Raw genomic sequence first — 115,343 nt, 5'->3', positions numbered from 1 at the left:
CTCTTCTAATTCTTCTTGGGTATAACCTGTTAACCAACGGATAATTTCATCAACTTCTGATTTTGTACGTTCTTTTTTCTCCGCTTTGGTAACATAATGTGGATAGACACTTGCGACACTCGTTGTAAAGATCCTGTGTTTCGTCATGCTACATCCTCCTTAGCTTATATATAATCCTAACTCGCGGTCAGAGTTATCGGCGTTTACTTATGTAATATTTTAACACAATACCTCCACTACCTTACTCAAATAAGCTAAAATGAATATATAGCAACATATATCCGGACGGGCAAAAATTGAGGGAATTTAAAGTGAGGGAAGGTCATGACGAAGAAAAAGTTGAAATTGCGAAAGGGAAAAAAGGCACTGCTAGGTCTGTTTCTTCATCTCATTGTTTTTCTATCCATCCAGCTAACTTTTTCTGTTATTGGGGATTACCATAATGGCTGGCATATTTTCAGACTTAGTCCTAGTGGAGACAGGGCTGTATCATTCTTAAAACCTTTATCGGATATTGTTCAAATTCACGAAAGCTACCAATTCAATGTGATGACGGGGATACTGAATGTAGCGTTGCTCATTCACGTTATAACCATCCTTCTTGACTTCACTTTATTTAAGAAATATAAGGGGCACGTTACCGATTAAATATATGAAGAAAAGGAGCTTATTATGGACTCTTTAGAAATCAAAGAACTGCAATCTCAACATGAAATTATGGACGCATTTCCGGTCATGAATCAATTACGAACTCACCTCGACGCAGAAACATACCTTGAATTAGTTTTAGAAGCAAAAGAGAAAGATAGCTACAAATTAGTTGCATTAATGGATCAAGAAGAAATAGTAGCAGTAATCGGCTTCAAACCGATGATCACCCTCTATTACGGGCGTTTTGTTTGGGTTTGCGATCTTGTTACGCATACAAATAAGCGTTCAAAGGGATATGGAGAAAAGCTGCTAACATACGTTCATAAATGGGCTAAGGACAACAACTATGAGAGTGTAGCCTTATCTTCTGGACTACAGCGAACCGACGCACACCGTTTTTATGAAGATAAAATGGATTATGACAAAGTTAGTTTTGTATTTAAATCATCGTTAAAATAAGTGAAGGCCACACTTTCATTGTGCGGCCTTTTTTTGATTACAGCTATTTATAGTTCTCTCCCTGAAGCACCTGGGTGTTGGTTTGAGGTTTTAGTATTATTGGTTTTCGAATCCGTATTCTTTGCACGTTCCCCGTGACCAGGATAGATGGATCTGTCTTTCCCTTGCGCTTTAATAAACTTTCCAAAGTCTGTATTAACCATTATGAAACGCCTCCTTTCCCCATTAAAATGCCCCACTGTTTTTAGTTTAATCAACTGTTTTGGCTAGCTTAACATCCTTCAATGGTGGGTTAAATCTTATAACTTTTACACATAATAAGCTGAAAACGAGATGGGTGGTGAATTATATATGGATATTAATGAGCTAATCTTAAGAGTCGTGATCGGCTTTTTTGTGCTATTTGCCATGACGAGATGGCTTGGAAGGAAAGAAATTAGCCAAATGACCTTTTTAAATTTCACTTCAGCTATCTCCATTGGATCTATTACAGCAAACCTTGTCGTCAACCAGAATTTAAGCATTCTAAATGGCGTGTTGGCAATTGTTGGTTGGGCAATTATTACGTACATTTTAGGGATCGTGGAGTTAAAATCAAAAAAGGCACGAAAAGTTATTTCCGGAACCCCTGTGGTAGTCATCAAGGAAGGGAAGCTCGTCAACAGAACGCTTCAATCAACCAGGTTAGACTTGGATTCATTAAATGCTTTGCTTAGACAAAAGAATATCTTTTCCATAGCTGACGTCGACTATGCTATTTTAGAAACCAATGGGAAATTAACCGTTCTCCCTTTAGATCCTAAAAAACCTGTAACTAAGTTAGATATGAATGTACCGATCACACCAAAAACATTCCCTATTCCTACAGAGGTGATATCGGATGGCAGAATTCTAACAAAGAACTTGAAAAAGTTAAAGCTAGATACGAATTGGGTTCAACAACAATTACAACAGCACAATATAACCTCCGCATCAGACGTATTATTCGGGCAAGTCCAGACAGATGGGACATTGTTCGTGCATGTAAGAGGAGAAAACTCCGAATAAATCTTTTCATATTATGGTCTTTAACCTAATTGCTTGGTTCCATTAAAGCAAGAGGGCTTAAAGGCCTTTTTTTGTACTTCTTTTTCACTTCTCCTTCCCACAATATTTCCTCCATGTATAGCGGTAAACTTTGTCCTTTCGTTACATTTTCCTGAAGTATTCCATTTTTAGGAAAAAATAGGTCTAAAGGGAACGCAATCTATTTGTCCCTCTCTTCGATTTTTCCCAACATGGCAACAGCTTGGATATACACATGAAGGTAGCCTACTAGCCATATAGTTTTTTGTAGTCAAAAAAAGGGAGGAAAGTAGATGAAAATGAAGGGCTTTAGTTTTTTAGTGTTTTTGCTTTTGGTGGTGGCTTTTCCTTTAGTAGGTTTTGCTGAGGAGAACCAGCCATTAGATGGGGAGAAGGTTTCTGTTAATGTAGGTATTGAAAAGAATGCTTATATTAAAGGAGAAGTTATTGTTAAATTTAAGGATAGCGTTTCATTAAACAGTCAAGAACAGATTTTAAACGAATTGAATGCAAAGGTTCAACCAAGTCCCAATGTCGTGAAATCGCCGTTTGTCGTGTTAGAAGTGGGGGATGTGGAGAGTGTTGTAAAAACATTAAGTAAGAATTCGAATGTGGAATACGCCGAACCGAATTACGTATTAAAAGCAACCTGGAATCCCAATGATACGTACTTCAGCACATCGTATCAATATGGGTTATATAATACATCTGCAAATCAAGGCTGGGATTATGCAAGGGGAAATTCCTCCCAAGAAGTTGCTGTTCTTGATACTGGGGTAGACTATAACCATCCAGATTTAGACGAAAAAACAAACCGCGGCTATGACTTTGTGGACCGTGACTATACTCCTTTTGACGCGAATGGTCACGGTACCCATGTTGCAGGAATTGCAGCAGCAGAAACAAATAATGGTACCGGAATTGCTGGCATGGCACCGAATACCAAAATATTAGCCGTTCGTGTCTTAGATGCAAGCGGGAATGGCTCACTTGCCAACATAGCCAATGGTATACGTTATGCAGCGGACAATGGTGCCGAGGTAATAAACCTCTCTTTAGGTTGTGCATGTAACACGCAAACGTTAGAATCTGCCGTTAATTATGCATGGAATAATGGCTCTGTTGTGGTAGCTGCCGCAGGAAATGACGGTACATCTCAACAATTCCAACCAGCATCCTATGCAAATGCAATTGCTGTTGGTGCTGTTGATCGAAATAATAATAAAGCAAGCTTCTCTAACTATGGAACTTGGGTAGATGTGTCTGCTCCAGGAGTCGATATTGCTTCCACCTATCCAGGGAATAGCTATACCTATATGTCCGGAACTTCCATGGCCTCTCCTTATGTTGCTGGTCAAGCGGCTTTATTGACTGGTCAAGGTAAGAGTAATGCGCAAGTGCGCGCAGCAATACAAAATACAGCCGACAGTGTTAGTGGCACCGGCTATTATGTCCGTTATGGAATGATTAATGTGTTAGATTCCGTACGATACTAAGAAGTCTTTGTAAGTAGCATCCATCTGGGTGCTACTTTTTTCAGGTAGAAGATTTTACGAATTCTGGCATATATCTTATGAAATAGGCACCTATCATCAACAAAATAATCGTCATTGACCAACTCAATATCCCAGCAAAATGAAACCAATAAGCTGAGAGGTGGGTTATCGCGATAAGGAAAAAACAAATTGATGGAATAATACTTTTTATCCCTGTTATACCAGACTTTTTTCTCTTTTGGATGACAACATAAACAGAAAAGATAAGAGCGATTATTAGTATTATAGTTAAAATTATGTGAACCATTTAAATCTCCTTTTTCTAATTAACTCATTAACTTCTTTAGAGTATTACACTTTAGACCCTTTTTCAAAGTATACAAACAAATTTGTAATCCATTTTGATAAACACATAACAACTAAATAACCTATTAGAATATGTAAATAGTTAGCCCCATTATCTAATATAAACAAATCAAACATACTCAATAAAGGCTTTAAAATAAATGAAATAAACAAGCACAAGCCTGCAAAATACACATAATAATTCTTGTCATGGTTTATTACCCACTGATAAAGGAGCATAAAAATCACAGGTATAAAGGATACATCTAACCCCAGGCTAACTGTGATTGTTGGCATAAGTTGAAAAGGGTAGCTCCAAAATCCTAACTTTGCACCGAAGGTATCTATGTAAGTAAACCATACATGAACATTGAAACCGAAAAAGCCAATCAGTAGGGCTTTTTTTCTATCTATTTTAAAGTAAAGTATTACGAGTGGTACCAATAAAAACATAACATGTAACCAAAATTGCCACGTATCAAAGGAAGAATGATTACGCCAATAATCTGTAAACCCTTTTGTAATATCAGTATGGTCTTTTTCCAAGTCTGTTAATAACTGTTGTTGTTCGTCATTCATTATCCTTCACCTCCACTAAATAGGAATAATATTTTATTTATTACCTCTAGTATTGGTGAGTATATAGCTTTTATCCATTAATTTACAAATTAGTGGTAGATCCTCCTTTTACGAGCCGTTTACCCTTTCTTGGTAAAAGCCTTCTCACTTATCCTATAGTTTTACAATACATTTACCTTACTTAATGGGCAGTTTTATAATGCTATCCAGATTTATGATAAGTACATAGTCTTCATGAAGGTTAATAGAACCATCCTCTACGTGCACGTAGACAAGGAAGATAAAAAACTAAGAAGAAGGAGTTAATGGAATGACAACAACTATTGCAAGTACTACGGTTTACATTGTCCAACCAGGAGACGTATTGGGAAGGATTGCAGAACAATTTGGAATGACGTTATCTGAGATCATGTCGCTTAACAACATTAGCAATCCTGATCTCATTCAAGTGGGACAAGAGCTGCTCGTTTATAGTAATGGAAATGGTGGATCAAATCCTGGCACGACCGTTTATGTAGTACAACCAGGGGACGTATTGGGAAGGATTGCAGAACAATTCGGAATGACTCTCTCTGAGATCATGTCGCTTAACAACATTAGTAATCCGGACCTCATTCAAGTTGGACAAGAGTTACTCGTTTATAGTGATGGGAATGACGATGGTGGCTCTTCTCCTGACACGATCATTTATATTGTCCAGCCAGGCGATGTGTTAGGAAGGATTGCAGAGCGCTTTGGGATGACATTGGATGAAATCATGGCATTAAACAACATTAGTAACCCGGACCTCATTCAGGTTGGGCAAGAGCTGCTCGTTTATGATAACGGCGATAGTGGTTTGCCACCAGGTGATGGGGATCTCTATGTAACGGAAAGCCAACTAAATCAAATTGGGTGGTCTAGCACCTATCTTTCAAGCGCCATTTTAGAGGATTTAAATAGGTGCTTAGAAAGATATAATATTACAACAAGATCTCGACTATGCCATTTTATTAGCCAATGTAGCCACGAGTCGGGAGCTGGTCGATGGACAAAAGAACTAGCATCCGGTTGGGATTACGAAGGACGAACAGATTTAGGGAACACCCAACCTGGTGATGGCCCTAAATTCAAAGGTGGAGGTTATATTCAATTGACAGGTCGCTATAATTACACACGATTTTCCAATGACATTGGTGATCCAGAAATTGTAAACCAAGGTGTTGATTACGTTGCTGCTAATTATCCATGGACAAGCGCCGGATTCTGGTGGGACTTAAATAATATGAATGCACTTTGTGATACGAATCCATCAGTCGAGGCTGTCACGTTAAGAGTTAATGGTGGTTACAATGGATTAGAGGATCGAAGAATGTATTATAACCGATGCCTTCAAGTATTCTAAGTGAATAGAAACAGATCCGAAATAACAGCAAGGGGCGGCTCACAGATTTGTGAACCGCCCCTTATTTCTTTCTAGTGGTTGTTCAAAAAGTCCAGTAAAAATGACACATCGAATTTCTTCGTTGGCTTGCTTTTCCGTTCCTCACGTATTAAAAGATTTCACTGAACTTCTGTTAAAACCGTCCACGTCCTGTGGACAACACAGAAGTCAACACATCCTGTGTAAGCCCGGTACTCAAAGCTACGCCGCCTCGAACTTCGACGCACAGGACGTGTTAGTGTCGGCGTTGCAACAAATCGTTTCGGTGGGGCGAGTTAGCGCAGCCCCAGGACGTTGCGATCTTAGCCGACCTCGGTCCTTTTTATCCTCCTTTTTGAACACGAACTTCTAGTGAATTTTCATGATGTCGATGAGCTTTATAATTTCTTCGTCATTGCCTGGATCAATTTTCACTAGCTCTGTTTCTTTGATTAAACGCTCTGTGTACTCTTTCATGAAGTCTTCATCTACCTCCGCGTCACTACTATCCCAACGCAAAGGGACATTGTAAACATTAATTGTGCCATCTCCATTACCACTATATGTAACGGAACCATCAACCAAGCGTGAACCTGCTAGCTGGATGACATCTTCTGGATAATTCGCACTGGTTTCATCGTTAGGATTAATTGGCTCTCCCGCAGCAATATGCCGAACATTTAATTCATCGATCTCTTGGTTAGGACCAAGCTCTAGCCAAACTCGCGCATATTCAATTTCCTCTGAAGAATAATCCTCAAGCGACTTATCCTTATCCTCTTTGTCTTCAGAATTACTTTCTTCATCCTGGTTTCCTGTTTCCTCTGAAGAAGTATCATTAGAATCTTCGTCCGCTTCTGTAGTAGCCGTTTCTGACTCTTCCTCCACGTCAGATTCATTTTCATCTGTCTCGTTCGTTTGCTCTTCAGATTGTGAAGCATTGTCACTTTCTGTTGTATCCGCTTCTTCATCTGAACCTCCGCCACATCCAGCAAGCAATAGAACAAGCAAAAGTAATAGGAAACTACCATAATGTTTCTTTGTATGCCTTTTCATCAAATCATCCCTTTCTTCAATCAAAAGATACCACACTACACGTTAGAGTCAAGTTAACTTTGGCAAGTAGATGTGGCAATGAGAAAAACGCAAATCGCATTGAATCTACCTGCATGATTAGTCGCCCCATAACAGATAAAGTTACATTTTTTGTTAAAATTTGCATTAATCAATATAGGTAGTTCACGGCAAAACGGTAAAAAGCCTTCATCATAAATTGAGATCTAATATGACCAAGGCATGTATTGTGGCTTCTTTTCTCTATAAATAAATAAGACATCTAAGGGAGATCAGTAATTTTTTTAGCGTTATTTTTCTAATGTTAAAAACATATTTTTCACTATACCCCAAGTCAAAAGAGGTCTGCACGATTGTCTTCCCTTTTAGATAGCGAGATGTTATAAATTGAGATTCTGTTTCGTCCAATTCCGCGATCGCTTCATCAATAGATGTAACGATTATATGGTAATGTAACCATTCTTCGTATAGCTTAAGAACTTTTACACTTGATAATCTATCCAATTCTTCACCTAAAGATTCTATCGTAACCTTACCATCCACTTCATAGCGTGAAACAAAGCCCGGGACCAGGTGATTTAATTGCTTTTTTATAATGCTTATTGCCACTTTATACGTCGTATAATTTTTCAAATGGGTTTCTAGCTTCTTTATCTCATCCTTTTCTGCCTTTCTTAAACTCCCATTCATTAGCAAACCTCCCTGTAGTGTTCTTCTTATTACTTTTAATGCTAAGGGATTATTTGTAGTAAGAAGTCTTAATCTAATTAAAAGTTGCTACAAGAAAGCTCAACCTATTCTACGGATAAAGTATAGTATTTTTCTAAATCATCCAATTTGGAAATATTATCCTTTTAATTAGCGAAAGGCAGTGGTACAATAAAAACAGAATGTATGTTCTATTTTTTAGGAGGGGTACAGTTTGCAGATGGAACTCACCAAGAAAGAAAAAAAGGATAAAATAAAATTAATAGAGTACTATTTAAAGCATTACACAACATTTAAAGTTGCGAATGATAATCTCCAAAGACAGCTTCAGTACCTTACACCAGATGAAAACCAAAGCCACCTCTCTATGAACTCAGATGAAAAAGAAAAGATCATCATCATTCGCAAAAAATTAAACGAAACGCTCCTAATAGAAAATTCCATTGAAAATGCCATTTCAAACTTAGATATGATCGAACAGAAATTTATTAATTTGAGATATTTTCGGAACTATTCCATTGAAAAGACAGCTCAGACTATCGGCTATAGCAAAGCCTCCCTATATGTACTCAGAAGTCGTATCATGGATAAACTACTCATCAGTTTCGGGATTATGATAAAGTGAAACTTCAATCAGTGGGTGTTTTCATTCTTCCCCCACTGATTGTTAGTTTAACGAATTGGGGTGTTAGCGTCCGTTTACTCCCACTAAAAACTAACTGCCATAAATATTACTCAACAAGGAACCTTAATAAATCACCAAAAATGATGTTATCTGATAGCTCCAACTCTTGTCTCACTATTTCTGAGTCTGGTTCACAATACTGATTGTCTACTTCCTGTCCATTTTCTTTCCCATAACAAACATTATCCTTATAAATGTAATCCTCTGATATAAAACTACCATCTCGGAAAATGACAGGATGATCATTATCTCTTGTGAAGAGATTACGCCCGAAAGAATAGAGGTCATCTGTTTCTATGCCTAGAAGGTGAAGAAGCGTTGGCCGAATATCAATTTGTCCACCTTGTGTCTCAATTGTTTGCCCCTCTTGCCCTGGGACATGGATAATTAATGGAACTTGTTGATAGTTCATATGGTTAACAATATCAGCCTCTTCATCTAATAATTCACTCAAACCTTGTTCATATTTTTTAGAAATACCATAATGATCCCCAACTAGGATGAAGACGGTATCCTCGTACATACCTTTCTCCTTTAGCTTTTCAAAAAATGTTTCAATAGATTTATCTAAATAACGCACTGTCGTAACATAACGATTTACGACACCCACTTCGGTATCCGCTTCATCAATCAATGTATCCTCTTCCTCTAACAAGAAAGGGAAGTGATTCGTTAACGTAAGGAATTTAGCATAATAAGGCTCTGGCACCTCCTCTAAATGATCAACGGATTGATTAAAAAACGGAATATCTTTAATCCCATAATTAATGGAGTTTTCCTCTGTTACGTTATAATCTTTTTTCGAAAAATACATATCATAACCGAGTGCTTCATACATTTGATCCCGATTCCAAAATGTCCGATCATTCCCGTGAAATGTGGCTGCATAATAGTCATTGTTCTGTTTTAATATATGCTGGAGACTCAAATACGTATTTTCTGGTCTTCTTACAAATGCAGAGCCACTTGCTAAGGGATAGAGGCCCGTATCCACGATAAATTCAGCATCCGATGTTTTTCCCTGTGCCGTTTGATCATAGATTTGATTAAAATAGAAACTATCTTTAATTAGATCATTTAGAAATGGGGTCACTTCTTCTCCGTTTACTTTTTGATTTATAACAAAGTCTTGAGTCGATTCCATTGTGATGAAGACAACATTTTTTCCTTCTGCTATGCCGAATAGATCCGTTGGTTTGGAATCAATTTGCTGTAAATACTTTTGGGATGTAACGGCATCTGTCTCATTAGCAACTACCCGCTGTAGAGGAGCTTTTACCCCTAAAGCTATATCGTATACATGGTAGTTCAGTGGTCCCAATGTCTTCACCATCTGCTCCCTGTCATACGATTCGGAGAAAAGGTGGACAGATTTAACCAATCCTAAACAAATTGTCATCACGACAAGCGTTGAGCCAACTAGAATATAGCGCCTCTTCCTTTGTTTTGACACAGTAAGGTTCGATTTGGTTTTGAAAAGGAGCCATCCTACTATAAATAAATCGATAAACATAAAAATATCCCATGGACTCATTAATTCAACTGTACTGGCACTCAAGCCACCAACATTATCAAACTGAAAAAGAATTGGTATCGTAACAAAATCTGTATAAAAACGATAGTATAGCAGATCCCCATAGAGGATACCTGTCCCGATTACGAGGAGGCCAAACAGTATAAATCTATTTACCTTTTTGCCAAAATAGAAACTAAAACCCATAATGAGTAAGAGGGAACCTATCGAACTGGTTAAGGTTAAGATAATATCAAAAAAAGAATGCATACTAAGATTAAAGCCGACAAAGCATGTGACAACTGTCTTTAACCAAAGAATGCTAGTTACCAATAAGGTAAATTGTGTTCCTGACGTAGTTGCTACCCTTTTATATTGTGACATCATTAAACGAACGCAACCTTACTGTTTATAATTTGCTTTAAAATAGCAAGTGCTTCCGCAAACTCCGCCAACGAATGATCTCCCATTAAGGCAAATTGGATCCAATTCCGTTTCAACAAGTAATCACTTTCATAGCTGACGATGACCCCTTTATCCTTCAACCGATCTCCTATGGTTCTAGAGGAAACACTACTTGGAAGCGGAAGGGTTATAATGCCAGGTGAATAATCCTCCATACCTAAATAGTCAAAGCCTGCTTCTGTTAGCATGCTCCTTACACCATTTGCTAACGTTTGCTTTCCCTCTAAACTCACCCTTTTTACGGCTTCACTTAAAGCCAAAATGAGGTTTGATGAATGCGTATATGGAACGCTATCCGTTTTTGTGTACTGCCCTAAATCCAAATATCTTGGTATAGCATTACTAGGTTCAATTGGCTCTTGGTGAAAAACAATGCCTAATCCTGGATAAGCACCCAGCCCTTTGCCACTTACCGTACTAGCTAAAAAAACATTTTGTAAATCCACTGGGACAACTCCAACTGAACTGCATGCATCCACACATAATTTCACATCGTAATCTATTGCTAATTGGGAGATTTTATTCAGATCATAAAGATAGCCTGTTGATGTCTCGCAATGTACTGTCCAGATCCAACTTATTTCACGATCTGTTTTTAGGTAGCGCTCTATCTCCTGTATTGTCACTTTTTCGTTCCACTGTTTTTCCAATTTAACGTAATATAAACCGAGCCTTTCTGCATGGTCGATTAACCGATACCCAAACTCTCCATTGGCAATGATTAGGCCTTTTCCAGGTAGTTTCTTCATTTGCGCAGCCACTAAATCATTAGCAAGTGTACCTGTCCCAACAACGATTTGAGTATTTTGGGCATTAACCAGTTCGCAAAGCTTTGATTGAACGGTCTTCATCTCATCAATAAACGCTTTTGAACGATGAGAAATAGCTGTATTCTTGAATGCTCGTTCCACCTCTTTATTTATTGCTACGGGACCAGGCAGAAAGTTAATTTGCTTGGGTTTCTTTTTTTGTAGCATCATTTTAGTAAAGGCTCTTGAAGTGGTGGCAAATTTCTCTTTGGTTAAGTACATAGGTTGGTACATTGCACCTTCCGTTCCTACCATTGGACCGAACGATTCAAAGCCGATTCTTTTATACAATTTGATTTGTCGATCAGTACCTGAGATAAGCGCCATATTATAATTCTTTTCCAAACAATAACTAACAAGCAAATCTACCAATTGATAAAACACCATGCTTTTTCGATATGCTTTTTTCACAGAAAGCAATCGCACTTCACACGGTGTTGCGTGTTTCGGGAGATAATCATCTAGATTTTCTAACTTATGATCTAAGGAAAATGGACGATTAGCACTAACAGCAATCATCCCAACTACTTCCTCTTCATCCTTTGCAATAATATATGTATTTTCCCTATCAAATTTGTCGATTAAGCGACGCCTTTGATTCTGTTGATGTTGCGGAATTTCTTCTACAAAGGTTTCATAATTTAGTTGATAGATTTGCTCCATTTCTTCTGGTTCTGATGCTATTTTATATATTAAGGTATGGTGTTCCATGTGCAACCCCCTCAATTCATGTAGGTATTATTTCTTTATAATATGTGGGATGATAACCACGATTAATAATAGTAATAGACCAATAGCTAAATCAGTTTCTTCCAATATCCAAGCTGTAATAGGAATGGAAGTCATCGAGACCAACCCAATGATTTGAAAGTTGCGGATAAGGAGATAACCTATGCCTACACATATTCCTAACACGGCAATCGCAAGTGGCAGGCAATACAATGTGGCGGCCAAAAATACAACGACTCCTTTTCCACCTTTAAAGCCAAGCTGTACCGGCCAAATGTGCCCAATCAACAAGAAGAAAGTGCTAACCAATAACATGATGTCATCTTCCGGGAATAAGACAGTTGTTATAGAAAGGGCGATCATCGCCTTTACAACATCAATAAGAAGGGTATACATAAACCCTTTCTTTCCGAGCTGTCTTCCTGCATTTCTTGCGCCAACATTCCCGCTCCCAAGCTTACGAATATCTTTTCCGATCATCCATTTCGCTATATAAAAAGCACCCGTTATGCTTCCAAGGCTATAAGACAGCAGAACGATTAACATAACCTTCCAACCCATATGCTCCCCCCAAACGAGTCACTCTTTGTTTAGAAATAGTATTCTTGTACTTTAGCCAGAAAATGGTACACGTTTAACTCCATTATATCGCTATACATTGTAAGAAATAAGGGTATTCTTTATTGTTATTCAAACAAATGATGCAGCAACCTATCCTTATTCTCAAAAAACTGCTTCATAGTGCGGTAGTGGCCCGTTTCCTCTAATGCTGTTTCTTGCATGCCATCCTCTGTCAGTTCGATTAGTTTTGCACCAGGATAAGCCATCAGAATGGGGGAATGGGTCGAAATAATAAATTGGGCTCCTTCATTAACAAGCTCATGAATTCGTGCAAGCATGGACATTTGTCTTAATGGCGAGAGTGCAGCTTCAGGCTCGTCCAATATGTAAATCCCTTCGCCAGAGAATCGGTGCAGAAAAGCCGCAAAGAAGGACTCACCGTGTGATTGCTCATGGAGCGACTGGCCACCAAAGGAATCAATTATACGTCTGCCCCCACCTATCTCCTTGTCCATTTCCTCAATATTTGTGGCAACATTGTAAAACGACTCCGCTCGAAAAAAGAAGCCATCCCTTGGACGTAACGGGCCCTTTGCCACTCGCAAATAATTGTCGAGCTCAGAATGGGAATCATAGCTGGAAAAATTGAAATTACGTGTGCCACCCTCTGGATTAAAGCCCAATGCAACAGCAATCCCCTCTAACAGAGTCGACTTGCCCATCCCATTCTCTCCTACAATATAGGTCACATTTGGATGGAAAGTTAGCTTATCCAAATGTCGAATAACTGGGAGATCAAAGGGAAAGCGATTATAGCTTGGAATATGATCTCTTTTTAATTCCATGCTTTTAATATAAGCCGTTGATTCATCAAGTCGCATCGTTCCACCTCTTTTTTCTTTATTTTAACAGAATTGTTTGCCTTTTGGGAGAGTTTGCGTGGGTAGGCTTAAGTATTCGCTCGATTCACTTGCGGGGGCTGATGATTCACTTTTGGCTGCTCTCGATTCACTTCTCGGTGCCGACGATTCACTTCCATTTGATGACGATTCTCCTTGGCTAATTTCGATTCATTTTCCTACTTTGGTGCAGCACGCTCTTATTTGCAAGCCTAAATACTAAAAAGCTACCCTCCATACGGAAGGGCAGCTTTCGTTACCTTTACTTATTCGGAAAATTGATGCTCTGCTAGGGTAGTTGCAATGTCATCCTCTATGGCGCGCATACTGGAGCTTGACCCGAGATAGTTGTTAATTAGAATGGAGAAAATGAGTTCCTCTCCGTCTGCTGACGTTACATAGCCAGATAGCGTGGACACGCCGGTTAGCGAACCTGTTTTTGCCGTGACATTCCCTTTTGCTGGCTCTTCTGTCATTCGGTTACGCAATGTTCCACCGACAAACCGATCTGATTCACCAGCAATAGGGAGCGCATATTGAAATTCTGAGAACCAATCTGTTGCTTGAATTTCATATAAAAACTGGGCAAGATCACTTGCTGGTATCATCGTCTTATGCGACATGCCAGATCCATCGCGTAATTGAATCGTATCTTTATCCATTCCAAACTGGGCTGCCACGTCTTCGATTACGTCCAGACCTTCATCCCAGCTTCCTTCACCGGCGACGACTTTCCCCATTTCTTTGGTAAGCACCTCACCATGGCCGTTATTGCTTAGTTTCATAAATGGAATCAACAGCTCATGAAGTGGCATTGACTGCTTGGATGTAAGCAGCTGAGCATCTTCAGGTGTGGCACCAGTCTTTTCCTCAGATTTACCTATAAATTGAATGTTCTCTTCTTCCAATGCTTTCTTAAACACATCTAGAGCATAACCTGTGGGTTCCCAGACAGATGACCACGAGCGAGAATTGGATCCATCCACCGGCATCGTTCCCTCTACGACAATCGTATTGGTACCATGCTCGCGTTCAATGGAGATATCCTTACTCTCATCTGCAGGGACCATCTTGGTTTTGTTTTCTATTGTGACATAATCTGTTTCAGGGCTTAGGCTTATCTCCGCCTTTCCACCGGGTTCATCGGCAGGGCTTACTTGGACAATAACTGTACCTGCGTCATAATCTTCATTTGGAGAGAGAGTTAGTGCAGAGACTTGGGCTCCTGTATAAAAAGGCTCGTCCGACCAATTTAAGTCCTGGGAAAGCCGCACATCGTCATACCATGTGTCATCACCAATTAGATCTCCTTTTACCTTTTGAATGCCTTGAGTTTTCAGTTCTTTAGCAAATTGATCAAGATCTTCTTTTAATAGCGTAGGATCTCCCTTCCCTTTCAGATAGAGGTCTCCATGTAGGACTTTTCCACGTTTTTTTCCGTTTGTCAGTACTTCCGTCGAAAACTGATAATCTTTTCCCAATGTTTCCAGAGCAGCTGCAGCTGTAAGGATTTTCATATTGGAGGCTGGATGTAAACGAATATCTCCATCCTGTGAAAAGAGTTGTTCTCCTGTCTCAGCTTGCATGATATTTACACCTGTTATTGCTCCGTCCAACTGTTCATTATCTAGGATGTGGCGCAACTTTTCTTCCAAGTTCGCTTCGTCAAATTCTATGTCGGTTATCTCATCGGTTGCTTTAACAGATTGTCCACCTTGATCAAGAAATGGAAAAACGGCGAGGACAGCAATGATCAATAAAAATAGCACTTGTTTCAAACGCATCTTTGACATCATACCCTTGTACACCCCTTTAAAATTTTGAATATTTAAATTATACAGTAAAATATCTTTGCTTAGTAGAGTTCTAATAGAAAAGGGTTACATGGGCCTAGGTGTCATGCAAAGATCCAACCATAGAAGGGTTTCCTCTATCCTAGTTATTTCTTCTATGAAATGCTGCTAGATGAGCTGTCTATTCTATTTGATTTGTCTTCAAGATCCCGTGTTTGATTCCGTTCCACCTCGGGAACCGCCTAATATGAACGATAAATCCTTCATAGAGAGGAGTTTTATAATGAATCAAGTTCTTTTTATTCAAACAGGAACTGGTATCGACGTTCATGGACAGAATATAACGAAGGCAGCTGTCCGTGCAGTAGAAAATGCGATCTGGTTTAACTCCATGCCAGGCATTGAGAAAAGCCTTCCTGAACAACAATTAGAAAATATGAAAGTACAGGTGAAGTTGGCTGTACCGCTTGAACGAGAGCAGCTGGATACGGAAAGCGTTAAAAAGGCTATCCCGTACGGCTCCGTTTCGGTAGATGTTACAGATGGTGGAATGGCCACATCCAGTGGGATCACCCTGAAAGACAAAGGCGATGAAAATGACTTAATGTATATTGTGAATGCTGCGGTTGAAGTAGGCTATTAAGAATTTTGATCTTAAGGTTTTTCTGGTTTTCTCCCACCCAAAGCAGGACAAGGCTGGCATACGCCCCTTGTCCTGTTTTTTGGTGTATTTAAATTGGTTTCGCTTTTAAGTGGTCACACGGGACTTCTGCTCTTCTCGCGCGACTTTCTATAACTTAAAAATCATACTCCGCTTCTTTAGCTTCACGAATTTTCGTATAGGTCTCGGTTAATACGACGGTGTCTTCGACGAGTCTTTCAATTCGAAAATGGACATCATCATTGGTGATTTCTTTGCGATAAAAGTCACTTTCTTCAATGAACACATAGGTTTGCACGATTTGGGCTTTCATGTACCCAAGAATCGGCTTTAATTGCTGCTCTACAATTAAGAAATGCTTTGCAGATCCAGCCGTCACAAGCATACTGACTACCTTATCTTGAAAAGCGTTTATTGGCAGTAAATCAAAGATATTTTTTAAAGTAGCCGGGATGGAAGCCTGGAATATTGGGGTTCCTATAATCACAGCATCTGCTTCCATGATCGTTTTCGTCACATAGCCGGTATCTCCCTCATAATCAAGGTAGTTGCGCCCATCACTAAATTGGATATCATAATCGGCTAGGTCGAGTAGTTCTGTCTCTATTTCTGGATACTTTTCTTGTAATTTCGTTATCGTATAATTCATAGCGGTTCTTGTTTTGGAGCCAACTTTTGAGCCAGATAGTCCCACAATCTTCATCTGAATTCACCTCTATTTTTTTGCTGTATGTTTTTTGATTGCCGGAAGAATTTCTGTTCCGATGATTTCAATGTTTTTACGTAGCTTATCGAACGGCATACCACCAAAATCTATTTGGGCAATATAGCGCTGATGGCCAAACATTTCATGCTGGTAAAGCATCTTTTCGATGATTTGCTCTGGGCTCCCTATATTCATAATACTATGCGGGTCTGCACCTTGTGCAAAGGCTTGTTTTGGAAAGCCTTGTCCATTTGTACGCTTCATACCTTCGTTAATATGTGGATACATATCCCTAAGCGCCGTTTGCATGTCTTCAGCCGCGTAAAAGAATCCAGCAGTTGCAACAGGTAGCTGGTCTGTATCAAACCCTCGGCTTTGAGCTGCTTGGCGATACGCATCAATTGATCGTTTAAAGCTGCTTGCTGGTCCGCCTAGATGAGCTAAGAACATTGGCACACCTGCATAGCCTGCTTTAATTGCACTGCCAGGTGAACCACCGACAGCACGCCAGATTGGCAATGAGCCGTTGAGTGGGCGTGGAAGTACTTTGGCATTGTTTAACGGAGAGCGAAACTCACCTTCCCAGTTTACAACCTCTTCTTCATTAATTTGTCTTAGTAAATCAAATTTCTCTTCAAATAACTCCTCATAATTGCGAACATTATAGCCGAGTAAATCAAACAAGCCAATTCTTGATGCTCGCCCGGCAACAATCTCCGCACGCCCACCAGAAATTAGATCAATTGTAGCAAAATTCTCATAAACACGCACGGGATCTGATGTGCTAATAATAGTCGAGGAACTGGCAATTTTTATATTCTCTGTAGCCTGGGCGATCGCTGACAAAACAACGGCATGTGCCTGGGTAGCGAAGAAGTCCTGATGACTCTCGCCGACACTAAAGAAATCAATTCCCGCCTGATCGGCCAGTTTTGCTAATTCAATAATTTCCTGTATGCGTTGCTGTGCAGGAATTCGTTTTCCTGTATGTGGGTCTGGCAGATGATCGCCGAGTGTGTAAAGCCCGAATTCCATTCCTTTGCTAGGATCTATACGATATTTTTCCATTCATTCTCAACCTTTCTATCTTACATAATCTATATCTGCATTCTTTCTATTTTTCCATTATAATGCTATTGTAAGGTATAATGAATTTTTTATGAAGTACGCACTATAAAGTGGTATAGTATACAAAAGGATACTAAAGGAGCGAAAAGCATGGATAAGGTACCAGAGTTATGTCGCGTTGAGGATGCACTTAGTATTTTGGTCGGAAAATGGAAGCCTATCATTCTTCTTCATTTACTGCAAAAGGGGACACAACGATTCAGTGAGCTTAAACGCAGTATGCCCGGAATAACACAGAAAATGTTAACAAAACAATTACGTGAGCTGGAGGAAGAGGACATTATTGAGCGGGTTGTGTATCCACAGGTCCCTCCAAAAGTAGAATATTCTATGACGGAATATGGGAGAAGTCTAGAGCCGATCCTAGAAGCAATGCATGAATGGGGAACAAAGCATACCATCCATAAACAAGCTAAGCTCGACCAGCAAACCTCCTAACTTTATATATAAACGAAAAAGCTCTCCCTTTATGGAAGAGCTTTTTTCGTTTACTCTGACATGCTTTCTTCATTAATCTTACGTGTCATTTCTTTTTCTTCCTTTGGTGAGCTTAGGAAAAATGCGAGTAGTAGACCAACGAATGCTAGTACGGTGCTTCCCATAAACGCCCATTCAAACCCTTGGATTTGGGCAAGCTGACCAATCGCATTTGCTGATTCATTTTCTTCTGGTGTAAACTGCTTCGCCCCAACTGTCGTCAAGGTGACAAGAATAGCTGTACCGATCGAAGCTGAGATTTGCTGCAATGTATTAGCCATTGCCGATCCATGTGCATACCATTTTGGTGGTAACTGATTTAATGCCGATGTCATAACTGGCATTAAAGCGAAAGATAAACCAAACATCCGAATGGCATATACCGTGGACAGGTAAGCAAATGATGTTTCCATCGATAAGTTTGTGAAGAAGAAGGTCGTTACCGTAACAATGGTAAGACCCGTGATTGCTAGATACTTACCACCAAATCGATCAAACAGAATGCCTGTGATCGGAGACATAATTCCAATAACAATGGCTCCTGGTAATAGCATTAGCCCTGATTCAAGTGGGCTAAATCCAAGTGTGTTTTGCATAAATAGTGGAAGGAGTGTCTCTGCACCAATTAGAGAAATCATCACTGCCATTGTTATTACAATCGCCAGGCTAAAGATACGAAATTTAAAAATACGGAACTCGAGAATCGGTTGTCGAAGCTTCAATTGTCTCAGTATGAACAACGTAATTAAAATTGCTCCGCCGATAATCGCAATCAGGACAGCAGCGCTTCCCCAGCCGTGCTCTGAGCCAATACTAAATCCGTAAAGAAACCCTCCAAACCCAAGTGAAGAAAGAATAACCGATAGGACATCTAACTTTGGTTTGCCAAGATCCGTCACATTTTTGAGGAAAAGTGCTGCCAAGATTATGGTAACCACCACTATTGGTAGTACAGTGAGGAACAGTGCCCGCCACTCGAAGTGTTCCAGTAGCCAGCCGGATAAGGTAGGTCCGATTGCAGGTCCGAACGCAATGACAATACCAATCAATCCCATTGTTGTTCCACGTTTCTCTACTGGAATAATCGCCAGCAATACTGTCATTAAGAGTGGTAGCATTATCCCAGAGCCAGATGCTTGAATAACCCTTCCTAACAGTAGTACAGGGAAAACAGGAGCAAGCGCTGCAGTCAATGTTCCTATTCCGAATAGACTGATTGCTGTTAAGAACAGCCCGCGGGTCGTAAATCGTTCAATAAAGTAAGCTGAAATCGGGATCATAATCCCATTCACCATAAGAAATGCTGTTGTCAGCCATTGAACCTGAGCTTGTGATATTTGAAACGCATGCTGGATCGTTGGAAGTGCTGTCGCTAAAAGCGTTTCATTAATAATCCCCATAAATGCGCCAACTAGCAATGCTATAATCATTGCAATTTTTTGGCCTTTAGGCAGATTAAATGAATTCGCAGATGTAGCCATATATATCCTCTCCTTCTTTCTATCTTTGTTAATCGTGGGTTTTTTATGTAAAAACCTAAGACATCTCTTTACTATATCGGATACTTTCGCTTTCAAACAATTAATGTGCCTGTAATTTTTATTAATTTTTGTTTATAATTGAATATTTTGACATAGTGGTATAATAAAGGTGCTTACCATAAAAAGAAGAAGGAGATACAGGATGAAATATTATATTGCATCAAGCTTTCAAAACAAAGAAAATGTCCAAGCTGTCAGTCAGTATCTTTTCTCTAAAGGACATGTGAATACATACGATTGGACTTTAAATGAACGCGCAAACACTGTTGACCAACTCGAAAGGATTGGCACATTAGAAAAACAAGCAGTAGCAGACTGTGACCTATTTATTCTGTATTTACCAGGTGGTAAGGGTAGCCATGTTGAACTTGGTTTGGCATTAGCCTATGGTAAAAAAGTTATTATCTACAGGGAAAAGGCGTTTTCACCAGAAGAAGCATCAAGTTTTTATTACGTTGAAGGTGTGAACCATGTGTTTGGGGACTTGGAGAAGCTATTTAAGTTATTTTGACTTTCTAAGAAACTATATTAAGCAGGCAGATATAAAAAGAAAGGGGTGATCCTATTGCATCGAATTTTGACACCATCTCTCGTTCAGAAGATAGAGAAAATGGAGGTAGCAGTACTTGATTCCCGACTGAAAGCAATTCAGGGTATTCAGGGAAACCCCATGCAGGTGGAGATGGAGCAGTTTGGGAAGGCGGTAGCGTTTACTGCTAAGCAAATCCCTGGCACTGCTTTTAACACTGTGAGGGGGCTTCACGGAGAGGATATAGATAAGATAGACGAAATTCTTACCTTTTTTCAGGAGAGAGAAATCCCTGCCCAATTCGAGCTAACGCCAGCTTCTGTATCTGAGGAGCTATTAAACTTGTTAACGGAAAGGGGATATAGCCAGAACCGATTTCATGCTACACTCTACGGATCCTGCGAGGAATCTTTTCCCATGTATCATCCTGAAGTGGCCATACATAAACTCGATATAAATGACTTCCATACGTTTGCAGACATTTACACGAAAACTTTTCAAATGCCTGTTTTTTTAAAAGAGGCAGTCGCACAAAATAATACTGTTTTATACGGGAAAACAGGCTGGAGCTTCTACCTTGCTACTATCGGACAAGTGCCTGCAGGTATTGGGGTACTGTTTATCCAGGACGGAATTGCCGAGATGGCGGCAGCAGCTACGTTACCGGAATTCCGCAATAAAGGGGTACACCAGGCATTACTTCAAGAACGGATTAAGCACGCGTTGGAAGCAGACTGCCACCTACTAGTCGGACAGGCAACCTACCTGAGAACAAGCCAGCGGAATATGGAAAGGGCCGGGATGAGACTTGCCTACACAAAGGCGATTTGGCGGAAAAGGTAAGATATGAAAGCATTTTTAAACTGAAGTATCTCAACATTCTTTTCTATATGCTTTAATTATCCCTCACCTTTTTTCGAGGAACTTCCTTCCACAAACAGTAACCCGCAAATTCATCAACATTGTCTAAACAGCAATGAGACATTTTAGCAGGAGTTCTCTCCTGCTTTTTGTTATTATGTCATATTCATAAAGATGAAGCCAAACAACTAAAACGTGCGTCTAATAAGTAAAATACATTAAGGAAATGTAGGTGAGTGACAATTATTGACTTAGTTTATAAAGCACAAAAAGGCAATGAAGAGTCTTTTTTATCACTATTTCAAAAGTACGAAAAAGACATTTATCGGATGGCATATTTATATGTGAAAAATAAGGAAGATGCCCTTGATGTTGTTCAAGAAACTGCTTATCGAGCGTTTAAAAAAATTAACACCTTGAAGAATCCGGAGTTTTTTAAGACTTGGTTAATAAAGATAGCAAAAAGTTGTGCAACTGATGTTCTAAGGAAAAAAAAGAAGGTAATTCATTTAAATCTTGAACAAAAAGATTTTATTGAGTCAGATGATCATGATCTACCTCTTTCGTTAACCCTACAAGATTTACTAGATACTTTAGATGAACGCGAAAAAAGTATAATACTTTTGAAGTTTTATTACGGTTATACCCTTAAAGAGATTTCAAAGATCGAGGAATTGCCACTGGGAACAGTAAAATCGGTTTTATATCGTACATTAGCTAAGCTTGAAAAAAAGGTTAGAAAGGTTGATATGTATGAGTAATAAAGTAAAACGTGAGTTAGAAAAAATTGAAATCCCAGAGGAATTGCATAATAGGGCAAAATTAGGGGTCATGCAAGCTAAAAAAGAGAGCGAAAAGAAAAATCAAATAGCTGATAACCAGATTCCCACTAGTCCTCTAAATAAAAAGGTCGCTTATTATAAACGAATTTTGATTGTCGCAGCAATTTGTTTGACTATTGTTTCGACATTAACTTTCACACCCGCATTAGCAGCTATACAAGAGGTATATAATAAAATATTTACCAGCGAGCATATTGATGATACAGGTGTTAGAATGGCAGTTATATCAGGAAAAGGGCAAGCACTTGATCAAACATTCTACGATAAAAAATATGACATAACTGTCCACTTTGACAGAGTCTTGACGGATGATAAGGAGACAAAACTCTTACTTACCTATCAGAGCGAAGAAACAAATCTAGAAAATCATTATATTGACCTTTTTGAGGGAGTAAGTTCAATTAATTTAATAGTTGAAAGTGGACAAAAAGTACCTTTAGATAATGTTGGTTGGGGAAGCAGCTATTACGATAGCAAGGAAAATAAAATAACGGAAGCTTTATCCTTTGCTTCAATTAAAGAATATGCAGATCAAGAAATTCGTTTAGAAATCGAAAATTTAACAATCTGGAATGACAGTGGAATGGAGAGTTTACAAACGACATGGCCTCTAGAATTCAAACTCAAACCATCTGCTGTCTCGGATAGAGAAACAGTGGAAGTAAATAAAGAATTTACTTTTAAAGGAGAAACATACAACATTAAGCAAGTTGAGTTTTCAGATCTTGAAACACGAGTTGTGGTGACTGGATCTGATACAAAGCTCCTTACAGATGAAAGTGGCATGCAATACAGGGTAATGAGCAAGTTGGAACATCAATTCCTTAATGCAAGGAAAAATAGTAAAGAGTATGGTTACAGTGTTGATGACGAAAAATCTGGTGTGTTTTTGCAATCAGCAAATGAAAAGATAGATCCAATTTTTAGTAAAGGTGAAGTAGAGGGTGCCGAGGACGAATATGTGATGACCTTCGCTCCGGTTGAAGATCGCCAAGGCTCAATTCTTGAAGTTGGTGAAGAAATTAAAATCCCATTAACTAAGTAAATACACACGGATACTGTAAAAATGCACACTTTCATTCCTAGTTAAAATTAAGGATCTCTTTTGGACCTTAATTGTGCCGATCCTCATTAAAAAAATCGCTCGTCCTTTAGCGAATGTGAAAGTTTTTCTGATACTTGGCACCTCGAAATTTTAACTGCGTGGATGTTGCTTCCTTACTAAAATCTTATACTTCCTAACGTGTAAAAAATAACCATCCCAGCCTAGCAAGCTAATTAAGTGGTGGTTATTTTATCACGCTTATTAGTGAGCTGCCACCTTGAAGGGCTACTGCACTTAACCGTTTGGTGTTACAGCACCAAGCGGTATTTTTTTATATTAAGTATATCCTACTTTACCACTTTTACAAGCCTATCATCATAACTTGAAATAATCTCATTCTTTTCGGGGATTACGCAATTTCAATTTGGCAGTAAATAAAGGTGTTTTTAAGGGAATTTTTTTAATATTAATCGTAAGCGCTATCTCATGTTTTCTTCTTGTCATAGGGTGGAATAGACTATTGTGACGCAAAAAGTAACGTATTTAATCAAGGAGGTAATGTCACTTATGGATCCGAAAGAGATGCAAAAGGGTAGTACCCCTAGACAAAAACAAGAGAAACAACCAGGTATTGAGTCAAAAATGAACCCATTACCGGCACAGCCAACAGAATATAAAGGTTCAGAAAAACTGAAAGGAAAAAGTGCCTTAATTACAGGCGGCGACAGTGGGATCGGACGCGCTGTAGCAATGCTTTACGCGAAGGAAGGGGCAAATGTTGCCATTTCTTATCTTGATGAGCATGACGATGCAGAAGTAACGAAAAAAGCAGTTGAAGCAGAAGGTGTAAAATGCCTGCTACTTCCTGGGGACATTAAAGATGCCGCTCATTGTAGAGATCTCGTACAAAAAACAGTTGATGAATTTGGCAAATTGAACATTCTCGTAAACAATGCCGCAATCCAATTTGTTCGGGAAGATCTAGAGGATATCTCAGATGAACAATTTGAAGAGACATTCCAAGTCAATTTCTTCTCCCAATTCTATTTAACAAAAGCGGCAGTGCCTCATATGCAGGAAGGCGATTCTATTATTAGTACTTCTTCCATTAACGCATATCGAGGGAACCCAATCTTTATGGACTATTCTGCGACTAAAGGCGCTATCACGGCATTTACTCGAAGCATTGCCCAAAGCCTTGCGAAGAGAGGAATCCGTGCCAATTCAGTAGCACCAGGCCCTGTATGGACACCACTTATTCCATCTTCCTTTGATGAAGATGGCGTAGAAGGTTTCGGACAAGATACGTTAATGGGCCGACCTGGCCAACCATCTGAACACGCAATGCCATATGTACTACTGGCTTCAGATGAAGGTTCTTATATCACAGGACAAGCTATCCATGTTAATGGTGGCGCTTGGACCTCATCTTAAGACGTAGCTATTTAAATAGAATGAAGAAAAGTGCAGGGATCCTTTACGGCGCCCTGCACTTTTTATTATCCTTCTAGTTTTGCAAAAGCCACCAATGAACCCTTGTCACAGGACTCGAAGCCATTTTTCTCATAAAAATGCCTCACATCTGGTGCCTCTTCTGTTAACAAGACCTTCTGCCGCACATGCTCATACTTCTGCATCACTTGCTCCATCAACTTTGTAGCGATTCCTTGGTTTTGATAAGCGTTTAATACCAAAATATCTTGGATATAGAGGATCGTTAACCCATCGCCTACGACACGGATTAGGCCGACTAACTCCTCACCATCCCAAGCAGAGATTACGTTAAGAGACTGCTGTAGCGCATTGTACAGAGTGTTTGGATCCTTCGTATACGCATACCATCCCACATCATTATATAATTTTATGACCTGTTCTTTGTCTATGTCTTTACTACCTTGAAATGTTATGTTCATTTCTTCTCCTCCTCAAAATTTATTTATTTTGAAGAGTAAATCCGCAATTTATCCACTGTCTAATCTCTCCTTCCTTTATAATTATTCGACAAATATACTTGAAAACCTTCACTAAAGACGTTCCTTTTTATCAGAACCAATTATCTATTTTAAAATCTAAATTATCTGAAAAATAGTGCTTCTCCCTCTTCTAGCTTACCTCCTTACATGCTATTTTTATACTAGATTAATAGAGGAGGGAATGTATTGTTTAGAAAAACGAATAAAAAAGTAGTACATGCTGTCCTGTCACTTGCTGTTTTGTCTGCACTAGCCACTCCTGAAATCGTACATGGTGCGGCTGATACCGCGCAGGAAAAGGAAGGATACGAGCTGGAAAATGGGGTGACGGAACCCATTTATTCTTATCAAGATGCGATTACGGAAACGATCTATGTAGAATCCACCATGGATAGTGATCGAGATGGGGAACTTGATAGAATCGCTGTAGACATTATTCGTCCGTTGGAAACAGAAGATGACTTAAGCGTCCCTATCATTATGGATGCGAGTCCATATTATGAAGGACTTGGGCGTGGAAATGAATCGGAAATCAAGGACCCAGATCACGATGGAGTAAATGAAATGTTTCCACTATTCTACGACAACTACTTTGTGCCGAGAGGTTATGCGGTTGTACAAGTAGATATGGTAGGAACCAATAACTCTGATGGTTGTCCGCCAACTGGAGGGGAAGAAGAGACCGAAAGTGTGAATGTCGTGATAAACTGGCTAAACGGTAAAGGAAAAGCGTGGAATGAAGCTGGTGAAGAAATTGAAGCTGATTGGTCAACCGGGCAAGTAGGTATGATTGGGAAGTCCTATGACGGAACCTTAGCAAACGCTGCTGCTGCATCTGGTGTGGAAGGTTTAGAGACAATTGTGCCAATCGGTGCTATCAGCAGCTGGTATGACTATTACCGCTATGGAGGGACACCTTTTTATACAAATGGTCCGGGTAATCTATCACGCCTTGTAACAAGCAGCGAGCGTGTAGAAGATTGTGCTGTTGTCCGGGAAGAGATGCGCTTGGCGGCCGATGACGAAACCGGTGATTATAATGCGTTTTGGGACGAGCGTAACTTTGTGAAAAACGCCGATCAGGTGGAGGCAAGTGTGTATGCCATTCATGGCATAAATGATTATAACGTTAAAGCGAATCATTTTTCTAATTGGTGGGAAGCTCTAGCAGAGAACGATGTACCGAGAAAGCTTTGGCTAACACAGACTGGCCATGTTGATCCGTTTGATTTTCGTAGAGCGGAATGGGTAGACACCCTCCATCAATGGTTTGATTATTGGTTACTTGATATTGATAATGGCATCATGGATGATCCAGTAGTGGACATCGAGCGGGCAGCTGACGAGTGGGAAACTCAATCCGCTTGGCCTAACGAAAAGGCTTCTGCCGTCAATGTGCGCTTTGCACCAGCTTCGGAAACCCTCCCTGGCACATGGCTAACAAGCCCATTATTAGATGCTAGCACCCAGTCCTTTACAGATGATCCTTATCAAACCGAACAACAAATGGTGGAGAATGCCTTTAATTCAAAGGAAAACAGGCTCCTATTTCTCTCTCCGGAATTAGGGGATGAGGTGCACTTAAGTGGGGCTCCAGAGCTAAAACTCGATGCTATTGTAGATAAAGAAAATACGCATTTAACCGCATTAGTCGTCGATTATGGTGTTGATGAGAGGGTGGACCATCGTGACCGTGGAGAGGGGATTCGTACACTAGATTCTGAATCCTGCTGGGGAGAGAGCTCTGCATCCGATGATGCCTGCTACAAAGAAACAGAAAAGACGACCGTGGAAGCCCCATACGAGATCGTAACACACGGCTGGATGGATGCCCAAAATTGGGAGTCGTTATCCACGTCTAACCCGCTAATTCCCGGGAATTCATATTCATTCGAATGGGAGGCATTGCCGGAAGATTATATTTTTAAAGAAGGGCATCGAATTGGTATTGTGATTGCAGCGAGTGATGACAGATGGTTAATCCCTGACAACAACCGTGCAACATTTGACGTGTCCCTTGGCGAAAGTACTATTTCCTTTCCTGTTGTTGGTGGAAAAAACGCGCTAGATAACGCACTAGGTTACGAAGGGGGGACATCCCCTGAAAATGCTGGGGACATGAAAAAGATTGTGGACTATTACTTGGATAATGGGGCATTTTCAAATCCAGGCGTATCCCGAGCAGTACAAGCTCACATTCGATCAGTCGAACAGTTTGAGAGAAAAGAGCGCGGCGATAAAGTAATCAAGCATCTGGAAAACCTTAAAGAACTACTCGATAATCAAAAGAACAACAACTTCCTTACAGACGAGGCGTACCTTGTTCTGACTGCTGATGCCAATACAATTATAGACAAATGGAAATAAAGTAGGTAGATAGTCTTTTAAATAAGTTGAGAAAAATAACCATACTTATTTGCCATCTAATATAGGTGGTTATTTTTTTGAGGAAGAGAGAAAGACGGGTTCTATCTCTACACGATTTTCAGAAGTATAAAAAAAGATCTGGGGCAGGCTACCTCTACCCCAGATCAACCACTATTTTTACTGCCACTCCTCGATCACGTAATCACTATAATCCAGTAGTGCGCCTGCAGATATCTCGGTGATATTCCCCTGATCACGTTGATGGGTGACAAGCTGTATAAAGCCTTCCATATGTTTGATGACTTTTTCAGGTTCCTCCTTTTTCTCGAATCGCTCTACAACAGTTAAATGGGTTTGTAATGCTCGCAAAGTCTCCTCATTGGAGATATCCTCTAATACTTCATAGCGGTTAAGAAGTTCTTTTAATCCTGTAGCGGTGAGATTACTCAATAGAAGCGTCACATCCTGTTCGACCTGACTCGTGTCCGTTTCCGATGTTGCTGTAAAGCTCAGTGCTACAGCCTCCTTCTTATTTTCCGGTACTTCAACATATACTGGCACCTTTACCGTTTCTCCTGATTCTACTTCAATTACTTCTTGTTCCAGCATTGTTTCCCAGCCGCCATCTATATCTGCTCGCAAACGGAAAAGGTCCGTTGCTTCGCCTGTATTGGTAACCTGGAAATAATGTTTGGCTACTTTTCCCGGGATCGCTTGTTCTTGCTCGCCACTTTCCGTTCTGACTCCGCGAGCAAAGTCGCCCCCACCATCCAGATGTCTTACCGCGACCCTGTACGATAATGGGTCTTCAGTCTCCCGATTATGATTTAAAATATAGAAGTGTAGTCTGTTATATTCATCTACATATTCACTGATGACATCATTTCCTGTTCCTGCTTTAAACAAGGCATCCGATAGCTGACGATAATCACCCTTCGAATACATTGCATCCGTCCCATCAGGTCTGGTAAAATCCTTTTGATTAATGTCTTCCTCATGGGAATCAATCACCCAAATATTTGGTGCAGATTCACTATCCTTCGTCTTCGCCAGCAGTACACCAGTATCCGGTGTAAATGAATCCATCCCAACACGGTCGACTACTTCCACAGTGTAATTGTCATACCATTTCTCCCCGCGTTGCATATCAGCCCGCCAATCATCTTCCAGGGAATTGGCCGGAGTAAGGTCCTCCATCATAATATTAATGCCATGTACTACGGCCTCGTCCCTTGTACTTTCTTCTGGTACAGCACGTGCGAGAATATCAGCGAATACCGGCCCGGTCTCTGCCAGGGCATCTCGATCGACATTTAGATAATCCTCTTCAGATAGAAATCCTTGTTTGATCTTATTTCGAAGCATATGATGAGATGGTGTTGAACCGCCTAGTGTTGGCATGACCATCCAACGTGTATGCGGCCCTCCTGGCCCGTTGAAACTCCCCCTGCTCATTAATTCCCATGGACCAGAATACGTACGAGAAACCGGATTGGCATACGGATTATTATAATTATCCAGCAAATTCATAATATGACCGAATTCATGGGCGAACGTACCCATACCGTCATTTTCCCCTTGAACAGATATGCCATTCCGAATGTCGGCACTAGACCAAATACTTTTTCCTGCGACCCACGAAGTCCAGTCCACATACCTTGTCAGTGCCCAATTTGGCATATCGTAATCTAAAGGTGGGCCGAATTCGTCTGTCACTGCCTCTTCATTTAAAAACATCATTTCACCAAATTCTTGCCATATGCCTGATTCATCGTACCCTGCGTGCAAAATAAAAGTGAAATCAAATTCCTCCCCAAATGCTTCCATATCTGCCTCTGCTTTGCTCATCGCCTCTGGACGTAGACTTTTTGCTTCATAACCCGGTGGCATATTTTCCTGCTGTCCGAATTCGTTCAACCCATACTGGAACTCATTTCCATCCATTCGGTAAGGGCCAAAAGCCTCCAGCTCTACTGCCCACTTTCCATAAGAATTTTCCCTCCAGTATTCATTGATCGTTCGATAGTTATTCAGTGTCTGCGGTTTATTGAGAAAGTCCACCCAATATTCCCCAACATCCTCTCTAGGAATATTTCCATTTCCAACCGGATTCCCAGCTTCCATAGAGCCCTCCTCTTGACTTATGATAAAATCGCGGTCTTGAAAGTCAACAACGATGAGGGCTCCCTTCAGCACTCTTTCCGGCTCCACCTCCGAATTCCGCCAATCTACCCCAGGAACCGGTTCATAGTCTTCCCACGTCATATCTTCTGGCAGCGTCCAATTCTGAGAATCTATCGGACTAGGAAAGGCTGGTAACCCTTCCGATGCAGCTTGTGCCGTGGTTGATAAAAGCATCATGATAAGAACGGCCAGTACGAGCGACTTTGCCACCTTCATGCATAACCCCTCCTTATTTAATGGACCAACCAACAACAATTCCAGCTATATTCTCTATATAGCTGGAATTGCCATTTTATTAGTAAACGCCTACTGCACTATACGCCTGCTCAACTGCTGCCACTGCATCCGAGTCGCTACCATAAAGGTCCCCAGCTGCCTGTATTGCCGCTTCTCGCATCATGCTAAAGTCAGAGCTACGTGTTAAATAAAGGGATAAAGCCCGGTAGTAGATTTGCTCGGTTTTATCTCTACCAATACCATTTACCGCTACATCAAAGTGGTCTCCACCCTCAGAAATAAGGTAGGCTGCCTTGTTATTGATACTCGAATTAATATGAACCCCACCATTATCAAGTGTACCCGTATATCTTTTGCTCCAGTGATCTGGATACGGTGCTTCCGTTCTCCGTTCAATTAGGTCAGTGGGATCCTCCATCGATCTTAGGGCAAGCGTGCCGTCTGCCATAATATTTTCTCCAATAAGCCAGTCATCTCGGTCCACCATTGCTCCAAAAATATCAGCAAAGGACTCATTTAGTGCACCTGATTCACCTCGATAAATTAAATTGGCCGTATGCTGAATAACGCCGTGGCTCATCTCGTGTGCTGCTACATCAAGCCCTGCGGCAAGTGGGTGGAACCTAAGGCCATCCCCGTCGCCATATGACATTTGTCTACCATTCCAGGAGGCATTATTCCAATTATTCCCCACATGGACAGCTGAAATGAGAATTTGCCCGTTATCATCAACGGAATCTCTCCCAAATGTGTCCTGGTAGTAATCATACGTAATTTGTGCATTGGCATGCGCGTCTACTGCGGACCCATCTTTAAACATTTTATTTATGCTGAACACATCCAAGTTTGTTCCTGTTGTATTGTCATATGTGACCACACCATCTCCTCTTGTCACATCAAACAGACGAAACTTTCCTTCAAAGGCTTGTGCCTCAAACATTTTCCTATCTCCAAAAACCCCTGTGCCAAAGGCTGTTACATCATGTGCAGTATTATAGTAGTCAACAACTTTTCCATTCGTTGCATCGATAAAATAATGCCAAAATCCTACTGCAGGCTCGGTGGTCGATGCTGTTACGAGATACGTATAATAATAGGCATCCTCATGTTCATAAATATAAGGTTCTACCTCAAGTGGCCCGTCATAGTCTTTCACTTTGCCAATCTTTTTCTCAATTTCCTTTTTTGCAAGCTTAATCGCATCAGATTTTGATAGGTTTGCTTGCATGTTTATCTTTTTCTTATCAAGCTCCGGAATCACCTCTCCAAAGTATGCGGTTACATTATTATTTTCATCTAACTTTACAGTTTGATCTGCTCCATAAATAGGAATCCCTTTGTACGTTTGCTGGACTTTAAAATGGGAGTTATCTGTTTGGTCATCCTTTAATTCCTCTACAATTTCAAAGTCTACATCTTTATTACCTTGAAGTTGGAAGTCTCCTTTATTCTGGGAAAAGTAAGCTCGGACAATTTCCTGCTTGGTCATTCCCCCTGGTGCATCCCACTTTTCCACAATATAAGATGGTGTATTGTAGGTGTCGTTTAATTTTATGTTGGCCTCCTCTGCAGAAACAGTTGTTCCATGTGTAACAATCCCTATTGATAGCGACAGTACTATGGTAGAAAAGCCAATTTTTTGGCGTAATTTCATTCCCCTCATTCCTTCCTTTGGATTTATTTGTTATTTTTCCTCTCCATCTCCCTGTGTCGCGTTAAAGGTCCATTCCAATGAGAGTGCGTCACCCTGGTACATGTTCTGGTCAGCGTCATTATCAACAAATTCAAATTCAACCCAGAAATCATGCGATTCCTCTGAATCCAACCCACCTTTTTGCTCCCACAATGGGTCCCATATATCCCGCTTCACGACATCTGGATCCATTTGCTGTAAATCATACAAGGTTGTTTCAAACACAGGCTCACTCTCCTGATCCCAATTCCAAAGGAAATTAACTTTGATATGCTTGCCATAATCCTCTGCATTGTTGTTCTCTATGTCATTTACAGAGTAGGCGGTTTCTAAAAAGACATTTTCAATCTTTAAGCTTCCATCATTTGCTAAGTTGAATTCTCGCATCATCGTATCACCAGGCTTAAGATTCTCCAATTTTATTAACGCCGTTTCATTCATGGATAAATCCAAGGTGCCTGCAGCAAAAGAATTACTCGACACCTCCTGATCACTAAAATAGGCATAGGTGCCTCCACTAATCAGTGCCACCCCTAATACACTTGATGCTAGTGCCAAACTCAACTGCTTTTTCAGCTTCATACCCGTTCCTCCCCTTCATTTTTTGTCTACCGTATCCCTGCATGACCGCTTACAGTGATCCTTCACCTCCATTATCTCTTGGAATCACCTTGATGCCTGCCTGCTATTCTTGTAACTCTATTATAGGTACGCCCATCTACTAGATGTGTCGAAGCCTGTTGGCGATTTTATGCTTTTACAAAAATGAACAGGAAGTACTAGTGACCATTCTAAAGCTTATAGGTATTCAGCATGGATATATTTTACAATAAGCATAGGCAAAACACTTTTACTCATACATAGGATTCATTTAGATGAAATTGCTAGTTTAATAGAATTGAAAAATAAATAGAAATGCCCAATAACAAATTTCGCAAAGCAGCTGATTCAATGAAAAGGGGGAGATAAGCATACAATGCAAGCGAAATTCCCTAGAAATGGGAGCAAGGTGAAGGGCGGATTGTGGCTTTTGGCTTATGTATATTTGGAGCTAACTTATTCTTCATCTACCAGCGGGGCAATTATTGTCGATTAAGAAAAAGGAAGAGGGCGAATGGGCTCTTCCTTTGTGTGGCGCTCTGGGCTGGAGTTAGCACGCGACTTTGTGAAGAGCACAAGCGACTTTGCCTTGCTCATACGCGACTTTGTGGTGGCCTCATGCGTCTATACATTGTTCACACGCGTCTCTGCGGCGCTCTCACGCGACACCTGCTGCTATCGATCTGTTTCTTTAAATGTAACGGAGATAACTTCTTCCGTTTCTGGATGAAATTCAATATTTACATAGACACCGAATTCTTTTTGATCTTGCTTTAACCATAATTTAAAAATCTCTACCTCAGAGTTGGCATTTTCTTTGCTGCCTTCATGTAGATAATCGATAATGTCTGCTTGAGGGTATTTGGCCTTCGTTTCTTTCATGGCAAGCTTTCCCCACTTAGCATAGGAAGGGACTTGCTCTTGTTCTTGTTGAGTTTCCATATCCGCTGTTGGTAAAGCTTGTCCGATAAAAGCTGATAAACCTAGGCTGATTGCTATAAGTAAATTTTGCATGTCGCACACTCCTTTTAGATCTAGGTTGTGACATTGGGACAGATTTATTCAGCTGACCGCCCGCAGATAGAGCGAAATCTGTTATTATTTTATTAATATACATAATGCAAACAAACAGGGGGTTATGGGAATGACGACAATTTGCCTTATACGACACGGTGAAACAGACTGGAATTTAAAAGGAAAGCTACAAGGGAGTACAGATATCCCACTAAACGAAACAGGGATTCGCCAGGCTAAAAAAAGCGCGGTCTACCTTAACGCAGAGGATTATGATGTTATGGTTGCAAGCCCTATGAAACGGGCCAAACGCACAGCTGAAATTATTAATGCTTCTCTACAGCTTCCATATGAAGAAATGAGCAGTTTTGCAGAATGCTCTTTTGGTGACGCGGAAGGACTGACAATGGAGGAAAGAACGACTCAATATCCTGATAAAGCCTATCCAAATCGTGAAGAACCAGAAGACTTCATCAAACGTGTGATGAGCGGAGTGGATGATGTTCTGAAGAAGTATCCCGATAAGCGCGTTCTTATTGTTGCCCACGGTGCGGTAATAAATGCTATTTTAGCAACTGTCTCTGGTGGAGAAATCGGTGCCGGGAAAACAAGGCTAATGAACGCTTGTATTAATAATATTCACTATAAACAGGAGCAGTGGGAAGTGCTGAACTACAATCAGGTCGAGCATTTAAGTGAGGACCTTTAAGGTAACGTAGCAGATCTTGTGACGTCATCTTTAAATCAAATCTTAAAGGGGGATGACATGCTAACATTCGAGGCCATTGATATAATGAAGCACCAAGCCAAAGTCATTACATTCCGTAAAGACTCCTTTAGAGTAGGCTTTGGTGACGAAGAGGATTACTTGCGTTGGTTAGAAGAAAAGAAGCATGCATTCCCCGCTGGGTTTATGTTGGTCTGTGAAAATGATGATTATATTGGACAACTTGAATTATCCATTAAAGAATATAATGGGGAGTCCCTTGGATATATCCATTTATTTTACCTTGTGCCTGAAAAACGCGGTCAAGGAAAGGGCTTGGAATTGTACCAATATGCAAAACAGTTTTTTCTTCAATACAAAGTGGCTAGCTATGAACTAAGAGTTTCTCCCTCGAATACTGCTGCCGTAAACTTTTACCGCAAAATTGGTATGGAGCCTATAAAAACAGAATTGGACGGAAAAGTAATTCGGATGAGAGGCATGCTTTCCAGTACGAAAGATAATGAAATCTTGTAGAGGCATAGACTTAAGCTTATTTATCGCAGTGCAACCGTCCGTAAGACTCCCACTTCAAAACATAAAGTAAAACGGAGATGTTTAAGTGGGAGTAAACGGACGCTAACAACCCGATTCGTTCAACTAACAATCAGTGGGGGAAGAATGGAAAACCCCCACTGATTGAAGTTTCACTTTATCAAAAGATAACCCGTTATATAAAGCGGTTACCTTTTCTCTTTATCCTGCAACGATTTTAGAATGCTTGTACAGCTTATAATGATAAACCTTAACTACCTCATTAAACAGAAGATTTAAAACTAGGAGAACACTAATGACAATAGAAAATTTAGAGGAATATCAGGATCCCATTCAATATGATAAGGAACACGTTGCCTATGATGAGGATATTTCCTATTTAACAAAATGGGCAGACAAGGCTACAGGTCCAATTGTGGATTTAGCTTGTGGTACAGGAAGGGCGACCATCCCTTTGGCTAAATTCGGCCATAACATCTTAGGAGTGGATTTACATCGCGGTATGCTAAGGCGAGCAAGAGAGAAGGCAGTGGCTGAAAAGCTTGATATAGACTTTATCGAACAAGATTGCACAAAACTGGAGCTTGGTTTAAAAAGTGACTTTATTTTCATGGTTGGAAATTCCTTTCAACATTTCCTTACCAATGAAGCGCAGAACAAGATGTTGAATTCCATTCAGTGACATCTTGTTAAGGGAGGTCGCTTTCTTTTTAACACTCGTTTCCCAAGTGAAGAGGAACTAGTCTCCACGAATGGTGAAGAGCCAGGGTTTTCTTATAAAGATGGAACGCTTTCTGTCCACGTCTCCTACATCAGTGAATACGATGCACTCAATCAAGTCCAACATAATATCACCATAAGAAGATTTTTTGATGCGAATGGGATACTACAAGATGAGAAACGCTCTGTAATTGATCTACGCTTCGTCTTTCCGTTAGAGATGGAACGACTACTTGAAAAGCACGGCTTTACCATTGAAGGGGTATACCAAGACTGGAATGAAACGCCTTTGACCTCTAATGCTTCGAACATGATTTATCTCTGTAAAAAAATAAATTAGTGAGTAAAAGGAGTGGGGGATATTAATGTGGAAAAAAGAGAGAATTCAAAAACTCCGCTACAGTTCTTAGCGGAGTTTCCACGTCGATAGTGCTTAATGGTGTAAGTCCTTCTAAGGACCTTAAAACGCTGCAGTCCAACCAGCGTCTGCAGTTATCACGGTGCCATTTACAAAGCTTGCTTCATCAGATGCTAGGAATAATGCAACGTTTGCTATCTCTTCTGATTTTCCAGCACGTGGCATAACAGCTTGGGATTTTCCTGCTCTCGATGCACCGAATTCATTTAAGTTTTTCATGCTTGCTGCTATATTTGTTGCTACACCGCCTGGAGCAATGGCATTACAACGAATTCCTTTTTCCGCGTACATATAGCCAGTGTTTTTTGTAAAACCGATCACAGCATGTTTGGAAGCTGTGTATGTCGCACCAGCATGTGCACCATTTAATCCACCAGTTGATGCTGTATTAATAATTACCCCTTTCCCTTTTTCAAGGAAAATAGGCAATGCTTTACGTGTTGCGCGCATAACAGCGGTAGTATTAATAGCAAATACACGCTCCCATTTTTCATCCTCAATATCGCCTGCTGGCTCCATGCTATCCATGATTCCAGCGTTATTAACGAGAATATCCAATGAGCCAAATTCCTTAACTGTTGAATCAATTAAGTGGTCAATATCTTCTCTATCTGCCACGTTTGTCTTGATAGCCTTAACTGTTCCGCCTTTTGCCTTGATCTCTTCGGCTACAGTCTCTGCGCCCTCTAGGTTAATATCAGATACAACCACTTTTGCTCCTTCTTCTGCATAACGGGTGGCAATAGCCTGTCCCATCCCGGAAGCTGCACCAGTTACAATTGCTACTTTTCCTTCTAGTCTCATTTCTATCTCTCCCTTAATTTAAAATTTAAATCTAGGAAATGCCTTATAATATACATTTGAATACGCTAAGTATAATGTACTATACTTAAGGTAGCAATAAGCAAAAGACCACTGAAATGTTGATAAATCAACAATTATAAAGGATTTGTTCAATGGAAAGAGGATAATGAACAGAAGGGTGGTAAAGTGTAAATGACCCAACATGATCGGCGCATCGATAAAACTCAAAAAGCCTTAAAATCAGCATTAATTAAGTTGATGGAAGAAAAAGATCTTCCGCATATTACCGTAACAGAAATTGTGAAAAAAGCAGATGTTAATCGTGGTACATTTTATAAGCATTACGAGGTTAAAGAAGATTTACTGGAAGCGACTATACAAGATGTGATAGAGAGTCTTATACAAGCTTACCGCCATCCTTATTTAAATAAGGAGAGATTTACCATAAAAGATCTTTCAGCTTCTAAAATAAAGCTTTTTGAACATGTGGCTGCAAATGCTGATTTTTACCGTGTTATTATGTTGCATCCAAGTGTCTTACCTGGTTTTCAGAATAGACTCTGTGAGGTGTTAAAAAAGCTTTCTATACAAGATTTAAAGTTTATCCCTAACACGGGCACCATTGATGTGGATTTACAAGCAAGTTACCAATCGCATGCTTTATTTGGTATGATCTTTGAATGGGTAAAAGGTGGGTTTAAGTATACACCAGAGCATATGGCACAACAGTTATTGGAAATTTTGTCTAACCAACCCTTTTCCTCTGGTTACCATACAATGCCAAACAAGTAAGACAGATGAAGATGTTTCATGTGAAACGTTGCGCGTATGCTTGTTCACTTATCGCCATTTTTTACAATCTACATACCAAAAAAGGCGTCTAAGCTCTTTAGCTTAAACGCCTTTCTTTTTACCTCATCTGCACTTTATGCAAATGAGCAAAGATCCCATCTCGTTTTAATAATTCTTCATGACTTCCTTCTTCTTCAATACCTTCTTTTGTTACCACCATAATGCGGTCAGCATTTTTGATCGTTGCCAGTCTATGCGCAATGACCAACGTGGTGCGATCTTTAGCAAGCTCTGTTAATGCCTTTTGAATAATGGTTTCGGTTTCTGTATCCAATGCAGAGGTTGCTTCATCAAGAATTAGGATTGGCGGGTTTTTCAGAAACATGCGGGCAATCGCAATCCGTTGCTTTTGACCGCCTGATAATTTCAATCCACGCTCGCCTACCTGCGTTTCATAACCATCAGGTAATTCCTTAATAAATTCCTCCATATGTGCCTGGCGGGTAGCTTTTTCTATTTCTTCGTTTGTAGCATCAAGCTTGCCGTAAGCGATGTTTTCTCTTAACGTACCTGTGAAGAGGAAGACATCCTGCTGCACAATACCAATCTGTGCACGTAGCGACTCCTTCGTCATGTCACGAAGGTCTAACCCATCAATGGTAATACCACCCTGGTCCACATCATAGAAACGCGGAATAAGCGAGCAAATTGTTGTCTTACCAGCACCAGAGGGCCCAACAAAGGCAATGGTTTCCCCTGCGTTAATGGAAAAACTCAATTCATTTAGAACAGGACGCTGTGTCTTTTCATAAGCGAACGTAACGTCATTAAAGGCGATATTTCCTTTTAGGTCTTCTACTTTTTTCGCATCTGGCTTGTTATCCACATCCGGCTCAACATCCATCAGGTCCATAAACCGTTTAAAGCCGGCCATTCCTTTTGGATATAGTTCCAGTAATGCCGTGATTTTTTGGATTGGATTAAACAGCACATTTACAAACAATACAAAGCTGACAAGCTCACCGTATTTTAGTTCCTCCTGATAGGTTAGCCAAGCACCGACCACAAGAACAAGCAATGTAATCAGACGCATCATCATATAAATATTGGAATGCACAAATGCCATTACTTTATAGGCACCAATTTTGGCAATACGGAAGTTGTTATTATCCTTAGAGAAACGCTCCATTTCAAACTTTTCGTTTGTAAATGATTGTACGACACGCACACCTGATACGGCATCTTCTACGCGTGCATTTACTCCAGCGATTTCCTCGTACATTCGCTTCCATGCCTTATTCATTTTAATATTGCTGAACGTAATCAAGAAAATAAGAATTGGCACAGCAATTAGAATGATGAGGGCTAGCTTCACATTGATCGTGAACATGATAAGAAACGCACCAATAAAGGTCATGATGGAAATAAAGAAATCCTCTGGTCCATGATGGGCAAGTTCACCGATATCAAAGAGGTCATTGGTTATTCTACTCATAATATGCCCTGTTTTCGTATTATCAAAAAAGCGGAATGATTGCCTTTGCACGTGGTGGAACAGGTCACGGCGCATATCTGTTTCAATATTAATACCGAGCTTATGTCCCAAATAAACCACTACAAATTGCATGAGGGTACTAATGATGTATACCAATAAGAGCAAGATGCTCACGGTTACAATTAAATTCCAATCTCCCTCTGGTAATAATTCATCTATAAATCGTTGCACCGCAACCGGAAACGCTAACTCCAGAATGGCAACGAAAAAAGCAGAGGCGAAATCAATTATAAACAACCGTCGATGCGGTTTATAGTAAGAGAAAAATCGCTTTAGCATGGCTTCACTTCCTTTTTTACAGTCTAAAAGAAATTATAAGGTTAATTTCAAGGCTTGGCAAGGAAAGGAGACAAGGCATGACCGTTTTTAAAGGGATTTTCCCAACTTTTCTTATTTATTAATTGCTTGGCAAGGTTGTCCAGTTACTTGCATATAGTTACATATAGGATGTAGAAATATTGGGGGTGAATTAAATGAAGTTGAAATTATCTATGCCAACGTATACGTGGATCTGCTATGCAATTGGCTTTGTCTTTATTATTTCAGGAATGATGAAGCTTGTGGATGGTGATTTTAGAGGGATGTTTGCCAGCATGGGATTACCTTTTCCTGAGGCAACACTATTTCTAGTAGCAGTCGTTGAGCTTGGTTGTGGCATTCTTATTGCGGGGAGGCTCTATATTCATCTTGCTGTTCCACCATTACTGCTCATCATGCTTGGTGCACTTTATTTCTCAAAGCTTCCCACCCTTTTTAATGAAGGGGTACTCTCCTTTGCCTTTGCGGCGAGACTCGATATTGTCATGCTTATTCTTTTACTCCTGGTTTGGCAGCATGTAAGAGGAAAAATAGTACTGTAATATAGTTATAAACAAGCTTATGAACCATTACTGTTGAAAAGTAGTGGATAACCTGTCTTATCTATGTGGAAAACCTACCTTTATCCACAAAGTTATACACATATGCACAAATGTTCGTAGTTATTTTGTTGCCGAACATTCTTTCTATACCATATATTGATTTTGGCAAAATAATTATCCACTAACTGTGTATAACTCTATTAATTTTGTGGATAAACCGGAAAAGCTATCCTCTATTTGCTGCAGGATAGCTTTTCTCTCGTTACTGTTGGGTCCCCAATACTAAGGTTGTTTCCTTTTTTTCGCCTTCACGGTAATAGGTGACGGTGATTTCATCTCCTATTTCTTTTTCCTGATAAAGGATTTTACGAAGGTCGATCATATTCATCACTGGATTGCCGTCCAATTCTGTAATGACATCTAACCGTTTTAAGCCTGCTTGGTCTGCGGGAGATAATGGCTCTACACTCCAAACATAGACACCACCCTCGACTTCTTTAGGCAGATTGAGAGTACCTTTCCATTCAGTCTGTGGAACCTCATCCAAAGAGTAAATTTCTACACCTAAAAATGGTCTGGTAACTTCGCCCGTTGTTTCCAGCTCATCTACAATTGGTAGGGCGGAATCAATTGGAATGGCAAAGCCTATTCCTTCTACGGCAGTCTGGTTAATTTTCATGGAGTTAATTCCAATCAATTGCCCATTAATATTGATCAACGCTCCACCACTATTACCAGGATTGATGGCAGCATCTGTTTGAATTACCTCTGCTTGCCAGTCTGCACGTCCATCTTGATTGAAATCTTGAGGAATCGTACGCTCTGTCCCGCTAATAACACCTTGGGTTACAGAGCTTGAAAACATGAGGCCGAGCGGGTTTCCGATAGCAATGGCAGGCTCGCCTACTTTTACATTTGCCGAAGAGCCTAGCTCAATTGTCTGCTCAACCTGTTCCCCATCCATTCTTAAAACAGCTAAATCAGAGAACACATCACTGCCTATAATCTCAGCTTCTAAATGTGTCTCATCATATAGCACCACTTCAACGCTATCCGCACCTTCGATGACGTGATGGTTTGTCACGACATAGGCGGTACCGTCTTCGTTTTTGTAAATAACTCCTGATCCTTCTCCAGCTTCATTTGACTCTTGTTGTTGCCAGAAGTCACCTTGCTGTTGAATATTAATTACGCCCACTACTGCAGGGGTTACTTGTTCTACTATATCTGTAACCTGGGTAGAGACATCCACGTTTACTGCGTTACTTGACCCTTGGGAGCCCTCATTTATACTGGAGCTTTCTAGTTGGCTCTGTTCTGATCTATTACCTGGGAGTACATTATTCTCTTGCAATGCCGGCAATGCGACAACTACTAATAAAATACCGATTATGACACCAAGTAATGCCGGAACAAGCCAACCTCTATTTTTCCGGCGGCGATGAGGGTTTGGTGGGTAGTTCTGATCATAATAGCCCATAACTTTATCCCCTTCTATCCGAAATAAGTCTAAACACTCTAGTATAGTATTCCTTAATCGCTAATATAATAAACAAAAAATGTTACACAACTTCGTATAAAGGTGTCGGTGCTTTAGGGTCTGTATCATGCAGATCAAGCGTAATGCCTCTTTCCTGTAAAACGCTATCTACTGACATACGAGCAAGGTCTTTCATATTATTATCAAGACTTAGATGGGCCAGATATATCCGCTTCGTTCGGTTACTTATAATATCGGTAAGGGCCAATCCACAATCCTCATTGGATACGTGGCCTGAGTCCCCGAGTATTCTCCTTTTTACATTCCAAGGGTAGCGCCCCATTCGTAGCATCCCTACATCATGATTTGCTTCAAAAATATAGGCATCTGCATCCTCTACGGTCTTTTTAATCCGTTCAGATACATAGCCGAGGTCTGTGACTAGTGCCACCTTTTTCCCTTCATGATGGAAGGTATAAAACATTGGTTCCGCCGCATCGTGTGAGACGCCAAAGGATTCAATATCCAAATCCTGAAACGTCTTCACTTGCTCCATATTAAAGTAAAACTTCTGATCTAATCCAATCTTGCCAATGCTGCGCTCCATCGCATTCCACGTTTTTTCATTAGCAAAAATCGGTAGGTTGTACTTTCTGGCTATGATGCCAAGCCCTTTAATATGGTCACTATGCTCATGTGTGACAAGAATGCCTGTAAGTGTGGAAGGATCGATGTCAATCTCACTAAAAAGATGATCCATCTGTTTTCCGCTCAATCCTGCATCCACAAGTAGTCTTTCCTTGTCGGATTCTATATAAAACGCATTTCCTGTGCTTCCGGATGCAAGCACACTAAAACGTAATGTCATGGTTATTCACTCCGATTTGTTTCTGTTTCCGTTTCTGTTTGTGTCAAGTTTCTAAGTTTGTTAATCATATCCTCTTTCCAATCAATATCCTGTGGGATAAGCTGAATATCACCTAAATTATCCACTACCATATCCCGCGTAAAGCTTTCATCAGAGTTGGAAAATACTTGTCCCTCAATGGCATTTACAAAGTAATCCCGCTCATCGTTTACGGACACTTTATAGGTCGGCGCGAAAACCTGCTTTCCATTCTCAAGAGACGAAATCCATGTATGGTAGCCATAATCAACATCTACCGTGTCTTTAGATACTAATTCGTTATTATTATACAACGTTCCGATTGCTTGAATTGGCGGGATTAACGTTCGCTTACTACTGTCTCTTTTTCCGTCTGCCTCTCCAAGCATGGATTGGGTATAATACTCCATCTCATTGTTTTCATTTAAATAGACAAGTAAAAGGGCGCTCTGGTTGTAATAGATGGGCTGGTTTTCTTTCTCCTGGAAGAAAAGGAGAACATTCAAGTCTTTATCCCATTTCCAAAACTGATAACTGTCGAATTGATATATAAAATTACTAATTATATTACTAATTTCCTCACCGCCTGCGTCCTCGGCTATGGGTACTGGCTCATCCATATGGCCAACGATAAGATCTTCCGTGTTTAATACTGCTTCCTGGTTTTCCAAGCTTTCAATTTCTCCTACTTGCTTATCGGTATATTCCATTGGTAAAACAGAGATAGAAGAATCTTTCTCTACACCTACATCAATATCTCCGAGAGTGATCTCCTCTCTCTCCAATTCTTCTTGAAGTGTGAGGTCTTCTCCTCCTGGATACTGCTCTTGAGCTGCTCTGTCCTGCTTATCGATAAATTGTACAAGTAAATAAATATCCAACACGAGAAAACAGAGGATAAATAGGGTTTTAATTTGACTCCATTGCATCCTTGTTCTCCTCCCTTACCGGCTTCCAGGAACCTTTATAGTTCATGTACCATTTAGCTTCTAGACTTAGGAAGTTAGCATTATCGTTATCATTGTAAGTAAGTTGATAACCAAGACGAATAGCTTCAATATTTTCTAAAGAAATTTCTTTATCGTTCCGTAAATAGGTCAAAATCTCTTCTCCTGTGTCAAGGTTTGCAGGCTCTGGATCGGGACCAATTTCAGAAGTTACTCGAAACAGTGGGCGTTGATAACCTACAAGGATTCCATTTTTGAATTCCTGTTCGATCCTTGTAAGTTCCGTAGTTACCGACGGCTTATCAAAGACAGGATAGTCTGCATAGAACATTTGATAACGAACGATTCCAGCACGTCTATCTACCGAAAGCAGCTTGTAATCATCTGTCCAACCACCATGATCGGAAATGCTATCCATACTACTTTGAAGCAGTTCATGCCTTTGGGCAGGTATCCCTTCCGCCGAGTTTGGGTTAATAAAATTCATAGCCCGACCATTATCTACAACTTTTAATTCTCGTACAGCATCACTGAAATAGGGTTGTCCTAATGGAGTTAGGGACCGACTCACCATGGTTGGATCTCGGAATAAAGAGTTAACCAGCATTTGTTCATTAAGAGGTACAATGGAAAGCGAATAGTTGTTCATATCTTCCACTTCACTAGGCAAATAAACGTTACTTGCTCCTTCTGATAAATGGATATATTGTATTAAATCCTCTTTATCGATAAGCTTAGATTGAAATAGTTCAAAACTGCTTGCATCATTAATAACCGCACTTGCTTGGCGTTGTTGATCTACCGAAACAAAGGTCACCTCTAATAATGAACTATTCTCTTCGTAATCGATCAAAACACGATTAAACGACCAGTTTGGCAAGTTTTCCGCAGGTTGATCTAAATTAAATAGAATGTTTGCAAGCGTCATAGGCAATGCATCTGAGAATTCCATTTCCATTTCAGGATCCAACCCACTTATACTTTGTTTCTCCCGAAAATTACTCATCTTCCACCTTTGGACCTCTTCATAGAATTCTCGCTCCAGCTGAGGGGAGGGAAAGCCGTAGTGTTCCCCTTGTGAGTGAAAAACGAGAGACTGCGGCTCAACAATGGTTTTAATTGTTTCCTCTGTACCCCCAAGATCCCCGCTAACGGTATCTTCATCGCCCAAAGAAGCATCGCCTTCTGAGGGCTGGTAGGTCCATAGGCCAAAGGTCAGCAATAAGCTCACACCAATTAGTATAATTAATAAAAACGATTTGGTCGTCTCCATTCTCATCGCTCACCCCTCCACTTCTTGTTCATAAGTGGTAGTGTAAAGAAAATAGTCGTTCCTTTCCCTTCTACACTTTTTGCCCAAATTTTCCCGTGGTGTACTTCAACTAGCTCCTTGGCTATAGCTAATCCTAAGCCTGTTCCGCCAAGTTTTCTTGTGCGTGCCTTATCCGCTCTGTAAAAACGTTCGAAGATTTTTTCTAGCTTATCATACGCGATTCCCATACCCTGATCTTGAATGCTAACCAGGATGTGATGACGGTTGTTTTCAACCTTAAGCTGAATGGTTCCACCTTCAGGCGAATACTTAATGGCATTAGAAATGATATTATCAAGTACCTGCGTCATTTTATCCTTATCAAGCCAAACAAGATACTTACCTCGAGGCAAGTCACGATGTAACGTAATATGTTCTGGCGTATTCATCTCAAAGCGGTCAATAATGTGATGGAAATAGCTGACAAATTCCGTCCGTTCCTTTTGAAGTGGATACTCTTTTGCATCCATTTTAGATAACTGCAGTAGATCATTAACCATACGGATCATACGGTCTGTTTCATTTTGTGCTACATCAAGGAACTTAGGCGCAATCTCCTTATCTTTCCAGGCACCATCGGTTAATGCTTCTATATAGCTTCGCATTGTCGTCAATGGTGTTCTAAGCTCATGTGATACATTGGAAACAAAATCCCTACGTTCTTGTTCTACCTTCTCCTGTTCGGTGACATCGCTTATAACGGTGATAAAACCAGTTATCTCCTCTTCGTCATCCGCAACTGTGGAGAAATTTGCCTTGACGAGAAACTCTTCTTCTTCACTACTAAAATCAATGATCATCGAGCCACTTTCCTGTAATTCTGTTATATCTACAATTTTATCTTCAAGCTGTAATACATCAATGAGTAGCTCCCCGATAATATCGTCTGGGTCATGACCGATTAACCTGCCTGCTGCATCATTCATTAACGTAACAGCTCCAGCATTGTCTGTTGCGATAACACCATCGGACATGTTCGAGAGCACCGAACTAAGCTTTCTTCGTTCCTCTTCAATCGTTGCATAGGAATGTTTTAACCTGCTGTTCAGATCATTAAATGTATCGGCAAGATGCCCAATTTCATCTCTTCCATAAACATTTACCTTTTGGGTAAAATCTCCCCGTGCCATTAACTGTGCCTGACGACGCATTTCTTTAATCGGTTTGGTAATGGTTCGGGCTACTAGAATACCTATAAAAGCAGATACCGCAATTGCAAGAAGAGAACCCTTGAGGAAAATATCGTTAATGTTATCGAGCTGGTCATAAACCCTTTGTATATTTGCTACAACATAGAGCCAGCCGACTGTCACGTTTTCCTCCCCCTCTTTATAAAGAGGTTTCACAATCACGTACAACTGGTCTTTCGTCTCTCTATCCTGCATTTCCTTTTTTTCAGTCGTTCCACCTTGCGTGAGTACACTCTGAACAAGTTCATTTGATATTTTCTTGCCTACATCGCTTTGACTCTGATAATCGTTCGTTGCCATTATTCTGCTCTGGTTGGTAATAACCTGAAGCTTCATATTATCCTCCGAGGCTACTTCGGAAATAATACCGCGCACTTCCTCCTCCGGTGTTACCTCATTCTCGGCTCCGGACGGCACCCTGTTTAATGCCTGTTCAAGATTATGAGAGATCAGATTAACACGGTCATTAATGGAGTCTTTATACGTTTCAACCAGCTGATTCTCCAACTCCGTTGTAAAAAAAGAGCCAATCACCTGGATTGCTATTAAAAGCAACAGAATATAGATAATAATGAACTTTATCTGTATCGAACGAAAGAAACCAACTTTATTCATTCCACATTACTCCTGCTCGGGACTGCGTAGATAATATCCAACACCTCTTCGGGTTACGATCCAGACCGGATTGCTCGGATTCTCCTCAATTTTTTCACGAAGTCGACGTACCGTAACATCTACTGTTCGCACGTCACCAAAATAATCATATCCCCATACTGTCTCCAGTAAATGCTCTCTTGTCATCACCTGCCCGATATGGCGGGCCAGATAATGAAGCAGCTCAAATTCGCGATGGGTTAGCTCAATTTGTTCTCCATCTCTTGATACAACATAGGCATCTGGATGTATCACAAGGCTACCGATCACAATATCCTTCGTTGCTTTCACTGTATCGTCAGGTACCGCTTGTTGTCTACGCAGATTTGCCTTTACTCGGGCGATTACTTCCCTGTTACTAAATGGCTTCGTAACATAATCATCTGCTCCTAGTTCCAATCCAAGGACTTTATCAATCTCGGAGTCTTTTGCTGTTAGCATAATGATTGGCATCATCTGTGTTTTGCGGATTTCTCGGCACACTTCATTACCATCTTTATTTGGTAGCATAATATCCAATAATATTAGATCAGGCTTTTCCGCTTCTGCTACTTGTATGGCTTCATCGCCATCATGTGCAAGTACAACATCATAGCCTTCCTTTTCAAGGTTGAACTTTAATATATCTGCAATTGGCTGTTCATCATCAACTACTAAAATCTTTTGACTCATCTTTGCCACATCCTTTTTTTTCGCATACTTACTTGAGGTTTTTCAAAAAGTCCGGTTTTAAACCATCGCCGTATTAATGCAATGGCGGCATCACGAAATTACACTTTCCGCAGGCCATCTTTATTAAAACACTTACTTCTATTCTACCGTACTTTTGGGTAAATGTCTTTACCCGCCTATTAGTGAACTGGTTGATTTCCTTCTTTTAAACACAAAGTACTTATTATAAAAATGAAATGCAAAAAGACAGCCATAAAGGAAGGACCTATTAAGGTACTTCTTCCTTCATGGCTGACTCTCGATTCCTTACTTAGCTATATACACTACGTACAACATTTGTCTGACTACGGTCAGGCCCAACAGAGAATACAGAAAGCGGGATTTCTGTTAGTTGGGAGATGCGCTCTAGATAATGACGTGCATTTTCAGGTAGTTCATGTAAGCTTTTAACACCCGTAATATCCTCAGTCCAGCCTGGCATTTCTTCATAGACTGGTTCACACTCGGCAAGTGCCACAAGACTTGCAGGGAACTCGTTAATAACTTCCCCTTTATAGCGATACGCTACACAAATCTTCAATGTTTCAATTCCTGTTAGGACATCAATTGAGTTTAGTGATAAATCTGTGATACCACTGACACGACGCGCATGGCGAACAACGACACTATCAAACCAGCCAACACGACGTGGTCTGCCTGTTGTTGTACCATATTCACGACCAACTTCCCTGATTTGGTTACCAACTTCGTCATGTAGCTCTGTAGGGAATGGGCCATCACCAACACGCGTTGTATAGGCTTTGGATACACCGACAACATGGTTAATTTTAGTTGGACCAACACCAGAACCAATTGTTACTCCACCAGCAATCGGATTGGAGGAGGTTACAAATGGATAGGTTCCTTGGTCAATATCCAGCATGACACCTTGTGCACCTTCAAATAATACTCTGCGACCTTCATCAAGTGCGTCATTAAGTACTACGGATGTATCACAAACGTATTTAGCCATTTGCTGTCCATACTCGTAATATTCTTCAAGTATTTCTTCCACTTGGATTGGATCTACTTCATATACTTTTTCAAATAAACGGTTCTTCTCTTTAAGGTTTTGTTCCAGCTTCTCACGGAATGCATCCTTGTCCATCAAGTCGGCAATTCGAATTCCCATACGAGCCGCTTTATCCATGTAAGCAGGACCAATCCCTTTCTTCGTTGTCCCGATTTTGTTTATTCCTTTTTCTTCTTCTTGTAAAATATCTAGTTTTAAATGATATGGTAGGATAACGTGTGCGCGGTTACTGATACGCAGGTTATCAGTTGATACATTGCGCTCATGTAAATATGCAACCTCTTCTACGAATGCTTTTGGATCAATTACCATTCCATTACCAAGCACGCAAATTTTATCATCGAAAAAAATTCCGGATGGAATCAAATGTAATTTATACGTAACGTCATCAAACTTAATTGTATGTCCAGCGTTGTTACCACCTTGATATCTGGCAACTACCTCTGCATTTTGCGATAGAAAGTCAGTAATTTTTCCTTTCCCTTCATCGCCCCATTGTGTTCCAACTACTACTACTGAGGACATAGTGCACCTCCACAAATATTTATATTATATGTTTTCTTTAATCACCATTGTAAGTTTACCAATTTTGTTCATGTCAGTCAATGCGAAATACGAACAATGTTATATAAATAAATTTTATTGTTCGTAATAGGGGCCTTTTGTTTGCTATCTATATAATCCTTAAAGATCACTGGTTGTAAAATTGCTAATTCGGCGCTGTACTCCGTAATCCGGGGGTCTTTACCTATGCCTTTTCACTACCTAGATTCTTACTTATTTTATATACTGTCCTTATTTAATAGAAAAACTCGTGTCCGCTCGTCTTTTTCTTATATTTGGGACGTTAAATTTTATATACTCTTAACGAATAAAAAAACAGTCTCTCCTAAAGGAAAGACTGCTCAAATTATTACACTGGCACTGGTGGAACATCGCTTTCTGAGTAGCGATGATCTAAGTCCACAAATTTATTGTATTCTTTAACGAAAGCCAATTCTACGTTACCAACTGGACCGTTACGTTGTTTGGAAATTATGATTTCGATAATGTTTTGTTTCTCTGATTCTGTATCATAGTAATCATCACGATATAGGAAGCCAACAATATCGGCATCCTGCTCAATACTACCTGATTCACGAAGGTCGGACATCATAGGGCGTTTATCTTGTCTTTGTTCCACACCACGAGAAAGCTGAGATAGCGCGATAAGCGGTACGTTCAATTCACGGGCAAGTCCTTTTAATGAACGAGATATTTCTGATACTTCCTGCTGTCGGTTTTCTTTAGAATTAACACTACCTTGGATCAACTGCAGGTAATCAATTAGAATCATCCCAAGTCCATGCTCTTGTTTTAATCGACGGCATTTGGAGCGGATATCAGCAACCCGAATACCAGGTGTGTCATCAATATAAATACCTGCATTAGAGAGACTCCCCATTGCCATCGTTAGCTTACTCCAGTCATCTGCCTGTAACTGTCCATTTCGCATGCGCTGGGCATCAATATTCCCCTCAGCACAGAGCATACGCTGTACAAGCTGATCTGCTCCCATCTCCAGACTAAATATCGCTACATTTTCATCTGTATTAACGGCCACGTTTTGCGCTACGTTTAAGGCAAAGGCCGTTTTACCAACAGATGGTCGGGCAGCTACGATAATCAAATCATTTCGTTGGAAGCCTGAGGTGATACGATCCAAATCACGAAATCCTGTCGGTATCCCTGTAACATCCGCGCTTTGGTGATGAAGTTGCTCAATATTATCATAGACATCAATTAATACATCTTTTATTGCTTTAAAGGCACCAGAGTTTTTACGTCCGGAAACCTCTAAAATTGTTTTCTCAGCCTCGTTTAATACATCTTCTACTTCATCTTCCCGTTCAAATCCAGCTGTAACAATGTCTGTAGCGGATCGAATCAGACGGCGTAACAACGCTTTTTCATCAACTATTTTACAATAGTATGCTATATTCGCAGAGGTTGGGACACTTTCAGCCACCTCGGAAAGATACGTTACACCTCCAGCTTCCTCAAGCTGCTTCGCATTATGCAAATACGTGGTAACCGTAACGACATCAATCGGCTCACCTCTGTCAGCAAGCTTCATCATCGCACCAAAGATGCGTTGATGTGCTGCCCGGTAAAAATCCTCTGCTACGAGCAGTTCTGATGCTGTCGAAAACGCCTCTGGATCTAGAAATATAGCACCAATTATGGATTGCTCTGCCTCTATATTATGTGGTGGTCTACGATCGCTCCATGTGTCGCTCATGTACCCCGCCCCCTTTCTTTTGTGATTTCATGATAGAAGGCCCACCTTTTAAAAAGTGAGCCCTCCTTCAAAATTTTAACTACGTCGACATTACTCCCTAGCTAAAATTTGATACTTGCCTAACGTGTAAAGATAGCATGTTCCCATCAGCGTGCCATTGTTCATAAAAAACATGGTACGGTGGAATGCTTATTTTTCTGCTACATGTACTTTGATCGAGCCAGATACCTCTTGGTGGAGTTTAACTGGTACTGTTGTATACCCAAGTGCACGGATTGGCTCATCTAGCTCAATTTTACGTTTATCTATTTTATAGCCATGCTCTTTTTGCAAGGCTTCTGCAATTTGCTTACTTGTAATAGAACCAAAAAGTCGACCACTATCACCGGATTTTGCTTTTAATTCAACTGTAAGCTCCGCAAGTGTGTCTTTTAAGTCCATTGCTTCTTCTTTTTCTTGTTGCTCTAGTTGCTCACTCTTTTTCTTTTGTGCCTCTAGAGCTTTCATATTAGCATTGGTTGCTTCCTCTGCTAAGTTATTTTTTAAAAGGTAATTACGTGCATAACCATCGGAAACATTTTTCACATCACCTTTTTTGCCTTTTCCTTTAACGTCCTGTAATAAAATTACTTTCATTCAGCTTCTCTCCCCTCATAGTACTCTTCTAAAATATCTTTGAGCAGTTTCTCTGCATCATCGATTGTAGTATCTTCTATTTGAGTTGCGGCATTGGTTAAATGGCCGCCACCATTCATTTTTTCCATGACTACCTGAACATTTACTTCACCCAATGAACGAGCGCTTATTCCTATTCTACCATCTTTTCGCTCGGAAATGACAAATGATGCGTTAATTCCACTCATTGTCAATAATGTGTCAGCCGCCTGGGCAATTAATACCGGACCGTAGGCAGTTCCTTCATCCGCCTTTGATATGGCAATATGGTCGCGGTACACCTCTGCCCGCTCAATAAGCTTACTTCTTTCAATATATAAATCGAGATCTTCTTTTAAAAATTGCTGAACAAGTACGGTATCTGCACCTTTAGCTCTTAAGTAAGAGGCTGCATCAAAGGTTCTTGACCCAGTACGTAATGTAAAGCTTTTTGTATCGACAATAATCCCTGCAAGTAGTGCAGTGGCTTCAAGCATCTTCAGCTTCAGTTTTTTCGGCTGGTATTCTAAAAGCTCTGTCACCAGTTCAGCAGTGGAAGACGCATATGGTTCCATATAAACAAGTGTAGGGTTATCAATGAACTCTTCCCCTCTACGATGGTGGTCAATAACAACCTTGTATTCTGTTTGGTGTAGCAGACTCTCACTCGCTACCATGGACGGTTTATGCGTATCAACAACAACGACTAGGCTTCTGTTGCCTGTAATAGACTCTGCTTCACCTGGTTCAATAAAGTGCTGCCACACACTTTCCTCTTCTTTAATGGCATCCACTAATCGATAGACCCCAGTATCCACATCATCTGGATCAAACACAATATAACCTTCTACATCATTGGATTTCGCGATATTCAGGATTCCGATCGCCGCACCAAGTGAATCCATATCCGGAGATTTATGCCCCATAATGATAACATTGTCGCTTGCACGTACCAATTCTTTTAAAGCATGAGAGATGACGCGCGCTCTAACTCTTGTTCTTTTTTCCATCGGGTTTGTTTTCCCGCCATAAAATCTTACTTTTCCTGAATCATCCTTAATTGCTACCTGATCGCCTCCGCGTCCAAGAGCTAAATCAAGGCTCGACTGTGCAAGCTCGCCTAGAGTTGGTAAATCAACATCTCCCTGGCCAACACCGATACTTAGTGTTACAGGATTATTCTGCTCTCCGCTTAACTCGCGAACTTCATCAAGAATATCGAATTTTACTTTTTCAAGCTTTTGTAAAATATCTTTTGTACCGACTGCCAGGAACCTTTCCTGGGAAGTACGCTTTAAGTAAAGCCCATAAGAGGTCGACCATTTATTTAGAACTTCCGTTACCCTGGAATTGAGTTGACTCTTACTAGTGTCATCCATGTTCTGGGTAATCTCTTCATAGTTATCTAAGAAAATAAAGGCTAATACTGTCTGGTCATCATGATACAGTTGTTGTAATTCAGCCTGTTTTGTCCGATCAAAAAGATAAAGCAATCGCTCTTGCTTTTTCACCGTGGTCTGGAACTCATAACCTTCTAGGTGAAACCAAATACTACCTTTATTCTCTTTTATCATTGGAATAAGATCTTCAGATAATTGCTGTAGTGAACTCCCGACCAAACTATCGTCTGCAAACTGATTCATATAAGGATTTGCCCATTCAATGGTGTAATCCTCATTATATAAGATGATTCCAAACGGCATTTCAAGCAGGGCCTCTTCACCGACCCGCTTTATTCTATAAGATAGCGTTGAAATATATTGTTCTGCTTCATCCTGTAATGTTCTTTCTGTGCGTATGCTGTAAAAAAAGGATGCCCCAAGTAACAATGTCATGATAAGACCAAGCACCCACTGGAAATACCATATTACAACGAGCAATACGATAGATAGTAAATAAATGACCCATAAGTGACTACTTAGCATGGGGTTCTTCTTTCCATCTGGCATTTTCATCAGCTCCTACTGCGTAAAACCATTTTTTGAGGACTATTCATCTTTTTTTTCAAGACGGTCTCTCATCCCAAATCCCAAATCTATAATTCCGATGAATCGTACAAGAAACAGTAAGAGTGTTGGGAATAAAAGGGTGAGTACCACACTGAATATAGGAATTGCTTTGGACATTTTCTTATGGTGTGCATAAAAGAAAATAAATGAAAATCCCTGTAGGGTCATCAGTAGCCCTGTTAAAGCAAGTATATTTTGTGCCCCAGTATAAAAGAAGCTTGTCGTGTCACTTACCAAAAATGAGGCGATTAAAGCAAAGAAATATACCCAGATTAATGATGCCGGAAACCTAAGTGTTCGAAACGGCGGAAACTGCAATTCTTTTTTATCTAGTCTATTTAGCACCTTATAGCTAAGCCATTGACTGATAAATGCTATTACAATTGCTCCTCCGACAAGGATAACTGGCAATAAGTTTACGAGGAGGTCGATTGTCTGGCCAATCATTTCTTCTCCCTGTTCCTGTTCTGAAAATCCGAATTCACCAAGTGTCTCAAAGGTTAAGTCCATTGACGTATTCATTTGTTGTTCTATTTCTTCAGTCCAATTTACCTGAAAGACAACCTGTGTAAAAACAAATACAAAGAGAAGTCCAAAAATAAATCCAAACGTTCCTCTGGCCCATGTTTCATGTGCAGAAAGCTTACGATATATCGCGCCCCCGATCATTATTCCCCCACTACCCATTAAAACGGCAATAGGCAAGGAAAAAAGGGTAGCGACAAGCATCGAGATTATGGTTGCTGCAAGCCACATCAACAAAGCAGGCTTCCCACCATGTCTTGATGCATAAATCACAAACGGTATTGGTAAGAGTACCACCGCTAGAATTGATATTACAGGAACAAATACACTGACAAGCAGAAGAACTGCATATACCGCAGTCAGGATAGCTCCGTCTACTATTTTTTTAGATTGATTCATTTCGCACCTCATCTAACTTTCAATAAATATTATTCCACTTTAACATTTATCCCCCCACTTTATTGCTCGGCAAGATGTAAGCAGTAAAGTAGGGGGAAGCTTCATTCGCCTAATACTAAATCAAAGCGGACAAAAAGATTACCTTTTATAATGATAACATGTTTTTTATTGAAAGGCTTGTCGAAAACAGTAGAAAATATTATTTCCCGGGGAATATCCTGTTATAACTTGTAACGGTTTTTTCTCTTACAGAATGGCTATATGCCCCGTTAATAAAAATGTCATGTTTATTCCATCATGTGAGTTGGTTTTCCTTTATAATAGAAGATAGACTATTAAATAAGGATGAATAATATGAAATTCCGTCAAGTATTTCTGCAAAGCCTTAAACTCCCAAGTAAAAAAGCTACCTTCTCGCTAAACCGTGTTAGCATGGATGTTACAATTATTTATATGTTTATTCTGCTTATACTTGTCTCCATTCCAGCTTTTATTGATCGCATTGTGGAAAATAGTGGCGTGTCTGCCGAACTTAATATAGCTTTCCTCATTATATATTTCTTTATTTTTTACTATTTGCCAATGGCTGTTTTTGTTTATATCGGCGTCTCCATCATCGCCTACATTGGACTTAGATTAGCAAAATTGATGGAACGCAAGCTACAGTTCCCATTACTTTGGAAAATGAGCGTATTTATTGCAACGATTCCGTTTATTATATATACGATCATTGCTTTACTTCTTCCTGTAGATGATATGTTATTAGGCGCTTTTTTTGTTTATATTTTAATTATGCTGTTCTTTATTATCTCTATCTATCCAAAGCGAAGAAAGTAAAAATAACCGAATCCATATAGTTAGGAGCAGGATTATTTCCTATGAAGTATCTAGTATTCGTATTAATTGGTTTAGTCAGCCTTACCGGTTGCTCAAATGATCCATTTGTAAAATCTACTGAGGAAACCCATTTGCTATTAGCTACCACATCAAGTATGTCCGGCGTTTTGCCCGAGTTAGTGGAAGCATTTGAAGAGGAGAATCCGTATATTAACATTAACGTAGATTACGGTCCTTCCGGGGAGCTCGCCCAGCAAATACAGCAAGGAGCACCTGTTGATCTATTTATCTCTGGAAATCAGGAGTGGATGGACATGCTTGCAGATCAATCCATGATTGTACAAGATTCTAGAACGAACTTTGCTACAAATCAACTAGTGCTTGCCGGTACAGCTGGAGACGATTCTGATGTGTCATCATTTGAGGAATTAAAGCAGAGTTCGTTTGATAAAGTTATATTGGGTCAACCTGAGACTTCACCAGTTGGGTCCTATGCAAAGCAAGCACTGCAAGCCGCAGATGCCTGGGATGGCTTATCCCATTCTTTCTTTTATGCAAAAGATGTTTCCCAAGTGGTAACTTTTATTGAATCAGGAAAAGTGGACGCTGGTTTTGTTTATTATTCCGATATTATTGAATCAGATCGACTGGAAATGCTCTTTCCTGTTGATTCAAAACTCCATGATCCTATAGAGTTCCCTGTAGCAGTTACTACCTATAGCACCAACCATGCTGACTCAGAGAAATTTATTGATTTTCTACAAAGCGAAGCAGCAAAAGAAATTTTAGATGAGCATGGGTTTAACAGAAAAAATTAATTAAAGGCATGTCTCATCGTGGTAGTTTCTCCATTGGATCCTGAATAACATCGCCAACTTTCCAACCAATTAAAAAACCTCCAGATCCATATAAGGATCTGGAGGTTTTATTTACAATTACTCTGCTACGAATGGTAACAATGCCATTGTACGAGCACGTTTAACTGCTACAGTCAATTTACGTTGGTATTTTGCAGAAGTTCCAGTTACACGACGAGGAAGAATTTTTCCGCGTTCAGAAATGAAACGTCTTAGCAAATCTACATCTTTGTAATCGATGTGTGTAATTCCGTTTGCTGTGAAATAACACACTTTACGACGCTTTGCGCGTCCGCGACGAGCTGCCATTGATAACCCTCCTTTTTATATTAGAATGGTAAATCATCGTCTGATATATCAATAGGCTCCCCATTATTTCGGAATGGGTCGTCCTGATTTTGGTTCTGGTTTTGGTTCTGATTCTGATTCTGATTAGGCTGATACTGATTTTGGTTTCTATCTTGTTGGAAACCTCCTGAGTTGTCCTGTCCTCTACCCTGGGCTCCTTTAGATTCAAGGAATTGGACGCTGTCTGCAACAATTTCTGTTACAAATACCGTTTTTCCATCCTGGCTTTCAAATGTACGTGTTTGAACACGACCATCCACACCAATCAGGCTTCCCTTTTTCATAAAGTTTGCAAGGTTTTCAGCAGGTCTTCTCCAGACCACACAGTTAATGAAATCAGCTTCACGGTTTCCCTGCTGATTAGAAAAAGGACGATTAACTGCAATAGTAAAATTAGCTACGGCCACTCCGTTGGGTGTATAACGTAAATCGGGATCCTTCGTTAACCTGCCAACTAGTACGACACGATTTAACATCAGAACCACTCCCTATTATTTATCTTCTTCTCGAATTGCAATATGACGAATAATGTCATCAGAGAATTTAGCAAGGCGATCAAATTCATTTACTGCATTTTCATCACCGCTGAAATTAATGATTACATAATATCCATCACGATAGTCTTTGATTTCATAAGCAAGACGTTTCTTGCCTTTTTCATCAACTTTTTCAATCTCCGCGCCATTATCAGTTAGAATACCATTAAAGCGCTCAATTAGAGCTGTTTGAGCATCCTCTTCAATATCTGGGCGGATGATATACATGATTTCGTATTTTCTCATCCGTTACACCTCCTTTTGGTCTTAGCGGCCCTTATTTTTTGTCAGGCAAGATGCCATTCTCACTAAGGGCAAGGAGTAATCGTAATAATAATTACTCACAATAGTGTATTATACCAAATCTTTATTGAAATAACAAGGTTTCGAGAGATCCTTTTTTCGTTATACTTTTTAATTACACATTGAAACGGAAATGAATGACATCGCCGTCCTTAACGATGTATTCCTTACCTTCCAAACGTACTTTACCATTTTCTCTTGCTTGTCCCATCGTACCTGCATCTACCAAATCCCCATAAGACACCGTTTCAGCACGAATAAACCCTCTTTCAAAGTCTGTATGAATGATACCTGCGGCTTGTGGTGCTTTCATGCCTTCACGGAATGTCCAAGCTCGAACCTCCTGCTCTCCAGCAGTAAAATACGTAGCTAGTCCTAATAGATGGTAAGAAGCTTTAATAAGCTTATCCAGTCCAGACTCCGTAATGTTGAGATCTTCGAGGAACATTTCCTTCTCTTCCTGATCAAGCTCCGAAATTTCTTCTTCTATCTTCGCACAAATGACAATAACCTCTGCATTTTCTGCAGCTGCAAATTCTCTTACCTTTTGTACGTTTTCATTGCCGTCAGGATCTGCAACCTCTTCTTCACTAACATTTGCCACATATAAAGTCGGCTTTGCTGTTAGTAAGTGAAGGCCTTTTACTATTTTCCATTGATCTTCCGAGAAGTCCAATGCTCGAGCAGGCTTTTCTTCCTCTAGGCCAGCTTTTAGCTTCACAAGGATTTCCTGCTCTGCCACAGCTTCCTTATCTTTTTGTCTTGCCAGTTTCTCTACACGTTGAGACCGTTTGTTGACGGTTTCTAAGTCAGCCAAAATTAGCTCCAAATTAATGATTTCGATATCATCAATTGGATCTATTTTTCCGGAAACATGTGTAATATTTTCGTCTTGGAAACAGCGGACGACCTGACAAATCGCATCCACCTGGCGGATATGGGATAAGAATTGGTTTCCTAGTCCCTCTCCTTTACTTGCACCTTTTACAATTCCTGCGATATCAGTGAATTCAAATGCAGTGGGTACGGTTTTCTTCGGTTTTACTAATTCTGTTAATTTATCTAAGCGCTCGTCGGGTACTTCCACAATACCTACATTGGGATCAATAGTTGCAAACGGATAGTTCGCAGCTTCTGCTCCCGCTTGCGTTATTGCATTAAATAATGTTGATTTTCCGACATTCGGAAGACCGACGATTCCTGCTGTTAAAGCCATACAACCTTCACTCCTTAAGGATTTCCATTCACATGAACGTGGTAGTCCTCCTAATTATAGATAGTAGACAATCAATTGACAAGCTAGCAAAAAACAAAAATAGGCATTTTAAAATGCCTATTTTTGTTTTTAACCTTATTTTTTTATCTAACACTATCTTTTTCTACTCTCATGATACCATTTTTCGAGGAGAATCGTCCATTTTACACGTATTTAAAGTTTTCGATCCTTTCGCAAGCATCTGTTCAGATTACGATTCTGCTTTTTCCAAAACCTTTTTCATTTTCTTTGAAAAATCTCTTCGTGGAATCATCACACTATGATCACATCCAAGGCACTTAATTCGAATGTCCATTCCCATCCGAATTATTTTCCAGCGATTCTCTCCACACGGATGAGGCTTCTTCATTTGCACAACATCATGTAAGTTAAAATCTTTCTCCGCCATTCCCTTTTCTCCTTTATTTAAAGTTAATAGCTCTATTATATAGGGAAATTACTCGCCGCGCTCGCGATTTTTATCAAGCAATTTTTCTTTGTCATTTCCAGAGTACATTACAATACGTGGCGCAGGGATTTCAATTCCTGCATTGTACAATTGGTTTTGTATTTCTTTTCGGATATTTCGTTCACCGGCCCATTGGAAACCAGGAAGTGTATCAGCAATGATGCGGATCGTAAAGTGTGACACATCTAAATTTTGTACGCCAATGATTTCTGGAACCCCAACAATAAAGTCGTACTTATCTGGTAGTGTAGCGACAATATTGTTGATTGCATTTTCAGCATCATTTACATTGCTTTCATAAGGAATATTAACATCTACAATAGATAGACCGTTATGAATAGAGTAGTTTATAACCTGTGTGACATTGCCATTTGGTAACACGTGCAACTCACCAGTCCAGCTCAGCACCTTTGTAGTACGTAGTCCAATTTCTTCTACCGTTCCTTCAATTCCGGCTACTCCAACATAGTCCCCTACTGAGAATTGATCCTCAAAAATAATAAAGAACCCGGAAATGATATCACGCACAAGGTTTTGCGCACCAAACCCTATAGCCAGTCCAGCAACACCAGCTCCAGCCAGTAATGGCCCAACTTTAAATCCTAGAACATTGTCCAGAATCATAAGAATGGCAACAAAATAGACAACATAGGCTACCACATTCTTTATTAATTTTTTTAATGTAGCTTCTCGCCTTTCTGTTATACGAATTGGCCCCTTTTCTCTTTTTTTAAAGAGCCGGTCCACTAGGTTTCTCGTAACCCGGACGATAATTAATGCTAGGACAATAATCAAAATAATTCTTAAAACGCCCTCCCCGATACTAAGCCATAGGCCAGGGCCTGTCAGATAATCCCAAGATTCTTGTAACCTCTCTCCAATATTCACTACTTCTCCTCCTAATCATGTTGCTGTTTTTTTCTACGTTTGTTTATACCATAAAGGAAATAGCAGCAGTCTAGTTAACACATATAAATTCAATATCCCATAGATCGGGTACAAATAACTAACCAGTGTACTAAATCCTAATGCCGTTAATGGAATCATTGTAACCAAGGTAACCACGACAATCAACCATAATGGTTTGTTTACATAACTTTGAATTCTAGTCACAATACCGAGAATACCAGAAGCTGCGGTTGTAAAAATCGCAAACCATAATAAGATACTTATGAAAATAATCATTTGCACGGGGTAATGCTGTAGAATGGCAAATAACGGAATCTCGTAAAGGAGTAGCTCGTCTGCAATTTGGATAAGACTATTGTTATAGATATAGGAAATGATTCCTAACAGAAAACCACTCCCAATACAGGCTACCCATATTTCTTTTTTTGATTTCACTTTATTCCCAACTGCCCCAAGTACGGCGATTAATGGTAGGATGTTTAATGCTGTGAATGGAAAAGCTGCTGTCCAATTACGTTGTTCACGCCAGTGGGAGAACAGCTCGAGTTCTTGATCAATCGTAAATAATAGTAAAACGTACACCAAACCACCTAACAGAGGTGGGAGAATGAATTGATTTATAGAAAGCAGTCCATTTATATCCTTCATAAACAGTGCTATCAACGCCATTAACATAATACCTATACCCCACCAATAGGGAAAATTAAACGCTTGTCCTGTAGCACCGCTCCCAGCAATCATAACGACCGTTGTAGTAAATAGATATAGAAATATCATGACATCGTAAATCCCCGTCATCCTCTTGCCGACGATAATACGTAACACTGGCAAATAATGCACCGATTGCTTTTTAAAACTCAGACTCATGATCACCCCACATGAAAGGGAAAAAAACATAGCAAACAATAGAATAGCAAGTCCACTTTCATGGCCAAAAAATTGCCATAGCTCTCTCCCTGAGGCATATCCCGCCCCGATTGTCGTCCCAATAATTAAAAACATCCACTTTATCCCTGCTCGCATGTTTTGTCCCCCATATATCCATATTGTATGTATAGATTTCTGAAATTTTCCGTATACTATACCAATATGTATTTGGAGGATAAGCTATGAATCTAAAAAGTCGTATCACCCCTACTAAAGAAAACTTTCGTATGCACCACACAGACCCCGAGCTATTTCATGTCATGAGCGAAAAGATAATTTCATGGCTGCCGGCTATACCAAAAGATTATGTCCTCGTATGTATTGGTACCGACCGCTCAACAGGTGATTCCCTGGGTCCATTAATTGGTACCCTCTTTACCGAAACTAAACCAAAGCATATGTCTGTATATGGAACCCTTCATGAACCAGTTCATGCTACAAATCTCCACGATTATATTGAACTTATAAACAAGCGACATATTAACCCTTTTATTATCGCCATAGATGCCTGTCTCGGGAAAAATTCTTCCATAGGTCACATTATATCCGGGACTGGTCCTATTAAGCCAGGAGCGGCCTTAAACAAGCCCTTACCAGATATCGGGGATGTGCATCTTACTGGAGTGGTAAATATAAGTGGATTCATGGAGCATTCCGTTCTTCAAAATACGAGACTCTCGATTGTAATGGATATGGCAACCAAAATCACGGGTGTATTGGATCAAATTGATCAACGCATGACATATAATCAGCCTAAGCCCTCTGTCGTAATGCGATTTAGTGAAGAAATGAAGACAACTGCACCGTCATCCTAGGTGTTGAATAAAATTAAGAACAAATAGAAAAACAACGAGTATTCACCCGTTGTTTTTCATATTTATATAAGATAATAAATAGAGTAGATAACACCCACTGTTAGAATGGAAGGAAGTAGGTTCCCAATTCTGATTTGAGTTAACTTCAATAGATTTAAACCAATTGCTACGATTAGTAATCCACCGACTGCCGTTAATTCAACAATAAGTCCATTAAGGAAGGCTTCTGGAAGCCAGTTTTCTATTTGTGTTGCGAGTAAGGCGATTGCTCCTTGATAAATAACTACAGGGATTGCAGATAGGATCACACCAAATCCCAGTGTTGTCGTGAGCACGAGTGCAACAAACCCATCCAGTATACCCTTTGTTATAAGCACTTCATGGTCTCCACGTATGCCGCTATCTAATGCACCGAGTATGGACATAGCACCAATTACAAAAATCAAAGAAGCCGTAACAAAGCCTTGTGCCACACTAAAATTGTCGTTCTTTGTCGTAAATTTGCTTCCTATCCAATTACCTAGGCGGTTTAGGCCTTCTTCTAACCTCAGAAGTTCGCCAATAATTGCCCCAGTTAACAGACTTAATAACACGATAATAATGACTTCTGTTGTGAATGCCATTTGTAAACCAATGAGCAAAACTGCCAATCCAATCCCATGCATGACTGTCTCTTTATAACGCTCTGGGATTTTGGTGAAGAATAAACCTAATATGCTTCCAATAATAATAAGTGCGCCATTTACTAGTGTCCCGTATAATACCATTGCTACCTCTCCAGTATGTAAAAAGTCTCTCTTAAAGAATTGTTCCACGTGAAACAATGTGTCCAAGAAAAGCTAAGAAATGCTTGTAGCTAGTGTACTTAATAGCAAAAGACTGACGATAAACACCGCCAGTCTTTTTTAGATCAATCCTCTAACACTTCAATGATTCGCTGTAAGTCATCGTCTGTATAAAACTCAATTTCGATTTTACCTTTTTTCTTTCCGCGCTGGATTGTTACTGCTGTACCAAATCGATCACGTAAAAAGGATTCTCTCTCCTGGAGAAATACGTCCTTTTTAGGTTTTTCCACATCTTTTTTAACTGGGTTTTCGTTCAGTTGTATAATTAGCTGTTCGACTTGCCTCACGTTTAATTTTTCTTTACGGACTTTATTCACGAGCGGGATTACCTTTGTTTTATCCTTTAAACCTAATAATGCTCTCCCATGACCCATGGAAACTTCCCCGTTATTAATATAAGCGATAATTTGCTCTGGCAAGGAAAGAAGTCGAACAATGTTTGCAATATGTGATCTACTCTTCCCAAGTCTTTTTGCCAATTCTTCCTGGGTAATTTTTAGCTCGGTCATTAAATTTGTATAGGCGTGTGCTTCCTCTATCGGTGTTAGATCTTCCCTTTGGAGATTTTCCAACAGAGCTAGTTCCATCATTCTGTCATCAGATAGTTCTTTGATGACTACAGGAACAGTTTCCAGACCTGCCTCTTTTGCAGCACGGAATCTTCTCTCCCCTACTACAATTTCATATCCTTTAATACTTTTTCGAACTATTAGTGGCTGTATAATGCCATATTCTAAAATTGACTCTTTAAGTTCTTCAATTGCGTCTGCATGAAATGTCTTCCTAGGTTGATAAGGATTTGGCCTACACTCCGAAATAGCTATTTCTTCTATTTTTTCATCTGGCTTTTCCTCAATCTCAGGAAAGAAAGCATTTATACCTTTACCTAACCCTCTCGCCATTGGCCACCACTTCCTTCGCTAATTCAAGATATACTTCTGCACCTCGAGACTTAGGATCATACGTTATAATGGGTTGTCCATGACTTGGCGCCTCTCCCAACCTTACATTTCTCGGTATGATAGATTGATAGACTTTGTCTTGGAAGTATTTTTTTACTTCGTCAATTACTTGGATACCTAGATTTGTACGAGCATCCAGCATAGTCAGAAGAACCCCTTCAATCATAAGGTGTTTATTCAAATGCTTCTGAACAAGACGAATAGTATTTAATAGTTGGCTTAGGCCTTCCAACGCGTAATATTCACATTGTACTGGGATTAACACTGAATCAGATGAAGTTAGTGCATTTAGTGTTAATAGACCTAATGAAGGTGGACAGTCGATAAGTATGTAATCATACTCTTCTTTTAGACTCTCCAGGGATTTTTTCAACCTAATTTCCCGCGAAATAGTCGGAACAAGCTCAATTTCTGCTCCGGCAAGCTGGATGGTTGCAGGTATTATATCTAAGTTGTTTACGTTTGTGGGAATGCAAACTTCTTCAGCCGGCATGTCTTCTACTAGCACATTATAAATACAATGCTTAACATCTGCCTTATTCACGCCTACCCCACTAGTTGCGTTCCCTTGAGGATCTGTATCGACAAGTAACACTTTATTACCTAAATGGGCGAGGCAAGCACTCAAATTAACGGATGAAGTTGTTTTCCCTACGCCACCTTTTTGATTTGCGATGGAGATAATTTTTCCCATGTTGACACCTACCTAACGATATACATTTTATTTTATCACTAATTGCAATAAAAGGACGAGATAATTTTCACTTTTGTTAAGAATTTGTAATTACAGGAGAAATAAAAAGGAGAAATATCGATGAATTAGCCTGTTAGTAGGCAATTTAGCAAAGGGATGGAATGTGTTATTAGAAAACTCGCATTCGCTCGTCTCTTAGCGAATGTATACGTTTTTCTTATACTTGGAACATTAAAATTTTAACTGAATCGTAATTGCTTCCTAGCTGAAATTTTAAACTTTTTCCTAATGTGTGAGAAAAATACCCATCTCCTTTTAAGATGGGTATGGATTATTTAAGATAAAGTAGGAAAATTATTTCTGTTTCGGTATTTTAATTGTTATTTGATAATAGTCATCCATTTCCTGCTCGTCTGACTCCACTTCGACCCCAGTATCAGAAACCATGCTTAAGGACTGCCGAATAGTATTCATCGCAATTCGAATATCTTTGCTGAAGCCTTTTAGGGTTGCCTTCTTTTTAGGCGGGGCCTCTTTTGGATCATTGATCTTCGCGATCCGCTCTTCTGTCTGTTTTACATTTAATTCATTCTCAAGTATATCCTTAAGAATTTCGAGCTGCTTTACTGGATCTTTTAATTTAATTAATGCGCGTGCATGACGTTCGGTAATCATTTTATTTAGTAACGCTTCTTGAACCTCTTCCGGAAGCTTTAATAATCGAAGTTTATTGGCAATGGTTGATTGGTTTTTCCCCAACCGTTGTGCCAATGCTTCCTGTGTTAAAGAATGGAGCTCCAATAATTGGGCATATGCTTTTGCTTCCTCAATGACTGTTAATTCTTCACGTTGCAGGTTCTCTATTAATGCTACAGAAGCCGTTTCTGTATTTGTCATTTCTCGAACAATCGCAGAGACTTTCTCCCAGCCTAAAAACTGTACAGCGCGCCAGCGTCTCTCTCCTGCAATCAGTTCATACTTGCCTTCTTCATCTTCCATTTTACGCACAACAATCGGCTGGATCATACCATGTGTATTAATGGTTTGTGCGAGTTCTTTTATTTTCTCTTCCTTAAAAATAGTTCTTGGTTGATAACGATTGGGCTCAATATCACTTACTGGAAGCTGAATCACTTCATCCGGATGATAGGCTTCTACTTCTACCTCTACTTCTGTTTCAGAATCGGAAGCAGGTTTTTCTCCCAAACCAAAAATTTTATTAAAAGGCTTTACCATCATCAGACACCACCTTTTGATTTACTAGTTTAAAGAAACGTGTTAGTCCTGGTAAGCGACTGCGTTCCTCAAATAATGATGATCTATGTATCAAATGTTTCACGTGAAACATTATTGTTTTCATGGCATGTAGCCCTACTATTAAATGCTAGCAAAGAAAAACACTTTATTCGACATGCCAAAATAAAGGATCCCTAGCACAATAAAGTGAACCTTCAATCAGTGGAGTTCTTTATTCTTGCCCCACTGATTGTTAGTTGAACGAATCGGGGTGTTAGCGTCCGTTACTCCCACTTTAACATGACGCTTTAACTTAATGTCTTGAAAGGGGGAGTCTTACGGACGGTTACACCGGAATAAATTTTAAATACGTTAAAATCAACGTCACGCAGACTATACTTCTATTTTACCATAATAAAGCAGAAGAAAGTAATTAATTGTAACTATATGACCCATATTACATAGAATTTTTTTAAAACTTATTCGATAGGTTCCTTATTGGGTGTACCAGGCTTTCTCGGATATTTCTTTGGTGTCTTTCGTACTTTATCTATTACAACTATTGAACGTTCACTATCTTCTTTGGGTAATGTAAATGAGAAGGTATCGGCTGTCTTTCCACCCAATAACTCTACCGCAGCTTTGCTTGTAGAAAGTTCTTCCTTAACCTGGGCTCCTTTCATCGCAATAAAGACGCCCCCTTTTTTAACTAGCGGCAAGCATAATTCACTGAGAACAGACATCCTTGCCACCGCTCTAGCCGTCACAATATCGAAACTCTCCCTGAAGTTGTTATTTTTACCAAAAGTTTCCGCTCTATCATGATAGAAGGCTACATCGCTAAGCCCGAGTTGTGCTGCTAAATGGTTAAGAAAACCTATCCGCTTTTGCAATGAATCTACGATCGTTACCTTTAACTCTGGGAAGCAAATTTTCAACGGAATACTTGGAAATCCCGCACCTGCCCCTATATCACAAATATGCAAAGGACCAATGAAGTCAAAATGAAACGCAGCAGAAATAGAATCATAAAAATGCTTCAAATAAACATCCTCTTCAGCTGTCAACGCTGTCAAATTTATCTTTTCATTCCATTCTGTTAAGGTTTGAAAGTAAGTGGCAAACTGCTCGAGCTGATATGCTGTTAGCTCAATCCCCTTTTCTTTCAATGCAGCAGCAAATTCTTCTGGATTCATAGTATGGAATCTCCTTTACGTTTTTACACTTTTAATATGTATTATGATGCGGGTAGATTGCATCTATCCCGCACCATATAACCTTTACTACTTTATTCTTCCACTTTTTTAAACTAGTTAGCCATCCTCGCAATATTACCTTGTTCGATATAAACAAGCAGGATCGAAACATCAGCCGGGTTAACACCAGAGATCCGTGACGCTTGCCCAACAGATAATGGACGGACCTTTTTAAGCTTCTCTTTCGCTTCTGTGGCAATTCCGCCTATTTCATCATAATCGATATCATCTGGAATTTTTTTATCTTCCATTTTAAGCATTCTAGCAACTTGTTCATAGGCTTTTTTAATATAACCTTCATACTTAATTTGGATGCCAACCTGTTCCTTCATTTCTTCTGAAAGTTCCGGATTAGGTTCTATCATTTGTTCAATAATGTCATAAGAAAGCTCAGGTCGCTTTAATAAATCGTACGCCTTTACTGCTTCTTTTAATGGGGTTGCTCCTGCTTCCTCCATCACCTGATTGATGGCTTCACTTGGTTTAATAATAAGCTTATTCAACCGTTTCTTGTCTTCCTCTACCAAACGCTTTTTATTAACAAACTTTTGGTAACGAGCATCCGTAATCAAGCCCAGCTCATTTGCTGTTTCTGACAAACGTAGATCAGCATTGTCATGACGAAGCAACAGACGATATTCCGCACGTGAGGTAAGCAGTCGATATGGCTCATTAGTTCCTTTTGTAACAAGATCATCAATGAGAACACCAATATAGGCTTGTGAACGATCTAAAATAACCGGATCTTTTCCAAGCACTTTTGCTGCTGCATTAATTCCTGCCATAATCCCTTGGGCAGCTGCTTCTTCATAACCAGAAGTACCGTTAATTTGGCCAGCTGTATAAAGCCCAGGAATTTTTTTCGTTTCTAATGTTGGCCATAACTGTGTTGGAACAACTGCATCATACTCAATGGCATAACCAGCACGCATAATTTCTGCGTTTTCCAACCCTTCTACACTTCGCACCATGTCATGTTGGATCGATTCAGGAAGTGAGGTTGATAATCCTTGAACATAAACCTCTTCTGTATCTCTTCCTTCTGGCTCCAAAAAGATTTGGTGACGTGGTTTATCATTAAAACGCACAATTTTATCTTCAATAGATGGGCAATATCTCGGTCCTGTACCACGTTTCATTCCCGAATACATGGCAGATAAGGAAAGATTCTCATTAATAATTTCATGTGTGAATTCATTTGTATAGGTCAACCAGCATGGAATTTGATCTGTAATATATTCAGTTGTTTCGTATGAAAAGCTTTGCGGCTTCTCATCCCCTGGTTGAATCTCCGTCTTCGAATAGTCAATGGTATGACTGTTCACTCGTGGTGGAGTCCCTGTTTTAAAACGAGTAAGCTCAAAGCCTAGCTCCTCAAGATGCTCTGAAAGTTTTACAGATACTCTTTGGTTATTTGGACCACTTTCGTATTCTAAATCTCCCATCAGCACTTTACCACGCATAAACGTACCTGTCGTAATAATAACTGTCTCGGCGCTATATGCAGCCTTTGATTCTGTTATTACCCCTTTACATACCCCATCCTCAACAATTAACTCATTTACCATACCTTGTCTGATTGTTAGGTTTTCTTCGTTTTCAATAATATTTTTCATTTCTTTTATATATAAAGGCTTATCAGCTTGTGCTCTTAACGCTTGAACAGCTGGACCTTTCCCTGTGTTCAGCATACGCATTTGGATATGCGTCTTATCAATTACCTTTGCCATCGCGCCACCAAGCGCATCTATTTCCCGGACAACAATTCCCTTAGCCGGCCCACCGATAGAGGGGTTACATGGCATAAAAGCAATCATATCCAAATTGAGTGTCAGCATTAAAGTTTTTGCACCCATACGTGCTGAAGCTAATCCTGCTTCTACACCAGCATGCCCTGCACCAATCACGATTACATCATAATGCCCAGCATCATATGTCATTGTTTTTCATCCTTCCTATTATTTAAAGTGTTGTTGGGACAATAATATTTACGCTAAAGAATAATCCGATGAATGACTTTTGAAAAACCGCTTCTCTACTATCATCCGTCTTTTAGCTAAAACTTTTTGTTCTGTCCCTACCTCATCGATTATTTTCCTAAACAAAATTGGGAGAACAATTGATCAATCAAGCTGTCACTAGCAGTATCACCAATAATCTCACCTAAAAATTCCCACGTTCGCGTTACATCAATTTGCACGATATCCAGTGGCATGTTCATTTCCAACCCTTGCATCGCTTCTTCCAATGCTTCTTTCGCCTGTTTCAATAGTTGGATATGACGTATGTTTGATACATAGGTTAAATCACCAGTATCAATCTCACCAGAGAAAAACGTGTCAGCAATGGCTTGTTCTAGCTTATCAATCCCTGCTTCTACCAATAGAGAGGTTGTCACAATTGGATTTCCTTCTGCTAGCTCTTTTACTCTATCTAGATCTAAGTTTTGTTCTAGATCAGTTTTATTAATAATTACGATATATTCAAGTCCTTGAATTGCTTCAAAAAGCTTTTCATCTTCTTCGGACAGTACTTCGTTATGGTTTAAAACAAATAAGATAAGGTCAGATTCCTTTAAAACCTTGCGTGAACGCTCTACCCCTATCTTCTCTACTATATCTTCTGTTTCTCTTATCCCTGCAGTATCTACAAGACGTAAGGGAACCCCGCGAACATTTACATACTCTTCAATGATATCTCTAGTCGTGCCAGGTATTTCGGTCACAATGGCTTTGTTTTCTTGAACTAATGCATTCATCAAAGAAGACTTCCCGACATTTGGCCGGCCAATAATTGCTGTAGCAAGCCCTTCACGTAATATCTTACCTTGTTTGGCAACCTGTAAAAGATTATCAATTTCGCGATGCACTTCTTTTGTTATATCACGCATCACTTCATTGGACATTTCCTCTACATCATCGTACTCCGGGTAGTCGATATTTACCTCAACATGCGCTACTGTTTCGAGTAGATCCTGCCGCAGAGTTTGAATCAGCCCGGATAACCTTCCATCCATCTGCTTTAAGGCAACGGACATCGCTTTGTCTGTCTTTGCTCTGATCAAGTCCATTACTGCCTCTGCTTGAGAAAGGTCAATCCTTCCATGCAAAAAGGCGCGCTTCGTAAACTCTCCGGGTTCAGCCAGTCTTGCACCCTTACTCAAAATAATTTCCAACACACGGTTTACGGCGACCATTCCACCATGACAGTTGATTTCCACGACATCTTCCCGTGTAAATGTCTTTGGCCCACGCATTAAGGTAACCATAACTTCCTCGGCAACCTCTTGGGTTTGTGGATCAAGGATTTTGCCATAGTGAATCGTATGAGAATCAGCTTCGCTTAAGCTTTTTCCTTTAAAAATTTGTTCGGTAATGGAGATTGCCTCAGGACCGCTTAGCCTGACGATGGCAATCGCTCCTTCGCCAATAGGTGTGGATATTGCTGTAATTGTATCTGTCTCCACTACATTTCACCTCCAGAAACGTGTTCTTTATCTATATTAATAACGAATTATATTTTTATCGCCACTAACTTAATAGAATACCACATCTTTACCCAAAAATAAAGTTATCCACAACAGTTTTTCACTTCTCTTTATTGTGTTTTTATCCACATGTGTATAGTTCCTGAAAATGAATCGCCGACTTTAAACCTCTATTTGTGGATAGTGGAGGTTCTATTACTACGCTCACCAAAGATTGAACTTGCTAGACTGGTACAGTTTTACACTTTTATAACGCAAAAAATCCGTTTGGTTTCACTTGAAAACCAAACGGATTTTAGTTTCATTCAACTTATACGTTATGTCGTTCTGAGAAAACATTTCGCTTTCCCGTCGGAGTCGCCATGTATTCTCTACACTTAGATTAAAACATAGAAACTTAAATTTAAATAGCATCATTATGACGCAAATTGTTTTTCAATTATGGCTTGATGACGATGTGTCGGTGTGGTTCGACACCATCTGAATAGGTGTTGATGTTTTTATTGGATTGCAGGGCACTATGAATAATTTTGCGTTCAAATGAAGGCATTGGCTCAAGTGCAACTTTTTTGTTTAACCGCACAGCTTTATCAGCCATTTTTGCAGCAAGTGACTCTAGTGTGTCTTTCCTGCGTTGGCGATACCCTTCTGCGTCGAGGGATACGGTGTAAAACTGCTTTCCATCTTTATTTATTGCAAGGTGTAGCAAATATTGCATCGCATTTAGTGTTTGACCACGTTTCCCAATCAATACAGCAATATTATCACCGCTCAGCTCAAAATTAACATGGTTCCCCACCACGTCCATCTTGATTTCTGCTTCTACATTCATATTTGCAATCACTTGGCTAAGATATACTTGTGTTTCTTCCACTTTGTTCTTTGCTAACGTCACTTTTACAAAAGCACGTTTGGAACCAAATAGACCAAGCAAGCCCTTCTTACCCTCGTCTATTATATCAATTTCAACCTGATCCTTTGTGGTGTTCAACTGCTCTAATGCTGACTGGACCGCTTCCTCAACTGTTTGTCCACTCGCAGTTATTTCTCTCACTTTTTGTCTCCTCCAACTACTTGTTTCATCATTGGTTTACGGATAAAAATAGTTTGTATAACCATAAAGATATTCCCTACAACCCAGTATAGTGCTAGTGCTGCTGGGAAGAAAATTGCAAATACAGCAATCATGATCGGCATAACATATAGCATAACTGCCATTTGCGGATTGTTTGCTGCCGGACTACCAGCCATCATAAGCTTTTGTTGAATAAAGGTTGCCCCACCTGCAATTAACGGTAATAAGAAAATTGGATCTGGTGAACCTAGTTCAAACCATAAAAAGCTATGTGTACTAATCTCTTCAGTTCGCATGATAGCATGATACATCGCAATTAAAATCGGCATTTGAATAAAAATAGGTAAACAACCAGCTAGCGGATTTACACCATGCTTTTGGAACAACGCCATTGTTTCCTGTTGCAGTTTTTGTTGCGTATTTGCATCCTTGGAACTGTACTTTTTCTGAATTTCTTTTAATTCCGGTTGAACATCCTGCATCGCTTTCGAGCTTTTTAATTGCTTAACGTTTAACGGTACTAGGATTAACCGGGCTAAAATGGTCACAATTACAATGGAAAGACCATAGTTTTCGTTGAATAACTCGGCAAAATAAATAATAACCTTGGATAATGGATACACGAAGTAAGTATTCCAAAATCCTTCACTTTCTGGTGTGATTGGTTCGTTAACCTGTGTACAACCAGAAAGGATTGCCAGCAACAAAATCAGTGTTACAAGCAGAAAATACTTTTTACGCAAATTGTTTCCTCCTAACTATATGAAAAGCGCAAACGCTTAACATAAGCCTTATACAGATTGTCCTATATAAATTTTACCTTAAAACCATATAGCTTTCTATATAATAACGTTATTTTTTTAGTAGTCGCTCTTTATAAAGTAAATGATTGAGACTTTTTTTAATTTCTTCATACGACATTTTTTTCGTTTGTTGTCTTGCAATGATCACAATATCATGGGGATATTTTATCCGGTCATCCATCTCCTGGAAAGCCTGTCGTAAATAGCGTTTAATGCGATTTCTGGTGACCGCATTTCCAATTTTCTTTCCTACTGAAAGACCTACACGATAATGTTCTTGACCTTTTTTCTCTATATAATAGATGACAAGCTGTCTATTTGCAAAAGACTTTCCATGCTTAAATGTTTGTTGAAATTCTTCGTTCTTTTTGATGCGGTACTCTTTTTTCATCATGATCACCTTTACTACTCTACATATACAGCTTGTCCTTCGTATTCTATGTAATGGTACCGGGATAAAACCCGATGTACCAGATTGTTGCTATGGCCTAAAGTCAGTTAGAAATACTCAAATTCGCCATCATGTAGCGAATTTGTAAGTACTCCCTCTACTTGGAATTTAATAATAAAAACGATAACGATTTACTTCTTAGCTAACCATTCATAAATTCCTAAGTGTGAAAAAAGACCACTGACTTTTCAGTGGCCTATGCAGACAATACTTTTCTTCCTTTACGACGACGACGAGCTAAAACTTTACGTCCGTTTTTAGTACTCATACGCGTACGAAAGCCATGTACTTTTTTGCGTTTACGGTTATTTGGTTGAAACGTTCTTTTCATTTATCATGCACCTCCCCAAGGGATGAAATATCCTGTTTAAAAGTCATATTCATAGACAGTCTTTGTAATTATAAATAATAACCAGCCCTTCTGTCAACTTCCTTTTTGTTATTGGCTGTTTTTTACAGAATTATACCCCTGGTCTGCTCACGTGTGGATAGAATATCACCTTTTTCTCTACCTACTTGGTGGTTAGCAGCCATACCATACCTCTACCAATAAAAAATTCTCTTCGACGAAAAATTATTACATTCCAAAATTCGGTTGATCAACTCCATGTCGACATACCTTTACTTCCACTAGACGATATTCTTCAAAATCGATGAATAAGTGAACAACTTTTCTAGAGAGGCTCATTTAAAAAAGAGTTTGCCTTATATTCTACTATCCACAATCTATTGTTCACTCTTTTATGACAAAAAAATACTATCCACAACACATATCGACAGGAAAATCACAAAATATAGTGGTGTGGATATTTATTATCTACAAGCAATGGACCTTGTGGATAAATGTCGAAAGAACATTGCATACCGCGACTTTTTTTGGTATTATAATTGTGTTTAACTTGTGTAAATCGATTTGAGGGATTTTAGTTATTCACAGACTGTGGATAACATGTGGATATTTATTAACACCATCGTTTATAATGTTATCCACAGAAATGTTAATAACGTTTATAAGCTTTTCAGATGTATTAGTGTACTGTACGCAACTGTCCACAAGTCCCATTTTTATATCGTTCATTACAGCATGCCTACTCAAGGTCAAATAAACCGCCTTTTATGAATGAATGCCTGTCCATCGTTATGATTGAGAGAGGCTTTTTCTGTCATGATATAAACCCAGGAAGGAGTGAATAACCGCTTGGAAAACATTGAAGAACTTTGGGTCGCAACCCTTGAAAAAATTGAAGAAAAAATTAGTAAGCCTAGCTTCGATACCTGGTTGAAAAACACAAAAGCTGAATTTCTTGAAGAAAATACACTCGTCATTTCAGCACCCAACGAATTTGCCAGAGACTGGCTTGAGAACCAATATACCGCACTCATATCTGATATTTTGCTAGACATCACAGGTTCTCGTTTGGCTACTAAATTCATTATTCCAGATTCTACACCGCCAATTGAAGATTCAGAGGTCGCACCCAAGCAAACTGCAGGAAATGAAGCAAATCACGAATCTCCAAGATCCATGCTGAATTCGAAATATACCTTTGATACCTTTGTCATCGGTGCAGGTAACAGATTCGCTCATGCTGCATCACTTGCTGTAGCAGAAGCTCCTGCAAAGGCCTATAATCCGCTATTCATTTATGGTGGCGTAGGATTGGGGAAAACCCATTTAATGCATGCGATCGGCCATTATGTACGTGAACACGACCCAAATGCGAAGGTTGTTTACTTATCTTCAGAGAAGTTTACGAATGAATTCATTAACGCAATTATGGATAATAAAACCGTGAACTTTCGCAACAAATATCGAAATGTCGATGTCCTATTAATAGATGATATTCAGTTTATTGCTGGAAAAGAATCGACACAGGAAGAATTTTTCCATACTTTTAATACGTTACATGAAGAAAGTAAGCAAATTATCATTTCCAGTGATCGACCACCTAAAGAAATTCCAACACTGGAGGACCGTTTACGTTCCCGTTTTGAGTGGGGGTTAATTACAGATATTACGCCACCAGATCTGGAAACTCGTATTGCTATATTAACGAAAAAAGCAAAGGCTGAGGGGCTTGATATTCCGAATGAGGTAATGCTATACATTGCAAACCAAATTGACACGAACATTCGGGAATTAGAGGGCGCCTTAATTCGCGTTGTCGCCTATTCTTCATTAGTGAACAAGGATATAGACGCTTCGCTAGCTGCTGACGCTTTAAAGGATATTATCCCAAGCAGTAAACCGAAAATCATTAGTATACCGAGGATTCAAGAAGCAGTTGGCGAGAAATACAACATTCGCTTGGAGGATTTCATCGCAAAGAAGCGGACAAAGTCTATTGCATTTCCGCGACAAATTGCCATGTATCTATCTAGAGAAATGACGGACTCCTCTCTACCAAAAATCGGCGAAGAATTTGGAGGACGTGATCACACAACCGTTATTCATGCCCATGAAAAAATTGCACGTCTAATGGAAAACGATACGCAGCTAACACGTGAAATAGAAGAAATAAAAGAGACCTTAAAATCATTCTAAAGCCATCCTTTTTTAGGAAATTGAACGCGATTTTATCTTTTTTAAGAACTTTTGTCTAAATATGACCTGTGCACAGTGTGAATAGCCGTGCAAACTTGCAAACAGTTTATCCACATGTGAATAACTTTTGTGAATCTGGCTTTTCATCGCTTATCCACATACTCACAGGCCTTATTACTATTAATACTATATTTTTATAAAAAAAATAAATATAAAAGAACTTCCCTTAGGAGGATTTATTCATGAAATTTGTTATTCAACGGGATCAATTAATATCCAGTGTGCAGGATGTTATGAAGGCTATCTCATCCAGAACTGTTATTCCGATATTGACTGGAATGAAAATTGAAGCAAAAGAAAGTGGTATTACCTTAACTGGTAGTGATTCAGATATCTCTATTGAATCCTTTATCCCAGCTGAGGAAAATGGCAATGTAAATGTAGAACAAATTGAAGCAGGAAGTATTGTACTACAGGCAAAATATTTCCCTGATATTGTTCGTAAGCTCCCTGAAAAAACAGTGGAAATTGAATCAGATGAAAATTTAAAAGTAACGATTCGTTCTGGAAAAGCTGAATTTAATTTAAATGGTCAGGATGCAGAAGAATATCCACAGCTACCTAAATTACAAACGGATGACAGCTTTGAGTTGCCAATCGATCTCTTAAAAAGTTTAATAAAACAAACAGTGTTTGCTGTTTCAACAATGGAAACACGACCAATCCTAACAGGGGTAAATATTAAACTGGAGAATGGCAATCTTACTTTCACAGCAACAGACAGCCATCGCTTAGCTTCTAGAGAAATTCCTGTCAGTGAGGCGCCAGGTCAATTGCCAACTGTTGTGGTTCCAGGTAAGAGTCTGAATGAGTTAAATAAGATATTAGATGATACAGAAGAAACAGTAGAAATAAGTGTGACAAATAATCAAATTCTGTTCCGTACAAAAAATCTTAACTTCCTTTCAAGATTGCTTGATGGAAATTATCCGGAGACCTCCCGATTAATTCCAGAACAAAGCAAAACCGTTCTTCATGTAAAAACGAAGGAACTTTTAAGCACAATTGACCGTGCTTCACTTCTAGCCAAAGAAGAGCGGAATAATGTTGTTAGATTGAGCACAAAAGGGAATGGATTGATTGAAATCACAAGTAATTCTCCTGAAGTAGGAACAGTAGCAGAGGAAATTACCGTTCCTTCTATTAGCGGCGAGGAATTGAAGATCTCTTTCAGCTCCAAATATATGATTGATGCATTAAAGGCAATTGAATACGAAGAAGTGAAAGTAGAATTCACTGGCGCAATGCGACCATTTATTATCCGTCCTGCCAACGATGACCCGATCCTACAATTAATTCTACCTGTTAGAACGTATTAATAAGCAGAATGTGATCTTAGGTCCTTATCTTAAAAAAGATAGGGACCTTTATTTTGTTTTGGACAGCACCTATATAACAGGTTGATGGCTTTTTAAAAGCAATTTTAAGCCTATACAGGCATTTATTATGCAAATATGGGGTCATACCTTTCCATAATGACAAATCTTTAGTAAAATAGGTATACATGACGTTTACAGGTTTAAACTAATGATATCCACACAAAGAAACTGCATTTGCTCATTTTTAGTGAATGTATGTGTTTCTATGTTTTATACTGTCCTGAAATCTTTTGGCAGTCTTAACGTTTTTCTAAAAAGTAGGAAACTTGGTGATAACATGCATGAAGAAATTGAAATTAGCACGGAATATATTGCACTAGGTCAATTTATTAAGCTTGCCAATGTATTGGAATCTGGTGGGATGGTAAAGGCTTTTCTGCAAGATGAGGGTGTATTAGTAAATAACGAACGGGAGCATCGTCGTGGTCGCAAGCTATATGCAGGGGATATTGTTGAATTAGAAGGCATTGGATCCTACAAAGTGATAAAAGCTTGAGACACATGAAATATCTCCTAGCAAACGCTTCTGATCTGAATCGAAAAAAAGAGGATTGGTCATGCACATAGAACAGCTTAAATTACGGAATTTCCGCAATTATGACGGACTGGAAATGGAATTTAACAATAAAATAAATGTCATCATCGGGGAAAATGCACAGGGCAAAACCAACCTGATGGAGGCAATCTATTTACTTGCCTTTACTAAATCACACCGAACTCCCAGAGAGAAAGAATTGATTCAATGGGAAAAAGAGTATGCTAAAATAGAAGGTAGGATAACAAAAAGAAATCAAACCTTTCCGTTGGAGATTGTTCTTTCGGCAAAAGGTAAGAAAGCGAAGCTGAACCGGCTGGAACAAAAGCGGCTAAGTGACTATATCGGGGCGCTTAATGTTGTGATGTTTGCACCAGAGGATCTCACGTTGGTTAAAGGTGCACCACAAATACGCAGGCGTTTTATTGATATGGAGCTTGGGCAGATTCAGCCACGTTATATCTATCATCTAGGGCAATATCAAAAAATATTAAAACAACGAAATCATCTGTTGAAACAATTGCAGCGTGGCAAAAGCCAAGATCATACCATGTTGCAAGTCATCACAGATCAGCTCGTAGAACATGCCGCGACCTTATTGGAAAGACGGTTTGTTTTTTTGGATTTATTAAGGAAATGGGCTAGTCCGATCCATCATGGTATCAGCCGTGAGCTGGAAAGGCTTGAAATAAAGTATTCTCCCACTATTGAAGTATCAGAAGATGATAATAAGGAGAAAATAGAGAGTATCTACTTAAATAAATTTCAACAAATACAAGAAAAAGAGATTGAACGTGGCACAAGTTTAATTGGTCCGCATCGTGATGATCTCCTCTTTTATGTGAACGGTAAGGACGTCCAGACCTATGGATCGCAAGGGCAGCAACGTACAACTGCCCTGTCGGTGAAACTGGCAGAAATTGAACTCATCTACAATGAAGTTGGGGAATATCCAATTCTTCTACTTGATGATGTGTTGAGTGAACTGGATGATTACCGACAATCTCACCTACTTCATACCATCCAAGGCAAGGTGCAAACCTTTGTATCTACTACAAGTGTTGATGGAATAAATCATGAAACCCTGAATAAAGCGGAATTATTCCGTGTCCGTAATGGTGAAGTGGAAAAATAGAATGAGGGGGAGATAACATGTTTATTCATATCGGAAATGATAATGTCATCCGTTCTCAGGATGTGGTTGCAATCATTGACTATAATTTAATCTCATCATCTACCATCATGGAGGAAATGATGAAGAACGCTGGCAAAGAAAAGAAAGTAGTAGGTCCAACGGTTGATGCAAAATCAGTCATGATCACAAAGGAAATCATCTACTACAGCACGCTTTCTGTCTCAACATTGAAGAAACGCGCTAGTATGATCTCCACCATCAGTAAGCTAGATGATTTCTCAGATGAGATTAAGGAAGAAGAAACAGAAGCGGAAGAAGCATAGCATAATGTTTTTTATTCGAAACATTTTAAGTAACAGGAAATGGAAGTGAGAGCATGGCAATGGAAGACAATATGACGAATACCCAATCCGAATATGGTGCAGATCAGATTCAGGTACTAGAAGGACTTGAAGCAGTACGAAAAAGACCTGGCATGTATATTGGATCAACGAGCGAGAAAGGCTTACACCATCTTGTATGGGAAATTGTTGATAACAGTATCGATGAAGCATTAGCTGGATATTGTGACAGAATCGATGTAACAATTGAAAAAGATAACAGTATTACCGTAAGCGATAATGGCCGTGGTATTCCAGTAGGCATACAAAAGAAAACTGGTCGGCCAGCATTAGAAGTTATCATGACCGTACTCCACGCTGGAGGGAAATTTGGCGGTGGCGGCTACAAGGTTTCTGGTGGACTGCATGGTGTAGGTGCCTCTGTAGTTAACGCCCTGTCAACAAAATTGGAAGTCCATGTTCACTTGGATAATAAAATTCATTACTTAGGCTTTAAAAAGGGAGTTCCACAGGGAGAAATTGAGGTCGTAGGCGAAACGGACGTAACAGGAACGACTACCCATTTTGTTCCAGACCCTGAAATCTTTGATACAATCGAATACGATTATGATACGTTGACACAGCGCTTGCGTGAGTTGGCATTCTTAAATAAAGGAATTACCATCACCGTAGAAGATAAACGTACGGATGAAGAACCTGTCAGCTATTTCTACGAGGGTGGGATAAAGTCCTATGTGGAATTTATCAACCGCACGAAAGAAGTCTTGCATGAGCCATTCTATGCAGAGGGAGAAGATCAAGGAATCTCTGTAGAAGTTGCAATTCAGTATAACGAAGGTTTTGCAAGCAGCTTGTACTCGTTTGCTAATAACATTCACACCTACGAAGGTGGTAGTCACGAATCTGGTTTCCGAACAGGTCTTACCAGAGTGATTAATGATTATGCGAGAAAAAACAATTTATACCGAGAAAACGATCCAAACCTATCTGGTGATGATGTACGGGAAGGAATGACCGCCATCGTCTCTGTCAAACACCCTGACCCACAATTTGAGGGACAGACAAAAACAAAGCTTGGTAACAGTGAAGCACGTACCATTACAGACTCTGTTTTCAGTGAAATGTTCTCCAAGTTCCTTTATGAAAACCCGTCTGTCGCAAAAATCATTGTTGATAAAGGGCTTATGGCTTCACGTGCCCGTTTAGCTGCGAAAAAAGCTAGAGAGCTGACTAGAAGAAAAAGTGCGCTGGAGATTTCGAATCTACCAGGTAAGCTTGCCGACTGTTCCTCTAAGGATGCAAAAATAAGTGAACTTTATATCGTAGAGGGTGACTCTGCTGGTGGTTCAGCCAAGTCTGGTCGTGACCGTCATTTTCAAGCGATCTTGCCACTACGCGGTAAAATTCTCAATGTTGAGAAAGCCCGACTTGATAAAATTTTGTCCAATAATGAAGTTCGTGCCATGATTACTGCCCTTGGTACAGGTATCGGTGAAGATTTCGATATTACGAAGGCCCGCTATCATAAAGTCATTATCATGACAGATGCCGATGTCGATGGTGCACATATACGTACTTTACTATTAACCTTTTTCTATCGTTATATGCGTCCATTAATCGAATATGGCTATATTTATATCGCACAGCCACCTTTATATCAAATCAAGCAAGGGAAAGCTGTTCATTATGTTTATAACGAAAAAGCATTAGATAAATTGCTTAAAGAGCTTCCACAATTACCTAAGCCAGGGATTCAGCGTTATAAAGGGCTAGGAGAAATGAATGCTACCCAACTTTGGGATACGACGATGGATCCAGATACACGTACACTCCTCCAGGTTGACCTAGCAGATGCCATCGAAGCAGATCAAGTATTTGATATGCTCATGGGAGACAAAGTGGAACCAAGAAGGAACTTTATTGAAGAGAATGCACAATATGTTAAAAATCTTGATGTTTAATTCATATCAATTTATGTAATATTTGAGGCAAATCACTATTCTTTTGATGAATAGTGATAGGAGGTATAAGAATGGCAGAGGAAAAACGTTCAAACGTTCAGGAAATAAATATTAGCAATGAGATGCGCACATCCTTCCTTGACTACGCAATGAGTGTTATCGTATCACGTGCATTGCCAGATGTACGGGATGGCATGAAACCAGTGCATCGCAGAATTTTATATGCAATGAATGATCTGGGAATGCACTCAGATAAAGCATACAAAAAGTCTGCCCGTATCGTTGGGGAAGTTATTGGTAAATACCATCCACATGGTGATTCAGCCGTTTATGAAACAATGGTCCGGATGGCACAAGACTTCAGCTATCGCTATATGCTAGTTGATGGCCACGGGAACTTCGGTTCAGTTGATGGTGATTCAGCAGCAGCAATGCGTTATACAGAAGCAAGAATGTCCAAAATATCCATGGAGCTTCTCCGTGATATAAATAAAGACACAATTGATTACACAGATAACTATGATGGCTCTGAACGGGAGCCGGTCGTTTTTCCAGCTCGATTTCCTAATTTAATTGTGAACGGAACTTCTGGAATTGCAGTAGGAATGGCAACGAATATTCCTCCACATAACCTAGGAGAAACGATTGACGCCGTGCTTGCGATTAGTAAAGACCCGGATATCACCATCAATGAATTGATGGAAGATTATATCCATGGACCTGATTTCCCAACAGCTGGCCAGATTCTAGGGAAAAGCGGGATACGAAAAGCTTATGAAACAGGCAAAGGATCAATTACCGTCAGAGCAAAAGCGAACATTGAAGAGCATGCAAACGGCAAGGCGACGATCATCGTCACAGAGCTTCCGTATCAAGTCAATAAGGCAAAATTAATTGAGCGGATTGCAGAGCATGTGCGTGATAAGCGAATTGAAGGAATTACCGATTTGCGTGATGAATCAGATCGTAACGGTATGCGTATTGTGATGGAGCTACGTCGTGATGTCAATGCGAATGTCGTGTTAAATAACTTATACAAACATACGGCTCTGCAAACAACGTTTGGTATTAATACATTGGCTCTTGTTGATGGTCAGCCTAAAGTGTTGACGATTAAACAATGCCTTGAATATTACCTTGAGCACCAAAAGGTAATTATTAAACGCCGGACTGCGTTTGAATTGCGTAAAGCAGAAGCAAGAGCACATATTTTAGAAGGATTGAGAATTGCGTTAGATCACTTGGATGAAGTGATCGCTCTTATCCGTAGTTCCAAAACAGCCGATATTGCTAGAGACGGTTTGATGGAACGCTTTAAACTTTCGGAAAAACAGTCACAGGCAATTCTAGATATGCGTTTGCAACGGTTAACTGGTCTAGAACGTGAGAAAATAGAAAATGAATATAAAGAACTTCTTGACCTAATTGAAGAATTAAAAGCTATTTTAGCCGACGAGGAAAAAGTTCTTGAGATTATTCGTGAAGAGCTAACAGAGGTAAAAGAACGCTTTAATGACGAACGCCGGACAGAGCTTGTTCTAGGTGGCGTTGACTTCTTTGAGGATGAGGACTTAATCCCAGAAGAAAATATTGTGATTACCTTAACCCATCAAGGTTATATTAAACGTTTGCCATCCTCTACGTACCGAACTCAAAAGCGCGGAGGCCGTGGTATTCAGGGTATGGGGACAAATGAAGATGATTTTGTAGAACATCTTGTTTCAACTTCTACGCATGATACCGTTCTATTCTTTACGAATAAAGGGAAGGTCTACAAGGCTAGAGGCTATGAAATACCTGAGTTCAGCAGAACAGCGAAGGGTATCCCAATCATTAATCTCTTGCAGATAGAAAAAGGCGAGTGGGTTAACGCTGTTATTTCAGTAAATGAATTTACTGACACAGACTACTTGTTCTTTACGACCAAGCACGGGATCTCCAAGCGAACAACGCTTTCGCAATTTGCTAACATCCGTAAAGGTGGATTAATTGCTGTAGGGCTTCGGGATGAAGATGAATTGATTTCAGTGCGTCTAACCGATGGTGCGAAAGATATGATGATTGCTACGAAAAACGGTTATCTCATTCGTTTCCCTGAAGATCAGATCCGATCTATGGGTAGAACAGCTGCCGGTGTGAAGGGTATTTCACTACGGGAAGATGATGAGGTTGTATCCATGGAAATCCTTCAGGAGGATTCCAAAATCTTGCATGTTACAAGCAAAGGTTATGGAAAACAGACTCCTGAGAAGGAGTATCGCGTAACAAACAGAGGCGGGAAAGGTATCTTTACATGTAACTTAACAGATAAAACGGGACATGTAGTAGCTGTAAAAGCTGTCTCTGGAGAAGAAGACCTCATGCTTATTACCGTAGCTGGCGTACTTATTCGAATTCCAGTTCGGGATATTTCAGAAACTGGCCGGAATACAATGGGCGTGCGTTTAATCAGGCTACAAGAAGAAGAGGAAGTAGCAACAGTAGCACGTGTTGACCAAGATGAAGACGAAGAAGAAATCGATGATGAAACAGAAGTTTCTGAAACAGAAGAGTCAACAGAAGAGAATACAGAGGAATAAAAAAATACAGAGGACGGGACAAAACAAAAGTTTTAGTCAAAAGACGGATGATAGCAAGAATAAGCGTAAGAAATATACGGAGACTCCTTGAAAATCAAAAAACGATTTTCTGCGTGCGATGCAATGCTGTCGAAGGCTTTCTTGTCCTATGGGAGGAAGGCCTAGGCGAGACCCCGGAATGCGGAGCATCCGGAGGCTCACCAGCCGCCCATGGAAAGCGAAGTATATTTCTGAAGCGGTTTTTCAAACACCATTCTTTCGGATTTATCTTTTGCGTAAATAATTGTTGTCCCGTCCTCTAATTAATATGGTAAAGGGGGAAGAATGAATGAGGGTAAAAGCCTCGCAGCTTGTCCCAGGATGTGTGTTGCTTAGAGAAATAAAAGGGAAAACAAATAGAGACATTATCCCAAAAAACACGGTATTAACTGAGGAACATATTACGGTCATAAAAAAATTCCTTGTTGAAAGTGTAGAAGTTTCTTCAAAGCTTGTCGAAGGAGATTCCTATACTCCAGAAAAGGCAGAGGAAGTGGAACAGGTTCAGCAAAAGGCTGAAAAGAAAGTTGCTGAAGAGCTCCCACCTTTCCAGGAACATTATGAACAAACAGTACAAGCATACAAAAAAATGTTTGAAAACTGGAAAAACGGCGCGCCTTTAGATATGCCATACGTTCGCAAACTAATCATTCCTTTAATAAAAAGAATGGACGATATCTCCTCTGCTGTTTACACCATGCACCATTATGCAAACAAGCGGGATTATATTTTCTATCATAGCGTCGCAGTCAGCATCCTATCCGCATTCCTTGCAAGAAAAATGGGCTACCCCTCTGGCGATTGGCTCCAAATCGGACTTGCCGGGTTTTTATGTGATGCAGGAATGGCAAAGGTCGACCATAACCTTCTTAATAAAGCGGGTACCCTAAACACAGCACAAATGACCGATTTGAAAAAACATCCTACTTATTCTTATCGCATGGTTGAACAAATCCCAACCATTAAACAATCCGTGAAGCTGGCGATTTTGCAGCATCATGAAAGAATGGATGGCAGTGGGTATCCACTTGGCCTATCTAGTGGAAAAATACATAAAGTTGCAAGAATAATAGCGGTTTGTGATATGTACCATGCCATGACATGTGAAAGGGCATATAAGGAAAAGCAATCTCCATTTTTAGTAATAGAGGAATTGCAAAAGGAACAGTTTTCCACCCTTGATCCAGATGTTGTTGCTAGCTTTGTTGAAAGTATGACGCATTTTTCTATCGGAACGAAAATTCGTCTTTCCAATAACCAGCTTGGTGAAATTGTGTTTATAGATGCAAAGCATCCAACGAGACCTATGGTACGAATGGAAGGTAAAAAGGATATCATATCCTTACAGCAAACAGAAGTGTTCATTGAAGAAATAGTCGGTATCCAGTAAAGAGGATTACCGGCTATTTTTTATGAATTGAAAGATAGTACGTTACCCATTGATGATGATTAAACCGGCTGGTGATTTCGCTCAAAGAGTCCATCACCACCGTATGACGATTAAACCACCCAAACAGCTCCTAAAAAATATTCATCACACCCTGCCTGACGATCTAAACGTCATCAAGCCTTTCTTTTATAAAGCTCTAATCCCAATAAGATCGGTACTTTTTCGGCTGACTCTTTCAGAAATTGTGTAATAAAGGGATAGTCTACATCTGACTTTGATGTAAAAAGATCTCCCCACCAATCGGTTTCATAGCGACAGAGCATACTAAGATTATATAAGAGTAAGTAATGGACCATAACCTCGGAAAGTGGCAGGAACAGTTCTCTTTTTGCAGGAAAAAAGATGGGGCTTTGTGTTTTATCTGAGTAGAACGGGCCTTTGAGCTCAGTCAAAGGCTTGGCAAGCTCTACCTGTATATGATGGGAATCTGATTCCATATGTCTTATTTCTGGGAGAAAGGAGGAGATTTTATTAAGGAATCCATCCTTTGTCGTATGGTAATCATCCAGTATCTCAAGTGGGAATTCTAGCCATGTTCCCTGCATTCTTCCTACCTGATAGAGCCCTTTCTCCTGGTGGAAACCAAGCATCGTCCCCATTTCTGGAATGAGGGAAAGGAGTTGTTTCATATTAATTTTTTCAAACGGTAGTGTATTTATATGAAATAAGTGCTCAGAAAAGTAGGGGAATAAGCCATTGTGCTGTAGCTTTACTTCATCCCGCAGAAAGGAGTAGTCCTTTTTCTTTCGTTTTCTTGCGGTAACTCCGTGGGCAAGTAGGCTTGTCGATTCTGGGTAATCTGGCCTTACTGTCATCAAGCAGGCTTTGATTAGATGTGCCATGCCGTAAAAGTAAAGGACTGGCTGCAGAATGGGAGAGGAGTTACGCCCACTTTGGTAAAACATCTGCCCGTGTTGTATATACGAGGTAAAAACAGTGCAGTTTTCATAGCTTTTTCGATCCGCATCTATTTCCCCTATTGCTTTATAACAGTTGTATAGATAATGCTGCGCCGTTTGCTGCGACGTCAGATAGGTATAAAACATCTCTATATCCTGCATATAACATCATCTCCCAACTGTTTAAAAATTTTGAATCTACTTTCTTTAATTTTGTTTCGCTATCTAGTTGAAAAAGCAAATAGGTTGGCGTATTGTATATAAAAATAGCATTACTTGCATAGCTTGTGCAGGGAATGCACGTTGCATACATATTACGAATCAGGAGGAGGAAGTATCATGCGTGAAGACAAGTTCGCTAAAGAAGGATTAACGTTTGATGATGTGTTGTTAATGCCAGCAAAATCCGAGGTATTACCTAAGGATGTGCAGGTTAAAACAAAACTGACAGATAACCTGCAGTTGAACAATCCATTTATTAGTGCCGGAATGGATACCGTAACAGAGGCTGAGATGGCCATCGCCATGGCTCGCCAAGGTGGCTTGGGAATCGTTCATAAGAATATGTCAATTGAGGATCAGGCTGAACAAGTGGATCGTGTGAAGCGTTCGGAAAGTGGCGTCATAACCAACCCATTTTTCCTTACTCCTGAGCATCAGGTGTACGATGCTGAGCATCTAATGGGTAAATTCCGTATTTCAGGTGTACCTATTGTTAACTCTATTGAGGAACAAAAGCTTGTTGGTATTCTAACGAACCGTGATTTGCGTTTTATCCAGGACTACTCCATTTCCATTTCTGAAGTTATGACTAGCGAAGACCTTGTTACAGCCCCAGTAGGAACAACATTAGAAGAAGCAGAGCAACTTCTCCAACGCTATAAAATTGAAAAGCTACCTTTAGTAGATGATCAAGGGATGCTTAAAGGATTAATTACGATTAAAGATATTGAAAAAGTAATCGAATTTCCAAATGCCGCCAAAGATAGCCAAGGAAGATTACTTGCAGGAGCAGCTGTTGGTGTTACTGGTGATGCGATGAAGCGAATTGAAAAACTCGTTGAAGCAGGTGTTGATGTAGTTGTAATTGATACAGCACATGGCCATTCTAAAGGGGTACTTGACCAAGTTAAGGTTGTACGTGATACGTACCCAGAATTGGATATTATTGCAGGAAATGTAGCGACAGCTGAAGCGACTAAAGAACTGATTGAAGCAGGTGCTTCCATCGTCAAAGTTGGGATTGGTCCTGGCTCTATTTGTACAACGAGAGTAGTAGCGGGAGTCGGGGTTCCACAAATTACTGCCGTTCATGACTGTGCCCTTGCAGCCGCAGAATACAATGTCCCAGTTATCGCTGATGGCGGGATTAAATACTCTGGTGATATTGTTAAAGCCTTGGCAGCAGGAGCGCATGCAGTAATGCTTGGGAGCATGTTTGCAGGTGTGAATGAAAGTCCCGGCGAAACGGAAATTTATCAAGGAAGACAATATAAAGTTTACCGTGGCATGGGTTCTGTTGGAGCAATGAAGGCTGGTTCTAAGGATCGTTACTTCCAGGAATCAAGCGAAGCTAAAAAGTTGGTGCCTGAAGGAATTGAAGGAAGAGTTGCCTATAAAGGTGCTCTCGCTGACACAGTACATCAATTAATAGGTGGCCTGCGTTCCGGTATGGGGTATTGTGGTACAGGTTCTATCGATGAATTACGTCATGATTCACGTTTTATTAAAATAACGAATGCTGGGCTTCGCGAGAGCCATCCACATGATGTTCAAATCACGAAAGAATCACCAAATTACTCTCTACAATAGAAAAGGTAATCATATTAGGAAATTTAGTAGACGGGGGAAATTCCCCGTCTATTTTTTCAGCGTTTTCTATGGTAAAATAACAAAGTGCGCACGTACATCACAAGAAGGTTAAACTACAAGTTGGAGGTAAAGGAAGTTGAAACACATAATGAAAAAGCGTTTATCAATGCTACTGGCTTTTCTGGTAGTGATAACATCAGTATTTGTCCAGCCATTTGCGGCGCAAGCCCAAGACACATTAGATATTGAAGCTGACTCGGCTATTTTAGTTGATGCAGCAACAGGGAAGATTATCTTTGCGAAAAATGCAGATGAAGCCCTGCCTCCAGCAAGTATGACAAAAATGATGACGGAATACCTTGTATGGGAAGCCATCGAGGAAGGTCAAATCAGCTGGGATACAACAACACAGATTAGCGACTATCCATATAGCATATCTGCCAATAACTCTTTTTCAGGAGTTGGATTAAGGCAAAATCAGGATTATACTGTCGAGTCTTTATACGATGCGATGGCAATTAATTCCGATAATGCTACAACCATTGCACTTGCTGAACTGATCGCAGGTTCAGAAGGTGAATTTGTAAAAATGATGAATGAAAAGGGAGAAGAAATGGGACTCCCTGATTATAAATTTGTAAACTCTACAGGATTGGATAATGCCTCACTCGGTGAAAACTATCCAGAAGGTACGGAACCAGATGCTACTAACATGTTATCTGCTGAGTCCTCTGCCTTACTAGCTTATCATCTCATAAAGGATTACCCTGAAGCGTTGGAAATATCCAGTATTCCAGCTACAGAATTTGATGGGCAACAAATCCGGAACTGGAACCACATGCTTGATCATGATACAACGTTTTTAAAGCAGTTTTATTATGAAGGGGTAGATGGATTAAAAACAGGTCATACCGATAGCGCTGGATATACCTTTACTGGAACAGCAAAACGCGGAGACCAACGTTTTATCTCGGTTGTAATGAAAACCGACAGTGAAGAAGAACGTTTTGCAGAAACAGCGAAACTATTTGATTATGGGTTTGATAACTTTGAAACAACGGAGTTATTCCCGGCAGGTTATCAACTTGAAGACCAAGCTACTATTCCAGTAGCTAAGGGAAAAGAAGATGCAGTGTCCGTATCTACTGGACAAGCAGTTTCCTTCCCGATTAAGAAAGATGAAGCGGATGCTTATAGCATTAAATATACAATAGACGAGGACAAGCTAAATGCTGAAGGAGAGTTGGCTGCACCTGTTAAAAAAGGGGATGTAGTAGGAACTGCCGAACTCGTTTATGAAGGCGAAAATGATTTTGGATATATTATGACTAGCTCTGATGGTCCAATTGACTTGGTTGCAGACGAGACAGTAGAGAAATCCAATTGGTTTATGCTGACACTTGGCGCAATTGGCGACTTCTTTGCAGATCTTTATACAACTGTTGTAGATTGGGTTAAAGGTTTATTTAGTTAATAAGTTCGAGGTAATACCAAGAAAGTCGTAACGTTTTCCGAAGCACCAATTATTCAATTTAAAAATAGGGGGAATTATTCATGTCAAATACAGGTACAGAACGTGTAAAACGTGGGATGGCGGAAATGCAAAAAGGCGGCGTCATTATGGATGTAGTGAACGCTGAACAGGCAAAAATAGCGGAAGCTGCAGGGGCAGTTGCCGTAATGGCACTTGAACGCGTACCATCAGATATTCGTGCAGCAGGTGGAGTAGCACGTATGGCAGACCCAACTATTACAGAAGACGTTCTTAATGCTGTATCCATTCCAGTAATGGCAAAAGCGCGTATTGGCCATATTGTGGAAGCTCGTGTACTTGAAGCAATGGGTGTAGATTACATTGATGAAAGTGAAGTACTAACACCAGCTGATGATATTTATCACTTAAATAAGTCAGATTACACTGTACCATTTGTATGTGGCTGTCGTAATCTTGGTGAAGCAGCTCGTCGTATTGGAGAAGGTGCTTCCATGTTACGTACGAAAGGTGAACCAGGAACTGGGAACATCGTGGAGGCAGTTCGTCATATGCGTGAAGTGCAATCAGAAATTCGTAAGCTTTCTGCTATGTCCAAAGATGAAGTGATGACATTTGCGAAAGTAATCGGAGCACCATTTGAGTTATTGTTACAAATCCGTGAAGAAGGCCGCCTACCTGTCGTTAACTTTGCTGCAGGTGGAATTGCAACACCTTCTGATGCTGCACTTATGATGGAGCTAGGAGCAGACGGTGTATTTGTTGGATCAGGTATTTTCAAATCAGATAATCCGGAAAAATTTGCGAAGGCTATTGTGGAAGCAACAACACATTACCAAGATTATGCATTAATTAGTGAGCTATCTAAAGGACTTGGTACAGCTATGAAAGGTCTTGAAATGAGTACAATTGCTGCTCATGACCGTATGCAGGATCGCAGCGAATAGAAAGAAGGAATGATTTTATGATAACGATTGGTGTTCTTGCTCTTCAAGGAGCAGTACGTGAGCATATTCGTTCAATAGAAGCATGTGGAGCAAAAGCTGTTGAAGTAAAGCGTGTGGAACAGCTTGAGGAAATTAACGGCATCATTCTTCCTGGTGGGGAGAGTACGACCATGCGTCGTTTAATTGATAGCTATGGTTTCTTCTCTGCTCTTAAGGAATTTGGCCGCCAAGGTAAGCCTGTTTTTGGCACATGTGCGGGGTTAATTTTGATGGCAAGTGAAATTGATGGCCAAGACAACGCCCATCTTGGGTTAATGAACATGAAGGTAGCACGAAATGCATTTGGCCGCCAGGTGGCAAGCTTTGAAGCAGATCTTGAAGTAAGCCATATTGGTGATGCGTTTAATGCTGTATTTATTCGTGCACCGTATGTATTGGAAGCTGGCCCAGAAGTAGAAGTATTGGCTACTTATCAAGACAGAATAGTTGCAGCAAAGCAGGGGCATTATTTATGCACAGCATTCCATCCAGAATTAACGGATGATAACCGTGTCATCGCCCACTTTGTAACAATGGTCCAAGCATCCATGAAAGCAACAGCTTAATTGTATGGTTGATACAAGTAATATTTAAACGAAGTGCTACTATTGGGTTATGGGTCTACACCCAGCGAAGGAAAATACGTAGACTTCTTGGGGAGAAAAGGCATCGGTAAGACCCCGTAGTGCGTAGCACACGGAGGCTTACCAGCCGCCCCAGAAAAGCGTAGTATTTTCCGTAGCGGCAAATTAGCACCCTTCTTTTCATTTATGATGAGACTAGGGTTGCAATCGATGTATAAATTGTATATGATATGCTATAATTAGTAATAGAATATAAAAGTTACGACAGGAATTAGTAACAGTATACCTTTCTAAAGAGAGTCGATGGTTGGTGTAAATCGATGTGAGCGTACTGTGAATCCATCCTTGAACTGGTTTATTGAAACCGGATTTTCCGGAAGTAAATAAACCCGGTAGTTACCGTTAAAAACTGTGAGCCGGAAGAGGTTATACTCTTCAACAAGGGTGGCAACGCGGGAATTATACTCTCGTCCCTATTTATTTAGGGACGGGAGTTTTTTGCGTTTCTGTCACACTGATCAATGTAATGAATAAAAGGAGGAAACGAACATGTTGGATATGAAGTTTTTACGTAACAACTTTACGGAAGTGAAGGAAAAATTAGCACACCGCGGTGAAGATCTCTCCGAGTTAGACAAATTTGGGGAATTAGATGAAAGACGAAGAGAGCTCATTGCTGAAACAGAAACGTTGAAAGCGAAACGTAATGAAGCAACTAAGCAGATCTCTGTTCTTAAAAAAGAAAAGAAAGATGCGGACCAAGCAATTAAAGAAATGCGTGAGGTTGGAGAACGCATTTCTGAACTGGATAAAGAATTAAAAGAAATTGAAGAAACACTTAACACGATTATGCTTTCTATCCCAAATCTCCCTCATGAAAGTGTACCTGTGGGAGAAAATGAAGAGGATAATAAAGAAGTGCGCAACTGGGGAGAACGTAAAGATTTCAACTTTGAAGCACAACCTCATTGGGATATTGCGACAAACCTTGATATCCTTGACTTCGAACGCGCAGCTAAAGTAACAGGAAGCCGTTTCGTCTTTTATAAAGGGCTTGGAGCCAGACTAGAGCGCGCTTTATTAAACTTTATGATGGATTTACATGCAGATGAACATGGCTATGAGGAAATGCTTCCACCATATATCGTCAACCGCACTAGCATGACAGGAACAGGTCAGCTTCCTAAGTTTGAAGAAGATGCCTTCAAGCTAGAAGAGTGGGATTACTTCATGGCTCCTACAGCAGAAGTACCTGTTACGAATTATCATCGTGATGAAATTTTAAATCTAGATGATCTTCCTAAAAAATACGTAGCTTTCAGTGGCTGTTTCCGTTCTGAAGCGGGTTCTGCTGGTAGGGATACACGAGGCCTTATTCGTCAGCATCAATTTAATAAAGTGGAGCTCGTTCACTTTGCTAAGCCAGAAGATTCTTATGAGACATTGGAGAACCTGACAGGACATGCTGAAAAGGTATTACAACTATTACAGTTACCATATCGTGTCATGAGCATGTGTACTGGTGATCTTGGATTTACAGCAGCGAAGAAATACGATATTGAAGTATGGATTCCTAGCCAAAACACGTACCGGGAAATTTCTTCTTGCTCTAACTTTGAAGACTTTCAGGCAAGACGTGCAGGAATCCGTTTCCGCAGAGAAGCAAATGCGAAGCCAGAGTTTGTTCATACTTTGAATGGCAGCGGATTGGCACTTGGTCGAACCGTTGCAGCTATTCTGGAGAATTACCAACAAGAGGATGGCTCTGTCATTGTTCCTCCTGTATTACGTGCCTATATGGGTGGCAAAGAAGCCATTAAATAAGCTTGAAACAATTATAAAAGGACTGTTTTCGTAACTGCGAAGACAGTCCTTTTGCATATTTTTAAAGGTGAAACTACTTTTAGGCCAATTGTACGAAATATAAAAAAAGTAAAAAAATCTGTTGACAGATTGAAAGGCTGGTAGTATTGTAAGTAGCAACAACAAATTAAATATGCATTACTTCTTATTCAGAGAGATGGAGGGACTTGGCCCATTGATATCTCGGCAGCGGACTTTTAATAGTACTGTGCTAAATCCAACAGGCGAATGCGAGCCTGAAAAATAAGAAGAGGATGATCGTACATAGCTGATCCCTTCTTATTTTTATAAGAAGGGATTTTTTGATTTTACACGAAATAACTCTTCTTAACGACAAAATTAAATATGCATTACTTCTTATCCAGAGAGGTGGAGGGACTGGCCCATTGATACCTCGGCAACGTGCTTTTAAAGCAACGTGCCAATTCCAACAGACGAAGGTCTGTAAAGATAAGAGGAGGATACTAGTTCATTGCCTCTTCTTATCTTATAAGAAGAGGCTTTTTAATTTGAAACTACAACGAGCAGGAGGAAGTAGATGATTACATTTGATCAGGTTTCAAAAGTATACGGCGAAAAGGCAGAAGGTGTAAAAGCACTGGATAATGTGGATCTCCACATAGAAGAGGGAGAGATATATGGTGTGATTGGGTTTAGTGGTGCTGGAAAAAGCTCGCTCATTCGATGTGTTAATTTACTCGAACAGCCAACATCCGGAACAGTGACCGTGAATGGGCAAAACTTACAAGCACTTTCACCTAAGGAACTACGGGAGGCAAAGCGAAACATTGGGATGATCTTTCAACATTTTAATTTACTTAATTCGAAAACCGTGTTTACCAATGTCGCAATGCCCTTACTTTTAAGCAAAACTCCAAAAAAGGAAGTAACAAAGCGTGTTTATGAACTACTTGATTTTGTCGGCTTGCGTGACAAAGCTGACAGCTATCCAGACCAACTTTCTGGGGGACAGAAACAGCGAGTTGGGATTGCCCGTTCTCTTGCAACCCAGCCATCCATTCTTTTATGTGATGAGGCAACATCAGCCCTTGACCCAGATACAACAAATGCTATTTTAAAACTTTTAAAGAAAATTAATCAGGAATACAATATCACCATTTTAATTATCACGCACGAAATGGGCGTAATTAGAGAAATTTGCGATAAAGTTGCTGTGCTGGAAGATGGAAAAGTAGTCGAATCTGGTTCTGTATTTGATGTCTTTTCTCAGCCGCAAACGACCACAGCTCATAACTTCGTCAGTACGGTAATGCATGATCAAATCCCAGATTCCGTATACGAGTTAGTAAAAAGACAAGACGCACATAACCAAATTTATCGAATTGTCTTTGTTGGTGAGTCTACTGGAACACCATTGTTGTCGCAAATCGCAAAGCAATACGAGGTAGAGGTAAATGTTCTGTTTGGTAGTATCACAGAATTACAGGGCGTACCATTTGGAAATCTTATCGTGCAATTTGAAGGGGAAGAAAAAGAAATTAACCGTGTCATTATGCATATTCATCAGCAAAAAGTAAGTGTAAAGGAAGTGTTAGCAGATGTTGGTTGATTGGCAACAAATTACAGAGGCATTATGGCAAACCATTGTAATGGTAGCAGTCGCCCTATTTTTCTCTATGATTATAGGGTTGGTATTAGGAATTGTCCTTGTTGTGACACGTAAAGGACACTTATGGGAAAACAAGTATATTTTTACGGTCTTAAATGCAATAGTAAACATATTTCGTTCTATTCCGTTTATTATCTTAATGGTCGCAGTCATTCCATTTACTAGATTAGTTGTTGGAACCTCAATAGGCACGGCCGCAGCTATTGTACCAATGGTGTTATTTGCAGGACCATACATTGCAAGATTAATAGAGAATTCTCTTTTAGAAGTAGATCCAGGTGTGATGGAAGCTGCCCAGTCAATGGGAGCAACACCTTGGCAAATAATTATTCGCTTTCTTATACCAGAAGCTCTTAGTTCCCTCGTGTTAGGGGCAACCATTGCAACAATTGGATTGGTTGGAGCCTCAGCCATGGCAGGAGCAGTTGGTGGTGGCGGATTAGGAGACCTGGCCATTACCTTTGGTTATCAGCGGTTCGACACCATGGTAATGCTAATAACAGTAGGAATACTCGTCGTCATGGTTCAGGGATTACAATCCACCGGAAATATTTTATCCAAAAAAATAAGAAGAAGATAAAATCAAAAGCGACAGCGCCCGTTTAGCGACGTACGGACTGGATTTCTCCAAAGGAGATAAAGGAAATAAAGCGACCAAAGGGAGCTGATATTGACTTATCGCACGGAGGAGAAAGAAGTCACGCTAGTCGCTGGGAGCTGGAGCTAGACGTATACAAAAATCAAAACAAAAGGAGAAGATACAGCATGAAAAAGTTAAGTCTATTATTGTTATTAGTTAGTTTGAGTTTGGTGATTAGTGCTTGTTCTAATGGGGAGGCTGCAACGAAGGTCAAAGTAGGAATTAGTGGATCTGACACAACGATTTGGGATTATGTAGCAGAAAAGGCCAAGGAAGAAGGAATAGAGGTTGAGATTGTTCGCTTTTCTGACTATGTGCAACCGAACCTAGCATTAGCTGAGGGAGAAATCGATGTGAATGCTTTCCAGACTGTTTCATATTTTGACGCCTTTATCGAGGAGCATGACCTTGACCTGACTCCAATTGCAACAACGGTTATCGCGCCAATGGGTCTTTATTCTGAAAAGCATGATTCTGTAGAAGATATCCCTGAAGGTGGAACGATTGCCTTAGCTAAAGAAGCAACGAACATGGGCCGGGGACTTTTACTTCTTGAAGAAGCAGGACTAATTAAATTGGAAGAAGGCTTTGACGGAAATGGCTCTGTCGATAAAATCGTAGAAAACCCGAAAAACCTTAAATTTGAACAGCTTGTAGCGGGTCAGACTCCAAGGGTGTTGCCTGATGTAGACGCCTCACTCATCAATAACGGTATTGCAGTGGACGCAGGATTCAGCCCACTGGATGATTCCATTTATCATGAGGATGAAACAGCTACCCCGTATATTAATATTATCGCCGTACAAGAGAAAGACAAAGATGATGAAACCTTAAATAAACTAGCAGAGATTTATCAGTCTGATGACGTAGCAGACTTTATTATTGAAGAACGCGATGGAAACTCCATTCCAACATTTGTACCATTAAGTGAAATTGGCCATTAAAAAAGAGAGTAAAAATAAAAAAACGAGGTGGAAAAAATGAGTGTTGTTGCCAAAAGTTTAGAAGAAGTGAAGAAGATCATTGTTGATAATATAGAAGAAAATAAACAGAAATACATTCAAGCAAGTCATGATATTCATGATAACCCGGAAATTGGAAACCAAGAGTACTATGCATCTGGTCGCTTAATTGAGTTGCTTGTAGAGGAAGGGTTTTTAATAGAAAAAGGGGTAGCAGGACATGAAACAGCATTCGTTGCGAAAAAGAAAAGCGAAAAAGAGGGCTTAAGAATTGGCTTTTTAGCAGAATATGATGCCTTACCAGAAATCGGTCATGCGTGTGGGCATAACTTAATTGGTACCACAAGTGCTGCAGCTGCTATTGCACTTAGTAAAGTATTGGACGAAGTAGGAGGAGAACTAGTCGTATTAGGTACCCCAGCAGAAGAAGGCGGCCCAAATGGAAGTGCGAAAGGGAGCTTTGTAAAGGCAGGATTGCTCGAAGATATTGATGCAGCGATTATGATACACCCAGGTGCTGAGACCAATTTAACTGGTCCGAGTCTCGCGGTAGATCCACTTGATTTCGCTTTTCATGGAAAACCAGCACATGCTTCCGCCCATCCAGATAAAGGAATTAATGCTCTAGATGGTGTCATTCAGCTATTTAATGGCATTAATGCATTACGACAGCATCTTCCGTCAGATGTTCGCATTCATGGAATCATTACAGATGGCGGAGATGCACCGAATGTAGTACCAGATTACGCCAAAGCAAGATTTTATATCCGAGCTAGTTCTCGAGAACTTTTAAACGAAGTAACGAAAAAAGTAAAGGGTATTGCAGAAGGAGCAGCATTAGCTACAGGCGCTGATGTGAAAGTGATCGCTTTCCAAAATGAAGTAGATAACTTTGTCGTCAACAAACGATTTGACCAAGTATTTAAAGAAATAGCTGAAGAATTAGGAGAGGTAGTAAATACGGAGGAAAGAAAGGCTTTAGGCTCCACAGACGCAGGAAACGTCAGTCAGGTGGTACCAACCATCCATCCGCACATCAAAATCGGCTCGAGCGATCTAATAGGTCATACAGTAGCATTTCGAGAAGCTGCACGCTCCGAACAGGGCGATGAAGCACTTGTTAAAGGAGCGAAGGCGTCAGCATTCACTGCGCTACAGCTTCTGACAAATAGTACGTTGTTTGAGGAGATCAAACAAGAGTTTACAGAGCGGACAGGAAAATAATCTTTAGACAGCTAGAGGGTTTATTCCCCTTTAGCTGTCTTCATGTTTCTAAATTAAAGACAAGGGCTGGTAATTGAAGTATAATTTCATAGTTACAAGTATTCGAGAGAAGGTAAGCAATGGTGGATAGTTGTCGATAAAAGCATGAATAGAGGTAACTACCGATGAGAAATATTGTTAGGTTTACTATGTATCAATTTGTCTTGTTTTCTTTACTTTTTGCCATTAACTTCCCCCTTGATAGATTTATTAGTAAACCGTTTACCTATGTTGACTTTCTAGCCACGATTGTCGCTATACTATTGCTTATAATTGGTTATCGTATAGTAAACAAGGTGTATAAAAGGTTTGAAGGTATTAGGTTTCGAACTAAACTATGCATTTCTATTCCAATTGCTCTTGGCTCAATCGTGTTCTTAGCATTGTTGGAGAATCTATTTTTTGGTTAAACTAATTTAGTCTTCTTTCACGTCATTCGACATCTTTAAATTTTTTGTAGAAAAATAATTGACATCTTTTTTTGAGCATGATATATTATATTCTGTTGCCACGGAGGTATACCCAAGTCTGGCTGAAGGGATCGGTCTTGAAAACCGACAGGCGGGTCAAACCGCGCGGGGGTTCGAATCCCTCTACCTCCTCCATTAATTTAAATAGCGCATAAAATTTGGAGATAAAAAAAACCGTTACTTAGTAGCGGTTTTTTTCTTTACACGTTAGGAAAGTATAAAATTTCAGCAAGGAAGCAAAGTCGACGCAGTTGAAATTCTGAGGTTCCAAGTATAAGAAAAAAGTACGCATTTGCTAAAGGGCGAGCAAATGCGAGTTTTCTAACATTATATCTTGACTTTTTTGCTTTGAAGACATATAGTAATAAAAATTAATAATAAGACGTTGATCAGACTAGTAGTATATAAGCGCCTGAAAGAGATTGGAATTCACCGGCTGAAAAATTCCATTGGGGACAGCGTATATGAACCTGCCTGAGAGTAGTTAGTAAAAAGCTAACCGCAGTGGAACTGTGTTGACAATAAAAGCTGGGCATAAATATGCCAATATAGGTGGTACCGCGGAAACTCATTCCGTCCTGAGATGATTCAGGATGGAGTGAGTTTTTTTATTAGATGTTTTGAAATAAAAAGGAGGAATAGAAAATGAAGAAGATTGCCTTTATCGGAGCAGGCTCTATGGCAGAATCCATTATTTCTGGGATTGTTCAGGCCAATGTATTGGAAAACGATGATATTATCGTAACGAATAAGAGTAATAAAGAACGAGTAGAACGTCTTGAGGAAAAGTATTTAATTACAAGCATGCAAGATAAGGCGGACGTTGTAAGGGATGCTGATGTTATCGTTCTAGCAACAAAGCCTTACGATCTAGAGGCAGCAGTAAACTCTATTAAGGAACATATCAAGCAAGATCAGTTGCTTGTTTCTGTGATTGCCGGAATCTCTACAGACTATATCGCCTCCCTTACTGGTCAAGACATTCCAGTCATTCGCGCCATGCCAAACACCTCTGCTTCAATTGGATACTCTGCAACAGCCATTTCGGCGGGTGCGTTTGCGAAAGAAGCACATATTGTAATGGCACAGGAGCTGTTTGATACAATTGGTACGACCGTTATTGTAGAAGAAGAGGATATGCATATTGTGACAGGCATTTCTGGAAGCGGCCCTGCCTACATTTACTATTTGGTAGAAGCAATGGAAAAGGCCGCTATCGACTCTGGGCTTGATCAGGAAATAGCAAAGGCTTTAATTACTCAAACCGTACGTGGAGCAGGTGAAATGTTGAAGCAGTCAGGTGATTCTGCAGAAGTATTACGAGAGAAAATCACTAGTCCAGCAGGAACAACACAGGCAGGTATCGAAGCATTAAAAGAGAATGATTTTGACCAGATTGTAAGGAACTGTGTCGAGAGTGCAAGAGATCGTTCGATAGAGCTTGGTAAAAAGAATGGCTAATGAGCAATAAACGATTAGGGGGAAGGCTGAATGGGGGAAAAGAGTAAAGGATTTAACAAGCAATTTTTCTTTTGGGCTATACTCGCTATTGTTTTGATTGCCATCTGGATTTTTATTTAACTGTAGAGCATGCCTCGTCATATAAAACACCCTACTGTGAAAAAGCCAGATTGGCACTCTTTTACAATAGGGTGTTTTCAATTAATAGTTTGGTTTTATTTCATAATTTCTCTGGATTTCCAGCGTCTGGACTGCTGAATAAAATGGCCAATTTTTTCAAGGATTGGCTCAATGGAATCTTCTTTTTTCATTAGATCATAATCTGAGATATTAATGCGCAAAATTGGGCAGGCATTAAAGTTATCAATCCAATTGGAATAACGGTTGTACATTTCTTCCCAATATGAATTAGGTGTGCTTTTCTCCATTTCCCTACCACGTTCTTGAATACGGTCCACGACTTCGTCAAATGAACCTTCTAAATAAATAAGTAGATCAGGGTGTGGGAAATAAGGGGTCATCACCATGGCTTCAAATAGATTTGTATAGGTGTCATAATCCGTTTTTGACATCGTTCCATTTTCGTAATGCATTTTAGCAAATATACCAGTATCCTCATAGATAGAACGATCCTGGATAAAGCCACCGCCGTATTCAAAGATTTTCTTTTGTTCTTTGAAGCGCTCAGCTAGGAAGTAGACTTGTAAATGGAAACTCCAACGCTCAAAGTCTGCATAGAAATTTTCCAAATATGGATTTGTGTCCACTTTTTCAAAGGATGTTTTAAACTGTAATGCATTCGCCAAGGCCTTTGTCATCGTCGATTTCCCGACACCAACTGTACCGGCAATCGTTATAATGCTGTCATTTGGTATAAGGTATTTTTCTCTTAAATTCATCGGTAGTTCCCCTTTTTTCATATTTACGCTGTTCACCTATCGTCTCATTGCACGGAAGCTTTGCAGTTGTTTATCGACCTGCTCTATAATCCCATCCAAATCATGCTGATGCTTTACAAAATCAACCTTGTCTCCATCAATTCGAATCACGGGGATATCTGGATGAAGTATTTCAAATTCATTCATATAGTCCTCATAGTCCTGTGCAAGTTGTGCAAGATAGGATGCTTTAATGTTCTGTTCAATATCCCGTCCACGCATCCGGATACGTTCGAGAATGGTATCCAAACTCGCATGCAGATAAATCATCATGTTAGGCACAGGCATATCGCGAGTTAAAATATGATATATTTGTTCATATTTCTCAAACTTATCTGGCTGTAAAGTACGCTTTGCAAAGATCATGTTTTTCGATATATGATAATCCGCTACAGCGGCTTTGTCCTGGTTTAAAAACTTTTTCTCGATATCTTCAAGCTGTTTAAATCGATTGCATAAAAAAAACATTTCTGTTTGAAAGCTCCACTCGTCAATATCATCATAGAATTTACCGAGAAAAGGGTTTTCCTCAACAATTTCCTTTAATAAGTGAAAGTCATAATGAACAGAAAGTTTTTTAGCTAGGGATGTCTTTCCAATCCCGATTGGTCCTTCTATTGCGATAAAAGGAACTCCTGACATGGCTATTCCTCCAATCCATATTCCATTGAACAAGATGTATTATATTTTACCACACAACGGTAGCCCATACCATGTGAAAAAAATGTTATGCTTTTCAAATTGCCCTCCTTTTTGTATAATGATTTGTACGTTGAACAAAAGCGTAAGTGGCCGTTAAGTACGGACTGGACTGATCCGTAGGAGATAAAGGAAACACAGCGACCGAAGGGAGTTGATGTTGACTTATCGTACGAAGGTGAGGGAAGTCTAGCTAGTTTCTGGGCGCTGGAGCTGGATGTGGCGAATACTGGTAGCGATTAGTAAGTATGTAGCATTTTTTTCGGGCCCTCGTAGCTCAGGGGATAGAGCATCGGTTTCCTAAACCGTGTGTCGCAGGTTCGAATCCTGCCGGGGGCATTACTAGTTTAATGGATACTTAGCGCCCTCTTTCCGTTTTTAATGGAAAGGGGGTTTTTTGTGTTTTCTAAACAAGGTAAACCGCATTAAGCAATATAAGCATAGAGAGCCTAGGGCTTAGGAATTTAGTATGTTTCTATTAAATCAGACGCTCTCTAATAATGTCATTAGTAAATATTCTTTGATATAATGAACAGATTCATTATAGTACTTGGCTAAATTTAAAAGCAGTTGTTTTGGGAGGGAATATCATGAGTAACAAAATATCAGAAATCGACTATCTTGAGGTGATAGAGTACTCTTTGGATCCTCTTATCATCCATACTGATTATCAAATTATGTACATAAATCGAGCGGCAGAAGAACTTTTCGGTGCCACTAAAAAAGAGATTATCGGGTCTAGTCCGTTAGACATATTCAAAGAGACTTCAAAGGACTCGATTAGAAATAGAATACAATCTGCCTATGGGCGCCCGGCAGATGTTATCGAGGAAACTGTTTATAGAATTGACGGAACGACAGTGGAGGTTGAACTATATTGTCACCCTATAGTAGTCGAGGGTAAAAGAGCTATACAAACATATGTAAGAGACATTACAGAACGAAAAAAAGCTGATCAGAGGCAAATAGAAATGACGGCACAAGTAAATGAATTATCTGCAACCCTTGTACCATTACTTAACGGATTAGCAATTCTCCCATTAGCAGGCAGTTTTGATGACCAAAGAGCAAGACAGCTAGTAGATATTGTACCATCAAAGGTTCAAGATCAAAATATAAGTTCTTTAATTATTGATTTCTCTGGTATCTATAATCTTGATAATGTGGTGGCAGATCAACTTTTTAAAATAAACAAGGTACTATCTCTGCTTGGCGTGCAAACCATTATCACAGGGCTACGACCTGAGTTAGCCATGGTAGCAACAAATCTTAATCTAAATTTGGCCTCTATTCCAGTAATGACTACAGTAAAGGATGCACTTTCATACTTGGGTATAGAGTTTAAGAATAATAATTAATTCTTTTTGAAGAGAATTAATTCATAAAGATATTCCTACTTAGAACACTAATTTGGTTAAATCTCCATTCCTTGCTCTCTATGAGTATTCAAAATGGAGATTTCGCTTTGTTGTGGACAGGTATGTTTATCTTCTTTTCTTTTAAAAGCACGTAATAGATCATCTCTTTTAACATAAGATAATGAAGGTATTAATTAACAAATATCGATACGACGAAAAAGCCAATTATCATCAGGATGATGAGGAGTAAAGTCCCCTTCCAGCCTAGAGCACCAACTAAATCTGAAAGAACACTTCCATGAATACTGCTAGAAGGTCTCTTTAATTCTTCCTGTCTTATTCTTTCTCTCCTTCTTTCAGGAGTTTCCTTATCATCACTCATTCCCATCCCCCCCCTCTTATTATCTAATAATTCTAACATATACAAGTGCCTTCTTTGCATAAAGTTATTCCGGGTATTTTAATTTCACCCACCAATTCGTTACATTTTCGTTACGAAATATGGGGTTATATTACCATTTTCGATTGAATAAAAATATGATAAAATAACATATACTGGTAGTCTATGCTTTATACAATAGGTTCAATCCTGCACATGTATTCCAAATCTATTTTTATCATTTCTAGCAATCTCCCACACAGACCTAAACATTCCAAGTTATACAACAAAAGAATAAAACATAGAAAGGAATTAAGGCTATGAGTCTAACAAAAAAAATTATTATTGCGCTTATTCTCGGTGTTATTACGGGAATTGGTCTAAGCTTTGCACCATCATCTCTATATGGTCCACTAGATACTTACTTATTAGGCCCTGTAGGTCAAATATTTTTAAACTTAATTATGATGATTGTCGTTCCAATTGTATTTGTGTCCATTGTACTAGGTACTGCTGGTCTTGGTGATCCGGCAAAGTTAGGGAAAATTGGTATACAGACAATTCTTTTCTATATGGTTACAACAGCTATCGCCTTAATTATTGGGCTTGGTATCGCCTATATTCTGGAGCCAGGAAAAGCTGGGACGTTCGATACGAGTAATGTAGAGTACGAGTCTCAGGAAGCACCACCAATTATGGATACATTGGTTAACATTATCCCTCAGAACCCAATAGAAGCGATGACCTCAGGGAATATGCTGCAGATTATCGCATTTGCTATCTTTATCGGAGTGGCACTTGCAGTATTGGGTGAGAAAACAATTGGAATTTATCGCCTGTTTGAACAGGCTAACGATCTATTAATCTTTCTGGTTAATGCGATTATGAAACTAGCTCCATATGGGGCGTTTGCTCTTATCGCTTCTGCCATTGGGGATGCGGGACTGAATGCTCTTGGGCCAATGGTCATGTATATGGTCGCTGTTATTCTCGCGCTCATTCTGCATGGCGCAATTACGTACAGTCTTGCTATTTGGGGGATTGGAAAGGGAAGTCCGTTGAAATTTTATAAAGGATTTTTCCCTGCGATGTCTCTTGGTTTTAGTACATCCAGCTCCAGTGCAACCCTACCTGTTGCCATGAAGACTGCTCAGGAAAACCTAGGTGTTAGAAAATCTGTCAGTAGCTTTGTCCAGCCATTAGGTGCAACAATAAACATGGATGGCACGGCGATTATGCAGGCAGTAGCTACAGTGTTTATCGCACAGGTTTACGCAACATCGCTTGGTGTAAGTGATATTGTAATGATCATCTTAACAGCAACACTGGCAAGCATCGGTACAGCTGGTGTTCCGGGCGTTGGGCTTGTCATGTTAGCGATGGTTTTAAACCAAGTCAACCTTCCTGTAGAAGGGATAGCTCTCATAATTGGAGTTGATCGTCTACTTGATATGTTACGGACATCGCTTAATATTACAGGTGATGCAGCGTGTGCCTACATTATTTCTGAGAATGAACGAAGAAAAGAAGAAAAGGCTAATCTTACCTGACGTAAGAAGCATCTATCGCAATGGCGATAGATGCTTTTTTTTACAGAGAGTGCTGCTATATTATCTTGCTTATACACAAGTTTCTCCTTCTTCTGGACTAATTCTCGTATTCTTATATCTAATCACTTTAAAATTTTTTCCATATAGTCTAAAATAGGATTAGTTACCTAAATCTTTAAACAATTCGGATCGTTAAAATGCAATCGTTTACAAAAAAACAGAATGCTGAGGTGATTGGATGGATATGCAGAAAGTACCGTCAAGAGAAGGGGATCACAATTTAAAAGATTACAAGCAGGTGAAAGAAAATTTTTCTTGGGATAAGGTAAAAGAGAACTTTTCCTGGAATGGAACGGGTAAGGTCAATGCAGCTTATGAAGCCATTGATCGCCATGCGGAGAACCCAGAAAAGAAAAACAAGACCGCTCTTTTATATTCTGCTCCGGGCAGGGAGGAGAAGTTAACCTTTCAAGATTTACGTAATCAAAGTAACCGTTTTGCAAATGTCCTGAAAAAACATGATGTTAATAAAGGAGACCGCGTCTTTCTCTTTATGCCGCGTAGTCCTGAATTTTATGCTGCTTTCTTCGGTATTTTGAAGGTTGGTGCAATAGCAGGGCCTTTATTTGAAGCATTTATGGAGCAAGCTGTTCGGGATAGACTACAAGATAGTGAAGCGAGGGTATTGATTACGACGCCTGATTTATTGGAACGTGTTCCACAGGATGATTTACCGAGCTTGGAAAAAATTGTGCTTGTAGGCAATGGTAAAGAAAGCTCTTCTATATTTGTTGACTACGAGGCAGAAATGAAGCAAGCATCTGACGAATTTTCTATTGAGTGGGTAGATTTAGAGGATGGCATGCTATTGCATTACACCTCCGGATCAACTGGTAAGCCAAAAGGGGTCTACCATGTGCATAATGCCATGATTCAACATTATGCTACGGCAGAATGGGTGCTTGATCTGAAGCAGGATGATATATACTGGTGTACGGCTGACCCTGGCTGGGTTACAGGCACAAGCTATGGCATCTTTGCACCATGGCTACATGGCGTTACCAATGTTATTAGGGGAGGGAGATTTTCCCCAGAGGATTGGTATGGAACGATTCAAAACCATGAAGTGAGTGTCTGGTATACTGCCCCAACAGCTCTTCGTATGCTTGTGAGTGCAGGAGCAGAGGTAGCCAATAAGTTTGCTTTATCCTCGCTGCGTCATATTTTAAGTGTGGGTGAACCGCTAAACCCTGAAGTTGTTACATGGGGGCTCAAGGCATTTGACCTGCGGATTCACGATACATGGTGGATGACAGAGACGGGTGCAATGTTGATTGCCAATATTCCATCAGAGGAAATCCGACCAGGGTCGATGGGGAAACCTGTACCAGGGATTGAAGCTTCCATTGTCGATAACGAAGGGAATGAGCTCCCACCAAAACAAATGGGCAACCTTGCGATTAAACAAGGATGGCCTTCCATGATGCGGGGAATTTGGAATAACCAAAGCAAGTATGAAAGCTATTTTATAAATGGATGGTATGTTTCCGGGGATAGTGCGTATAAGGATGAGGACGGCTATTTCTGGTTCCAAGGTCGCTTGGATGATGTGATTAATACCGCTGGTGAACGTGTTGGACCATTCGAAGTAGAAAGCAAACTTATTGAACATGAGGCGATTGCGGAAGCAGGCGTAATAGGTAAACCAGATCCTGAACGTGGAGAGATAATTAAAGCCTTTATCACATTAAACAGTGGCTATACGGAGTCGGAAGAATTGCTTGAAGACATTCGTAAATTTGTAAAAAATGGGCTAAGTGCCCATGCTGCTCCAAGAGAAATAGAAGTGAAGAATGCTATCCCTAAAACGAGAAGCGGCAAAATCATGCGTAGACTTCTGAAGTCTTGGGAGCTGGGACTTCCAACAGGGGACACATCAACCCTAGAAGAATAGTAGATTAAAGATCGCTTTTAAAAAATATCTTCACAGAAAAGGCCACGGAGCAACAATGCTTCGTGGTTTTTCGAATTTTTTTAGTAGGACTAGAATGTTTTATTTTCTCTAAAGTGGGAACACCTATTTATGTAATACTACTAAAAGGAGCGGATAATTCATGGGTAAAAAAATCGCAACAGTGCTTACAAATATGTTTGAGGATGTAGAATATACAGATCCAGCTAAAGCATTTAAAGATGCTGGCCATGAAGTGGTTACCATTGAAAAAGAAAAAGGCGCAAAAGTAACAGGAAAGAATAATAAAGAAAGCTTAAGCGTTGATTATGGTATTGATGATGTAAACCCAAGTGATTTCGATGCGTTATTCATTCCAGGTGGTTTTTCACCAGACCAATTACGTGCTGATGACCGCTTTGTGAAGTTTGCGAAGCATTTTATGGATGAAAAGAAACCAGTATTTGCCATCTGCCATGGTCCACAGTTGCTCATTACAGCGAAGACTCTAGAAGGACGTAAAGCGACAGGCTTTAAATCCATTCAAGTTGATATGGAATATGCTGGCGCAACAGTAGTTGACGAGGAAGTAGTAGTTTGCCAAAATCAGCTTGTAACAAGCCGTCAGCCTGATGATATCCCGGCATTTAACCGAGAATCCCTAAATCTTTTAAAATAAGGTAATGAGAAGATAATAACGACGTACTAATTTAGCGTTACAGAAAACGCGCTGAATTGGGTTTAAAAACTTCTAAATATAAGTAAAAGCCGAATGGGGCATTCGATATCTATCCAAAATTCGAATGGCCATTCGGCTTTTTAATGTAAAAAAGCCTTTGCTTAGTTGGCACATTTTCAATACTATACCTAAACGAGCTTTTCTACTTCGAATTGGTCGTTTAGTAATAACCAATTTTGCGGGAATGCTAGCCCTAGTTTCCAATATGCGATTCCTCGTAGGTTTAGTTCTTTAATTAAGTTGAATTTTGCTTGAATGGATCGAGCGTCCTCAAACCACACCTCATGCTGGTTACCCTCGCCATCTGTGTATATGAAAAATGGAGCCTGGGAACCCGGGTCAAATTGAATCTCAGCATTATTTTCCCGCGCGATGGTTATAGCTTGTTGCGGACTTACAGCGCGAGCTGCTTCTCCCCCTTCTTCATAAGGAAGTGTCCAGTCATACCCATATAAATTTTGACCAAGCATGATTTTTTCAGAGGGCATTACAGTTAGGGCATATTCTACCACACGTCTTACTTCGTTGAGTGGTGAAACTGCTAGTGGAGGGCCGTAGCTGTATCCCCATTCATAAGTCATGAGAACAACAAAATCAACAATTTCTCCATGGGCAGCGTAATCATGGGCTTCATACCATTGCCCTGACTGTGTTCCACTGGTTTTGGGTGCAAGGGCTGTAGATAGCATTAAGCCAGCCTGGGAGAAGCGCTCCTTTGCCTTTCTTAAAAAGGCGTTATATGCTTCCCTGTCATCTGCACGGAGAAATTCAAAATCAAAGTGAATATCCGTATATCCACCTTCTTCAGCAGCATTCATAATGTTATCCAGTAAGGTATTTTGCACTGCCTGCACTGTCAAAATAATATGACCAAGCTCCGCGCTGAATGATCCCTCTTCAAGGTTGGTTAAAACAAGCATGAGTGCGGTATTATTTTCTTCCGCAATTGCTGCTAGCCCATTAAGTGGCGGGGGTGTTAGCGTTCCATCTCGATTCACGTTATAACTGAAAATAGAAAGGTATGTTAGGTATGGAGAATTTTTAGTTGCGGCATTTTTTAATGTCTGTGAAACTGTGTCGCCCATTGGCTCAATGTATGCAGCGGATTGAATGGATCTTCGAGGCTGCTGGGGGATGTAAAGTCGATACCCAACAGGGAGAATGTTTCCAATTGGAAATTGGTTAATACGTGCTAGCTCCTCTGGTGACATATTGAATTGCTGTGCGATCGAGTACAAGCTGTCACCTTGCTGTACAAAATAAAATCGACCTATAATAGGAATGACTAATGCCTGACCTACTACAAGGCTATCTGGAGCGTCTAGTTCGTTCGCTTGTGAAATTGCAGTTATAGAAGTACTATATGTATTTGCTATTTCGTATAAGGTCTGTCCTTGTTCGACCACGTGAATTTGCATAAAAAATCCCTCCTTCATAGATGTCCTACTTACAAATTATGAAGGAAGGGTTCGTTTTATGTCATTAGAAAGTATCAATATCTGCTTTCATTACAGACTCCATGAGGTACAGGGCATAGTCGTTTGTTTGCTTATTCTCAGAGGCCATACAATTTTTTGGTATTTTCAAATCAAATTTATACATATAGGCATCCTTAGCTGTAAACAAAATACAAATATCCCCTGCAATACCGGATATAATTAATTTGGTTTTTCCGAGCTCTGTTAAAAGCGATTGGAGAGGGGTTTGGAAAAAGGCCGAATGCTGTGGTTTAATAAGAAAATAGTCGTCATCATCTGGACCAATCGCATCAATCACTTCTTGGCTCTTCTCATTCTTACAGTAGTCTGTTACTTTTTTAAAGTCAGCCTGCCATAAGCCATAGTGATCATTTATATAAATAAGAGGCAAGTCATGATCCTTCGCATATTGACGAAGCCTTTTCATGTTCGGTAGAATTTCTTTAGTATTGGCGAGTAAGTCATCTCCACCATCAAAATCAAAATGGTTTATAATATCTACAAACAATACAGCAGTATCGTTTTGTGGCGTTTCCATGCTAGCAGCTCCTTTTTACGTCATATTCTATTTATTACCTATTTGAACTAATTCAAACTTAAGAAGGTGTCATGTATGAAGATGGACGATCATTTTATGGAACAGGCAATTATACAAGCGAAAAAAGCAGGTGCGAAAAAAGAAGTTCCGATCGGCGCTGTGATTGTTTTTCGTGATGAAGTCATTGCCACTGGTTATAATGAACGGGAGGCATCCCAAACTACGCTATCGCATGCAGAATTATTTGCGATTGAGGAAGCGAATAAAAAGATAGGGAGCTGGCGCCTAGAGGACTGCACACTCTATGTCACGTTAGAACCATGTCCGATGTGTGCTGGGGCAATTGTACAATCAAGAATAAAGCGAGTGGTATATGGGGCGCCAGATCCAAAGGCGGGATGTGCTGGAACCCTTATGAATTTATTAGATGAAAAACGATTTAACCACCAAGTCGAGGTGGCAGGTGGTATTTTGGAAGAGGAGTGTGGCTCCCTTTTACGTGATTTCTTTCGTGATCTACGGAGGCAAAGAAAAATTGGGGATGGGTCGTTGTCTGACTAAAACCGCCTCCAGCTTTTATTCCCATATTTTTGTATGGGACAATCATTGCATTCTACTAAAAAAGTCGTTATAATAGTTAATGTCGTGCTAAGCGGGGAGGTAGCGGTGCCCTGTACTCGCAATCCGCTATAGCGAGGCCGAATTCCCACCCAAGGTTTGGCGACTTTATGGTCTGCCCTAAGGGAGTGGTGTTGACGTCCAGGTCCTGCGCAACAGAGACCCATGAATTCTGTCAGGTCCGGAAGGAAGCAGCAGTAAGTGGTTATCTCCGTGTGCCGCGGGGAAGCCTGGGCCGAGCCATGAACTTAGGTAACGCATAGGGCCGTCAAATCGACGGTGGGTGCACGGCATACATAAAAAGAAAAGCCTTCAGTCCATTAAGGGCTGAAGGCTTTTCTTTTTATTTAGTTGCATATCCATCGACGACAAGATCAAGCTTTCCTGTATCCGGATTGATTACAAGTCCGTGTACGGGTACATCAGTTGGCAGCAGTGGATGGTTATGTACAGTGGAAACACTGTGTTTAACACTGTCCTCTACATTATCAAACCCTTGTAGAAATTGTTCAAAGTCAATACCGGAAAACGCGAGTGTATCCAATTTCTCTTCTGTCACACCACGCTCTTTCATTTTCTGTAGTGTAGCGTCTACTTTGATCCCGGACATCCCGCAATCATGGTGTCCCACTACACATATTTCGTCAATGCCAAGTTCATAGATACCAACTAAAATACTCCGCATAATACTGCCGAAGGGGTGGGAGACAAGCGCGCCTGCTGTTTTTAAGATTTTCACGTCCCCATTCCCAACATTCATTGCCTTTGGTAAGAGTTCGACTAATCGTGTATCCATACATGACAAGATTAGTAAGCGTTTATTGGGAACCTTGCCTTTCTGGTATGCTTCATATTCCTTTTTTTCTACAAATTCTTCATTATAAGATAAGATATCATTTAATAGACTCATATCAATTCTCCTTCATACTTGTTTCTTATTTATTATAAAGGAAAATAGCAAGCAGGCAAAACAGAATAGATTTTATATAAAGAATTTACGTACGCACTAATCTTTTTTGTTCCCTATTATTAGGGGGCAGAAGAACTTCAATCATGCAGTAACCGGGAGGCTTGTGGCTACACAGTATAACCTTTTGTCTTGCACACATTATTTTTGTTAAAACTGTAACAAGCTACGGTTCACATTCACCCTGTAAATAGAGTATAATTAGAAAGAGATCATAGAGGGGATTTTGTATTATGAGCTATCAGGCATTATATCGCGTTTGGCGTCCTAGAAAATTTCAGGACGTAGTCGGACAAACACATATTACACGTACATTGCAAAATGCGATTGTCCAGGAGAAGTTTTCGCATGCTTATGTATTCTCGGGCCCACGTGGAACGGGGAAAACGAGTGCTGCAAAAATTTTCGCCAAAACGATAAACTGTGAACAGGCGCCCGCAAAGGAACCTTGTAATGAATGTGCGGCCTGCCGCGGAATTCAGGATGGGTCGATTTCGGATGTAATTGAAATTGACGCGGCCTCCAACACAAGTGTGGAGGATATTCGTGACATACGGGATAAGGTGAAGTACGCTTCCAGCTCTGTTCCTTATAAAGTATATATTATTGATGAAGTGCATATGATCTCTACGAATGCTTTTAATGCTTTATTAAAAACATTGGAAGAACCACCAAAGCACGTTGTCTTTATTCTTGCGACAACAGAGCCACATAAGATTCCATTAACGATTCTCTCAAGGTGCCAACGGTTCGACTTTAAGCCAATTTCCAATGCAGCGATTGTGGAGCGTATGCAGTCGATTATCGATGCAGAAGGTATTTCTGTTTCTCAGGAAGCAATGGAAACAGTGGCACTTGCAGCAGAAGGCGGAATGCGTGATGCGCTAAGTATACTAGATCAGGCAATATCCTATAGTGAAGAAAAGGTTGAACTGGAGGATGTCCTCGCAGTTACTGGCGGTGTTTCGCAACAGATTTTAACGGATATGGTACAATCCATGCACGAAAAAAACGTCCAACATGCATTAAAACAATTGGATGAATTGATAAGTCGTGGTAAAGATCCAGGCCGTTTTGTCTATGACATGATTTACTTCTTGCGTGACCTCCTGCTATTTAAGAGTGCTCCATCGCTTGAAGGGTTACTGGAGAGGGCGAGGACAGATGAAAGCTTTACTTCTTTGGCAGAAGCTGTGTCGATCCAATGGGTACAACAGGCAATCATGGAACTAAATCAATGCCAGCAAGAGATGAAGTGGACGAACAGTCCCAAGGTGTTTATTGAAATAGCAGTCCTGTCTCTTACAAACGGACAACAGCAAACTGAAGCAGCAACGGTAACGGAAAGAAACGAGGATTCCGAAGCCGTCATGAAACTGACCAGTAAGCTATCAGCGCTAGAAAAAGAAGTAGCTGCTTTAAAACAAAACCCACAAGCAGCTGTGCAAGCTGCCGCTCCAAGAGAGCAGCGCAGACCACAGACAAGGGCAACGAAAAATAGCTATAAAATTCCGAATGAGCGCATTCGTGATGTGTTAAAGCAGGCTGAAAAAGCCGCATTGAAAAATGTGCACGGTCAGTGGGCAAACTTTCTTTCGAAGCTTAAGTCATCAAATGCTCCTGCACATGCTACAATACAGGATAGTAAGCCTGTAGCAGCATCAGATCAGGCGATAATTGTGGCATTTAAGTATGAGATTCACTGTTCCTTATTTCTTGATAACCGGGAGACGGTCGAATCAGTACTTGCAAGTGTACTGAACAAGCAGCTGACTATTATTCCTATTCCCGAATTGAATTGGTCGGAAATTAGAACAGATTATATAAATAACCAAGAAAAAAGCAACGAGTCTGAGGAACAACAGGTTGATCCACTGGTGGAAGAGGCACGAAAGCTTGTTGGAGATGATCTGATTGAAATACATGATTAGCTTTACTAAAGTTTGGTAAAATAATGCTAAGTTTAATTTAAAGGAGGCGTTTTCCATGAAAGGTATGGGAAATATGGGCGGAATGATGAAACAAATGCAAAAAATGCAGAAAAAAATGATGCAGGCACAGGATGAACTCCATGAAATGACGTTTGAGGCATCAGCAGGTGGGGGAATGGTTACTGTTACTGCAAATGGTAAAAAAGAAATTACGGATGTACAGATTAAGGAAGAAGTTGTAGATCCAGATGATATTGATATGCTACAAGATCTCATCCTTGCAGCAACAAACGATGTAATTAAGCAAATTGAAGATAAAACGAATGACACGATGGGACAATTCACCAAAGGGTTGAATATGCCTGGAATGTTCTAGTTTCACATCAGCGCTGCCACCTGTGAAGCGGGGAGGCAGCATGCTGGGCTTAATAGCAAGTGGGTGGATAGCAATGTTAGTCTAGGCCCTTGCTTGTGTCGCTTCTAGGAGGAAAATGATGTACTATCCAGAACCAATATCTAAACTTATTGACAGTTTTACAAAATTGCCGGGGATTGGACCTAAGACTGCTGTCCGACTGGCATTTTTTGTTTTGAATATGAAAGAGGACGACGTAATGGACTTTGCCAAGGCTCTCGTAAATGCCAAGCGTGAACTAACGCATTGTTCTGTGTGTGGGCATATTACGGATCAAGATCCATGCTCCATCTGTCAGGATACATCAAGGGACGCGTCCATCATCTGTGTAGTTCAAGATCCTAAAGATGTGATAGCAATGGAAAAGATGAAGGAGTTCCACGGTAAATACCATGTCCTTCATGGAGCTATTTCTCCAATGGACGGAATTGGCCCAGAGGATATTAACGTACCAGATTTAATTAATCGCCTTAAAGACGAAGAGGTAAAAGAACTGATTCTCGCCACTAACCCAAATATCGAGGGAGAGGCAACGGCGATGTATATCTCCCGTCTAGTAAAGCCATCAGGGGTACGAACAACTCGTATCGCGCACGGTCTTCCAGTCGGTGGGGATTTGGAATATGCAGATGAAGTAACACTATCAAAAGCGTTGGAAGGTAGAAGAGATTTGTAGGGATTAGGTGGGACACATGGCCAAAAAAATTAAAAAAAGCGATATGGATGAGCAATTATTAGATTCAATATTCAAATTGGAAAACGAATGGAAGCACATCTCTTCTTTGCTAGAACAAAGCATTGATCGACCGGTACACGCGGTAAATAGAGAAGCACTTGCTCAAGCGAATTATTTATTTTTACTCCGTGAGGCAAGGCATCGTAAAGTTAGTGCCATGAGTTTCCGCTAACTACAGAGAATTTCTAAGAGCAAAATTTCTTTACATTTCTATTCCAAAAAGGCAAGGGAACCTATTGTGTTCCCTTGCCTTTTTTGGTTCTAAAATATTTGGTGGAGTGAGGATAATCTTCTGAAAATAAATAAAAAGCACGCAAGCTCCTTATTTGTTACACTGGGTGCAGTTCAAACAACCAAACAAAAAGGAGAAACATGTAATTGAATTCTACCGTTAAATTACCAGGAATTGAAGGGTTTACGGTTCAGCATACAGAAGAAATAGATGGAGTTTATCGCTTATTTGTGGTGAAAGAAATAGTTCGAGCAGCCTGTATAGCTCTTTCCCCCATTTGTTCCTCTACTTCCTTAGACTCAAGATAGCTATTTATGGCTGTAATAGCAATAATAACAAATAAAATTAGACTAATTATGAAGACTAGTATCTTTTTTTGTAAAGAGATTTTTCTCATTCTACAAAACCATTCTATAACCTAGTTGATTTATTACTCTATATACAGAAGGGTGCATGCTTTTATAGATTTATAGACTGATTTTTTTTATAGATTTATAGACTGATTTTTAGTGTAGAAAATGAATCTATGTCTATCAAGAAGAAATTCTATTTCTATTTATAATGTTTCATTGTAAGCGTTGACATTTTTTAAAAAATCATTTATTCTTAATTCTACAAGTTAAGAGGTGGCGGAGACGAGGAGACTATACTATTTATATACATTCCTTTTGGGATGTATATGTTTTAGTATGGCTTTTTTGTGTGAAATCCTATCTACTTATCTAGCGACTTCAGCTTTACTAACGAAGGAGGGTTAGCTAACCATTATTTTAATGGCTTTTTTGAGAGTTTGTTTTCTATTTTTATATACAACAAGGAGGGGCTTTTATGTTGAAATTTTTTAAACCTGCTTCAGCCAAAGAAAGATTACCAGAGGATAAGATAGATGCTGAGTATAAAAAACTTAGATTTCAAGTCTTTATGGGAATATTCATTGGTTATGCAGCTTATTATTTAATTCGGAAGAACTTTTCACTTGCTATGCCTTATCTTACAGAAGAAGGTTTCTCAAAGGGTGAATTAGGTCTAGCTTTATCTGCTATTTCCATTGCCTATGGAATAAGTAAATTTGTTATGGCAACGATCTCAGATCGAAGTAATGCTAGAGTTTTTCTAGTCACTGGTTTAATTTTGTCGGCAATTATAAATTTATTAATGGGATTTATTCCTTTTTTCACATCAACCATCACCATTATGTTTATTATGTTATTCCTTAACGGTTGGGTTCAAGGGATGGGCTGGCCGCCTTCTGGACGTGTTCTTGTACATTGGTTTAGTGTGAGTGAACGTGGTGGTAAGACCGCTATTTGGAATGTGGCACACAATGTGGGTGGAGGACTTATGGCTCCATTGGCTATTGGTGGTGTATCGCTTGCCACAACCTATTTTGGTGCAACCTTTATAGGCTATGAAGGAGTATTTATTTTACCAGCGTTAGTCGCTGTCGTAGTTGCAATTATTGCTTTTGCATTGATTCGAGATACTCCACAATCAGAAGGTTTGCCTCCAATTGAAGAACATCGAGATGATTATCCAAGTAAATCCAAAAAAATATTTGAAACAGAACTAACTACAAAAGAAATTCTATTCAAATATGTACTAAATAATAAATGGGTTTGGGCTATTGCTATTGCTAATATTTTTGTTTATTTTGTACGTTATGGCGTGTTGGATTGGGCTCCAACCTATTTAAGTGAAGAAAAAGGTTTTAATATGAGTGAGTCCGGAATTGCTTACTTCCTATATGAGTGGGCAGGAATTCCTGGTACGCTGTTATGTGGTTATATTTCCGATAAAGTCTTTAAAGGCCGTCGCGGACCAGCTGGTGTTGTGTTTATGATCGGCGTGCTAGTCGCAGTTCTTGTGTACTGGTTCAATCCTGCTGGTAACCCACTTGTAGACAATATTGCATTAATCGCCATTGGTTTCTTGATTTATGGTCCTGTTATGCTAATTGGCTTACAAGCTCTCGATTTTGTACCTAAAAAAGCTGCTGGTACTGCTGCTGGATTAACTGGCTTCTTTGGTTATATCGGTGGTGCTGTATCAGCAAATGCAATTATGGGCTTTGTAGTTCAGCACTTCAGCTGGGATGCTGGTTTCATGTTATTAACAGTTTCTTGTGCGCTTGCAGTAGTATTGTTTGCAATCACTTGGAATGTCCGAGGTCATGAAGTTGTAAAAAATCATTAATTCATGCTAGGAAACCTTCGAATTTATTAAAAGACGAAATACCTGCCATTCCACAATGGCAGGTATTTTTATTTTGTGTTTCTAATGTATGTTGGGGTTCTTCAATGTTTCGGAAAATATGGCTCTAAAATATTTGTTGGGGAGAGGATAATCTTCTGAATATAAAAAAAATCACGCAAGCTCATTATTTGTTAAACTGGGTGCAGTTCAAACAACCAAACAAAAAGGAGATGCGTGTAATTGAATTCCTACCATTAAATTTCCAGGATTTGAAGAGTTTACGGTTCAGAATACAGAAGAAATTGATGAGTTTATCGCTTATTTCTGGAGAAAGAAATAGAGCCCCACAGGTGCCCTCATCGTGCCACGACACAACAAGTGTTCATGACTATCCGACTCAGAAAATCCAGCGCATCCGCATATTTGGAAGACGAGCAAACATGAGTTTTTCTAACTAATGTTCTTTTTTCTTTCTTTTCTTCATAAAAATAAGAAAAGCGCAGAGTCCAAGTGAGAGGAAACGAAGTGATGATGACTTTCGCCTTCCAGACAAGCATTAGGGCGACGGAAACTCTGGCGAAGGACAGTCGGTAAGTCTTCTTTATCGCAGGCAATTAGGGGGCGCCGAGTATTTGGTGTTCGTAGCGAGCTAGATAACGGCGTTTATTTTATACTTTCTTGCATTTCAAGAAAGGGGACAAGGAGGGGATTTGGATGAGTTCTACAGTGGTTATAACAGTAATGATTGCACTTATCATTGTTTTGTTACTGGTAGGGGCCCCCATTAAGCCAATGCGTTTTTTGGCGCAGGGGACAGTAAAATTAGGAATTGGGATTTTATTTTTGTTTTTTTTCAATGTGTTCGGTGGAGCAATGGGGTTACAC

109 protein-coding genes, 2 tRNA genes, 1 other RNA gene, 2 riboswitches and 1 other annotated feature (2 of these 115 cut by a window edge) are annotated in these 115,343 nt (G+C 39.9%); of the genes, 55 read left to right on the top strand and 57 right to left on the bottom strand.

What is annotated here, in order from left to right:
- Positions 1-147 carry the start of a DUF2200 domain-containing protein gene (locus tag ACTWPF_RS00870; RefSeq protein ID WP_443147996.1) on the bottom strand. 204 nt of this gene lie to the left of the window's left edge, so only the first 147 of its 351 coding nucleotides appear in the window; it begins with the start codon at positions 145-147; the stop codon falls past the left edge of the window.
- 177 nt (positions 148-324) lie between these two features.
- Between ACTWPF_RS00870 and ACTWPF_RS00865 the strand changes: the two genes are divergently transcribed.
- On the top strand, positions 325-648 hold the full coding sequence (locus ACTWPF_RS00865) for a hypothetical protein (RefSeq protein WP_443147995.1): 324 nt from the start codon (positions 325-327) through the stop codon (positions 646-648).
- Positions 649-672: 24 nt separating this feature from the next.
- Positions 673-1,110 (top strand): GNAT family N-acetyltransferase, encoded by a 438-nt coding sequence (locus ACTWPF_RS00860; protein ID WP_443147994.1) that lies wholly within the window; start codon positions 673-675, stop codon positions 1,108-1,110.
- A 47-nt stretch (positions 1,111-1,157) separates the two neighbouring features.
- Here the strand turns inward: ACTWPF_RS00860 and ACTWPF_RS00855 are convergent, their stop codons facing one another.
- The gene (locus ACTWPF_RS00855; RefSeq protein WP_443147993.1) at positions 1,158-1,313 is read right to left on the bottom strand and encodes a hypothetical protein; all 156 of its coding nucleotides are present in this window, start codon (positions 1,311-1,313) and stop codon (positions 1,158-1,160) included.
- Between the two features lie 148 nt (positions 1,314-1,461).
- On the opposite strand from ACTWPF_RS00855, the gene ACTWPF_RS00850 reads away from it, so the two are divergent.
- Both ACTWPF_RS00850 and ACTWPF_RS00845 read left to right on the top strand, forming a co-directional pair.
- On the top strand, positions 1,462-2,157 hold the full coding sequence (locus ACTWPF_RS00850; RefSeq protein ID WP_443147992.1) for a DUF421 domain-containing protein: 696 nt from the start codon (positions 1,462-1,464) through the stop codon (positions 2,155-2,157).
- 311 nt (positions 2,158-2,468) lie between these two features.
- The gene (locus tag ACTWPF_RS00845; protein WP_443147991.1) at positions 2,469-3,671 is read left to right on the top strand and encodes a S8 family peptidase; all 1,203 of its coding nucleotides are present in this window, start codon (positions 2,469-2,471) and stop codon (positions 3,669-3,671) included.
- Between the two features lie 40 nt (positions 3,672-3,711).
- On the opposite strand, the gene ACTWPF_RS00840 is transcribed toward ACTWPF_RS00845, so the two are convergent.
- Both ACTWPF_RS00840 and ACTWPF_RS00835 read right to left on the bottom strand, forming a co-directional pair.
- Positions 3,712-3,978, bottom strand: coding sequence for a hypothetical protein (locus ACTWPF_RS00840; RefSeq protein WP_443147990.1), 267 nt, complete (start codon positions 3,976-3,978; stop codon positions 3,712-3,714).
- Positions 3,979-4,022: 44 nt separating this feature from the next.
- Complete coding sequence (locus tag ACTWPF_RS00835; protein ID WP_443147989.1) at positions 4,023-4,595, bottom strand: CBO0543 family protein; 573 nt, start codon at positions 4,593-4,595, stop codon at positions 4,023-4,025.
- Between the two features lie 310 nt (positions 4,596-4,905).
- On the opposite strand from ACTWPF_RS00835, the gene ACTWPF_RS00830 reads away from it, so the two are divergent.
- Entirely contained in the window at positions 4,906-5,979 is a 1,074-nt protein-coding gene (locus ACTWPF_RS00830; RefSeq protein ID WP_443147988.1) for a LysM peptidoglycan-binding domain-containing protein, read from the top strand.
- A 387-nt stretch (positions 5,980-6,366) separates the two neighbouring features.
- Here the strand turns inward: ACTWPF_RS00830 and ACTWPF_RS00825 are convergent, their stop codons facing one another.
- Complete coding sequence (locus tag ACTWPF_RS00825; RefSeq protein ID WP_443147987.1) at positions 6,367-7,053, bottom strand: hypothetical protein; 687 nt, start codon at positions 7,051-7,053, stop codon at positions 6,367-6,369.
- Positions 7,054-7,314: 261 nt separating this feature from the next.
- Positions 7,315-7,761, bottom strand: coding sequence for a hypothetical protein (locus tag ACTWPF_RS00820; protein WP_443147986.1), 447 nt, complete (start codon positions 7,759-7,761; stop codon positions 7,315-7,317).
- A gap of 232 nt (positions 7,762-7,993) precedes the next feature.
- Here ACTWPF_RS00820 and ACTWPF_RS00815 point away from each other — a divergent pair, with 232 nt between their 5' ends.
- On the top strand, positions 7,994-8,404 hold the full coding sequence (locus ACTWPF_RS00815; RefSeq protein WP_443147985.1) for a hypothetical protein: 411 nt from the start codon (positions 7,994-7,996) through the stop codon (positions 8,402-8,404).
- Between the two features lie 106 nt (positions 8,405-8,510).
- Here ACTWPF_RS00815 and ACTWPF_RS00810 read toward each other — a convergent pair whose 3' ends face one another.
- The 5 genes from ACTWPF_RS00810 to dacB all read right to left on the bottom strand — a co-directional run bounded on the left by ACTWPF_RS00810 (position 8,511) and on the right by dacB (position 15,236).
- On the bottom strand, positions 8,511-10,364 hold the full coding sequence (locus tag ACTWPF_RS00810; protein ID WP_443147984.1) for an LTA synthase family protein: 1,854 nt from the start codon (positions 10,362-10,364) through the stop codon (positions 8,511-8,513).
- Positions 10,364-11,962, bottom strand: coding sequence for an aminotransferase class V-fold PLP-dependent enzyme (locus tag ACTWPF_RS00805; RefSeq protein ID WP_443147983.1), 1,599 nt, complete (start codon positions 11,960-11,962; stop codon positions 10,364-10,366). The genes ACTWPF_RS00810 and ACTWPF_RS00805 overlap by 1 nt, the downstream gene beginning before the upstream one ends.
- 27 nt (positions 11,963-11,989) lie before the next feature.
- Complete coding sequence (locus tag ACTWPF_RS00800) at positions 11,990-12,541, bottom strand: glycerol-3-phosphate acyltransferase (protein WP_443147982.1); 552 nt, start codon at positions 12,539-12,541, stop codon at positions 11,990-11,992.
- A 125-nt stretch (positions 12,542-12,666) separates the two neighbouring features.
- Positions 12,667-13,422: an AAA family ATPase gene (locus tag ACTWPF_RS00795; RefSeq protein WP_443147981.1), complete on the bottom strand. Its 756-nt coding sequence runs from the start codon at positions 13,420-13,422 to the stop codon at positions 12,667-12,669.
- Positions 13,423-13,706: 284 nt separating this feature from the next.
- Positions 13,707-15,236, bottom strand: a complete 1,530-nt coding sequence (gene dacB, locus ACTWPF_RS00790) for a D-alanyl-D-alanine carboxypeptidase/D-alanyl-D-alanine endopeptidase (RefSeq protein WP_443147980.1) — start codon at positions 15,234-15,236, stop codon at positions 13,707-13,709.
- A gap of 280 nt (positions 15,237-15,516) precedes the next feature.
- Here dacB and ACTWPF_RS00785 point away from each other — a divergent pair, with 280 nt between their 5' ends.
- Positions 15,517-15,876 (top strand): Lin0512 family protein, encoded by a 360-nt coding sequence (locus ACTWPF_RS00785; protein ID WP_106898391.1) that lies wholly within the window; start codon positions 15,517-15,519, stop codon positions 15,874-15,876.
- Between the two features lie 154 nt (positions 15,877-16,030).
- On the opposite strand, the gene ACTWPF_RS00780 is transcribed toward ACTWPF_RS00785, so the two are convergent.
- Positions 16,031-16,597 carry an NADPH-dependent FMN reductase gene (locus ACTWPF_RS00780; protein WP_443147979.1) on the bottom strand — a complete coding sequence of 189 codons (567 nt, stop codon included), beginning with the start codon at positions 16,595-16,597 and terminating at the stop codon, positions 16,031-16,033.
- 12 nt (positions 16,598-16,609) lie between these two features.
- The gene (locus tag ACTWPF_RS00775) at positions 16,610-17,668 is read right to left on the bottom strand and encodes an LLM class flavin-dependent oxidoreductase (protein ID WP_443147978.1); all 1,059 of its coding nucleotides are present in this window, start codon (positions 17,666-17,668) and stop codon (positions 16,610-16,612) included.
- Between the two features lie 150 nt (positions 17,669-17,818).
- Here ACTWPF_RS00775 and ACTWPF_RS00770 point away from each other — a divergent pair, with 150 nt between their 5' ends.
- Positions 17,819-18,166: a winged helix-turn-helix transcriptional regulator gene (locus ACTWPF_RS00770; protein ID WP_036578047.1), complete on the top strand. Its 348-nt coding sequence runs from the start codon at positions 17,819-17,821 to the stop codon at positions 18,164-18,166.
- A 50-nt stretch (positions 18,167-18,216) separates the two neighbouring features.
- On the opposite strand, the gene ACTWPF_RS00765 is transcribed toward ACTWPF_RS00770, so the two are convergent.
- Complete coding sequence (locus tag ACTWPF_RS00765) at positions 18,217-19,686, bottom strand: MDR family MFS transporter (protein WP_443147977.1); 1,470 nt, start codon at positions 19,684-19,686, stop codon at positions 18,217-18,219.
- A 202-nt stretch (positions 19,687-19,888) separates the two neighbouring features.
- Between ACTWPF_RS00765 and ACTWPF_RS00760 the strand changes: the two genes are divergently transcribed.
- From ACTWPF_RS00760 to ACTWPF_RS00740, 5 genes are all read left to right on the top strand, one after another.
- Positions 19,889-20,257 carry a group-specific protein gene (locus tag ACTWPF_RS00760; RefSeq protein WP_238021098.1) on the top strand — a complete coding sequence of 123 codons (369 nt, stop codon included), beginning with the start codon at positions 19,889-19,891 and terminating at the stop codon, positions 20,255-20,257.
- Positions 20,258-20,311: 54 nt separating this feature from the next.
- On the top strand, positions 20,312-21,118 hold the full coding sequence (locus ACTWPF_RS00755) for a GNAT family N-acetyltransferase (RefSeq protein WP_443147976.1): 807 nt from the start codon (positions 20,312-20,314) through the stop codon (positions 21,116-21,118).
- A gap of 254 nt (positions 21,119-21,372) precedes the next feature.
- A complete protein-coding gene (locus ACTWPF_RS00750) occupies positions 21,373-21,897 on the top strand; it encodes a sigma-70 family RNA polymerase sigma factor (RefSeq protein ID WP_234368408.1) in 525 nt (174 codons plus the stop codon).
- Positions 21,890-23,023 (top strand): DUF4179 domain-containing protein, encoded by a 1,134-nt coding sequence (locus tag ACTWPF_RS00745; RefSeq protein ID WP_106898397.1) that lies wholly within the window; start codon positions 21,890-21,892, stop codon positions 23,021-23,023. Before ACTWPF_RS00750 ends, ACTWPF_RS00745 begins: the two co-directional genes overlap by 8 nt.
- Before the next feature lie 567 nt (positions 23,024-23,590).
- Positions 23,591-24,457, top strand: a complete 867-nt coding sequence (locus tag ACTWPF_RS00740) for an SDR family oxidoreductase (RefSeq protein ID WP_443147975.1) — start codon at positions 23,591-23,593, stop codon at positions 24,455-24,457.
- Between the two features lie 65 nt (positions 24,458-24,522).
- Here ACTWPF_RS00740 and ACTWPF_RS00735 read toward each other — a convergent pair whose 3' ends face one another.
- Positions 24,523-24,936 (bottom strand): GNAT family N-acetyltransferase, encoded by a 414-nt coding sequence (locus tag ACTWPF_RS00735; protein ID WP_106898399.1) that lies wholly within the window; start codon positions 24,934-24,936, stop codon positions 24,523-24,525.
- A 246-nt stretch (positions 24,937-25,182) separates the two neighbouring features.
- On the opposite strand from ACTWPF_RS00735, the gene ACTWPF_RS00730 reads away from it, so the two are divergent.
- A complete protein-coding gene (locus ACTWPF_RS00730; protein ID WP_443147974.1) occupies positions 25,183-27,363 on the top strand; it encodes a Xaa-Pro dipeptidyl-peptidase in 2,181 nt (726 codons plus the stop codon).
- A 177-nt stretch (positions 27,364-27,540) separates the two neighbouring features.
- On the opposite strand, the gene ACTWPF_RS00725 is transcribed toward ACTWPF_RS00730, so the two are convergent.
- From ACTWPF_RS00725 to ACTWPF_RS00710, 4 genes are all read right to left on the bottom strand, one after another.
- Positions 27,541-29,763 carry a M6 family metalloprotease domain-containing protein gene (locus tag ACTWPF_RS00725; protein WP_443147973.1) on the bottom strand — a complete coding sequence of 741 codons (2,223 nt, stop codon included), beginning with the start codon at positions 29,761-29,763 and terminating at the stop codon, positions 27,541-27,543.
- A 79-nt stretch (positions 29,764-29,842) separates the two neighbouring features.
- Positions 29,843-31,438 carry a M4 family metallopeptidase gene (locus tag ACTWPF_RS00720; protein WP_443147972.1) on the bottom strand — a complete coding sequence of 532 codons (1,596 nt, stop codon included), beginning with the start codon at positions 31,436-31,438 and terminating at the stop codon, positions 29,843-29,845.
- Positions 31,439-31,468: 30 nt separating this feature from the next.
- A complete protein-coding gene (locus tag ACTWPF_RS00715) occupies positions 31,469-32,059 on the bottom strand; it encodes a TasA family protein (RefSeq protein ID WP_443147971.1) in 591 nt (196 codons plus the stop codon).
- A gap of 693 nt (positions 32,060-32,752) precedes the next feature.
- Positions 32,753-33,091: a DUF3889 domain-containing protein gene (locus tag ACTWPF_RS00710; protein ID WP_161463976.1), complete on the bottom strand. Its 339-nt coding sequence runs from the start codon at positions 33,089-33,091 to the stop codon at positions 32,753-32,755.
- Between the two features lie 130 nt (positions 33,092-33,221).
- On the opposite strand from ACTWPF_RS00710, the gene ACTWPF_RS00705 reads away from it, so the two are divergent.
- From ACTWPF_RS00705 to ACTWPF_RS00695, 3 genes are all read left to right on the top strand, one after another.
- A complete protein-coding gene (locus ACTWPF_RS00705) occupies positions 33,222-33,800 on the top strand; it encodes a histidine phosphatase family protein (RefSeq protein ID WP_443147970.1) in 579 nt (192 codons plus the stop codon).
- Positions 33,801-33,857: 57 nt separating this feature from the next.
- Positions 33,858-34,334, top strand: a complete 477-nt coding sequence (locus tag ACTWPF_RS00700; RefSeq protein ID WP_443147969.1) for a GNAT family N-acetyltransferase — start codon at positions 33,858-33,860, stop codon at positions 34,332-34,334.
- A 313-nt stretch (positions 34,335-34,647) separates the two neighbouring features.
- Entirely contained in the window at positions 34,648-35,034 is a 387-nt protein-coding gene (locus ACTWPF_RS00695) for a class I SAM-dependent methyltransferase (protein WP_443147968.1), read from the top strand.
- Between the two features lie 498 nt (positions 35,035-35,532).
- On the opposite strand, the gene ACTWPF_RS00690 is transcribed toward ACTWPF_RS00695, so the two are convergent.
- Complete coding sequence (locus ACTWPF_RS00690) at positions 35,533-36,294, bottom strand: SDR family oxidoreductase (RefSeq protein WP_443147967.1); 762 nt, start codon at positions 36,292-36,294, stop codon at positions 35,533-35,535.
- Between the two features lie 192 nt (positions 36,295-36,486).
- Between ACTWPF_RS00690 and ACTWPF_RS00685 the strand changes: the two genes are divergently transcribed.
- The gene (locus ACTWPF_RS00685) at positions 36,487-37,086 is read left to right on the top strand and encodes a TetR/AcrR family transcriptional regulator (protein ID WP_443147966.1); all 600 of its coding nucleotides are present in this window, start codon (positions 36,487-36,489) and stop codon (positions 37,084-37,086) included.
- A gap of 118 nt (positions 37,087-37,204) precedes the next feature.
- On the opposite strand, the gene ACTWPF_RS00680 is transcribed toward ACTWPF_RS00685, so the two are convergent.
- Positions 37,205-38,920: an ABC transporter ATP-binding protein gene (locus ACTWPF_RS00680; protein ID WP_443147965.1), complete on the bottom strand. Its 1,716-nt coding sequence runs from the start codon at positions 38,918-38,920 to the stop codon at positions 37,205-37,207.
- Positions 38,921-39,114: 194 nt separating this feature from the next.
- On the opposite strand from ACTWPF_RS00680, the gene ACTWPF_RS00675 reads away from it, so the two are divergent.
- Positions 39,115-39,501: a DoxX family protein gene (locus tag ACTWPF_RS00675; RefSeq protein ID WP_234368409.1), complete on the top strand. Its 387-nt coding sequence runs from the start codon at positions 39,115-39,117 to the stop codon at positions 39,499-39,501.
- Positions 39,502-39,763: 262 nt separating this feature from the next.
- Here ACTWPF_RS00675 and ACTWPF_RS00670 read toward each other — a convergent pair whose 3' ends face one another.
- The 11 genes from ACTWPF_RS00670 to ACTWPF_RS00620 all read right to left on the bottom strand — a co-directional run bounded on the left by ACTWPF_RS00670 (position 39,764) and on the right by ACTWPF_RS00620 (position 53,582).
- Positions 39,764-40,981, bottom strand: coding sequence for a S1C family serine protease (locus tag ACTWPF_RS00670; RefSeq protein ID WP_443147964.1), 1,218 nt, complete (start codon positions 40,979-40,981; stop codon positions 39,764-39,766).
- An 82-nt stretch (positions 40,982-41,063) separates the two neighbouring features.
- A complete protein-coding gene (locus ACTWPF_RS00665; RefSeq protein WP_106898412.1) occupies positions 41,064-41,849 on the bottom strand; it encodes an MBL fold metallo-hydrolase in 786 nt (261 codons plus the stop codon).
- 2 nt (positions 41,850-41,851) lie between these two features.
- The gene (locus ACTWPF_RS00660) at positions 41,852-42,796 is read right to left on the bottom strand and encodes a two-component system regulatory protein YycI (RefSeq protein ID WP_443147963.1); all 945 of its coding nucleotides are present in this window, start codon (positions 42,794-42,796) and stop codon (positions 41,852-41,854) included.
- Positions 42,777-44,093, bottom strand: a complete 1,317-nt coding sequence (locus ACTWPF_RS00655) for a YycH family regulatory protein (RefSeq protein WP_443147962.1) — start codon at positions 44,091-44,093, stop codon at positions 42,777-42,779. Before ACTWPF_RS00655 ends, ACTWPF_RS00660 begins: the two co-directional genes overlap by 20 nt.
- Complete coding sequence (walK, locus tag ACTWPF_RS00650; RefSeq protein ID WP_443147961.1) at positions 44,090-45,931, bottom strand: cell wall metabolism sensor histidine kinase WalK; 1,842 nt, start codon at positions 45,929-45,931, stop codon at positions 44,090-44,092. Before walK ends, ACTWPF_RS00655 begins: the two co-directional genes overlap by 4 nt.
- Positions 45,932-45,937: 6 nt before the next feature.
- Positions 45,938-46,642: a response regulator YycF gene (gene yycF, locus ACTWPF_RS00645; protein ID WP_106898416.1), complete on the bottom strand. Its 705-nt coding sequence runs from the start codon at positions 46,640-46,642 to the stop codon at positions 45,938-45,940.
- Positions 46,643-46,952: 310 nt separating this feature from the next.
- A complete protein-coding gene (locus ACTWPF_RS00640) occupies positions 46,953-48,239 on the bottom strand; it encodes an adenylosuccinate synthase (protein ID WP_161464762.1) in 1,287 nt (428 codons plus the stop codon).
- A gap of 388 nt (positions 48,240-48,627) precedes the next feature.
- Positions 48,628-49,995, bottom strand: coding sequence for a replicative DNA helicase (dnaB, locus tag ACTWPF_RS00635; protein WP_036578076.1), 1,368 nt, complete (start codon positions 49,993-49,995; stop codon positions 48,628-48,630).
- Between the two features lie 189 nt (positions 49,996-50,184).
- Positions 50,185-50,631, bottom strand: a complete 447-nt coding sequence (rplI, locus tag ACTWPF_RS00630; protein WP_036578077.1) for a 50S ribosomal protein L9 — start codon at positions 50,629-50,631, stop codon at positions 50,185-50,187.
- Positions 50,628-52,598 (bottom strand): DHH family phosphoesterase, encoded by a 1,971-nt coding sequence (locus ACTWPF_RS00625; RefSeq protein WP_443147960.1) that lies wholly within the window; start codon positions 52,596-52,598, stop codon positions 50,628-50,630. The genes rplI and ACTWPF_RS00625 overlap by 4 nt, the downstream gene beginning before the upstream one ends.
- Before the next feature lie 39 nt (positions 52,599-52,637).
- The gene (locus ACTWPF_RS00620; RefSeq protein ID WP_443147959.1) at positions 52,638-53,582 is read right to left on the bottom strand and encodes a YybS family protein; all 945 of its coding nucleotides are present in this window, start codon (positions 53,580-53,582) and stop codon (positions 52,638-52,640) included.
- Positions 53,583-53,936: 354 nt separating this feature from the next.
- On the opposite strand from ACTWPF_RS00620, the gene ACTWPF_RS00615 reads away from it, so the two are divergent.
- Both ACTWPF_RS00615 and modA read left to right on the top strand, forming a co-directional pair.
- Positions 53,937-54,419 carry a DUF1189 family protein gene (locus ACTWPF_RS00615; protein WP_443147958.1) on the top strand — a complete coding sequence of 161 codons (483 nt, stop codon included), beginning with the start codon at positions 53,937-53,939 and terminating at the stop codon, positions 54,417-54,419.
- A 41-nt stretch (positions 54,420-54,460) separates the two neighbouring features.
- Positions 54,461-55,237, top strand: coding sequence for a molybdate ABC transporter substrate-binding protein (gene modA, locus ACTWPF_RS00610; RefSeq protein WP_106898421.1), 777 nt, complete (start codon positions 54,461-54,463; stop codon positions 55,235-55,237).
- A gap of 117 nt (positions 55,238-55,354) precedes the next feature.
- Here modA and rpsR read toward each other — a convergent pair whose 3' ends face one another.
- The 7 genes from rpsR to ACTWPF_RS00575 form a co-directional block, all read right to left on the bottom strand.
- A complete protein-coding gene (gene rpsR / locus ACTWPF_RS00605; RefSeq protein WP_106898422.1) occupies positions 55,355-55,585 on the bottom strand; it encodes a 30S ribosomal protein S18 in 231 nt (76 codons plus the stop codon).
- 20 nt (positions 55,586-55,605) lie between these two features.
- Positions 55,606-56,100: a single-stranded DNA-binding protein gene (ssb, locus tag ACTWPF_RS00600; RefSeq protein ID WP_443147957.1), complete on the bottom strand. Its 495-nt coding sequence runs from the start codon at positions 56,098-56,100 to the stop codon at positions 55,606-55,608.
- Between the two features lie 15 nt (positions 56,101-56,115).
- Complete coding sequence (gene rpsF, locus ACTWPF_RS00595) at positions 56,116-56,406, bottom strand: 30S ribosomal protein S6 (protein WP_036578087.1); 291 nt, start codon at positions 56,404-56,406, stop codon at positions 56,116-56,118.
- Between the two features lie 172 nt (positions 56,407-56,578).
- The gene (ychF, locus tag ACTWPF_RS00590) at positions 56,579-57,679 is read right to left on the bottom strand and encodes a redox-regulated ATPase YchF (protein ID WP_106898424.1); all 1,101 of its coding nucleotides are present in this window, start codon (positions 57,677-57,679) and stop codon (positions 56,579-56,581) included.
- Positions 57,680-57,929: 250 nt separating this feature from the next.
- Positions 57,930-58,127, bottom strand: coding sequence for a DUF951 domain-containing protein (locus tag ACTWPF_RS00585; RefSeq protein ID WP_161464219.1), 198 nt, complete (start codon positions 58,125-58,127; stop codon positions 57,930-57,932).
- A 48-nt stretch (positions 58,128-58,175) separates the two neighbouring features.
- A complete protein-coding gene (locus ACTWPF_RS00580; protein WP_238021122.1) occupies positions 58,176-59,075 on the bottom strand; it encodes a mechanosensitive ion channel family protein in 900 nt (299 codons plus the stop codon).
- Between the two features lie 33 nt (positions 59,076-59,108).
- Positions 59,109-60,119, bottom strand: coding sequence for a YkvI family membrane protein (locus tag ACTWPF_RS00575; protein WP_106898427.1), 1,011 nt, complete (start codon positions 60,117-60,119; stop codon positions 59,109-59,111).
- Positions 60,120-60,205: 86 nt separating this feature from the next.
- On the opposite strand from ACTWPF_RS00575, the gene yyaC reads away from it, so the two are divergent.
- Positions 60,206-60,838 carry a spore protease YyaC gene (gene yyaC / locus ACTWPF_RS00570; protein ID WP_443147956.1) on the top strand — a complete coding sequence of 211 codons (633 nt, stop codon included), beginning with the start codon at positions 60,206-60,208 and terminating at the stop codon, positions 60,836-60,838.
- A 62-nt stretch (positions 60,839-60,900) separates the two neighbouring features.
- On the opposite strand, the gene ACTWPF_RS00565 is transcribed toward yyaC, so the two are convergent.
- The 11 genes from ACTWPF_RS00565 to rpmH all read right to left on the bottom strand — a co-directional run bounded on the left by ACTWPF_RS00565 (position 60,901) and on the right by rpmH (position 71,981).
- Positions 60,901-61,605 (bottom strand): DUF554 domain-containing protein, encoded by a 705-nt coding sequence (locus tag ACTWPF_RS00565; RefSeq protein WP_106898429.1) that lies wholly within the window; start codon positions 61,603-61,605, stop codon positions 60,901-60,903.
- A 143-nt stretch (positions 61,606-61,748) separates the two neighbouring features.
- A complete protein-coding gene (locus tag ACTWPF_RS00560) occupies positions 61,749-62,588 on the bottom strand; it encodes a ParB/RepB/Spo0J family partition protein (protein ID WP_106898430.1) in 840 nt (279 codons plus the stop codon).
- Entirely contained in the window at positions 62,569-63,342 is a 774-nt protein-coding gene (locus ACTWPF_RS00555) for a ParA family protein (protein ID WP_036578103.1), read from the bottom strand. Before ACTWPF_RS00555 ends, ACTWPF_RS00560 begins: the two co-directional genes overlap by 20 nt.
- A gap of 354 nt (positions 63,343-63,696) precedes the next feature.
- Positions 63,697-64,578, bottom strand: coding sequence for a nucleoid occlusion protein (gene noc, locus ACTWPF_RS00550; RefSeq protein ID WP_106898613.1), 882 nt, complete (start codon positions 64,576-64,578; stop codon positions 63,697-63,699).
- 479 nt (positions 64,579-65,057) lie between these two features.
- Positions 65,058-65,774 carry a 16S rRNA (guanine(527)-N(7))-methyltransferase RsmG gene (gene rsmG, locus ACTWPF_RS00545; RefSeq protein WP_106898431.1) on the bottom strand — a complete coding sequence of 239 codons (717 nt, stop codon included), beginning with the start codon at positions 65,772-65,774 and terminating at the stop codon, positions 65,058-65,060.
- A gap of 113 nt (positions 65,775-65,887) precedes the next feature.
- A complete protein-coding gene (mnmG, locus tag ACTWPF_RS00540; RefSeq protein ID WP_106898432.1) occupies positions 65,888-67,774 on the bottom strand; it encodes a tRNA uridine-5-carboxymethylaminomethyl(34) synthesis enzyme MnmG in 1,887 nt (628 codons plus the stop codon).
- Between the two features lie 149 nt (positions 67,775-67,923).
- Positions 67,924-69,300 carry a tRNA uridine-5-carboxymethylaminomethyl(34) synthesis GTPase MnmE gene (mnmE, locus tag ACTWPF_RS00535; RefSeq protein ID WP_443147955.1) on the bottom strand — a complete coding sequence of 459 codons (1,377 nt, stop codon included), beginning with the start codon at positions 69,298-69,300 and terminating at the stop codon, positions 67,924-67,926.
- Between the two features lie 460 nt (positions 69,301-69,760).
- Positions 69,761-70,375, bottom strand: coding sequence for an RNA-binding cell elongation regulator Jag/EloR (gene jag, locus ACTWPF_RS00530; protein WP_106898434.1), 615 nt, complete (start codon positions 70,373-70,375; stop codon positions 69,761-69,763).
- Positions 70,372-71,139 (bottom strand): YidC family membrane integrase SpoIIIJ, encoded by a 768-nt coding sequence (gene spoIIIJ, locus ACTWPF_RS00525; protein WP_106898435.1) that lies wholly within the window; start codon positions 71,137-71,139, stop codon positions 70,372-70,374. Before spoIIIJ ends, jag begins: the two co-directional genes overlap by 4 nt.
- 109 nt (positions 71,140-71,248) lie before the next feature.
- Positions 71,249-71,590, bottom strand: coding sequence for a ribonuclease P protein component (rnpA, locus tag ACTWPF_RS00520; protein WP_036578112.1), 342 nt, complete (start codon positions 71,588-71,590; stop codon positions 71,249-71,251).
- Between the two features lie 256 nt (positions 71,591-71,846).
- Positions 71,847-71,981, bottom strand: coding sequence for a 50S ribosomal protein L34 (gene rpmH / locus ACTWPF_RS00515; RefSeq protein WP_019377820.1), 135 nt, complete (start codon positions 71,979-71,981; stop codon positions 71,847-71,849).
- Between the two features lie 867 nt (positions 71,982-72,848).
- On the opposite strand from rpmH, the gene dnaA reads away from it, so the two are divergent.
- The 8 genes from dnaA (at position 72,849) to ACTWPF_RS00475 (ending at position 83,614) form a co-directional block, all read left to right on the top strand.
- The gene (gene dnaA / locus ACTWPF_RS00510; RefSeq protein ID WP_106898436.1) at positions 72,849-74,195 is read left to right on the top strand and encodes a chromosomal replication initiator protein DnaA; all 1,347 of its coding nucleotides are present in this window, start codon (positions 72,849-72,851) and stop codon (positions 74,193-74,195) included.
- 242 nt (positions 74,196-74,437) lie between these two features.
- On the top strand, positions 74,438-75,574 hold the full coding sequence (gene dnaN, locus ACTWPF_RS00505) for a DNA polymerase III subunit beta (RefSeq protein ID WP_106895327.1): 1,137 nt from the start codon (positions 74,438-74,440) through the stop codon (positions 75,572-75,574).
- Positions 75,575-75,911: 337 nt separating this feature from the next.
- Complete coding sequence (gene yaaA, locus ACTWPF_RS00500; RefSeq protein WP_058950132.1) at positions 75,912-76,130, top strand: S4 domain-containing protein YaaA; 219 nt, start codon at positions 75,912-75,914, stop codon at positions 76,128-76,130.
- Positions 76,131-76,191: 61 nt separating this feature from the next.
- Positions 76,192-77,304, top strand: a complete 1,113-nt coding sequence (gene recF / locus ACTWPF_RS00495) for a DNA replication/repair protein RecF (protein WP_443147954.1) — start codon at positions 76,192-76,194, stop codon at positions 77,302-77,304.
- 17 nt (positions 77,305-77,321) lie between these two features.
- A complete protein-coding gene (remB, locus tag ACTWPF_RS00490; RefSeq protein ID WP_443147953.1) occupies positions 77,322-77,627 on the top strand; it encodes an extracellular matrix regulator RemB in 306 nt (101 codons plus the stop codon).
- Between the two features lie 53 nt (positions 77,628-77,680).
- A complete protein-coding gene (gene gyrB, locus ACTWPF_RS00485) occupies positions 77,681-79,606 on the top strand; it encodes a DNA topoisomerase (ATP-hydrolyzing) subunit B (RefSeq protein WP_161464321.1) in 1,926 nt (641 codons plus the stop codon).
- A gap of 71 nt (positions 79,607-79,677) precedes the next feature.
- Positions 79,678-82,185: a DNA gyrase subunit A gene (gene gyrA / locus ACTWPF_RS00480; RefSeq protein ID WP_106895330.1), complete on the top strand. Its 2,508-nt coding sequence runs from the start codon at positions 79,678-79,680 to the stop codon at positions 82,183-82,185.
- 328 nt (positions 82,186-82,513) lie between these two features.
- Positions 82,514-83,614 (top strand): HD-GYP domain-containing protein, encoded by a 1,101-nt coding sequence (locus ACTWPF_RS00475; RefSeq protein WP_443147952.1) that lies wholly within the window; start codon positions 82,514-82,516, stop codon positions 83,612-83,614.
- Between the two features lie 173 nt (positions 83,615-83,787).
- Here the strand turns inward: ACTWPF_RS00475 and ACTWPF_RS00470 are convergent, their stop codons facing one another.
- Entirely contained in the window at positions 83,788-84,735 is a 948-nt protein-coding gene (locus tag ACTWPF_RS00470) for a YaaC family protein (protein ID WP_443147951.1), read from the bottom strand.
- A gap of 177 nt (positions 84,736-84,912) precedes the next feature.
- On the opposite strand from ACTWPF_RS00470, the gene guaB reads away from it, so the two are divergent.
- From guaB to proC, 11 genes are all read left to right on the top strand, one after another.
- On the top strand, positions 84,913-86,385 hold the full coding sequence (gene guaB, locus ACTWPF_RS00465) for an IMP dehydrogenase (RefSeq protein WP_106895333.1): 1,473 nt from the start codon (positions 84,913-84,915) through the stop codon (positions 86,383-86,385).
- 136 nt (positions 86,386-86,521) lie between these two features.
- Complete coding sequence (locus ACTWPF_RS00460) at positions 86,522-87,859, top strand: serine hydrolase (RefSeq protein WP_106895334.1); 1,338 nt, start codon at positions 86,522-86,524, stop codon at positions 87,857-87,859.
- An 80-nt stretch (positions 87,860-87,939) separates the two neighbouring features.
- Complete coding sequence (gene pdxS / locus ACTWPF_RS00455) at positions 87,940-88,824, top strand: pyridoxal 5'-phosphate synthase lyase subunit PdxS (RefSeq protein ID WP_106895335.1); 885 nt, start codon at positions 87,940-87,942, stop codon at positions 88,822-88,824.
- A 17-nt stretch (positions 88,825-88,841) separates the two neighbouring features.
- Complete coding sequence (gene pdxT / locus ACTWPF_RS00450; protein WP_443147950.1) at positions 88,842-89,429, top strand: pyridoxal 5'-phosphate synthase glutaminase subunit PdxT; 588 nt, start codon at positions 88,842-88,844, stop codon at positions 89,427-89,429.
- Between the two features lie 270 nt (positions 89,430-89,699).
- Positions 89,700-89,925: a binding site (T-box leader), on the top strand.
- A 71-nt stretch (positions 89,926-89,996) separates the two neighbouring features.
- Positions 89,997-91,271 (top strand): serine--tRNA ligase, encoded by a 1,275-nt coding sequence (serS, locus tag ACTWPF_RS00445; RefSeq protein WP_443147949.1) that lies wholly within the window; start codon positions 89,997-89,999, stop codon positions 91,269-91,271.
- A 181-nt stretch (positions 91,272-91,452) separates the two neighbouring features.
- Positions 91,453-91,560: riboswitch (SAM riboswitch) on the top strand.
- Between the two features lie 104 nt (positions 91,561-91,664).
- A riboswitch (SAM riboswitch) is annotated at positions 91,665-91,767 on the top strand.
- An 81-nt stretch (positions 91,768-91,848) separates the two neighbouring features.
- Positions 91,849-92,880 (top strand): methionine ABC transporter ATP-binding protein, encoded by a 1,032-nt coding sequence (locus ACTWPF_RS00440; protein ID WP_443147948.1) that lies wholly within the window; start codon positions 91,849-91,851, stop codon positions 92,878-92,880.
- Positions 92,870-93,520, top strand: a complete 651-nt coding sequence (locus tag ACTWPF_RS00435; protein ID WP_036578136.1) for a methionine ABC transporter permease — start codon at positions 92,870-92,872, stop codon at positions 93,518-93,520. Before ACTWPF_RS00440 ends, ACTWPF_RS00435 begins: the two co-directional genes overlap by 11 nt.
- Positions 93,521-93,705: 185 nt before the next feature.
- Positions 93,706-94,524 (top strand): MetQ/NlpA family ABC transporter substrate-binding protein, encoded by an 819-nt coding sequence (locus ACTWPF_RS00430; RefSeq protein WP_036578138.1) that lies wholly within the window; start codon positions 93,706-93,708, stop codon positions 94,522-94,524.
- 36 nt (positions 94,525-94,560) lie between these two features.
- Positions 94,561-95,766, top strand: a complete 1,206-nt coding sequence (locus ACTWPF_RS00425) for a M20 family metallopeptidase (RefSeq protein WP_443147947.1) — start codon at positions 94,561-94,563, stop codon at positions 95,764-95,766.
- Between the two features lie 551 nt (positions 95,767-96,317).
- Positions 96,318-96,410: transfer RNA gene (locus ACTWPF_RS00420), tRNA-Ser, on the top strand.
- A 510-nt stretch (positions 96,411-96,920) separates the two neighbouring features.
- Complete coding sequence (gene proC / locus ACTWPF_RS00415) at positions 96,921-97,736, top strand: pyrroline-5-carboxylate reductase (RefSeq protein ID WP_161464184.1); 816 nt, start codon at positions 96,921-96,923, stop codon at positions 97,734-97,736.
- Between the two features lie 215 nt (positions 97,737-97,951).
- On the opposite strand, the gene ACTWPF_RS00410 is transcribed toward proC, so the two are convergent.
- On the bottom strand, positions 97,952-98,635 hold the full coding sequence (locus ACTWPF_RS00410; protein ID WP_106895344.1) for a deoxynucleoside kinase: 684 nt from the start codon (positions 98,633-98,635) through the stop codon (positions 97,952-97,954).
- 36 nt (positions 98,636-98,671) lie between these two features.
- Entirely contained in the window at positions 98,672-99,316 is a 645-nt protein-coding gene (locus ACTWPF_RS00405; protein ID WP_238021042.1) for a deoxynucleoside kinase, read from the bottom strand.
- A 323-nt stretch (positions 99,317-99,639) separates the two neighbouring features.
- Here ACTWPF_RS00405 and ACTWPF_RS00400 point away from each other — a divergent pair.
- Together ACTWPF_RS00400 and ACTWPF_RS00395 are read left to right on the top strand one after the other, a co-directional pair.
- A tRNA-Arg gene (locus ACTWPF_RS00400) sits at positions 99,640-99,712 on the top strand.
- A gap of 251 nt (positions 99,713-99,963) precedes the next feature.
- Complete coding sequence (locus ACTWPF_RS00395; protein WP_106895346.1) at positions 99,964-100,731, top strand: PAS domain S-box protein; 768 nt, start codon at positions 99,964-99,966, stop codon at positions 100,729-100,731.
- 190 nt (positions 100,732-100,921) lie between these two features.
- On the opposite strand, the gene ACTWPF_RS00390 is transcribed toward ACTWPF_RS00395, so the two are convergent.
- Positions 100,922-101,113 carry a DUF6366 family protein gene (locus ACTWPF_RS00390; RefSeq protein ID WP_443147946.1) on the bottom strand — a complete coding sequence of 64 codons (192 nt, stop codon included), beginning with the start codon at positions 101,111-101,113 and terminating at the stop codon, positions 100,922-100,924.
- 317 nt (positions 101,114-101,430) lie between these two features.
- Between ACTWPF_RS00390 and ACTWPF_RS00385 the strand changes: the two genes are divergently transcribed.
- The 3 genes from ACTWPF_RS00385 to ACTWPF_RS00375 all read left to right on the top strand — a co-directional run bounded on the left by ACTWPF_RS00385 (position 101,431) and on the right by ACTWPF_RS00375 (position 105,290).
- Positions 101,431-102,660, top strand: a complete 1,230-nt coding sequence (locus tag ACTWPF_RS00385; protein ID WP_106895348.1) for a dicarboxylate/amino acid:cation symporter — start codon at positions 101,431-101,433, stop codon at positions 102,658-102,660.
- A gap of 238 nt (positions 102,661-102,898) precedes the next feature.
- Positions 102,899-104,614, top strand: coding sequence for an acetate--CoA ligase (gene acsA, locus ACTWPF_RS00380; protein WP_443147945.1), 1,716 nt, complete (start codon positions 102,899-102,901; stop codon positions 104,612-104,614).
- Between the two features lie 160 nt (positions 104,615-104,774).
- Positions 104,775-105,290, top strand: a complete 516-nt coding sequence (locus tag ACTWPF_RS00375) for a type 1 glutamine amidotransferase domain-containing protein (protein ID WP_036578153.1) — start codon at positions 104,775-104,777, stop codon at positions 105,288-105,290.
- A gap of 188 nt (positions 105,291-105,478) precedes the next feature.
- Here ACTWPF_RS00375 and ACTWPF_RS00370 read toward each other — a convergent pair whose 3' ends face one another.
- Positions 105,479-106,768 carry a glycosyl hydrolase family 18 protein gene (locus ACTWPF_RS00370; RefSeq protein ID WP_443147944.1) on the bottom strand — a complete coding sequence of 430 codons (1,290 nt, stop codon included), beginning with the start codon at positions 106,766-106,768 and terminating at the stop codon, positions 105,479-105,481.
- 64 nt (positions 106,769-106,832) lie between these two features.
- Positions 106,833-107,366 (bottom strand): isochorismatase family cysteine hydrolase, encoded by a 534-nt coding sequence (locus ACTWPF_RS00365; protein ID WP_106895351.1) that lies wholly within the window; start codon positions 107,364-107,366, stop codon positions 106,833-106,835.
- A 75-nt stretch (positions 107,367-107,441) separates the two neighbouring features.
- Here ACTWPF_RS00365 and tadA point away from each other — a divergent pair, with 75 nt between their 5' ends.
- Both tadA and ffs read left to right on the top strand, forming a co-directional pair.
- The gene (gene tadA, locus ACTWPF_RS00360) at positions 107,442-107,927 is read left to right on the top strand and encodes a tRNA adenosine(34) deaminase TadA (protein ID WP_443147943.1); all 486 of its coding nucleotides are present in this window, start codon (positions 107,442-107,444) and stop codon (positions 107,925-107,927) included.
- A gap of 82 nt (positions 107,928-108,009) precedes the next feature.
- An RNA gene (ffs, locus tag ACTWPF_RS00355) (signal recognition particle sRNA large type) lies at positions 108,010-108,275 on the top strand.
- Positions 108,276-108,327: 52 nt separating this feature from the next.
- Here the strand turns inward: ffs and ACTWPF_RS00350 are convergent.
- Positions 108,328-108,894, bottom strand: coding sequence for a beta-class carbonic anhydrase (locus ACTWPF_RS00350; RefSeq protein WP_443147942.1), 567 nt, complete (start codon positions 108,892-108,894; stop codon positions 108,328-108,330).
- A 290-nt stretch (positions 108,895-109,184) separates the two neighbouring features.
- On the opposite strand from ACTWPF_RS00350, the gene dnaX reads away from it, so the two are divergent.
- The 7 genes from dnaX to ACTWPF_RS00315 all read left to right on the top strand — a co-directional run.
- On the top strand, positions 109,185-110,882 hold the full coding sequence (dnaX, locus tag ACTWPF_RS00345; protein ID WP_443147941.1) for a DNA polymerase III subunit gamma/tau: 1,698 nt from the start codon (positions 109,185-109,187) through the stop codon (positions 110,880-110,882).
- 55 nt (positions 110,883-110,937) lie between these two features.
- Positions 110,938-111,258 (top strand): YbaB/EbfC family nucleoid-associated protein, encoded by a 321-nt coding sequence (locus ACTWPF_RS00340; protein WP_036578159.1) that lies wholly within the window; start codon positions 110,938-110,940, stop codon positions 111,256-111,258.
- A gap of 118 nt (positions 111,259-111,376) precedes the next feature.
- Positions 111,377-111,973, top strand: a complete 597-nt coding sequence (recR, locus tag ACTWPF_RS00335) for a recombination mediator RecR (protein ID WP_036578160.1) — start codon at positions 111,377-111,379, stop codon at positions 111,971-111,973.
- A gap of 16 nt (positions 111,974-111,989) precedes the next feature.
- Positions 111,990-112,205 (top strand): YaaL family protein, encoded by a 216-nt coding sequence (locus ACTWPF_RS00330; RefSeq protein ID WP_106895355.1) that lies wholly within the window; start codon positions 111,990-111,992, stop codon positions 112,203-112,205.
- A 206-nt stretch (positions 112,206-112,411) separates the two neighbouring features.
- Entirely contained in the window at positions 112,412-112,573 is a 162-nt protein-coding gene (locus ACTWPF_RS00325; RefSeq protein ID WP_443147940.1) for a hypothetical protein, read from the top strand.
- Positions 112,574-113,093: 520 nt separating this feature from the next.
- The gene (glpT, locus tag ACTWPF_RS00320; protein WP_238021033.1) at positions 113,094-114,458 is read left to right on the top strand and encodes a glycerol-3-phosphate transporter; all 1,365 of its coding nucleotides are present in this window, start codon (positions 113,094-113,096) and stop codon (positions 114,456-114,458) included.
- 714 nt (positions 114,459-115,172) lie between these two features.
- On the top strand, positions 115,173-115,343 hold the 5' portion of the coding sequence (locus tag ACTWPF_RS00315) for a pro-sigmaK processing inhibitor BofA family protein (protein WP_106895356.1). 96 nt of this gene lie beyond the right edge of the window; the window shows 171 of its 267 coding nt (coding positions 1-171); its start codon is at positions 115,173-115,175; its stop codon lies off the right edge, out of view.

The organism is Oceanobacillus sp. M65, assembly GCF_052246275.1.
Taxonomy (GTDB): domain Bacteria; phylum Bacillota; class Bacilli; order Bacillales; family Amphibacillaceae; genus Oceanobacillus_B; species Oceanobacillus_B jordanicus.
Note: the sequence above shows the minus strand (reverse complement) of the source record. Positions and strands in the feature narration are given on the sequence as shown.

Coding starts and splice junctions, on each gene's coding strand:
- ACTWPF_RS00660 (WP_443147963.1), bottom strand. CDS start 42,796: ATGCAATGGAGTCAAATTAAAACCCTATTTATCCTCTGTTTTCTCGTG.
- glpT (WP_238021033.1), top strand. CDS start 113,094: ATGTTGAAATTTTTTAAACCTGCTTCAGCCAAAGAAAGATTACCAGAG.
- ACTWPF_RS00725 (WP_443147973.1), bottom strand. CDS start 29,763: ATGAAGGTGGCAAAGTCGCTCGTACTGGCCGTTCTTATCATGATGCTT.
- ACTWPF_RS00475 (WP_443147952.1), top strand. CDS start 82,514: ATGAGGGTAAAAGCCTCGCAGCTTGTCCCAGGATGTGTGTTGCTTAGA.
- modA (WP_106898421.1), top strand. CDS start 54,461: ATGAAGTATCTAGTATTCGTATTAATTGGTTTAGTCAGCCTTACCGGT.
- ACTWPF_RS00330 (WP_106895355.1), top strand. CDS start 111,990: ATGGCCAAAAAAATTAAAAAAAGCGATATGGATGAGCAATTATTAGAT.
- guaB (WP_106895333.1), top strand. CDS start 84,913: ATGCGTGAAGACAAGTTCGCTAAAGAAGGATTAACGTTTGATGATGTG.
- proC (WP_161464184.1), top strand. CDS start 96,921: ATGAAGAAGATTGCCTTTATCGGAGCAGGCTCTATGGCAGAATCCATT.
- ACTWPF_RS00470 (WP_443147951.1), bottom strand. CDS start 84,735: ATGCAGGATATAGAGATGTTTTATACCTATCTGACGTCGCAGCAAACG.
- rnpA (WP_036578112.1), bottom strand. CDS start 71,590: ATGAAAAAAGAGTACCGCATCAAAAAGAACGAAGAATTTCAACAAACA.
- yyaC (WP_443147956.1), top strand. CDS start 60,206: ATGAATCTAAAAAGTCGTATCACCCCTACTAAAGAAAACTTTCGTATG.
- rpmH (WP_019377820.1), bottom strand. CDS start 71,981: ATGAAAAGAACGTTTCAACCAAATAACCGTAAACGCAAAAAAGTACAT.
- ACTWPF_RS00865 (WP_443147995.1), top strand. CDS start 325: ATGACGAAGAAAAAGTTGAAATTGCGAAAGGGAAAAAAGGCACTGCTA.
- dnaX (WP_443147941.1), top strand. CDS start 109,185: ATGAGCTATCAGGCATTATATCGCGTTTGGCGTCCTAGAAAATTTCAG.
- ACTWPF_RS00850 (WP_443147992.1), top strand. CDS start 1,462: ATGGATATTAATGAGCTAATCTTAAGAGTCGTGATCGGCTTTTTTGTG.
- ACTWPF_RS00555 (WP_036578103.1), bottom strand. CDS start 63,342: ATGGGAAAAATTATCTCCATCGCAAATCAAAAAGGTGGCGTAGGGAAA.
- ACTWPF_RS00695 (WP_443147968.1), top strand. CDS start 34,648: ATGACAATAGAAAATTTAGAGGAATATCAGGATCCCATTCAATATGAT.
- rpsF (WP_036578087.1), bottom strand. CDS start 56,406: ATGAGAAAATACGAAATCATGTATATCATCCGCCCAGATATTGAAGAG.
- ACTWPF_RS00805 (WP_443147983.1), bottom strand. CDS start 11,962: ATGGAACACCATACCTTAATATATAAAATAGCATCAGAACCAGAAGAA.
- mnmG (WP_106898432.1), bottom strand. CDS start 67,774: ATGACATATGATGCTGGGCATTATGATGTAATCGTGATTGGTGCAGGG.
- rsmG (WP_106898431.1), bottom strand. CDS start 65,774: ATGAATCCAGAAGAATTTGCTGCTGCATTGAAAGAAAAGGGGATTGAG.
- dnaB (WP_036578076.1), bottom strand. CDS start 49,995: ATGAGCGACACATGGAGCGATCGTAGACCACCACATAATATAGAGGCA.
- ACTWPF_RS00405 (WP_238021042.1), bottom strand. CDS start 99,316: ATGTCAGGAGTTCCTTTTATCGCAATAGAAGGACCAATCGGGATTGGA.
- ACTWPF_RS00825 (WP_443147987.1), bottom strand. CDS start 7,053: ATGAAAAGGCATACAAAGAAACATTATGGTAGTTTCCTATTACTTTTG.
- ACTWPF_RS00860 (WP_443147994.1), top strand. CDS start 673: ATGGACTCTTTAGAAATCAAAGAACTGCAATCTCAACATGAAATTATG.
- yaaA (WP_058950132.1), top strand. CDS start 75,912: ATGCATGAAGAAATTGAAATTAGCACGGAATATATTGCACTAGGTCAA.
- ACTWPF_RS00615 (WP_443147958.1), top strand. CDS start 53,937: ATGAAATTCCGTCAAGTATTTCTGCAAAGCCTTAAACTCCCAAGTAAA.
- ACTWPF_RS00830 (WP_443147988.1), top strand. CDS start 4,906: ATGACAACAACTATTGCAAGTACTACGGTTTACATTGTCCAACCAGGA.
- remB (WP_443147953.1), top strand. CDS start 77,322: ATGTTTATTCATATCGGAAATGATAATGTCATCCGTTCTCAGGATGTG.
- ACTWPF_RS00655 (WP_443147962.1), bottom strand. CDS start 44,093: ATGAGAATGGAGACGACCAAATCGTTTTTATTAATTATACTAATTGGT.
- ACTWPF_RS00395 (WP_106895346.1), top strand. CDS start 99,964: ATGAGTAACAAAATATCAGAAATCGACTATCTTGAGGTGATAGAGTAC.
- ACTWPF_RS00795 (WP_443147981.1), bottom strand. CDS start 13,422: ATGCGACTTGATGAATCAACGGCTTATATTAAAAGCATGGAATTAAAA.
- ACTWPF_RS00840 (WP_443147990.1), bottom strand. CDS start 3,978: ATGGTTCACATAATTTTAACTATAATACTAATAATCGCTCTTATCTTT.
- ACTWPF_RS00435 (WP_036578136.1), top strand. CDS start 92,870: ATGTTGGTTGATTGGCAACAAATTACAGAGGCATTATGGCAAACCATT.
- pdxS (WP_106895335.1), top strand. CDS start 87,940: ATGTCAAATACAGGTACAGAACGTGTAAAACGTGGGATGGCGGAAATG.
- gyrB (WP_161464321.1), top strand. CDS start 77,681: ATGGCAATGGAAGACAATATGACGAATACCCAATCCGAATATGGTGCA.
- rplI (WP_036578077.1), bottom strand. CDS start 50,631: ATGAAAGTAATTTTATTACAGGACGTTAAAGGAAAAGGCAAAAAAGGT.
- ACTWPF_RS00670 (WP_443147964.1), bottom strand. CDS start 40,981: ATGGGCTATTATGATCAGAACTACCCACCAAACCCTCATCGCCGCCGG.
- ACTWPF_RS00800 (WP_443147982.1), bottom strand. CDS start 12,541: ATGGGTTGGAAGGTTATGTTAATCGTTCTGCTGTCTTATAGCCTTGGA.
- ssb (WP_443147957.1), bottom strand. CDS start 56,100: ATGTTAAATCGTGTCGTACTAGTTGGCAGGTTAACGAAGGATCCCGAT.
- ACTWPF_RS00680 (WP_443147965.1), bottom strand. CDS start 38,920: ATGCTAAAGCGATTTTTCTCTTACTATAAACCGCATCGACGGTTGTTT.
- walK (WP_443147961.1), bottom strand. CDS start 45,931: ATGAATAAAGTTGGTTTCTTTCGTTCGATACAGATAAAGTTCATTATT.
- ACTWPF_RS00375 (WP_036578153.1), top strand. CDS start 104,775: ATGGGTAAAAAAATCGCAACAGTGCTTACAAATATGTTTGAGGATGTA.
- ACTWPF_RS00685 (WP_443147966.1), top strand. CDS start 36,487: ATGACCCAACATGATCGGCGCATCGATAAAACTCAAAAAGCCTTAAAA.
- ACTWPF_RS00760 (WP_238021098.1), top strand. CDS start 19,889: ATGAAATATTATATTGCATCAAGCTTTCAAAACAAAGAAAATGTCCAA.
- ACTWPF_RS00720 (WP_443147972.1), bottom strand. CDS start 31,438: ATGAAATTACGCCAAAAAATTGGCTTTTCTACCATAGTACTGTCGCTA.
- ACTWPF_RS00425 (WP_443147947.1), top strand. CDS start 94,561: ATGAGTGTTGTTGCCAAAAGTTTAGAAGAAGTGAAGAAGATCATTGTT.
- ychF (WP_106898424.1), bottom strand. CDS start 57,679: ATGGCTTTAACAGCAGGAATCGTCGGTCTTCCGAATGTCGGAAAATCA.
- ACTWPF_RS00440 (WP_443147948.1), top strand. CDS start 91,849: ATGATTACATTTGATCAGGTTTCAAAAGTATACGGCGAAAAGGCAGAA.
- pdxT (WP_443147950.1), top strand. CDS start 88,842: ATGATAACGATTGGTGTTCTTGCTCTTCAAGGAGCAGTACGTGAGCAT.
- ACTWPF_RS00780 (WP_443147979.1), bottom strand. CDS start 16,597: ATGAAGATTGTGGGACTATCTGGCTCAAAAGTTGGCTCCAAAACAAGA.
- recF (WP_443147954.1), top strand. CDS start 76,192: ATGCACATAGAACAGCTTAAATTACGGAATTTCCGCAATTATGACGGA.
- ACTWPF_RS00665 (WP_106898412.1), bottom strand. CDS start 41,849: ATGACATTACGTTTTAGTGTGCTTGCATCCGGAAGCACAGGAAATGCG.
- ACTWPF_RS00845 (WP_443147991.1), top strand. CDS start 2,469: ATGAAAATGAAGGGCTTTAGTTTTTTAGTGTTTTTGCTTTTGGTGGTG.
- dnaN (WP_106895327.1), top strand. CDS start 74,438: ATGAAATTTGTTATTCAACGGGATCAATTAATATCCAGTGTGCAGGAT.
- ACTWPF_RS00410 (WP_106895344.1), bottom strand. CDS start 98,635: ATGAATTTAAGAGAAAAATACCTTATACCAAATGACAGCATTATAACG.
- ACTWPF_RS00810 (WP_443147984.1), bottom strand. CDS start 10,364: ATGATGTCACAATATAAAAGGGTAGCAACTACGTCAGGAACACAATTT.
- ACTWPF_RS00775 (WP_443147978.1), bottom strand. CDS start 17,668: ATGGAAAAATATCGTATAGATCCTAGCAAAGGAATGGAATTCGGGCTT.
- serS (WP_443147949.1), top strand. CDS start 89,997: ATGTTGGATATGAAGTTTTTACGTAACAACTTTACGGAAGTGAAGGAA.
- ACTWPF_RS00385 (WP_106895348.1), top strand. CDS start 101,431: ATGAGTCTAACAAAAAAAATTATTATTGCGCTTATTCTCGGTGTTATT.
- ACTWPF_RS00640 (WP_161464762.1), bottom strand. CDS start 48,239: ATGTCCTCAGTAGTAGTAGTTGGAACACAATGGGGCGATGAAGGGAAA.
- ACTWPF_RS00350 (WP_443147942.1), bottom strand. CDS start 108,894: ATGAGTCTATTAAATGATATCTTATCTTATAATGAAGAATTTGTAGAA.
- ACTWPF_RS00715 (WP_443147971.1), bottom strand. CDS start 32,059: ATGAAGCTGAAAAAGCAGTTGAGTTTGGCACTAGCATCAAGTGTATTA.
- ACTWPF_RS00625 (WP_443147960.1), bottom strand. CDS start 52,598: ATGCCAGATGGAAAGAAGAACCCCATGCTAAGTAGTCACTTATGGGTC.
- ACTWPF_RS00820 (WP_443147986.1), bottom strand. CDS start 7,761: ATGAATGGGAGTTTAAGAAAGGCAGAAAAGGATGAGATAAAGAAGCTA.
- yycF (WP_106898416.1), bottom strand. CDS start 46,642: ATGAGTCAAAAGATTTTAGTAGTTGATGATGAACAGCCAATTGCAGAT.
- ACTWPF_RS00340 (WP_036578159.1), top strand. CDS start 110,938: ATGAAAGGTATGGGAAATATGGGCGGAATGATGAAACAAATGCAAAAA.
- ACTWPF_RS00740 (WP_443147975.1), top strand. CDS start 23,591: ATGGATCCGAAAGAGATGCAAAAGGGTAGTACCCCTAGACAAAAACAA.
- rpsR (WP_106898422.1), bottom strand. CDS start 55,585: ATGGCAGCTCGTCGCGGACGCGCAAAGCGTCGTAAAGTGTGTTATTTC.
- ACTWPF_RS00770 (WP_036578047.1), top strand. CDS start 17,819: ATGGATAAGGTACCAGAGTTATGTCGCGTTGAGGATGCACTTAGTATT.
- ACTWPF_RS00390 (WP_443147946.1), bottom strand. CDS start 101,113: ATGAGTGATGATAAGGAAACTCCTGAAAGAAGGAGAGAAAGAATAAGA.
- acsA (WP_443147945.1), top strand. CDS start 102,899: ATGGATATGCAGAAAGTACCGTCAAGAGAAGGGGATCACAATTTAAAA.
- ACTWPF_RS00785 (WP_106898391.1), top strand. CDS start 15,517: ATGAATCAAGTTCTTTTTATTCAAACAGGAACTGGTATCGACGTTCAT.
- ACTWPF_RS00365 (WP_106895351.1), bottom strand. CDS start 107,366: ATGGAAACGCCACAAAACGATACTGCTGTATTGTTTGTAGATATTATA.
- noc (WP_106898613.1), bottom strand. CDS start 64,578: ATGGTAAAGCCTTTTAATAAAATTTTTGGTTTGGGAGAAAAACCTGCT.
- ACTWPF_RS00835 (WP_443147989.1), bottom strand. CDS start 4,595: ATGAATGACGAACAACAACAGTTATTAACAGACTTGGAAAAAGACCAT.
- ACTWPF_RS00690 (WP_443147967.1), bottom strand. CDS start 36,294: ATGAGACTAGAAGGAAAAGTAGCAATTGTAACTGGTGCAGCTTCCGGG.
- ACTWPF_RS00620 (WP_443147959.1), bottom strand. CDS start 53,582: ATGAATCAATCTAAAAAAATAGTAGACGGAGCTATCCTGACTGCGGTA.
- gyrA (WP_106895330.1), top strand. CDS start 79,678: ATGGCAGAGGAAAAACGTTCAAACGTTCAGGAAATAAATATTAGCAAT.
- ACTWPF_RS00430 (WP_036578138.1), top strand. CDS start 93,706: ATGAAAAAGTTAAGTCTATTATTGTTATTAGTTAGTTTGAGTTTGGTG.
- ACTWPF_RS00585 (WP_161464219.1), bottom strand. CDS start 58,127: ATGGCGGAGAAAGATTTTAACTTACATGATGTTGTGCAAATGAAGAAG.
- ACTWPF_RS00855 (WP_443147993.1), bottom strand. CDS start 1,313: ATGGTTAATACAGACTTTGGAAAGTTTATTAAAGCGCAAGGGAAAGAC.
- ACTWPF_RS00560 (WP_106898430.1), bottom strand. CDS start 62,588: ATGGCGAGAGGGTTAGGTAAAGGTATAAATGCTTTCTTTCCTGAGATT.
- ACTWPF_RS00735 (WP_106898399.1), bottom strand. CDS start 24,936: ATGAACATAACATTTCAAGGTAGTAAAGACATAGACAAAGAACAGGTC.
- ACTWPF_RS00710 (WP_161463976.1), bottom strand. CDS start 33,091: ATGCAAAATTTACTTATAGCAATCAGCCTAGGTTTATCAGCTTTTATC.
- tadA (WP_443147943.1), top strand. CDS start 107,442: ATGAAGATGGACGATCATTTTATGGAACAGGCAATTATACAAGCGAAA.
- ACTWPF_RS00700 (WP_443147969.1), top strand. CDS start 33,858: ATGCTAACATTCGAGGCCATTGATATAATGAAGCACCAAGCCAAAGTC.
- ACTWPF_RS00675 (WP_234368409.1), top strand. CDS start 39,115: ATGAAGTTGAAATTATCTATGCCAACGTATACGTGGATCTGCTATGCA.
- ACTWPF_RS00575 (WP_106898427.1), bottom strand. CDS start 60,119: ATGCGAGCAGGGATAAAGTGGATGTTTTTAATTATTGGGACGACAATC.
- dacB (WP_443147980.1), bottom strand. CDS start 15,236: ATGATGTCAAAGATGCGTTTGAAACAAGTGCTATTTTTATTGATCATT.
- recR (WP_036578160.1), top strand. CDS start 111,377: ATGTACTATCCAGAACCAATATCTAAACTTATTGACAGTTTTACAAAA.
- ACTWPF_RS00565 (WP_106898429.1), bottom strand. CDS start 61,605: ATGGTATTATACGGGACACTAGTAAATGGCGCACTTATTATTATTGGA.
- ACTWPF_RS00705 (WP_443147970.1), top strand. CDS start 33,222: ATGACGACAATTTGCCTTATACGACACGGTGAAACAGACTGGAATTTA.
- ACTWPF_RS00765 (WP_443147977.1), bottom strand. CDS start 19,686: ATGGCTACATCTGCGAATTCATTTAATCTGCCTAAAGGCCAAAAAATT.
- ACTWPF_RS00745 (WP_106898397.1), top strand. CDS start 21,890: ATGAGTAATAAAGTAAAACGTGAGTTAGAAAAAATTGAAATCCCAGAG.
- ACTWPF_RS00370 (WP_443147944.1), bottom strand. CDS start 106,768: ATGCAAATTCACGTGGTCGAACAAGGACAGACCTTATACGAAATAGCA.